The organism is Taibaiella koreensis, assembly GCF_003545715.1.
Taxonomy (GTDB): Bacteria; Bacteroidota; Bacteroidia; order Chitinophagales; family Chitinophagaceae; genus Taibaiella; species Taibaiella koreensis.
This window is the reverse complement of the sequence record NZ_QVNU01000007.1, coordinates 172,814-288,156: the sequence shown is the minus strand read 5'-3', so window position 1 is coordinate 288,156 and position 115,343 is coordinate 172,814. Positions and strand designations below refer to the sequence as shown.

Sequence of the window (115,343 nt, the reverse complement as noted above, 5' to 3'; positions counted from 1 at the left end):
ACCAACCTTAGCAACGGTACCATCATTAGCCAGTTTGAAAAGCAATCGGGCTATGCCAACCATACTTTTCCCAAATTATCGCAGGATGCACAGCTTATCGCGGTGCCACCTACCTACGACGACGGGCTCATGATCCTGAATCTGCAGGGACAGATACTGCATAACCTAACCAGCTTCCAGGGCATTGAGATCGACAAAGGCAATGTCAATTGGATGCCGGACAATACTGTGATCTTCAGCACCGGCAACAAAATATGCCGCTCCAACCAGGCCTTCACCCAGGCATCGGTGATCAAAACATTGAACTTCGCTGCCTGGAACGACCTGACTGTAAGCCGGGACGGTTCCAGGATGGCCTTTGCAGCAAGCAACCATATATGGACCATGAATGCCGACGGAAGCGATCTGAGACAGGTAACTTCAAGCAGCCAGGTGGAAGTAACGCCGGAATTCTCACCGGATGGCAAATGGCTGCTGCTGGGCACCGATTATCATACGACGGGCCCCTTCGGTCATATATGGCGGCTGGTGATTATCCCGGCCAATGGTAACCAATACAATGTAGACGAAGGCGCCGATCCTAACGTGATCCCTCTCATCAGGCAGGGCGAAACCCTTCCTGAAGCCTGCGACGGCGGTCTGCTCTGGCGCTGACCAATTGCATGGCACTGCCCTGAAAGAAAAGTTGATGAAAAGCCGGGCGAACCGATGCCCACCCGGCTTACAAGCTAAAAAGCTGCTCAGCGGCATACCAGCTTCTTTACGATCTGCTCGCCACCGGCGCCACGGATCACCAGCAGGTAATTGCCGGGAACAGGTCGCTTGCCCCACCGGAGCACATTATCGCCGGTCGTCAAGTCCTGCTCCCAGCGGTACCCGATCCGGCCCTGGTAATCGGTGAGATACAGTTGGGCTTTTTTCAGAGGCTGCGTCCCCTTCCAGCCGACATGAACCTGATCAGTAAAAGGATTGGGATAAACGCTGATACTCCCGTACTGCGCCATAGCGCCGCCGATCGCCATTTCTGTTTCGTAATTTTCGTAGTAATACCGGTATACACGGAACGCAGCCGGAGCACCCCGCTGAATCGTCTTCTGCGTTACCGGGTTATCAAATGCATTGTATTCGATCACGTTATAAGAAACAGCAGCGTCAGGGTTCGGATTGATTCCGCCCACATAATAATAGATAGTGTCGGTTAATCCGGCAGCGTTAAAATGCTTTGTCTCCCAACTGAGTGTTGCCGGTTGACCCGATGGCTCGTAGTCCTGGATATAGCGACCCTGGTAAACAGTGTGGGTCCCATCGTAGGTAAAAGAATCAGCTTGTTCTGGCAGGTACCCAGCCCCGATGGCCGCATACGACTTGATGGTCTGCAGTCGCCCGTCGGGGTAATAGGTAAAATAATACAGGTTGTAAGATACTTGCTGTCCATCGCTTCGGATACCAACACGTTCCAGCTCAGTAATGCGGTCACCGGCGTCATACGTATAGGTCCAAATCGATAGCGGTGGCAAAAGCGTATTACTTCCCACGTAGTAAGAAGAGTCGGATACCACACGCGTAAAGCCAGTATTATAATGCAGTTTCCGCTTCGTGGTCGTATCATTGCTACCCTGGTAATACATTACATTTTGTATATGATTGCCATTGTCATACCCCACAGCATAGGAAAAAGGGAGGGAACCACCACTGAAGGTATAGGTATATTTCTGTACCAGGTTCTGTTGCTGATACGAGACAACCTGGCGTTCCCACAATCCGTTCATATGCTTATAGACCAGGCTATCCGGCTTTACTTCATCCATTGTCGCCGGCAATGCGCCCAGACCTTCCGCTACCGGAGCGTTCAGCGCCGAGACCCCGGTGTTGAACTGGCAGGTCGCCCGGTTGAAACGGGAGCCCCGGTTGCCGGAATAGTAAAGGCGAGTTGTATCCCAATAGTAGGATAACTCGCCGATGTTGTCGTCCAGTTTGATCGCAATGAGCCTTTGTTCTATTGCGGTAGGTTTATTTGCCGTTGCTGTCCCCACCCTGTTCAGCAGAAGGTTCAGGATATAATCGCGGGTTTGCCGTCTTTGCTCCTTACTCGTAGCAGGTAAAGTTTGGGCAGCGGCGTGGCAGGCGATACCCAGTGCCAGGTAAAGAATACAGATCTTTTTCATGATGCTTATGGTTTTAAATATGGCTTTAATGTTTGGCTGTTTTATAGTTAAAGAACATCATACCCTGTTGCCTTGAATACCCCCTCCGGATACTGCCGGCATTGCTGTTACACAAGCCTGTTGTGTTGGTTTCGGATCTACAGCGACAATGGCGCTTTTGTTCCATTTTATAACGAGGCTATTGTTTAATGGTTGCTTTGAAATAAAACATCATAACAGGTAAATATATTTCATTCTTTAAAAATAATATTATCGAAGAAAAAGAAGCAGGATTATCTTTTATAGAAGCCAAAGCGTTATAGGCTGTCTGTTGCCTGAGTCCTGCCGCATAAAAATAATCTATATGAACATAATTTAGTACTTCTGTTTCAAGCCGATGCAATAGGATATTGTTGCGGCTACATTATGCTCTATACCATCAGAGTTGATTCGTTCTTTTAAAGAGGAAAAAATATAATCAATTGATTATAAATTTTTTAAAATAAGAACAAATATTTAACACCAGCGTATATAAATAATTTTGTTTTTTTATATCACTAAACACCTGCCCTATGTCCACACTACCCACCGAAGCATCCGGTGATCCTGTTGCGTCCGGAGCAAACATAAAAAATGCAATTCAGCAAGCTATGGCTGCTGCAGCCATAAATGCAGGAAAAAGCAAGCTGCCCGGTGAAGCGGCCGCCATCCTTGACCAGGCGCAACAGGCACTCAACTTCGCTCCTCCCATCAATAAGGCTTCACCTGGTCCCGGGATCAATGGCATCAACGGGCAGGTGCCTTTTGAACAGCTAAGCACCGCTGAGGCAACACAGATAGCCATGGCTGCTATAGCGGGTCAGCAAGCCGGGGCAATTCCGGAAGCTATTGAAGCCTTTACCGTACCGCGCATAGCTACCCGGGTGTCTATAAATGGTCAGGCGATCAGCGAAGTATTGTCGTTACAGATCCACCAGGAAGCCGGTGCTCACAACCGGCTTGAACTGCGCTTTTTCCACGACGAGGTCCAGGCACAGGGAAGCCTGCTTATCGACGGCGCCGAAAAGTTGCTGGGCCAGGTAGCCGAGGTGGAACTATACGATAGCAACGGCATCGACCCGGGTAAGCTACAAAATCTGTTTGTAGTGGCTGATGTACAGCTGGAGCAGGATACGTTAAACGAAGGCGTGCTGCATATTACCGGCTATGCGCCTACCTGGCTGCTCGACGGACAGCCGCATTTTGAAACGTTTTACAAGAAGAATTTAAATACCATAGTAAAAGAAAGTACCAGCCGCTCACTGGCCCAGGTAAAGGCATCGTTGAAAGCGGATGCCACTCTGAGCGATACGCTGCCCTTTGTATGCCGTTACCACGAAAGCGTGTGGAACTTCCTCAAGCGGCTTTCGGCCGGGACAGGACAATGGCTCTATTTTAATGGCAGGGAGCTCCTCTTTGGCAAACCTGAAGCCCGGAATGGCCCTGATATTGTATATGGGCAAAATTGCTCCCGCATCAACATGAGCATGAAGGTACAGCCGGTACAGCAGGGCTTGTTTGACTATGAAGCCGACAACCACCAAGCCATCAGCGCAGCGGCCGACAGCTACAACGGCAATGCCGGAACCTATACTAACATCGCCTTCGGGAAATCGAAAGAGCTGTTCGGCACCATATTGTCGGTAAGCAACCAGGGCTTGCTACCGGCCAGGCAGGCCACGCTGGAAGCGATGGGCAAGAGTATAAGCGCCCGCAGCGCGGCCGGCATGTACTATGTTACCGGAGAAACCACGGTATTCGATCTGAGCGTGGGCCTTAATGTCAATGTAGCATTGAAAAGAAAAGACCAGACTGCCCAGCACACACCGGTGCGCATTATTGCTATAGAACATCATTGGGAGATTACGGGGCAATACTACAACCGCTTTACCGCTATTCCGGCAGCAGCCGAGGTGCCGCCGGAGCTGGTCTATATAAAACCGGTGACCTATCCCATGCTGGCTAAAGTGATCGATAACCATGATGTCCAGGGCCGGGTACGCGTGCAGTTCATGGGCTGGCAGCAGGAGAGCGGTATTCCCGAAACCGATTTTATCCGCGTGCTGACGCCCGATGCCGGCGGCGCTGGCGATAAGGTGGCCACCAACCGCGGCCTGGTTACCATACCCGAGATCGGCGACCAGGTCTACGTCGACTGGGAAGGCGGCAACACCGATCGCCCCTTTGTGACAGGGAGCGTGTTTCACGGGAAGGTAGGTGTGGGTGGCGGCAGCGGTAACGATGGTAAAAGCCTGACCACCAAAAGCGGCCATACGCTCACGATGCACGATGGCGGCGGCATAAGCCTTATCGACAAATCCAAGCTGAACCATATCAAAATAGACGGCAACAATAAAATAACGGTAACGGCAGGCGCCAATGTAACCCTGACCAATGGCAGCGCCACCATATCGATGATCGGAGGAAAAATAAGCATTCAGGCCAGCGAATCGATCGACCTGCAGGCGCCACAGATCACCATGGGGAGCTATGGCGGCGAACATCCCACCACACAGATCGATGTAAAGGCCCAGAATATAACGCAGGATGCCGAAACCAATATCACGCATACCTCGCCTCTGATCGACTACGGAAAGCCGGAAGGGACCCTGAACCTCGGCGCAGCAACGGTAAATGTAAACGGCAGCACCGAAGTCAATATCAGCGCTCCTGTAATTAATGCCAATTAAAAAATGATGTCGTTTAATTAAGAAACAAGGTATCTATAGCATTTCAAAATTTCGTCCCGTGAGGGCAATACCTTGAGATAGCTTTTTGCTAACCTATACAAATATCTTTTTTCAACCGGAAGAGATCCTTCCCTTCGCAAGCTTCAGATCAGGATGACAATGGGGCGTTTACCGTTACATTGGCCCCAACCATAAGCTTACCATTATCATGCTGACATCTGCGGGCGCCATGGAAGCATCTAAATGCCTTTGAACAACTTAAGACATTGCCCTCGTAGGTATAGATCATCAAGGTCCGTTGTTAGCTACCGGCATATGTCTTCAACCGGAGACATGCTTTTAATGAAGTAATGGCGCCAAATCTTTGCGCTCTTTGCGTGCAGCTTGGTGACCTCAGCGGTTAACGACATGCCTTTTTCCTTAAATGCTTAACGAAACGATATTGAAATAAAAAACGCATCATCATGGAAAGCCCTTGTGATAGTCATACAGCACACCAGGAGACCTATAGGGTAAACGGCCATTATAAAAAACGCTTCTCTTTTCAATACGAAAACCGCCATTGGATTTCGGGCAATATGGCTGTTTGTAGTATTTCCGGTACACTCGATCGTGGCCTGGTATTGCGCAACGAAGAAGAAGGGACCCAAAAGTGGAGCTTTGGTCTGCAGGATGTTCAGTTTAACCGGGACGAGGGTTGTATTCCCGAAGTGTATTTCTTATTTGATCTGTATCGCCGTATCGATTTTAAAATAGATAAAGAAGGCAGGATCATAGCCTGGGAGATACCGAAGGAGGACGGAGATCCGGTAAAGAAATGGGAAGCGCTGAAGCCGGAAATACGATCTGCCATCCAACCTGTTGAAAGAGCCATGGCCTTCTACACCGCTATACGGGATCACATTACCAACGACCGGCTGATGGCCTCCGTACTGGAACACCATATCCTCTTCGACCTGTTCCGGCGGATCGGATCGCTGGAGCAATTCATTCGTACAGATGCAGACAGCCCATCATTCCCGTTCCGATTACAGAAAGTGGATTATTTCGGAAAGGACCTGCCGCTTCCCATAAAGGCATGCTGGCTGCAAAAGCCGGTCAGGCAGCACCGGGATTATTTATGGATCAATACGGGCGGGCTGGATGAGACGGCCTTCAAACAAAAAGAATACCAGCAGGCGCTTCGTGCCCTGAGCGGGAACAGTATATCGGATACCACGTTGCAGCTGGAATACAGCCAACTTTATGATGTCTACAGACCTTTTCTTGAATACGATTTTCTGGAGATCAGGAAGGCGGAATCTTTCCTGGAAACCGCCGTGCCCGGCGCCTGGTACAAAAGCGAGTGGACCACAATAACAGAAACAGCACATCCATTTACCGGTTAACCTTTCAGTCCTATGGCGGTAGACGATCTGTATATACCCAATGGCGTATGGCTTAAATGCGACAAAGGCGCCGCTCCGGCACAGCTTATAGTGGTGCCTCATCAATTCCATGTATATGGTACACCTATTGCTACCGAGAGCGATAATATACCCTTGGTCAATATACCCACCTTTGGCGTATGCTCTATTACGGGGAGTACCTGCATCGCCTCTGCGCCGCAATGGCTGAAAGTGCATGAAGGCGCACTGAAAGTCATGGGAAAAGCTCCGCTGCTGCACACGTCGTATTGCAAATGCCAGACCGGGGGCACCATCAAGATATTTTTTGACAAGGCCGAGGCCGAAGCGGCCCTGAAGCAGGATAAGGAAGACCGGGTGGATGGCATTTCCTGGCTGGATAAAGCCATCGGTTTTGTTGTAGGCGGCCCTACCCTTGCGGTCGTATCTGCGTTCCAGGACGAAAGGCAGACCAGTACTACGGAAAATGTAGGGCGCGGCTTCAGAAAAGGACTAAAGGGTACCTGGAACGGGCTCAGGAATATGGTATGCCATCCTATCGAAACCGGGAAAGGGCTGGTAAAGCTGGCCGGCGTTGGAGTTGTGGGCTATGCCGGCGGTCCGGGGTTGCCGCCGCCGGTAAGGCTGCAACAATTCGACGATCTGTTCGGGACAGGATTGAATCAAACACATACGGCCATGGCCAATGCCATAGGCGAGACCTGGGACCAGAAAGTGGAGAACGGCACCGAGACGGAAAGAGAAGAGCTTGCCGGCCAAACGGTTGAAATGATAGCAGAAGCAATAGTAGGGACCAAGGGCGCCGGCGCCGCTATAAAAGCGACAACCACTGCGGGTAAACTGATCCTGGGTTCCGAGCGTATGGCCCAGGTATTGGCGGCCCTCTCCAAACTAAGATTCAGTAATTTAGCCGAGCGGGTTGTGGGGATTTTTAAGGTGGGGACCAGAAATTCTTCTATCCCATATGTGGGTTTTGGAGGACGAATAATCCTAAATTCGGAGAAAACGACTACAGTAATCGGAAAATTCATAGACAATGTAGATGGGGCTGGAACAAGCAGAATATTGGAACTTCCAGAAGGAACCTTTTCTCGAGGTCTTAAGAACAAAGGGGGACTTAATATACTTGATTTGCCCGATGCAGAATATCAAAAGCTTTTGAGGGACTACGGAGAAGAAATGGGTAAAGAAATTTTTTGGCAGAAATATAACCAGCCTTTCCTGGAAGATGCTTTTAAAAGAGGAGATAACATTAGGGTGCTATCCGATCCCAAGGCAGCAGCAAATCAAACTGGCTTTTATCAGCGTGAATTGAAAGAAATAGACGGATATATTGACGATGCCGGCAATAAAGTTCCAGGTTTAGCAGACAGGTACGGCTATAAATATAATCCGGCAACAAACACTTACGAAAAACCATAACATGAAAATAGAACTAAAAGATAGCTCCCTATACATCAATAGCGTTCCGTTGACGCTAAAGGAAACAGCCGTCAGCTTTTACCTGGAAGCACTGGATACCGGCTACAGATCTATTAGCTTAGATTTTGGTGTGACGATTCTTGTCTTTGATCAGATCGGTATCCGGGCCTGGATGAAAGGGAATATTGTTTATGAGCTGGAGATCCAATTATTGCAAAATATAGACACCGATTTAAAGTCACCCTCGGCCTTATACAATGGCGCCATATCGCTTTGGGGCAAACCGCTTTCACCGCCCTATTTAGTCGAAGAAATTGTATCACATAATGAGCTGAACGTTGCCCGGGATGATGACAGCTTCCGTTTTGGCTTACATATCTTAAAGTCTGTACCAGACCGGCAACCCCGGTATTCTCTTTGGTGCGACGATGCCTTTTTACGGGTATGCTCCATAAGGTTTAACTAGCACACAGGAAAAGGCTAACTACCTTTAAGTTCAAATCTTAACCGTCCCTGAGCTAAACTGCTAAGCGTACGTTGAAAATTGATCAAGGCCCGACACTCCCGTCCGTCTCCGCTCCTACCTTTTTCCGTTTCCCATGTTTGTAATAGCTATAAATAACGATGCCAAATATGACTTCCGTTATCCCTCCTGCCAATGCCGAAGGCGCAGGACCTGCTTTTAATGTGTACAGCAAGTACGCGGCCACTCCAAGCGCAGCGCCCAAAACCCAGTAAAGACGTATGCCATAAACGCTCGCAAAGGTCAGGTATCGCCCGGCTATGATGACCAACATTCCCTGGAAGAACCAGGACACATGGATCAATGAGAGTCCATAGGCTAAGGGAATACACATGATCATCCATACCGTTCCTTCCATGGCAAGCTTTCCCAATGGATTGCGCCTGGTATGCTTCCCTTTGATCCCCACCAGCTTTCCGATCCATGTTGCTAGGGGGAAGATGAGCATTCCACCAATAATTAAAACCCATATCCCTTTTTGATGCGACTGGTAGCTTACCACCAGGCCGGAACACAGCCAAACGATCCCCGAAACCAAAACACCGATCGCGCCGTGACCATAGCTATCGCTCATGTCACGCTGAGCTTCTTGCAAACTGTCCATATGTACGTTATTATCTGTTATCAATAGTAAATGTTACGCGCTAAACAACAAGGTAGCTTCAGCTGTCAACTTTATTCTGAGAGAGCACAGATGATCAGATGAGGAAAATGCCGCCTAATGAACCATTTCACGCTGATTCTTTGCAACCTTAGTGTACAGTTTAGCGACCTTTGCGGTTAACTACAAAGCTTTTTCTTTGAAAGTCGATTTTACATCACAGCTGAAAAATGTCAATTTTGCGATTAAGAAGACCGTCTGTAAACGAAAAATGATCTATGATGAATGCGATAATCGAACGAATTATCTACCAGGAAGAAGCCCTTCCCATCCGCCTGGAACTGGTGCGTAGCCTTGACGATCCCCAATTGCTGTGGGCGCTTATGAGCCATTACAATTGGGACGATGGCTTTGCCATTCCCCTGGAAACGGTCAGGCATGCGCAATGCGATCTTGGCTTAGCCCTGATGCTGTTCTGGGAATTTGATGAAGCGCGGATCTTCTACGACAACCCGGAATCGCTGAAAAGGGAATTTTACAACGAAACGGACAACGACTACAGAACTGCTTTTTGTCAAACATTGATCGACGGCATCAGGAACGGCCATTACCAGCCGGGCTCCAACAAATACGATACCGGGTTCTATGGCGAGGATCTCGATCTCGAAAATGCGTCCCGGCAAAGGATAAGGGCTATAAAAACAAAAAAAGCCCGTGAACGGTATGAGGAAGCATTCCTGAAGCCGCTACTTTAATGCTGCCCATCTGAGAGATCAGCACAAAGACCGATAGCTATTTTCCCTCCTCCTGCGCTTTCTTAAATATATCCCCCTTGCGGCCGGTTGCAGGCGGCGATGCACTGAGCACCTTCAGGTTGGCGCCTTCTACTTTAAAGATCACCTTCACCCCTGGATACGACTCCCCCGCTTCATCTTTGAATGCCGGCATTGTTACCGTTATCGTCTGTTTCGATCCGTCACATTGCCAGGCACCGTTGTCCTTTACCAGCTCCTGCTCCAACGCAGCGTTTTCCTTTTTGTAGACCGCCTTATGATGCGGCTGCAGGATAAAAGAGATCTGCTCCGTTTGCCCATTGGGATAGCTGATCTCATGAACGTAGGTGCCTGTTAAGGAGCCTGGTTGCGCCTGTACATTTATACTGCAAAGCGATATACAACAACAAAAAATAAAGGAAAGCAGTTTCATATTTTTTCATTTGACCGGTGTCCGATGGCAACCGTTATAAATTAATGATGAGCGGCAGTTGCCGAACAGCCTTTCAAGAGGCTCAGCCTCCGCACCTGTCCCCGGGCCTGTCGAAATTTCCCACCCAAGGTAAAGTACAACTTTAAGATCAATGCATCGACAGGCGGAAGCAAGCGGACACGCCTACCCCGCCAGCACCTTTGCCTTCTCCTGGTCAAATTCGGCCTGGGTAAGAACGCCGGCGTCCAGCAGTTCTTTAAGATCCATTAACGCTTTTTTCTTGTCCGGCAGCGGCCCTTGCACCGGCGGTTCCGTACGCGGCTTAGCCGGAACCGCTGTCACCGAAGGCGCACCATATTGCAGCAACAGAGCGACGATCTCGTTGAATCCCTTAATAGAAGCGTAATCTATCGCCTTTTGCTCGCGGGTATTCACAATGCCTGGAGCAGCGCCGAGTTCCAGCAGGGCTTTCACCATATCCTTTTTGCCGGATGCAGCTGCATAGTGCAGCGCCGTATTGCCCGACTCATCCTGTATATCGATGCGCGCATCCCGGTCGAGCAGCAGGTTTACCATGCTCAGCTGGCCATTCTTGGCAGCCACATGCAGCAGGCTTTCCCCGCCATAGTTATACGTATGATTAAAGCTGAAGCTGCTGCTCAGCGACAAGCTATTGGCCGTCTCCACCCATTCCAGGTAGCTGTTCATGCTCACCGTATCATCCGAAAGGGGCTGACTGAAATTAACCTCGACACCCTGGTCAAGGAAGAGGCTCACAATCTCCTTCTGGTTGTGCGCGCAGGCATACCATACCGGCGACAAGCCATTTTTATTCGTCACCTGCACATTCGCGCCCTGCTGTACCAGCAAGGTAATGAGTGCGCGATTGGCTTCATAGCAAGCGATAAGAAGAGCCGATTCTCCCGCATGGTTGGCATGATCGATGGTTGCGCCCTGCCCGATCAGGTAGCCGGCCAGAGGCACGTTTTTAGTGCGTACGGCTACAATGAGCGGACTGTCACCGGCTTTATTGGTTGTATTGACATCGGCGCCTTGGGCCACCAGCAGCTCTGCCATATCCTTATTGCGATAGGCGCAGGCGATCAGCAAAGGTGTCTCGGCCTGGTTATTTTCCACATCCGCTGTCACGCCCTGCGCCAGCAGCTTTTCGGCGATCTCCTTTTGCCCTGTGCGCGCCACCAGGTGCAGCAGACTATTGCCCTGCAGGTCGTTGATATCTGTTCTGGCGCCTTGCTCCAGCAGGTACAAGGCTGTCTGCTTTTGTTTCTGCAGACAGGCAAAATAAAAGGGCGTTTCCCCGTTATGGTCTTCATAATCCAGCGCCGCGCCCGCCTCCAGCAGGAGCTTTACCAGGTCGAGATAGCCATGGTGTGCGGCGTAATGCAGCCCTGTGCGTCCCTGCTCATCGGTATAGCTTACATCCACCTCATTATTGGCCAGCAGCAGCTCCGCTATTTTCCGTTTGCCGCCTTCGCAGGCTATGATAAAAGACATCGACATGTTCCGGATCGTTTTATTTTTTCAGTAATAGTTCTACAGTCTTGGCCTTGAGATTATCCTGTCCGGCCAGCAGGGCCGGCGTCTGTTCCGCATCGTTGGTCGCCTGTGCATCGGCGCCATGCGCCAGCAATAGCTTCACTTTACGGTACACCTGCTTTGCTGCCTCCTGGTCGTAATTCACATCGATGGCGCATACCTGGTGCAGCAGGGTATTGCCCCGGTCATCTTTTCGTTCTATGTCGACCACGCCCATATCCAGCAAGGCCTGCAGCCATTCCGAAGGTTTTTCGGCGATCCAGGCCACCGCACTTTTGTCCCGGCTGTAATAAGGAGAGACCTGGTAGACATCGGCGCCATCTTCGATTAATGCCTTAACCAGCGCGATATCCCTTTCACTGGCGCCGTAGCGCATCCTTACAGCACCAGACAACAAGGTTTCTTCTTCCTTGTTCCGGCTGTCGAAATCGGGCATGGCATAGGCCTTCATCTTTTCATACAGCTCCGTACCGGCTACCTGGTGCACCAAAGCCTGGTAATAAGCGCTCTCTCCTTTCTTATCCTGCTGGTTGGGATCGGCGCCCTGCGCCAGCAGAACATCGATATAGCCCTTTTTCATTTTGCTGATGGCCAGGTGAAGCGGCGTTTCGCCCACGATGTCGCTTTCATTGGGATCAATACCTTCGCCGATCAACAGCTCCAGGTAAGCGCTGCCCAGCTCTTCTTTAATGCCAAACTCCCGGACTACCTTATGCAGGTAATTGATCTCGTAATTGTCTTTGTACCGTACCATACAGCCGGCATCGATCAGTGTACGGATCACCGCGACCGGAGCCGCGCTCAGCAAGGCCAATTCCATTAGGGTTTTGTCCTGAACAGCATCGTTAATATTATCCAGTTGTCCCAGTAGCGTTTGCAGGAAAGTCAGGTCATCCGGATTATCCTCCAGCTTCCGGAACAGTGCAGGAAAAGGAGAATCATCCAGCGATTCGTATTCATAAAGGTCAGTTTCGATAAAGCCCTGGTCCACCAAAGCCTGTACCAGCCCAAAAGCCCTGGCCTGCGCCAGCACGGTATAGATCTGTCTGCGGTCAAAGGAAGCGATGTTGCCCGGTAAGCGTTCGCCCTGCTGTAATCGCGCTGAAGCTTCTTCCAGCTTGCTTTGCCTGAAAAGCTCGGTTAGTGTTTGCTGCGTCATAACTGATAAAGGTTATCGCCGCCTTTACCTGCCGGTACCGGTAATCGACCAGTTGCAGGAGCGGGCTACAAACAAACAAAACTTCAGGAATAATTCATGCAGACAAATGATAAATTAAATCTAAAAAAAGAAAGTCTCCCTCAACGGCGCTTTTAAGCAAGCAGAATAGCGTAATGCCCGCTACTCGGCCAGCCCGGTAGTCAAAGCCTTTTTCACCAGCATCGCGGTATTGTTGACATCCAGCTTGAGCATGATGCTGGTGCGGTAGTTCACAACAGTACGCAAACTAAGGAAACATTGTTCTGCGATCTGCGGTGCGCTGTAACCGTTCACGATCAGTTGCAGTATCTCTAGTTCCCTTGGTGTAAGGGTAGATTTAGAAAAGGAAGCTTTCTGGTCACGGATGCTCATCTGCCTGATTTTCTCCTTCATGCTGTCCTGCAGGTACCGGCCGCCTTCGTATACGGTTCTGATGGCCTCTACCAGTGTGCTGTTCTCCGCGGTCTTGAGCAGATAGCCATGGGCGCCGCGCTTAAACATATTGTTGGCATATAAAGCGCTGTCAAAATTGGTCAGCACCAGGATCTTAAGGCCGGGATAGCGTTTCAGCAGCACAGGCGCGAGCTCGTCGCCGGTAAGATCGGGCATCTGGATATCGAGCAGCAGCACATCGGGCCTTGCCGTCTCCATACCTTCAAGAAGCGCATTACCGTTCTTGTAGCTGCCCTTTAAGATAATATCGGGATAGCCCGGCAATATGTTCTGCAGCCCGTCAATGATCATCGGGTGATCGTCGGCTATAGCTATATGGATGCTCATGGATACGGTTCAAAGGTTTTTAAGCTTGCTGAAGTCAAATTCAATATGGGCGGTCGTTCCCTTTCCTGAACGGGAGGCGATAGATATATATCCCTGCAGGGTTTCTACCCTGCCCTTCAGGTTCGGCAGTCCGGCGCCTCTCCCGGGCGCATCGCTGTCAAAGCCACGGCCATTATCCTCAACCGTTATGCTAAGACGGCCACCGTGCAGCATGAGTTGGATCACGGCATAGCTGGCCCGGGCATGCTTTACAATATTCTGCACCAGTTCCTGGACAATGCGGTACAGGAACAGCTCTGCTGCCTTGTTGCAGGCTTCGGCTACATCGTATTGCAGGTCGACCTGCAGCTGGCTGCTGCTGTTGTTCTCGCAATACAGCAGCAATGCTTCCCTCAGGCTCTGGCGGGTAAGCGCATCGGGCATCAGGTTATGGGCTGTTTTCCGTACTTCGCCGGCAGTATCGGCCAGCATACCCGATACTTTGTCAAAACCGGCTAGGGTACGCATCTCAGGCTGCTCCTCCTGTATCGCATTCAGGTTCATTTTAATGGATGCCAGCATACCGCCGATACCATCGTGCAGGTCCTGGGCAATACGGATCCGCTCCTTCTCCTCACCCTGCATCATAGCCTTTAGCTGGCCTATTTCCTGCTCCTGTTCGAGACTGCGCAGCTTCTCTTCCTGGAAGCGCTTCTGGTGCCAGTTGCTGCGGTAAAGGCTGTAGAGCAATGCAGCCACCACGGCCAGCAGCACCGAGCCAGCCGAAATGCCGAGTATCCATAGATTGCGTTGCTTGATCTGCGTCTTCTGCCGGCTGATCTGGAGCGCTTTCTGCACGATCTCTTTGTCCTTTTGCGCCGTACGGTAACGTACTTCCAGCTGGTTCACATTGTACCGGGTTTCCTTGCCTTCCGTACTATCCTTCATCAGCTGGTAGCGTCCCTGATGATGATAGGCTTCTTTAAAGCGACCCTGCCGCGCATAGAGGCTGGCCAGCAGCTCATGCCCCTGCGTGATGCCCCTGACCACATTCATCGCCTCGGCCATCTCCAGGGATTGCAGCAGGTAATGCTCCGCAAGCCTATCCTTGCCCAGGGCCATCCAGGCCCTGCCCATTAGCGAAAGATTCGTGACTTTATAATTGGGATCTACCGCTCCCTTAAGAGCTAGTGCCTCTTCCAGGTACACGATCGCTTCCCGGTATTGTCCCTGTTCATTGCAATTGCCGGCGAGGTTGCTGAGCGCCAGGTGCTGCCATTGAAGATAATGCTTTCGCCGGGCAATCGCCAGGGCTTCCTTCAGATCACGTGTGCTTGAGTCGATCTGTCCCAGATTGGCAAAGCTATTGCCCTTGTTGATGAGGATCAGTGCCAGCAGGTGTTCGTGGTTGATGTTCCTCGCGATGGCTTCGGCCTTGCGCAGGTAAAAGATGCTTTTCCCGTCATCGCCGGTAATATCCAGCACACCGCTCAGGTTGGCATACAAAGTAGGCAGGATCGCCTCATTGCTCACTTTGTGCCGTTCGGCAAGCGTCACCGCAGCATAGTAATAATGCATAGCGGAATCGTACATGCCTTTGCGCTGGAAACGGTTGGCGAGACTGTTATATACCGCCATAGACAGCTCGTACAAGCGCAGGGAAGCGGCAAGATGCTGTACGCGACGGGCTTCGGTCAGCGCCTCATCGTAGCGGCCGGCATTGTTGTATAAGGTGATGATATGACTGAAGGCATCCATGGCCTCTGTAGCGCGCCGCTCGTGCACCGACAGGTCAAATGCCTTCCGGTAAAGGATCAGCGCCGCTTCGGGCCTGGAATTGGCCAGGCCTGCTCCCGAATCGACCAGTGCACTGATGGCCTTGGTGTCCTGCGCCGCAGCGCCGCCGGTAATACAACTCATCAGGCAGAGCAGACATGCCCCTTTCCCGTAAAGCGGTAAGTGAAGAAAAGACCTTAGGATGAATAAAAGCTGCCGGAAAAACAAATCATTAAAATAACTATGGATCATTCACTCTCTTTTCCTGGTGGTTAAACATTCGTTCTTTGTTGTGTCGTATCAGAACGAATAAAACATTTTTCACAGCAGGCATAAAAGTAGCAAATTATGAACAAAAAAGTAGTTACACTATTAGCCGGTATTATGTTGGTTGCCGCCCAGGGACAAGCCAGGACCGGCACCAACCGCAGCTGCCGGTTAACCCCTACCCTGTCGCAGCAGACACATCCGGTTTCACCGGAATATGACATCCATAGCTATGAAGGCTTCCTGGAAAATGCCGGACAGGTCACCGATCAGGCGGGCGGGGTCAGGGCCGACATTGACTTCCAGGTAAAAGGCAAAGGGATAAATATATTCATTGGCAACGGAGCGATCCATTACCAATGGGCGACGCCCCGGAAAGAGAAGAAGGCCGCAGGAACGGCGCCCCGCTTCATCGATATGTACCGCATGGACGTAACGCTGGTAAACGCTAATACCCGGGCCGTTGTGCTCAGGGAACAGCAGCTGCCTTATTTCGAGCAATATCTCAACAGCACAGGCCTGCAACCAGCACATGCTTATCAAAAGGTGATTTATAAAAACGTTTACCCGCATATCGACTGGGTATTCTATTTTAATGCCGATGGCCGGCTGGAGCACGATTTCGTCGTTCATCCGGGTGGTAAGGTATCAGATATCCGCCTGCAATACGGTGGCGCTACCGCTTTAGCATGCAACCAAGATGGCAGCCTTACCGCTACCACGCCAATGGGCCAGGTATCGGAAACGGCCCCCCGCAGCTATACAGACAAAGGCATTGCTATTCCCTCCTCCTTTGTGCTGGAAGGACAAACGCTCGGCTTCCGTACTGCGTCGTATACCGGCACGCTAACTATTGATCCTACACTGGCCTGGGGCACCTTCTACGGTGGCACCGGCGACGACTTCAATCCCAACCTGGCTACCGATCCCGAAGGCAATGTCTATATGTCCTTCGCGACCATGCATGGTAGCTCAGCGATCAATATCGTGACTACCGGCGCTTATCAGACGACACGCCAGGTAGCAGAAGGCGACAATAGCCCTTTCCTGGTCAAGTTTGACAGCACGGGCCAACGGCAATGGGGTACGCATTTCGGTCATTCCTCCTATACCCTTTACCCACGCGAAGTACCCAATCTCAGCTGCGATCCCTATGGCAATGTCTTCATCCTGGCCGATACCATGATCGCCAAATTCAACGGGGCCGGCCAGCTCAGCTGGACCAAGGGTCTGCCGGGCTATATCGAGTATGTGTATCGTACCGCTTCGATCCAGTGCGATCCTTCGGGCAATCTCTACCTTACCGGCAACGCCTACTCCGGCCAGAATGCGGTCTTTGGCACAGCCGGTACCTATAAAGATACCGTGACCGGTGACATGGATGTTTTCCTTATGAAATACGACAGCGCCGGCAATCGCCTCTGGGGTACTTTCTTCGGCGGCGAAGGTAGCGAACAGAACTATGTCGGCTTTGATCCGTTGGCTTGCGATGCCGCGGGTAATGTCTATTTGTCGGGACGGACCGGAAGCCTTACCGGCATTGCTACACCGGGTAGCTTCCAGACTACCCTCGGCGGTACACAGGATGCCTTCCTGGCCAAGTTCGACGGCCAGGGGCAGCTGCTATGGTCCACTTATTACGGCGGTAGCGGGACGGAAATGGGCGGCAGCGTAGTGACTGATGCCGACAACAATGTATTCCTGGCGGCTATCACCAACAGCACCACGGGCATCAACAGCCCCAACAGCTTCCAGGATACGCTCGGCGGCGGCAACGATTTTTTCATAGTTAAATTCAACAGCAGCGGAACACGCCAATGGGCCACTTATTACGGCGGTGAAAGTGAAGAATGGTACAACTACAGGGGCGGTATACTTGGACGTGACGTAAGCGGAAATGTGGTGCTCTATGGCTTTACCAGCAGCCCCGATGGCATCAGCACACCGGGAGCTTACCAGGAAAGCATTATGACCGGCGGCTACACCGTCTTTATGGCTAAGCTGAACACCTTGGGCAAAAGGCTTTGGGGTACCTATTTCGGCGGCGCAGGCGGCGGACAGATCGGCGGTTACATCAGCTTTTATGGCCCCAACAGCGCAGGCGGCGATATCAGCTGCGATGCTTTCGGCAATATCTATATCGCCAATTCCGCAGGTCCTAATGCAGTAGTTACCACGCCTAACGGTTACCAGCCACTATGGAGCGCAGGCAATACCAATGCCGGCATGCACGACGTTTTCTTATCCAAGTTCAGGGATTGCAGCATTGCTTTGCCCGGTCGCATCACCGGCGATACAGCTTTATGTGCCGGCGCCGCCAACGGTCGCTTTTACACTACGCCTGCTCCGGGAGCGGTATCCTATACCTGGCTCCTTCCCTCCGGCTGGACAGGAACCAGTACAGCCGACACCATCGCCGTGATCACTAATGGCAGCGGCGGACAAATAGGCGTGGTAGCTGTCGCGGCTTGCGGCGGTACCGATACGGTTTGGCAAAATGTAATCGTAAGAACTGCTCCGGCGCCGGTGATCGTCCGCAACGGCAATGTGCTGAGCACCGGGACTTTCAGTAGCTACCAATGGTATCATGACGGACAGCCTATAGCCGGCGCTACCGGCCCGCAGTACACTCTGACGGCTACGGGGTCCTATACGGTCAAAGTGAGCGATAGCTATGGTTGCAATGGCTTGTCAGCAGCGCTCCAGGTGACCACCCTTGGCCTGCATGATCCCCGGTCGCTGGCCGAAGCCATACAGGTATATCCTAACCCGGCCAGCAAGATTGTACACATCAGCAGCCCGGTAAAGCTACAGGTAAGGCTAAGCAGCATCGACGGCAGGAAGCTCCTGGAAATCGAGGAGGCGGCTACCATCGATATCGGTGCTTATCCCGAAGGGCTTTACCTGCTACAGCTTTCCGACACTAAAGGCAACCTGCTGAAGACCGTAAAGCTAACCCGTTCCAGGTAATCTTCTTTTTCCATCCCCGGCGGCGCCGTCGCCGGGGAATATCTCTTCTTTATGAAACGATTGTTAGCAGTATTATTGTTTTTAGTCGTCGTAAAAGCAGCGGCCCAGAAGGAGCACTATGTATGGGCTTACGGCAATGCCGAGGGCGTTGACTTCAATGCTGTGCCGGCAGCCTTCCGTCCCAGTGCGGTGGAGAACTATCACCATTATTCCGGAGCCGGAGCAGCCAGCATCTGCGACAAAGACGGGCGGCTGTTGTTCTATACCAACGGCGCGAAAGTATGGGACAGGGACGGTGGTACCATGCCCGGCGGCATCCTGCTTTCCGGTTATCCTATGGGCCCTATTTCTATGGAGAACGGAATATGGCTGGTGCAACAATCTGCAGCCATTGCAGCCGACCCGGCCAACAGGAACCGTTACTATGTGTTCCACACCTGGCGCAATGCCCAGCCTGACGGCCAGTCTTTTTCCGACACCTGCTCCCTGCTCTACTCCGTGGTCGATATGAGCCTGAACAGCGGAAGAGGCGCCGTGGTTGCAGCGCAAAAAAAAGTGCTGATCGATCGCGCAACCACCGGAGCACTAACCGTAGTAAGGGGCGAAGACTGCAATGCATGGGTGATCGCACACGATATTGCGGGCAATACGTTCAAGGCTTTCGAGCTGTCGGTAAACGGCCTCAACAGGACGCCGGTGCTGTCGTCTGCCGGTCTGCCCAGCCCTGCGCCTTATTATTTCGACAACAACCCTTACCTCTTTACACCTACCCGTACAGCGATCAAGATATCGCCCGACCGCAGGAAGCTCGTGCATTGCAGCAACCAGGGTTACGATGCCTATGGCAATGCCGGCCGCTCTTTTCTCCAGCTGTTCGACTTCAATGCAGCTACCGGACAGGTGTTGAACCCACTGACGCTGGTTAACGTACCGCTGAATACTAAGGCGGTGCATGATGCCTGCTTCTCCAACAACAGCTCCAAGCTATACTACGCCTGGCATTTTCCCTGCCTCAGCTGCGGCAGCGTGTCCCAGTTTGACCTTAGCCTGGCAACACCCGCAGCCATCCTGGCATCGGAGACCTATATCTCCGCAGGCGTTCCGGTAGGCATCAGCATCAAGAATGCCCCCGACGGACGTATATACATCGCCAAAAGCTATGGGTACAGTCCACCCTATGCACCGGCACGTGAAGGCTTGTTCTACATCCGTCAACCGGAGTTGCCGGGTGTCGCCTGCCAATTCATCAGCAACGATCTGCAGTTCGAATCATTCGATGACCGTACCGGTGCTTTGCCCAACGATATCGCCATATTGCCCAGGGACACTGCGACAACCTCCCATCCTCTGATCGTCTGCGGCAAGGATACCTTATGGCTGCAGGTCGATACCTTATCGACCAACATTAAATGGTGGGACAATACCAGCGCTTTCCGAAAGCCCGTAACCCAACCCGGCGTCTATACCCTGGAGTACCAATTGGGCTGTACCGATCATTTCGATACTTTCGAGGTCAGGTTCCAGCAAATGCCCACAGTCAGCTGGGATAGCGCTGGCTGCAACGATCCTGCGACGGCCGGCGCCTATGCCCGACCCCGCGACAGCACTTCGGTAAGTTTTATCTGGCAAAAGGGAACAGATATCATCCGCACGCGGCAGAGCCAGACCGGCGATACCATCAGAGGATTGGCGCCGGGACCATACGCTTTGCGTATGATCACCGCCTCGGGTTGCGATACCACGATCCTCTTCGCCATCGCTCCCTATCCCGGTGTGCAATTGTCCGTAGTACCGCAAACGGCAACGATCACTTATGGCGACAGCATTCAGCTGCAGGCCTCCGGAGCCCTGCTCTATTCCTGGTGGCCTTCGGGAACAGTAAGTAACGATACGCTTTCCGGTCCTTTTGTAAGGCCCTTACAGCCTACGGTATATACGGTCATGGGTTTGAATGCCTATGGCTGTCGCGATTCCGCAACAGTAAAGATCGACATCGATTACCAGATGCCGGTTTTTATACCCAATGCCTTTAGTCCCAATGGCGACGGGGTCAACGATATTTTCCGGCTGGACAACATCAGCTACCAGAAGCTGGCTGCTTTCAGGATCTTCAACCGCTGGGGCCAGCAGCTGTTCGAGACCGGCGATCCTCTGAAGGGATGGGACGGCACGCAGCAAGGCGTACCCTGCACTACCGGCACTTACTATTACCTGGTGGTAGTCAATTATCCCAATGGCGTCACCCGTACGTTCAAAGGCGACCTTACCCTGATCCGGTAAGCTGAGCCCAGGCGCATTGAATTAATCCAGATGGAAATTGAATTCAGGTCTTCTTATTTTGTCTATATTGCAACCGATGAAAAACGCTCCCATCTTCAGGCGGGGATCACCACTAATCTCCGGCACTTGTCCGCCACCCGTACGAGCGCTACTGCCGGCGCAAGCGTTTATGACCGTCTTTTATATTATGAACAGTACGAGGAGATGCTGATGGCCGTCAGGCGGGAAACAGAGCTGGCCTTCTTTTCACAAAGGAAGCTACGCAAGCTGGTGCTGGCCGTCAACCCGGAACTGGCCTTCCTGGTCCAACCGGCTCATTGATCATATTCCACTTTTACTATGGAGAAAAGGGATATCCCCAAAAAGTGCAAGCCTGTTACATTGAGCGGAGTCGAAATGTAACAGACTTGCATCCTTTTCAGGTAGCATGTACGGCTAATAGTACTTTTCATTCCCGGTGCTTCCGGGCAACAGTTTGTTGGCGCTGGTATAGTCTATGAATTTCTGCAGACGCTTCTCAAAAAGCGCAACGTCTTCCCGCGCCAGCACTATCGAGGCGATACGGATACGCTTATAGGCTTCGGGAAGCTCCTGGAAATAACGCCAGGCTTCTTTATTCTTTTTAATGGCCGTCAGAATATCTTGGGGGAAATGAAAAGGCGCAGCTGCTGCCGCTTCCAGCGCTTCCCGGAAATCGGGATGAACCTGGTCCTGAGCCAAAAGCAGGCTGATCCGCTCGATATTAAGCTGGGAAAACCCACCCTTTTTCTTACGGGGCGTCATCCGAAGCACCGTATGATCGTCATTGAGCACCTTCATCGTACTGTCGATCCAGTTAAAGCATAAAGCCTCTTCGATGATATCATTCATATCGGGCCCCTTCTCCTTTTTGGGGATCGCGAACCATACTTCCTTTTTTTCTTTGTAATGCTGCTGCAGCCATTGTCTCCAGGCTTTGCGCGTTTTGGGGTAAACGATCTCTGTGATATTGATAGCGGCCATAGGTATCCGTTTTATATCGCTAAATATAAGCAGGCTTTTTCAATATACCAGGCGCAGCGGCACATTATAGCAAGCAATATCATCCTGCTTCGTCGAGCAATTGCTGGAAAAGTGTTACAAACTGCCCTACATGATAACCATCCATCAGTCCGTGGTGCCCATGTACCGAAACGGGCATGGTCTTCCTGCCGTTCTCCTCCGACAATTTGCCAAAGGATATTTTGGGGCAGCTATCGGGAAAGCTATAGCAACGGGCATGAGAAAGGCTTGTAAACGAAAGCCAGGGGATCGCCGAAAAATGGATCACATTCTGCCCCGACACGGAGGGTACCAGACCCGTACTGCTTTTCACAGCCTCTGCCTCTCTCAGCGCCGCTTCATAAAAGCGCACCTCATCTTCATTAAAGTCCATGTATGCAAAACCGAAGGTGCCGTCGGGCCGGTTGATCGTAGGCGAGGCATGCACCTGGTCGTAATGAAAGACTTTATCACCGGCAATACGGTAACGGAAGGGCTCGATACGATTGGCTGCTTTAAGCGCACGGTAGAGATAATGCAGGAAAAAAGAGCGCCCCTGCGCCTTCGCCAGGCGATAAGCCGCTGTACAATCTACTGTAACGGTAACGCCAAAGAACGGCTCCTCAAAGCGGGAGAAGAATTGGTAGTGATCCTTTCGTACCCAGGTCTCCAGGTCAATTTCTTGTTTCGTGGTCAACATGATTCAAAATGTCTGTTATCGTGTTCAACTGTAAAAAACGGGGATGATCCAGGTTGCCTTCATAATGCTCATGGGCCCACATCGTATGATAAGGGATATGCGCAGCATAACCATTCAGCTCCAGCACCGGAATTACATCGGCCTTGAGCGAATTACCCATCATCAGGAATTCATCCGGTGTGCAATCAAGGCGCTTCAGCAGCTTGCGGTAGTCGTCGGCCTTCTTATCGCTCATGATCTCGATATGATGAAAATAGTCCAGCAGACCCGATTTCTTAAGCTTGCGTTCCTGATCGAGCAGATCGCCCTTGGTAGCAACTACCAGCCGGTAGCGGCCTTTTAAGGCCTCCAGGACTTCCCTCACCCCATCAAGCAACTCAATGGGATGCTGCAGCATTTCCTGCCCCAGCCGGATGATCTCCGGGATCAGCTTCATATCTGCCGTTCCGCCGGATATATCGTAGACCGCCTCGATCATGCTCAGCATAAAACTCTTGATGCCGTATCCGTAAAGGGGCAGGTTCTTCATTTCGATGCGGAAGAGCTCCTGTGATAAGGTATGGTGCGGCGCATAGTTTTCCAAAAGCGCACAGAATTGTTTTTCCGTTTCCTGAAAATAAGGTTCATTGACCCAAAGCGTATCATCAGCATCGAAAGCGATCACATTAATTTTGTCCTTCACCGTATTTTTGTTTTTTTACGGGGCAAAGCTCTGTAATAAAAGGGCAATTTAAAAGGACATTTGTCCCAGACCATTATATGCTGCATACTAACCCTACTTTTCTATCCTATATCGAGACCCTTTACCGGCAACAAGAGGACCCACCCGACATCGTGCTGAAAACCTTTACACGGGGCGATATGCTGTTGCGCCAGGGAAGCCGTCCGCCCGGTATTTACATCATCAGGCAGGGCGTTACGAAATGCTACTTCAGCGAGGACAATGGGAAAGATTATGTTGTAGCGTTCCTGGGTGCGGGAGAGATCGCCGGTGAGCTTGAACTGATCCGGAATACAACTTGTCTGTGCACGATAGAGGCCCTTACAAGCGTAGAAGCCTATGCTATCCGCAGTCCCTATTTTCGCACCCTGCTCGACAAAGATCCCGTACTGAACCGGATATTGCTGGAAGAACTTGCCGACCGCCTGGTGAATACAGCCAGCAGAGCTTCTTTCCAGCAACTGTATACTATGGAACATGGCCTGAAAAAGTTGCTGGCTTTCCGCGACAGGCAGCATGTCGATTTGAGCAAAGAGGATATGGCTGCATACCTGGGCATTACCTTACGCAGTCTTAACCGGCTGCTTAAGGAGATGCAGCCATAAGAAACATCAACGCCAGCCTCCGCCCAGGCTCCGGTACAACGCCACAACGGCCTGCAATTGCTGCAGCCTGTCGTTGATACTGTTGAGCTCGGCAGCGAGCAGGCTTTGCTCCGAAGTAAGTACATCGGTATAATTGGTATTACTGGTATATTTCAGCAATTCCTTGGTGTATTCCACCGATTTCCGCAAGTTCTCGATCTGGTGGGCCCTGATGCTCATTTTATCTGCAGCCGCCTGGTATTGGTATAAGGCATTCGATACTTCCTGACCGGCATTCAGCACGGCCTTTTTGAAATCGGCCAGGTATTCTTCCTGTTGGGCCTGCGCTATATGCAGGCGCTGCTTGTTGAGCCCGTTATTGAATATCGGCTGCGCCAGTCCGCCAATAATATTGGCGAAAAAAGAGCCCGGATCGAAGAAGCCGGAAAGACTATTGTTGTACAGGCCGGCCTGCGCAGTGATCGAAAGGGTCGGGTAAAAATAGGTCCTCGCAACATTGACCAGCTCGGCGCTGTTCCGCAATTGGTATTCGGCCTCCTGGACATCGGGGCGGTTGGCCAGCAGCTGCGCAGGCACGCCGGTACGCAGGTCGGTAGCAACCACCTCGCCGGACAGGCTATCACGGCTGATGCTGCCCGGGCTGCGACCCAGCAGCAGGCATAGTGCGTTTTCGGTCTGCCGGATGTTTTGCCGGATATCTGGCAACGTTACCTCGACCGAATAACGGTTGGCTTCGCTTTGTACTACAGCCGCTCCGGTCACTACATCGCTTTCCTTAAGCGTCTTCATCGTTTCCACATCCTGTTTCCGGTTCTCTACTGTTTTCAAGGTAAGCGACAGCTGGGCATCATAAGCCATGAGTGCATAATAATCGCTGGCGATATCGGCGATCAGCTGGGTTTGCACGGCACGCCTGTAAGCATCGCTTTGCAGGAATGCCGCCAGTGCCGCTCTTTTCGTGCTGCGTAATTTGCCCCAGATATCCAGCTCCCAGGCCGAAGCCGCATACAGCTGGTACACCTCCGTCCTACCTGCCTGCGCATCGGAAAGATGTTGCTGCGTTGTGCTGGCATTGGCGCTCAGGGAAGGGAAAAAAGCCTGTCTGCTCTGCGCCAGTACGGCATCGGCCTGTTTCATCCGGGCGACAGCTACCTGCAGGTCGAGGTTGTGTTGCAATCCTTCATCGACGAGCAAGCGCAGCTTACCGCTGAACAGTTGACGCCAGGGTACGGCCCCTATCGAAACGGTGTCGCCGGTACGGGTATCGCGGTACAGCGAGTCCGACACGATCTCAGCCGGTCTTTGGTAGGGCCGGGCTATCCTGCAGGCCTGCAGCAGCAGGACCAGCAATGCCACCATATACAAATACCGGTATGTAGTTCCTGTAAACATATCTTTCTTTTACAGCAGCGATCCGTACAAGGCCTACTGCTTGTCCTTTTTATTCGCATCCAGAGGCTTGATCAGCTCCCCGTTCTCATCGTACTGGTTGGTCTTTATTCTTTCCTGCAATCCCTGGAACAAAATATACAAGGCAGGGATCACAAACACACCGAGCAAGGTCCCGAACAGCATACCCCCTATTGCACCTGTGCCTATGGATTGGTCGCCATGCGCACCCACGCCCGAAGCGAAGATGAGCGGCATGAGGCCAAAAACAAATGCCAGCGAAGTCATGAGGATCGGACGTAGCCTGGCTTTGGCGCCTTCTATACCTGACTGTACCAGGGGCATGCCTGCCCTGCGCCGTTCGATGGCAAACTCCACGATCAGGATCGCGTTTTTGGCCAGCAGGCCAATGAGCATGATGATCGAGATCTGTACATAGATATTATTATCCATGCCAAAAAGCTTAGCAAAGACGAAAACACCCGAGAGCCCTACCGGAAGGGAAAGCAGCACGGCAAAAGGTAGGATATAGCTTTCGTAAAGAGCGCTCAGCAACAGGTATACAAATGCCAGCGACAGGATAAAGATATAAATGGTCTGAGAGCCGCTGTTCTGTTCCTCGCGGCTGATGCCTGAATATTCAAAGCTGTAGCCTGCAGGCAGGGAAGCTTCAGCCGTTTCGGAAATCGCTTTGAGCGCCTGGCCGGTACTGTAACCCTGGTTGGGCGAACCGTTCACCGACATCGAGCTGTAGAGGTTGAACCGCGTTACCGTTTCCGGTCCATAGACCCGTTTCAGGGTAATAAATTCTGTAACCGGCGCCATGGTACCGTCGCCGGCCTTTACCATCACATTATTAAGCTGCACCGTACTGGCGCGGTAATTGGTATCGGCCTGCATGATCACCTGGTATTGCTGGCCAAATTCGTTGAAGTCGGATACATAAGAGCTGCCATAGAATACCTGCATCGTGTTGAGGATGTCGGTTACCGAAACGCCGGCATCCTTACATTTCGCTACATTGACGCTAAGCTCGTATTGGGGAAAATTGGGATTGAACGAAGTCGCTGCATACTGGATCTCCGGCCTTTTGCCCAGGGCATCAAGGAAGCCCTGCCCCGTGCGGTAAAAATCGTTGATACTATGTCCGCCACGGTCTTGTATCTGGAAAGTAAAGCCACCACTGGTACCAAAGCCACTGATGGTCGGCTGCGACATGAAAGTGATCTGTGCGCCACGGATATGTGCCGTCTTTTGCTTCAGCTGTTTGATAATATCCTGGTCGCTTACGCCCGGCCGCTGGTCCCAGGGCTTCAGCCGTACGATGACCATGCCATAGGCGCTGCCGCTACCTGCGATAAAGTTCTGCCCGAGGGTACGCATGGTGTTCTGTACCTGCGGCAGGCCGCGGGCAATGCTGTCGATCTGCCGGTCCACTACCTGCACCCGCTCCATGGTCGATGCCGCTGGCAGGCTTACATTGACAAATATGGTGCCCATGTCTTCGCTGGGCACAAAGCTGGAGGGCGTTACCCGCATGAGGAAATAGAAGAGCGTCCCGAACAGTGCGATGATGCCCAGGCCGGTCCACCAGCGCCGTGACAAGGCCTGTATCGCACGCACATATTTTTTGACCAGCGCATCGTAAGCAGTATTGAACGCTATACCGAAACGTTGCATTAAGGTTTTTCGTTCGCGGCCTTCACCATGATCGGGCGGTTTGAGGAACATAGCCGCCAGCGCGGGACTGAGCGTAAGCGCATTGACGGCCGACAGCATGATCGCAATGGCCAGCGTGATGCCGAATTGCTTGTAAAATACCCCGGCAGAGCCGGAGATAAAGGTTACGGGAAGGAACACCGAGGCCATGACAAGCGTAATCGACACAATGGCGCCGGAGATCTCTCCCATGGCATCGACGGCTGCCTTGCGGGGCGAGGTATAGCCGCTTTCCAGCTTGGCATGCACCGCTTCGACCACCACGATGGCGTCATCTACCACGATGCCGATGGCCAGCACCAGCGCAAAGAGCGTGAGCAGGTTAATGCTGAAGCCGAAGAGATAGAGAAAGAAAAAGGTGCCGGTAATGGCCACCGGAACAGATATGCCATGGATGATAGTCGAACGGAGATCCTGCAGGAAGATCAGGATTACCAGGAACACGAGAATAAAGCACTCGATAAGGGTGTGCACGACCTTGCTGATAGAAGCATCCAGGAACTGGTTGATGTCGACAAGGTAGGTGAATTTGACCCCGTCGGGAAAAGATTTAGCCGCCTGCTCCATCACCTTCTTGGCATTGACGATTACATCGCGGGCATTGGAGCCCGGTGTCTGGCTGATCGAAATGCCTACCGACTGCTTGCCGTCGGTAGCCGTAGAGCCGGTATAGGTTTGCGCGCCCAACTCGATGCGGGCCACATCCTTTAGCCGCAGGTATTGCCCGTTGCCGGTAGCTTTGATAATGATATTACCGAACTGTGCCGGTGTCATGAGCGTACCGGTATAGGTAATTACATATTGAAAGGTCTGGTTGTCGTTTTCTCCGAATTTGCCCGGCGCAGCCTGAACGTTCTGCTCGTTGAGCGCGTTGGAAATATCGGTCGGTGTAACGCTGTAAATGGCCATCACATCAGGCTTCAGCCATATACGCATCGCATAGGTCATGGCCGACCCGAATACATTGGCCGCACCTACACCGTTAACACGTTGCAGCTGGGGGATTACGTTGATGGCCGCATAGTTCTGCAGGAAGGTTTGGTCATAGTCGGGCTTATCGCTGTACATGGAAATGATGAGCAGGTTACTGCTTTGCTGCTTGCGCACCGTTACGCCGGTCTTGACCACCACACCTGGCAATTTGCTTTGCGCGGCCGAAATGCGGTTCTGCACATCGACGGCAGCCTGGTCGGGGTCGCGGCCCACATCGAAGAATACGCTGATGCTGGCCGAGCCGGTATTGGTAGCACTGGACGTCATGTAGGTCATGCCTTCTACCCCATTGATCTGCTGCTCCAGGGGCACGATCACGCTTTGCAGCACGGTATTGGCATTGGCTCCCGCATAGGTGGCCGATACCTGCACCGTAGGCGGCGAAATATTGGGATACTGTTCTATGGGCAACTTGACGAGGCCCAGTATGCCCAGCAGCACGATCAGCACCGAGATCACGGTGCTGAGCACCGGCCGTTCTATGAATCGCTTCAGCATAGATTATCTATTGAGATGCCGTATCGTGCACCTGGTAGAGACTGTCTGTATTCACCGGCAGTGGCTTTACCGCCGTACCGTCCTTAAGATTAAAGCCGTTGAGCACAATACGGTCTCCCCTCACAAGCCCGCTGCGGACGATGAGGAACTGGCCGTCCCCGGTAGGCGCCGATTCGACTGCTGTGCTCAGTACTTTGCCCTCAGTGGTCAGTTTATATACAAAAACCTTGTTTTGCAGCTCATAGGTAGCGCTTTGCGGGATCAGCAGCGCGGTATCGTCCTGCCTTGGAATACGTACAGTGGCGCTGGCCCCACTGCGGATCAGTCCCTGGGGATTGGGAAAGGTAGCTTTAAAAGTCGCCGTACCGGTAGTGGTAGTGATCAATCCGCTGGCCGATTCCAGCCGTCCCTTTTCGCCATAGGGACTACCGTCGGCCAGCAGCAATTCAACAGGCGGAAGGCGCTGCAGCTTTTCATCAATGGTATTGCCTGGTATATGGGCCGACAAGCCCAGGAGCTGTTTTTCGTTCAGGGAAAAGTAGGCAAACACATTGCCCGTATTGGATAAGGTGGTGAGCGGATTGGTGGTCGTGCTGTTGACCAGGGCGCCTATCTTATACGGGATGAGGCCAATGACGCCGCTTTGCGGGCTCCGGATAAAGGTATAACCGATATTGGTCTGCGCATTGGCCAGCGTCGCCTGGGCCTGGGCAAGGGCTGCTTCTTTGGATTGTAAAGTATATTGCGCCGATTGGAGCTCGTACTTGCTCACGATGTCCTTCTGCACCAGAGGACGTACCTTTTCCACATCCATCTTTGCCGCATTCACGTCGGCCTCGGCGATCTTGATTGCCGCCCTGGCTGTGATCGCTGCCTGCTCATACTGCGGATTACTGATCTTGAACAGCAATTGTCCTTTGGTTACCGTGGCGCCCTCGGGCACATGGATCTCCTCCAGGTAACCGTCGACCATGGGCCTTATCTCGACCACCTGCTGGCCCTGTACCGTGGCGGGAAAATCCCTGTAGGTAGTGGCCGGACGTGGCTGTAAAGTCAATACAGCATAGCCCTGCGGCGCATTATCTTTTCCTCCTTTTTCTTTGTTGCTATGGCAGGATAAAAGCAGCAACGGCGCGATGGCGCAGAATAATCGTTTATCTGATAAATGGAGCATAGCAGAAGGAGCCGTTATCAGTAGCCTGAACAAATATACTGGCTTTCTATATGCATGTTCCTTCCCGGGCCTCCCTTAAGCAAAAAATTATTTGTTAATATATTTGAATAATAAAGCCGTAGCAAAGGAAGCTTCCGGATATTTGTATCCAGCATGAAGAACAAGCACCGCTTTATATCCGCCATTATTTTGCTGGCAGCAGTACTGCCCGTTATAGTATGGGGCCAGAACCGGAAAGCAGAAGTGATCCGGGCCTCCCTGATACCCAAAGATGGCTTTCCTTTCAGCAAGGAATGGGCTTATCCCTGGTATATCAGCAAAGATGACAACGGCCATTTTGAACACGCCATGGGAGAACCCATTAAGGCTGATGACACCGCACACCTTTACTTTACGGCCAGCTGCGAAACCAATATACAAGGGGTTTATAACTTCCGTTATTGCTATGCTTCGATGGACCGCGATACCCTGAAGCTCTTGTTTGAAGACGGTCTGCCGGCTTATGCCAGCTCTTTTGAAGTAAAAGTGTACAAGAAAAATTTTGAAGTGATTCCTCACCTGGTCTATCCTTCGCAGGAAAAAGCGACGCCGGGAAAAGTGCTGGATCAGGCTTTGACTTTAAGCGTCAATGGCTATGGTGCCGGCGGCTATATCTCGTACGAATTCCAGATTGCCGGGCACGAGGAAACGTATTACCTAAGGGGCTTTTTCAACACACCTATGGCCGGTAGACATTAGGCGCCCCACCGTATTCAACGCCATTCCATCAGGTAATCGCATAGTTCCTGTGTACTTTCACTGTTCTTTAGCCTTATAGGAATGACATGGTTATCGGCGCCATCATCTACATTATAAAGCTGTCCGTCGGCAGGAATAATGGCCAGCTTCCAGCGGTTAATGGCGTTTTCCTCACCTACATAGTCGGTGCCGATAAGCAGGTAGCGGCCATCCGGCGAAAAAACGGGATAGCCTTCCACATCGGTGCTCGTGGTCACCTGCTTCAGATTGCTGCCATCTGCCTGCATGAGCCAGATATGCTTGCCACCGGCAAAGGCAATAAGCGTGCCGTCGTTGCTGGCCGTAACATGATTCCAATCGTTAAAGTCAAGCGTCCTCACCACATCGCCATAAGTGTAGGTGTTGTTAAGCCTGTAGATAATATTACCTACTGTACACAGAATACTATTGTCCGGCATCCAGCAGATATGGCCTTTGATCTTCTGGCCACCGATGGTAACCACCTCGTGCAACAGCTGCCCTTGCCGGTTCAGGATGAGCAGGCCACGATCAAAAGTAGGCGGTACGGCGATCAGGTCTTTTCCCGGCGATAGCAATGGCTCCGTAAAGCTGCTCAGTGTGGTGCCCTGCTTCTTGAATTGCGAGAGTGTCTGGCCTGTATTCCGGTCGATAATGCGGTATAGCTCACCGTCATAATCGTTGGGGTCCTGCACCGACTGCAGCATAATGCTGCCGTCCCGGCTGATATCCCAGGCATGGCGATCGGGATCGTATTGCAGCGCTTTTGACCGCACACTACCCGCCAGGTCAAGCTGGTAAGTAACCGCCAGGCTATTCAGCTCCGACCAGTCGTAATAAATGCTGCCGGAGCCCAATGCAGCTGTGCTGTTGCCGTCGGGCGTATTGGCGTTGTCCTTTTTACTGCAGGATGACATACCACACAAGCCCGCCAACAGGAGCAAAACAGAGAAAAATGTTTTCATCATGTATTGTTTATCTCAAGATTTTACAAAAATCAGGGTAGCTGAATGGCCCTGAAATAATCGGCCTGCAAGGTGGTGCTGGCACTTACCAGGAAGCCGCAGACATCCAACTTGTCGCCATTAGCAGGCATAGAATAGACTTCCGTACCATTGATAAGAAAATGCATGGTGCCGTCGCGCTCCTCCACCCGTAACACATTGAAATCGCCTTTGACGATGGCAGCGCTTAAGGTGCTGCCTGAGATACCGACATATGCGCCATCAGCGCCGTATTTTCCTACGATAAAGACACCGTTATCTTTCACCTCGAATGTTCGCGCATTAACACCGTTAGCCGAAGCATTGTCATTCCAGCGGAGGCCGCCATAGGTGCCTGCTCCAGGCTTTACTTTTGCTTCTATAGCTGTATTGCCATTGATGCCGGCGAATAAAGATGAAGTGTAGAAAAAACTGACAAACTGTGTCTGCTTGTTCGTCATAGTATAGATACCGTTTTGCATGGCCCCGGCCCCTGTAGCATCTTCGCCCACGTAGAAGAACCCGTCTGGCTGGTCGAAATCCGTTTGGTAGATTATTTTTTCTCCCGGGGCCGTATCATTTTTTTTACTACAGCTGGTCGCTCCCATCAAGCCGGCCAACAGAATAAGGAAACTGCCTGTCTTTGCGAATACACTTGTTCTCATAGGTCTGATTTTTACCAAAGTTCTGTGACCGGGATACACCAAACAATCGGCAGAATTCCTGATTTTTATACCTCCATGTAAACCCTGAGAAAAATTCAGGGAATACCCCCATTCAATGAAAAAGAAATATCGGCAACTTTGTGGTAGCGACCAGATGAATACCAGCACCTATAGAAGAAAAACCATAATCATGACACCAGCCACTACCAGTATACCGGTCATCATTGTTGAAGATCATGCCATCTTCGTTGAAGGTCTTTGCAGCATCCTGAAACAGGTAGAAGATATTGTTGTCGCAGGCACTTTTACCGAAGGCAGAGCAGCGCTTGAATTTTTACAACAGCAACCTGCAGCCATCGTATTCCTGGATATCAGCCTGCCCGAGATGTCGGGGATCGACGTCTGCAAAGCCATTAAGGCCCTGAACAAGGAGATCAAGGTGATCGCCCTTACCAACCATACGGAGAAAAGCGTGATCATCGATATGCTGCAGAGTGGCGCCGATGGTTACCTGTTGAAGAATACGTCCAGAAACGACCTGGTAACAGCAATCTACCAGGTGCTGAACGATCAGTTCCTGATGAATCCGGAGCTACAGCAGATCCTCTTTTCCCCGGGAAAGAAGCCCAAAAAGGCGCCTCGTCTTACCCGGCGGGAGCAGGAGATACTACAGCTGGTGGGAGAAGGCGCCACTACTGCAGCTATTGCCCGGCAGCTTTTCATCAGCCCTCAGACCGTGGAGACCCACCGGCACAACCTGATGCAAAAATTTGAGGTCAGCAACTCTCCTTCGCTTATCAAGAAGGCCATTGAGTACGGCATGCTGTGAGCGGATCAGCCTATTTGCTTCTAAAAAGAAGAATACTCATATAAACATCCGGCAGTCCCTTATCGAGGGGGGCTGCCAGAATGATTTTGTTTAAGCCGTACCGCAACGATCTTATATTCCTTACTTTCCAGCCGGCTCATTTTTATAGCAAAAAATAACAAGCCACAAAATACCTGTAAGCCGGTATTTTATAGGCCATAGCAGCAGAGTAACTTTGGCGTAACCAATAATCAATATTTGCAAATCCCCAAATTAAGACAGGACATGATGAAAACAAGAATTTTACTTGCGCTGCTCCTGCTTGGATGCAGCCTCCCCGGATTACAAGCTCAGCAATGGTTCCGTTACACCAAATTCCCGGTCAATATCGTACCCAAAGATGTGACGATCAATAATGCCGGCACCTTGTTCCTGCTGACAAAAAGCAATAAGGTGTTCTATAAACCGCTTAACGGCGATTGGAAAGAAATACCCGGCCCACTGCCCGACAGCTCTTACTGGGGCACACCCGCCATTGCCGTGGAGAAAGCTTCTGACCGGCTTTACGTGGGTACCGATGTCTATCCCGGCGGTCTGTATGCTACATCGGACCTGGGCCGGACCTGGAGCAACTTCTTTATTGAAACAGGCTCCACCACCGGCTTACATGAGAACTACCGGTGCTTTACCGGCATCGATAATCCCGATCTGTTTTTTGCCGGCACGGTAGGTGGTGTCATCAAACTCACACACAGGGGCACTTCCGGGCATATCAGTACTTTCAGTAGTCCCTTTACCGCTACACCTGAAGCAATCCACTATACCCGTAACCATAAACTACTGATCGGCAGCTTTAACGAAGGCATATGGCTATCGGCCGATGATGCGGCAAGCATCATCCACACCAACTTCGGCACCAAACAGGTATATTGCTTTACGGAAGATCCGAACGGAAGGGTTTACGCCTTATGCCGCGACCTGGTTAATAACAGCACCCAGATCCTTTACTCCGACGCCTATATGGATTGGAATGTGATCAATGTTCCCAATAGCACGGAAGATTATACAAGCCTGTATTGTGACAGTGCAACAGCCAGCTTATGGCTGGGCGGCGCATCAGGCCTATACCAGACCAGCCTGAGCACTATATCCTGGCAGAGCGCCAATTTGAACAACGGCGTCCATAATGTAGTTGAAGTGACCGGCGACAAAAATGGCATCTACGACTTCAGTAATCAGTATATAGCACAAAAGCGGAACAATGCCGCTACGGCATGGGTTCCGATCGTTGAAGGACTAACAGGTGATATTGATAATATGTTTTTCAGTGCCGGCAATAAGCTGTTTTCCTACAAATACCTGTATTCCGAAACACTGGGATCGCTCGCACCGCCTGCCGGTACGCCACCGGCGCTCGGCAACTGGCGCCTGGGACCGGTGGGACCAGTAGGTTCCAATATTCAATTTGTTTGCGACGATAAACAGCACCCAGGTGTCCTGTATGGCTTTACGAGCCAGAAGAAGCTGTATCGCTCCGAAGATGACGGCGCCAGCTTTACCCAGGCGACGCTTCCTCCCGGCATAGATGCGCCCGGTACAATGGTTACCTTCTTGTTTTCGGGCCAGCAGGGTGGCTTATTCCTTTCCGGGGGATTCGGTTCCGACCCGGATCTCGGCAGCAAACTCTTCGCTTCTTTTGACAAAGGCAATACCTGGAATGAGACCGGCTTTTTCAGTTCGGCCGGTGTCGTTGCCGCTTCCCAGGATGCAACGGGACGCCTGTTTGCAATGGTGATCATCGATACGACACTTAACGCCAATTTGTACACTTCTGCCGATACTGGTCATAGCTGGAGCCTTGTGATGGAAGACGTATTGCCCTTTAGCAACCGTACGCTGGTCTCCTATGGCAACCGTACTTTCCTTTATTCCGATTGGGAGCTGTTTGAGATCAACCCGGCTAATGCAACACCCAATACACCCATTGCTCTTCCCTGGCCAACGGGCACTTCGGGCAGAGAGCTCCGCAATTTCACCGTAAGCCGGACCGGAACGATGTATCTCTTTAACGATGGGCTTTTCCGCACTTCCGACAACGGCCTCAGCTGGCAGGACCTGGGCAAGCCCGACATCGCAATGGACGATCACCTGAGCACATTTTCCCTCCAGATCGCTTTCGACAGCATTCCTTTTATTCTTCCCTGGCCGGTAGGCGCTGCGAACAAGGGTATCTACTATTGGCGCACGTCTCCATTTCTCAGTATTCGTAATGTGAGCAAAGAACACAATCTTGTAGTCTTCCCCAACCCGGCTGCCTATACCTTACAGGTGAAGACGGACTACAGGGGAGCCCTTTCCCTGCTCAACGTGGTGGGGCAGCAGCTCGGCAAATACCAGGTAAAAAAGGAGGACACAGAGATCAACCTTGCCGGGATGGCATCGGGCATCTATTTCCTGCGGCTTGAAGAAACGGGACAGACCATAAAGTTTGTCAAGCGTTAAAACAACTATCCTATACGAATAAACAAGCGGGCCCAGTTCATCACAGAGCCCGCTTGTTTATTCATCAAAAAATGGCTATTCAGCCGCCATAACCATGTGATAGAGATTGTAACCCGGCGCCCAATAATCGGTTACTATTTCCTGTGTCCGGAAACCGAAGCGCTCGTAAAAACGAAATGCCAGTTGCGAGGTTCTCACAACGATCGTCGTTACGGTTGGGATCTTTTTTATTTCCTGTAACCGGAAACGGACGAGTGCGCTGCCCCAGCCTTTTCCCTGTCCTTCAGGCTGAACCATATCCCAGGAGATCCTGGCGATAGCGCCTTCTTCCCAAAGATTAAAACCACCGCAAGCTACAAGGCGCCCGCCATCTTCCAATACAAAATAATGCTCCGCATCCCGTTGCAGGTAAAGTACAAGGTCCTGTTCTTCTTCGGGGGCAAAATAATCGGGTGTATTGCTCCGCAACAGCGCCAGCACTGCTTCCCCGTCTGTATCCTGGTACGCTCTTATATTCATACCGGCAAAGGTAACCATCTTACCAAAGCGCAGTCACACCGGTTCACAACTTAGCCAACCCTGTTTCCGTGCAGCCGATCGCTGCAAACGAAATGGCCACCGGTAAGGGATCGCAAAATATCCCGATATTTGTTGGCATGACAGCCAACAACCAGGATAAGATCATCATCCGGGCCTTAGGCCTGCAGGAGATCGACCGGATACAGGAGATCGACCGCTCAGAAGAGATCACAGAAAGCTACCGTCTGCTGAACGGAAGCCTGCAGCTAATGGCCACGCCTGAGTCCGTTTCCGGATTTGAGCAGGAAGAATTGGAAGGGATCATCAAAAGGCAAAAAGAGCTTTTACACCGTGGCGGTTCGGTGCTGGGCGCTTTTGACGGAGCTACCTTAGCCGGCGTGGCTTCGGTCGAACGGAAGATCATAGCACCGGCATGGTGCAAAATGGATATCCTCTATGTCAGTCGCGCCTACCGGAAACAACAGCTGGGTGTACGGTTGTTGCTGGCCTGCAAAGAGCTGGCCGGGAGCTATGGCGCCGGGGGGCTGTATATTTCCGCAACACCGACGCGCGGTACCGTTGACTTTTACCTGCGTCAGGGCGGTAGGATACTCGACACACCCGATCCGGAATTATTGCGCATGGAGCCGGATGATATCCATATCGTGCTGGCACTTTAAGTTAAATTTCTGACTATCCGGATATAGGAAACCAGCTAAAATAGTAGCAATAAAGAAATGATCCTTTAGGTCAATTATTAAAACGTTGATTTATGACCCTATGCCAGGCAATGCTGTATTAAAGTTGCTATCTGTTTTTAAGCCCGGGTGCGCCAGCCACAAAAAAACAGCGGAGCATTGTTTTTTTGCCGCCTTTTTTCTTTCTTTTTTGGCGGAGCAACTTTTCTCATGAGCGCCATAACAAGCAATGAACATAGATGCGAATAAAAAAGAAAAGATAGTAACACCAAACAAAAAGAGGGGTAAAGCAAAGCGTCCCAGCTGATATATATAGACGTGCAAAACTTTGTTTCCTTTATCCGGATAGTCAATATTAAATTTACCTGAATTGAAGCAACCCATGGCCACAAAACCCGAAACGATCGACGAATATATTGCCGGCTTCCCGGAGGCTGTGCAGGCAATCCTGCAAAAGATACGCGCCACCATCATGAGAGCCTTGCCAGAAGCCGAAGAGACGATCAGCTATGCCATACCCGCCTTTAAGCTGGAGCATGGCTTTATTTATTTTGCCGGCTATAAACACCACGTTAGTATCTATCCGGCGCCTAGGGAGCACGAGGCTTTCAAAGCGGCGCTGGCAGGCTATAAAGGGGGAAAGGGAACCGTACAGTTCCCGCTGGACCAGCCGGTACCCTACCCGCTCATCGCCCGGATAGCAACATTCCGGATGCAAGCGGCGAGAGAGAAAGCGGCACATAAAAAGGCTACCAAGGCATAACAGCCGTATCCCATGAAGCGGATCCCGGTGTCTCTGCATAAAATTTTTTCCCGATCACCTGCGTCAATGCCATTGCAGCCAACTAAATAGTATCAACCTATGGAAAACTACAGCGTCGTGCTGATCATACTGGCCGTGATGCTGGGCCTTTCGGCTGTAGCGGAGAAGATCAGGTTGCCCTATCCCGTGCTGCTGATCGTGGCCGGCATCGCCATCGGCTTCGTTCCTTCCCTTCCCGGCGTCAACATTGATCCCGAGGTGATCTTCCTCATTTTCCTGCCGCCATTGCTGTACGATGCAGCGTTCAATATCCCCTTCCAGGAGTTCAGGACGCATATCAATACGATCGGCACCCTGGCGGTATCACTGGTATTCCTGACCGCCGGCGGCATTGCCGTAGTCGCCCGGTATATGATACCCGGCATGAGCTGGCCCTTATCCTTTGTATTGGGCGCAATCCTGTCGGCCACCGATGCCGTTGCGGCGCTCAGCGTAACCAAGGGACTTAAGCTGTCGCATAAGACCAGCGTGATCCTCGAAGGAGAAAGCCTGGTCAATGATGCTTCTGCTCTTGTCGCCTATCGTTTTGCTGTGGCTGCTGTTACCGGCTCCGCCTTCATATTCTGGAAGGCATCGCTGCAGTTCCTTTTGCTGATGGCCGGCGGTTTCCTTATCGGTGTTATTATGGGAAAGCTGCTGGGGCGCATTCTATGGTGGGTAAGAAAAAATACACTGGTCACCATCAGCTTTATGCTGCTGATGCCCTTTATTACCTACCAGATAGCCGAAGAGCTGCATGTATCGGGTGTGATCGCGGTGGTAATCCTGGGGCTGAGCATTGCGCGCTTCAGCAGGAAGGTATTTCCCGAGCCGCTGAAGCAGCAATCGAAATCTTTCTGGGACATTATCATCTTTATCCTGAACGGTCTGATCTTTATCCTCATCGGGCTTCAGTTCCCTTATGTATTGCATACTATTGACCGGGCACAGATCATTCCCTATATCGGCTATGCCTTCGCGATCACCGTCGTAGCGCTGCTCCTGCGTATGGCCAGGGTCTTCCTGCAGCAGATCAACCTGCAAAGGGCCTTCAACAGCAAACGCGGCCGTATTTCCGAACATGCCCTGCTCGACTTTGCCACCAGCCTTATCGTCACCTGGTCGGGCATGCGGGGTATTGTCTCACTCGCTACTGCTATCGCCTTGCCCCTCACCCTCAAAGATGGCAGCCCTTTCCCTCAACGCAGCCCTATCATCTTTATCTCCGTAGCCGTTGTTCTCTTCACCATTATCGGTCAGGGCATCACCCTGCCCTGGATCGTGAAACGGCTGAAACAACGGGAGGCAGCCCCAGAGAAGAGCCCGGCGGTAGACTAATCCGGCAAACGGTGCTACCTTTACATTATGACTATAACTGACAATAAGCAGGTAGTGCTTCGCTTCAACAAGGAATTTATCGAAGGCGGCAATACTGCCATCCTCGATGAGATCGTTGCCCCTGATTTCACCAACCATACCGCTGTGCCGGGCGTTCCGAAAGATGTATCGGGACTCATCCAGTTCATAGGGATGCTCCGTACAGGCTTTCCCGATCTCAGAGTAGACATACTGGACCAGGTAGGCGAAGGCGACCTGGTAGCCAGCCGCAAAGTGCTCCGGGGCACCCACCTGGGCAACATCATGGGCCATGCTCCTACCGGTAAAGAAGTGATCATGAACGTGATGGACTTTGTAAGGCTTCGCGACGGCCAATATGTCGATCACTGGGGACGGAATGATGTGATGCAAGTGATCGGGCAGCTCTAGAAGCTATCGCTATCTATCGCAGGGAAAATTGAGTAGTTCTACTCAATTTCAAAATTGAGCGCTTGTACTCTGGTTGTTTTGCAGCAGGTTAAATAGTTTTGTTTTCATCTTTTTGATTCATCTCATCAGGCACCGGAATGAGGAAAGAAGGCACCACGTAGCAAAGCCATTGATCTATGAGAAAACTATTTACCCTGCTGTTGATCCTGTATGCTTTTCCGGCCGGCGCCCAGCACGGCTGGCATTTGAGAGAGAACGCCATATGGAATTTTGCCGATTCCCTGGGACTCGACTTCAATAGCGGCAGCCCCGATACCTTCAGCGCTACTGTTCCTTCTTCCTACAATTGTATCGCATCGGTATCGGATCCCGGCGGACACATGTTATTTTACACCAACTCGGAATATATCTGGGACCGTAACGGCAATGTAATGCCCGGCGGCTACCTGTTATCTTCCCCCATCATCCCACCGCCCGGCTGGGTGTTGAACGATCCGTTTTTCGATGCGACCTCTCATGGCGCGCCGCAGGGTGTGCTGATACTGCCCGTGATCGCCAATCCGAAGCAATATTATGTGTTCACCCTCGCCGGTTATGTATTCGGGGAAGATATCGGCGGCCCCACCTCCTTTATGTGGCTCAATTATTCGATCGTCGATATGACGCAGAACAGCGGCCTGGGCGCCGTGATCAGCGGTCCGCATCTTATCGATACCAATATGAGCGCTCACATGACCGCTGTTCCCGGCGACAACTGCAACATATGGCTGCTGTGCCATGAGAAGCGGGCGCCCCGCTTCAAGGCCTTTGAGATCACAGCAGCCGGCATCAATATGACCCCTGTGATCTCCAACACCGGCTTTGCACCTGTAGTAATTCCCGACCTTGGCAATTACAGCCACGGATATGGCTCCATGGCCGTAACACCCGACCGCAAAAAGCTGGCTTACACCAGCCCCTACCAACTCTTTCCCGAAACGAATGGCGGCAAGCAGGAGTTGTTCGACTTCAACACCGCTACCGGCGTTGTGTCCAACGAATTGCTGCTGGACAGCTTTTACAGCTGGGACCTCGCTTTCTCTGCCGATAATTCCAAGCTCTATTTTACCTCCTGTAATTTTGTGGATGACGTCAACAGCCTTTATCCTTTTCAAACCCTGTTGTACCAGTTCGACCTCAGCCAGCCTACACCGGCCGCCATCGCTGCTTCCCGCGTGACCGCCGATACGATCAAATCGCCCTATGCTGTCACCACACCCATCCGGCTCACAAGAGACGGCAAGATCTACTATATTATGTCCAACAGCGCGGTGCCTGGCGACGCCGACTACCTGGGCGCCATACAGCAGCCCAACCTTGCAGGAACCGCCTGTGACAATGAGCCGCATGCCGTGCTGATGCCGCACCGTCTTTATCCCGACGATAACACCTCCGGTATCGGTTGCAATGGCTTTGTACGGCCCATTCCTGCCGATACGCTGTTTGGACGAAAGGATACCATCATCTGTACCGCGGGCGACAGCATACGGCTGCAAGGGCCGCCGGCACTATACTACAGCTGGAATACCGGTAGCACGGATACCGGCCTGACGATAAAGCTCCCGGGCACCTATTGGGTCGGCAGCGCCCAGACCTATTGCCAGTACCGTATCGACACCTTTGTAGTGGCGCCACCGTTTACCTTCAGCCTGGGTAATGATACGGTGATCTGTAACCAAAGCGCTTTCGAACTGAAGGCACCCCCGAGTGCTGCGTCCTACCAATGGCAGGACAACAGCACAAGCCAGCGCTTTATAGCCGATACGACCGGTCTGTATTGGGTGAACGTACGGCAAAGAGGCTGCCAAAAAGCGGATAGCATCTATATTTCGTTCAAAGACCTGAGGATGGATCTTGGCTCCGATTCGACGCTGTGCCGGGGCGTCCCGGTTGCGCTCACGCTCGACGCCCGTGTAAAGGATCCCAATGCAACCTTCCTGTGGAACACAGGACAAACAGGCGGCCTATTGCCCGTTACCGATACAGGCTATTACGTTGTAGACATTTCAGATGCGCCCTGCGTCTTCAGCGATGCCATTCATATCGGCGACGAAATATGCAGCTGCATACCCATGATACCGACGGCATTCTCCCCTAACCGCGACGGGCTCAATGATGTCTTCGGCATTATATTCAGCGAAGGCTGCCCCATTAAACATTTCCGGTGCTCGATCTATAATCGCTTCGGACAGCGTATTTATTCCAGCAACGATCCGGGAAAAGCCTGGGATGGCACCTGGAACGGGAAGCCGGCCGATGTAGGTACTTATATGTATGCTGTGACCGCAGAAACCGGTACACAAGGCAAAGTATACCAATTGAAAGGAGACATTACCTTACTCCGGTAACCGGGGGGCTGTGAAATGAGCAGGGAAAATGGTATTTTTAACAACAACCGTTAAACCAGTCATTGCCTTCGCTTCATGTTCCGGATAGACCGATGTAATATTCCTGCTGCTTTATGGCGCGCCTGGCGCGGGACCTGTCTGCTGTTGGTCTGTCTGCTGATCATGAGCCAGGAGGTACCGGCGCAGGAAACACGGGGCCGGCTGCATACCCGTATTACGGCGACGGATTCTGCAAATATCTCTTCCCTGATCAATAAGGCTAACGCCTTCCAGGGAAGCGATCCCGACAGTACTATCTTCTATGCCCGGATCGCCCTGAGTAAAAGCCTGGCGCTAAACTATGCCTTCGGCTCGGGATTGTCTTTGGCCAATATGGCTACAGCATATCGCAACAAGGGAGCGCATGCACGGAGCCTGGCACTATACCGCGAGGCGCTTACGGTGATCGCGCAGCAGGAGCAAGACCGGGAATATTACCTGGCAGCCACCTATAATGCTATGTTCGGCGTTTTCTTTCACCTGGGAATGTTTGACAGTGCGGCACTGAATTGCTACAAGGTGATCACACTATATGAAAATGCAGCGCCGGGCAGCATTAATCCGCGGGGTAGCCTGGTCGATCCGCTGATCGACGCGCAGCAATACCTGGGCATCTGCTGGCTGCAGACCGGATACCCGGAACGTAGTCTGGTCTATATCGGCAAAGCCGAACAGCTGTCCCGGCAAAACAAGCATCAATACCAGCTGTTGAGCATCCTTACCAACAAAAGCAGCACCTACTGCCGCCTGCAGGTACCTGAAAAGGCCATTGCCGCGGCCACCGAAGCCCTGCAACTTGCAGACCGGAACAAGGACCACAGCTTCGATTACATGCTGCACATTAATATCGCCGCGGCCCTGCTGCAGCAAAACCGGAACGACAGCGCCATCGCCCTGCTCCGGAATTACCTTCCGGCAAAGGCCGATCCTGGTGAAGCGATCGACGCAGCCTTTGTGCTGGGGGATGCTTACTACCGGCAGGGACAATACCATGAGGCCATTGCCATATTGCTACCGGCTATCCGGGCGGCCCGGCAGGCAGAGCAGCGCTATAATCTCACAACGCCTTACCAGGTGGTCGCTGCAGCTTATGCCGCATTGGGCGATCATAATGCCGCCTACCAGGCTTTAAGCACAAAGGAGCTGCTTGAAGATACCCTGACCCATAAAGCCACCGAGGTAATGAATATGATGGATGCCGCATTGCAGAGCGCCGGAAAAGACAGGAAGCTTAGCCAGAACCAGGTACGGATCAACCGCCAGCAGCACCGGCTGGAGCAACAATACCTGTGGATTACGGCGATATCAGCCGGAGGCCTGATGCTCGCCTTGTTACTGCTCCTGTTGTACCGTAATGCCCGGAACAAAAGACTACGCCAGGAGAAGCAGCTGCAGCTGATGAGCAAAGAGCAGGAGGTGCAGCAGTTGAAAGCCATCATGAAAGGAGAAGAGCAGGAAAGAGCACGGTTTGCGCGTGAGCTGCATGATGGTTTCGTAAGTCAGCTATCGGCCATACGCATGAATTTTGCTGCTATGGATCATACCCATCCGTCGCCGGAACAATATGGAGAAAACCTGTCGCAGCTGGACGAAACGATCAAAGAGCTCCGTAAAACCGCACATAATCTGATGCCCGAGATACTCCTGAACGCCGGGCTAAGTGAGGCTACCCAGCTTTATTGCGACCGGCTCAATCAATCGCATGCCCTTTATATTGATTTCCGGAGCTACGGCTACCTTCCCAAACTGGAGCCTGCGTTTGAATTACCCCTCTACCGGATGATCCAGGAGGCGATCCAGAATATCATCAAACACTCGGAAGCCGATCAGGCGATCGTACAGTTCAATTATGACAAAGGCATACTGGGTATTACCATTGAAGATAACGGCAAAGGATTTGATCGGCCGGCAGAAAGGTCTACCGGCGCTGGGTTGTATAATTTCCGTACCAGGGTAGAAAGCCTGGGCGGGCAGTTTCACTACAGCAGCGCGCCCAACGAAGGGACAACGCTTTATTTCGAATTTGACCTGAGCACACATGAACAATAATCTTCCTATCATACGATTGACCATAACTGATGATCATCCGATGGTCATTAGCGGTATCAGGAATATGCTGCACTATTACCGGCATATTGAAGTGGCGGATACTTACACCAACGGCGCTGCGTTGATGGAAGGTCTCAAAACAAGCCAGCCGGATATCCTGCTGCTGGACCTTCAGCTTCCCGACATCAGCGGCAACGAGCTCATCCGTCTCATAGTAAGCCAATACCCCGCTATCAGCATACTGGTGATCACCAGCATGGAAAGCATGTTCCATATTAAGGACGCGATGAAGGCAGGAAGTAAAGGCTACCTGCTGAAAACCGCGCCCCGGGAAACGTTGCTGGAAGCCATAGAGACAATTTACCAGGGTGGCGAATACCTCGAGTCTTCGTTAAAGGAGCAATTGCTACAGGAGATGCTGAAAACGAAGCATGCGCCGGCATCCCCACTTACCCGCCGGGAAAAAGAGATATTGCAGCTAATCGCCAAAGCACTTACCAGCGCAGAGATCGCCGCTACATTAAGCATTAGCACCCGCACTGTCGAGAACCACCGCTTTAGCCTGATGCAAAAGCTCAATGCGAAGAACACCGTAGGCCTGATCCGCGTTGCGCAGGAAAAAGGGTTTATTTAAAGCTGCTTTACTCTCCCAGGCCCAGGGTAAGCGCCTTCTTAACGAGCTCGCCGATAGAGCCCACTTCCAGCTTGGTAAAGATACGTGCCCGGTAATTGCGCACCGTATTGTAGCCCAGGAACAGGCTGTCGGCGATCTCCTGGTTAGACTTTCCGGCAGCAAGCAGACGCAGTATCTCTTTTTCTCTTATCGTCAGCGATAAACGGGCATAGATATGCTTGTGCCGTTGCGGCTGCTCTTGCTGAAGCTTATCCTGCAATGCCGGCTCAATGTAAGTTCCACCCTGCGATACGGTTTCTATTGCGTGGATCAGTGTGGGCTGACGCGTTGTCTTCAGTAGGTATCCTTTCGCACCCTGGCGCAGCATCGTATTGACATAAAGGGTGCTGTTGAAATTGGTCAGCGCCAGCACGGCAATCCCGGGATACTGCTGCAGGATAAGCGGCACCAACTCATCGCCGGGGGTTCCCGGCAGCTGTATATCCAACAGCAATACATCGGGCTGTTGCAGGGGAAGGTCCGCCATCAGGGATGCACCATCATTGAAGGCGCCGATCAGGCGGATATGCCGGTATCCCCTGAGCATATTCTTCAGGCCGTCTATAATCATCGGGTGGTCGTCCACGATCATGATCTTGATCTCCATAGTCCATTCTCTTTTTATAAGCTCAGGCGCCTGTGGCCGATAGGGTCACATCCTTTCGCGCAAAGGTTACCATAATGCAGGTGCCCACACCAGATTCCGATTGTATATTCAGGTTGCCCCCCAGGGTCCGCACCCGGTATTCCAGGTTTTCCAGTCCGAAGCCAAAGCCGCGGTTGTCTGTATCGAAGCCCCGGCCATTGTCTTCGACCATCAGGGATATCCTATCGTTTTCCTTTTCCAGCGAAACGATCACGTGATCGGCGCCCGCATGGCGGATCACGTTTTGTATCAGCTCCTGCACGATGCGGAAAAGCATATTGACATAGACCGGGTTGATCGCTTCCAGGTCGCCGTGCCGGTGCAGGTCTATGCAAAAGCCGCTCCTGTGGCTTATGGTATCACAGTAATACTGCAAAGCTTCGCCAAGGTTTTTGCGCAGCAGAGCAGATGGCATCAGGTTGTGAGCCGTCTTGCGCAGCTCGTCGGTAGTATCTTCGATCATCTGCATCACATCGAGCAGCTCCTGCTTATGACTGAACTCGTCTTTGCGGGCCGCCTGCATGTTCATATTCACAGCTGCCAGCATACCGCCTATGCCGTCGTGCAGCTCCTGGGCCAGTCTTATCCGCTCCTGCTCTTCTCCCTGGATCAGGGCCCGCATCTCACGGATCTGCTCATCCCGGAGCATCAGCTTTCGCTTTTGCCGGAAGCGGTTGTACAGGAACAGGCAAACGAGCGCGGCCAGTAAGGCAAACGCTACCGACAGGGCAACAATCGTATTCTTCCGGTGCAGCGCCTGCTCCTGATGCTCCATCTGCAGCTTATTCCGAAGCAATTCCCGGTCTTTCTCCGAGGTCCGGAATTTCACTTCAAGCTGCTGTACATTTTGTATCACTTCGTGGTTACGAAAACTGTCGCTCATATGCGAGTAGGTAACCTGGTGATGAAAGGCCTTGTTGTAATCACCCAGCGCCGCATAGATCTGGGCTAGTTTCCGGTTGCTCTCGATGAGGTCGCGGGAAATACCGAACTCCCGGGCAAAGTCCAGCGACAGGGAAAAGTACCTTTTGGCCCGTTCCATATCGTTCAGGGTATAGTACACTTCGCCCAGCGTAAAGACCGCCATATTGCGGTAATATGGTGCTATGCCCGTTCCTTCTATTTTAAGGGAACGTTCCAGATAAGGGATCGCTTTATCGGGCTGTCCCATATTGAAATACAGATCGCCGATATTATTGAGCGCCACCATTTCCCATTGAATGAAATGCTCTCTTTGGGCTAGCGCCAGGGCACGGTAGGCAAGCTCGAGGCTTTCGGGATAGCGCTTCAGACTTCTCAGCAACTTTGCTTTATTACAGTAGACACAGGTAAGGATACGGAAATTATTGTCCCTTCCGGCAATCTCCTGCGCCTTATCCAGATAGTACATGCTCCGCTGCACATTAAGCACGCTGTCGGGCAGCAGGGACAACAGGGCGCCGTAGTTATTATATACCGTAGCAAGATAGTCGGGATGGTACTTAACAGCAACGGGAATGGCGTTCAGATAATGGATGCCTGCCTTATCGTATTGCTCCCGGAGCTGCATGAGCTTGCCCAGGCCTGAGTAGATCACATCCAATGCCGGCTCCAGGGCTACAGTATGCCGGCACAGCCAGAGCTCCCTTTGCAGTAGCGCTTCTCCTTCAGGTCCGCTAAGCAGCGGCAAAATGGCCTGCAGCCCCTTGCGTATCCCGGCAGGATAGAGCGCCTGCCCGCTCCTGTAAAGCGCAACCCTTAGCAATGCGATCGCACTATCGGGCTGCGTACCTGTTATTTGCTGCGCCCTGGCGATATGAGCTGCTATTGCGGCAGTGTCTTCAGGCTTCCCTGGTGTGAGCGCATACAGCACAGGCCTGCCTTCCTGTGCAGCCACATCGGCAACCAGGCACAGCAACCCTGCCAGCATACAAAAGACAGGCTTTGCATACGGTTTGCATAGTATAGACAGGCAAGCGCCCGCCCTTCTGCAACAGGCGGATAAATAGGACAACAATGGCAATTGTAAAGGGGTTAAATCATCTGCTCTAATGTATGAAAAATTATTTTATGATACACTTGTATCTAGGCTGCCGTATGCAGCAAAAGTATTTTTGTTCTTTGTATCCAACGCTTTTCCTCCATGAAAAGTACATTTTTGAATTCCTTTAATAACCCAATATGAAAAAGACGGCTATTTTTTTCTCGGCGATGGTAGCAGGACAGCTGGCCCTGGCGCAAACACAGATCCCCAACAGCAATTTTGAAGACTGGACGACTGCCGACAACGGTACGGATTCCCTTGTTGGCTGGAGCTCCAGCAACAATGTGGTCATGTATCCGGTACGCTCCCTATACAAAGAAAGCGGGGCTTACCAGGGTTCCTATGCAGCAAAAGTGAACACCGCACCTTTTGGCTTTGTACAATACACCACGATCGGTATTCTGGTCAACGGTAATGGCGCCGAATTTAACTATGGCGGCGGGGGCGGCGGCGCCAATGTCAGTTACGTTTCCGGCGGGGGCACACGAATATCCATCAAGCCCACTGAACTACGCGGCTTCTACAAATACAATACAGGCTCAGCCGCCGATCAGGGCACAGCACGCATATTGCTGACGCGATATAATGTTGACGACAATAAACGCGATACGGTAAGCGATGCCACACATACCTTTTCCCCACAGGCAACTTATACGGCATTCTCTATTGCGCTTCCCGATATGATGCCCGGCGTAACGCCCGATACGATCACTACGATCTTTTCTTCCTCCAATGCGGCAACAGTGCCTACCAACGGTGTGTTCAGCGACCTCACCCTCGACAGCATCACATTGTACCGGGCGCCGGCGCCACCTGTAGCCGATTTCTCTGCTACGCCTGTGGCCGGTAATACCAATGTAACAGTAGTCAACTTTACCGATCTCAGCACCAATACACCTACCGCATGGGAATGGACCATAACACCCAACAATGTTGCCTACCAGTCTGGCACAAGCGCCACATCCAACAATCCCAGCGTGAAATTCACAGCCGCAGGTACCTATACCGTTAAGCTGAAAGTGACGAACGATGATGGCGAAGACGATATAACCAAGACCAATTATATTACCATCACCAATAGCACCGGTATCGATGAAAAGACTTTACTGGAAAGCACGACACTCTACCCCAATCCGGCAAAAGACAAAATTGAGCTGGATGCCCGTTTCCTCGGAGCCGAGCTGAAGATCAGCGACCTCAGCGGAAGGACATTGCTCTATATTGAAAAAGTAAAGAATAAGACAATCGACATCAGCGCGCTGACAGAAGGCATATATCTGGTCAGCCTGACGCAAGACCAGCAAACCCGCTCGGGCAAGCTGCTGATCCGGAAATAGCCAATGAGTAAGTAGTGTTTCTGTTTCAGAGGGGCATGGATAAGATCCGTGTCCCTTTTCTTGATCTCAAAACCGGGTAGACATCTACATCTCACAGTGCCGCGGCGACGCAGCGGGAGAAGAAAGCCTAATAGTCTTCCGTAAAACGGTAACCGACGCCCCAGGTGGTAAGGATATACCTTGGATGCAGCGGATCGGGCTCTATGCGGGCGCGAAGGTGACTGAGCGCGGATGTCAGGGTATGCTCAAAGCCGGTAAAACCCAATCCCCATACCTCTTTCAGCAGGCTTTCCGCAGCGAAGGTTCTTCCGGGATGGGCCATCAGCACTTGCAAGAGGTCAAATTCCTTATAACCCAGCTCCAGCAATGCACCGTTCAGCGTTACCTGCCGGTTGGGCCCATCCAGCCGCAACGCTCCTCTTACAATGACATCCGGCACCGGGCCCGGTGCTTCCTGTTGCAGGGCGGCGCTTTTCATCAAAGCTTTCACACGGATAAGGAAGCTGCTCATACTAAAGGGCTTCAATAAATAATCGCATAAGCCTGTGGGATCGGGGATGATCTCTTCCTGATGAACAACGAGGATCAGCATAGGCGTACCAGTCTTTTCCCGTTTGAGCTGTACCAGCGCTTCGGCAGCAGGCATATCTGTCAGCTCCATATCCAGCACAATGAGATCGTAATGCCTTTCATGAGCCAGTACAAGCCCGGCAACAGCCCCTGACGCATAATCCAGGCTGCAGCCATCCGCTTCCAGCCGGGCGCCTACCAGCTTTGCGATCTTCTCATCTGCCTCGATCATCAGTATCCGTTGCATAAGGTCCTATTTAAGCAGATAACAACCAGAACATCTTATAGCAATGTAATATTAAAACCGGACATAATAAAGCAATAAACAGTAAGGGCCATAAAAAAACCTCCGTCGAAGGAGGTTAATTCAAAATACAAATTCCAAATTTTAAATTTCAAAATGCAAATTTGAAATCCCAATACGCACCACACAATACACACTACCCGATGCCTGGCTTCACGAGCGCATCATCTCTTCCCTGGCTTGCACACTCAGCTGGTCGTATTGGTCACGCAGGCTGTCCTGCGCATGATACAGCGCTTCATGAAATTCATCACAGCAAGTCGATACTGTAATAAATCCTTCATCGTTGATATAAACATTGGGATTTTTGCGATGGTTGATGCAATAGAGGCCCTGTAAGCCTTTCATGACAAAGTTGTTCCGTTCTATGTTCATCTTGGAAGCGTTTAAAAAGATCTGAAAAATAAGGTGACCGGAAATCAGGCAAGTGCCGATAGCAAGGTCCTATAGCTATCTTGCTCTTCAAAATTAAACAACTGTTTAATTTCTACAAAAAATTTCGGCAGGTTTTCGGTAGAATTTTTTTCCGGCCGTTTGTACTTAACTTCGGGATAGCAGGTGTAATTGCTAAAGCTACATAATTATGGCGACAACCGAAACCGATGTGATTATCGTGGGCGCAGGGCTTGCCGGCCTTGTTGCGGCTTCGGAACTGGCCCAAAAGGGCAAATCCGTTTTATTGCTCGACCAGGAGCCGGAGCAAAGCCTAGGCGGCCAGGCCTTCTGGTCTTTTGGCGGTCTTTTCTTCGTTAACTCTCCAGAACAGCGCCGCATGGGCATCCGGGATTCTTATGCCCTGGCCCACCAGGATTGGATGGGTACAGCAGCATTTGACCGGCCGGAAGACCATTGGCCGCGACTTTGGGCAGAGGCCTACCTCGACTTCGCCGCGGGCGAAAAAAGGGCCTGGCTCGGACGTTTGGGCATGCGATTCTTTCCTGTCGTGGGCTGGGCCGAGCGGGGCGGATACGGCGCGATCGGCCATGGTAATTCGGTGCCTCGTTTCCATGTAACCTGGGGCACCGGCCCCGGTGTGCTGGCGCCTTTTATCCAAAAGGTAAAGGAAGCAGAGCAGAAAGGCCTTATCCGGCTGCGGTTCCGGCATCGTGTCAATGAGCTGCTTATTGTTAATGGCCGGGTAACAGGCGTTGCCGGCGATATACTGGAAGAAAGTACAGCGGAAAGAGGTATCAAAACCGCCCGTGTCGCCACCGGTTCCTTCTCCTTCAAGGCAAGTGCCGTGATCGTTACCTCCGGCGGTATCGGCGCCAACCACGAGCTGGTGCGCCGCAACTGGCCCATAAGCCTGGGGCAGGCGCCGGAACATATGCTGTGCGGTGTACCCGACCACGTGGACGGCCGTATGCTGGCCATCACCGAAGCGGCCGGCGGACAGATCATTAATCCCGACCGCATGTGGCATTATACCGAGGGCATTGCCAACTGGAACCCTTTGTGGACCGGTCATGGCATACGCATCCTACCCGGCCCCTCATCGATGTGGTTCGACGCTTATGGCCGTCGCCTGCCCGTGCCGCTGTTTCCCGGCTTTGATACCAGGGGCACTTTGCAGCATATCCTCACTACCGGAAAAGAATATACCTGGTTTATCCTGAACCAGAAGATCATTAAAAAAGAATTTGCCCTCTCGGGCTCCGAACAAAACCCCGACCTGACTGGAAAAAGCTGGAAGCAGGTACTAAAGCGGGCCATAGGGAAAAGCGCTACACCGCCGGTAGAAGCCTTCAAAGAAAAAGGGGAAGACTTTATTGTCCGGTCCGGCCTTGAGGAGCTGGTCGCGGCCATGAATGAGCTGAGCGGCACATCTCTGCTGGATGCAGCGCACATCAGGAACGAAGTGGAGGCCAGAGACAGGGAGCTTCAGAATAAGTTCAGCAAAGACCTGCAAGTGACCGCCATCAGGGGCGCCCGTAAATACCTGGGTGACCGGCTCATCCGTACAGCGCCGCTCCACCCTATCCTTGACCCTAAGGCCGGTCCATTGATCGCCGTACGCCTGCACCTGCTGACCCGTAAAACGCTTGGCGGATTACATACCGATCTTTCAGCACGTGTGCTCAACAGCGATGGACAGCCCATCGGCGGCTTGTATGCTGCGGGAGAGGTGGCGGGCTTCGGCGGTGGCGGTATGCATGGTTACCGTGCACTGGAAGGTACCTTCCTGGGCGGCTGTATTTTTTCGGGAAAGATAGCAGGCAACGCCGCGGCAAAAGAAATATAGGCCTGATACAGGCAAGGTAGTCTTCCGGCATATTTGCCTTCTTTTCTATTGACGGTCCAATGCAATGCCACCGCTGATCTCAGGCGCAATGCCTGGCAGATCGATACATTGTCCTACCTTATGCTCGCATTCAAATTGTTGTCCCAGCAGACGGGCGATCGTAGCCGCGATCTGCTTCTGGTATAATACCTGGTCTGTCTTCATCTCGCCCAGGGGGCTGATACCGGGACCCATTACCGCCATCCATATTTCACGGCTGCCGCCGATCAGGAAAAGGTGATCGGTCCAGGTGCGTGTCCTGCGGCCACGGCCATGATCGGTGGTGATGAGAAAGGTTGTATTGTTGCGGTAAAAGGGGTCGCTCTGCACTTCGTACCACAGCTCTGCGATCATACGGTCGGTATTGGCTATAGAGCGCAGGTAGCGATCGTACTGGCCATGATGTGCAAATTCATCGGCTTCCCCAAAAGCAACTAACGCCACTTTAGGATGACGTTTCCGGATATATTCCCTCGCGCTGATAAAGGTCAGCTCGTCGTAACGGGTATGCGCCTTGTTGCCGATCGCCTCCTGCACGCTGTCGATCATTTGCGACATGGGATCTGTATCGTCCAGCGATTCGTACCCGCTATTGACCGGGATACAGCTTCTCTTTTCATTCAGTATGAATGGAAAGATATTCCAGGAAGAGAAAGCCGCAACCTTATGCTGGTACCCTTTTTGCTTATTGAGGTATTCCAGCACATTGGTATTCTCATTGAGCACCGGCGTATTGGGTATAAAGCGGGTATCTGCATAGCCTGTGAATATCTCGTTGTATCCGGGGTAGGAAAATTTATAGCGATTGCTCACATTCATTTTATTGCCGTAGTCGCGATTGCCGTAAATCTGGCCTTTATGCGCGATCACATTCCATAGGAATGGCGTCAGCCGGCGGCGGCGTTCCTCCTGGTCATTGCTCCAATACATCTCCCGTATCAGCGTGGTATCAGCTACATAGCCGCCCTCCTTCAGGATTGCTTCATCGGCGCCATGAAAGATCTCCTGCCAGCGCAGGCCATCAATGGTGATGATAAAAAGGTTGGGAGCGGAAAGGCTGTCTTGGAATTGAGCTGCAGCCCCTAAAGAGAGCAGCAGGCAGAGCAACAATGCGGAGGCTTTCATTGTATCTGGTTTTGCAAAGAAACCCCCTGTATGTAACCTTAACATGAGCGTATCGTTACTATAACGCTATGGCTTGAAGCGCCTGATCACTATTCAGGGATCCGCTCCCGTTTTGTATCTACAAATACCCTTTGCAAATGAACAGAAGATTATCCTATCGTTACCCTTGTCTTACCAAAACACTATCCATCGGTTAGCAAAATATCAAGTATCTGTTATGTTTAATGAAAGCGGGTGAAGCTATCTGTTCAGAATATAAGTTTGCCGCCATAAGAGGATTGCTTTAATGGGAATGAGCAAAAAAATACTATTTCTTACCGGATCGTTGAACCAGACATCCCAGATGTACCAGGTTGCCAGCGCACTCGGCGAGTTCGACTGTTGGTTCAGCCAACTGTTCACCGATCATCCGCTGGTCAATTTCCTGAAGAACAAAACACGCCTGCTTGATAAAACGATCATCTCCGAACCACACCGCAAAAAGGCGGAAGCTTACCTGAAGGAACGTGATTGCGCTATCGATTATGGCGGGAGCCGGCATCGTTACGACCTTATCGTATGTTGCAGCGACCTTATTGTGCCGGCGCCGCTGAAGCAAACCAGGACCGTGTGGATACAGGAGGGCATGATCGACAAAATGACCCTGTTGAGCAGGATAATCAAAGCGCTGAGACTACCGCCTACCTGGTGTTTCAATACGTCGCTGAATGGCTCTACCAACCAATGCGATCTCTATTGCGCCGCTTCGGATGGTTATCGCGACTACATATCCGGCATGGGTACCGATCCCGGAAAGATATGGGTAACCGGCACGCCCAACTATGATCATGCAGCGCAATTCCTGGACAACGATTTTCCCTACCATGACTACGTCATGGTAGCGACCACCGACATGCGCGAAACGGCCAGGCCTGAGAACCGTGTCCGCTTTATCAAAAAGTGCGTGGCGATTGCAGCCGGAAGACCCTTGTTATTTAAGCTGCACCCCAATGAGAACTTTGACCGTGCTATAGGGGAAATACGACAGCATACACCAGAGGATACAGCCATCTTTACCGAAGGCAACACGCAACACATGATTGCCAATTGCAGCGAGCTCATCACACAATATTCCACGGTGGTATATACGGGTATTGCCCTGGGCAAAAAAGTGCATTCTTACTTTGATGTACGACAGCTGAAACGTTTGTCACCATTGCAAAATGGCGGCACCTCCGCTGAGCAGATCGCCACACTTTGCCGCAGTTTTATCGACTTTGACGGACCGGTGCAGGATTTTCTTCACCAGTACAAAGAGCAACAGGACGCCGCCCTTCTTTATTTCATTAACGAAAAGGAACAATCGTATGCAGGATAAGATCGTGATCGTGATACAGGCCCGTATGTCTTCCAGTCGGCTACCCGGCAAGGTAATGCTTCCCGTATGGGGCAAAAGCCTGCTGATACGTATGATAGAGCGGGTACAGCGGACGCAATATCCGGTAACCATCGTAGTCGCTACCTCTGTCGACCCTTCAGATGATGTGATCGAGAACGAGGCCTATGCACATGGCATTCCCTGCTACCGCGGAAGCCTCGATAACCTGCTTGAAAGGCACTACCTGGCGGCCCGGCACCATGGCGCTCATGTGGTGCTGAAGATACCATCAGATTGCCCGCTTATCGATCCGGCGGCTATCGATGCTACGCTGGACCTGTTCTATGAAATTCCCCGCCGGTACGACTATGTGAGCAACCTGCATCCGGCTACCTGGCCTGACGGCAACGATGTGGAAGTAATGACCATGGATTGTCTTGAAAGGGCGTACAAAGAAGCGGCACACTCCTGGGAGCTGGAACATACCACGCCTTATATATGGGAGCATCCGGAGCATTTCCGTATCGGCAACCTGGAATGGGGCACCGGCCTGGACCTGTCGATGACCCATCGCTTCACGATCGACTACCCCGAAGATTATGACTTTATCGTGCAGGTGTACAAAAAGCTTTACCCGCTAAGACCGTCTTTCAGCTGCAACGATATTCTCCAGCTGCTGGAAGACCGCCCCAGAATATATGAGATCAATGCCGGTTACGCCGGTGTGAACTGGTACCGCAATCATCTGGACGATCTGAAAACCATTTCCGCGGAGCAAACCAAAGTGCTGTTGTAATTCCTATCCAAACCTGAAAATCATATGGAAAGCCAATACCAACATTTAAAAGACATTGCCTTTAAGGTGCGGGAGCATATCATTCGCATGTCGGCCAATGGCGGCTGCTTTATCGGCGCCTCCCTGTCGGCTACAGACCTTATCGTATTTCTTTACGCCGACTTCCTGAACCTCAACATTAATAATCTTGACGATCCCAACAGGGACTATTTGTTCCTGTCCAAAGGTCACGACGTTCCGGCTCTGTATGGTACATTGGCAGAGCTCGGTATCATCAGCCGCGAACGTCTGCAAAACCATTTGTCTATAGACGACCATATCTACTGGCATCCCAATACCAAAGTGGCCGGCATAGAATTTCATTCCGGTTCGTTGGGTCATTTACCTTCCGTGGCACTGGGTGTTGCCATTGATATCAAGGTAAGGGGCGGGAACAATAAAGTGGTCTGCATTCTCGGCGACGGTGAGCTCAACGAAGGTACCTGCTGGGAAGCCGTATTGGTGGCTAATGCTTACCGGCTCGACAACCTGATCTTTATCGTTGACCGCAATCAGTTCCAGGCCAATATGGCTACAGAAGACCTGATACCCCTCGAGCCCCTCGCCGATAAGTTCCGCGCCTTCGGAGCAGAGGTGAAGCGTATCGATGGTCATAGCTTCAGCGCATTGGATGAGGCATTGAGCCAGTACCCCTTCTGCGAAGGCAAATTGAATGTGCTGATCGCCGACACGCTCAGAGGCAAAGGCCTGCCCAGCATTGAAAGCCGCGCCGACCGCTGGTTCTGCAATTTTACTACCGAAGAAACGGAACAGCTGCTGCAGGAGCTGCACGGCGAACATCATGCCCAATTAACCTCACAAACCTTAGTCGTACGTTAAAATGAACTACGAACAACTGCTGACCCAAACCGCGCTGGAAGATGAGCGCTATATCGTAATGACCGCCGAGAACCGCGCCCTGGTACGCAATATACCTGCTGCGCTCGGCCAGCGGTTCATTGATACCGGTATTACAGAACAGACCATGATCGGCGCTGCGGCGGGTCTGGCCTTGCGTGGCCGCACACCTGTAGTGCATGCGCTTACCGCTTTCCTTACCATGCGGGCCTTCGAATTTGTACGTACCGATGTCGGCATCCCCGGCCTGCCCGTAAAGCTGAGCGGCTTTATTCCCGGATTCCTTTCCGATGCCAATGGCCCGACCCACCAGGCCATCGAAGACATTGCCCTGATGCGCGGGATCCCCAATATGGAGGTATTTGCTCCTGCCGACGAAGAAGACCTGCTGCTGATGCTGCCTGCAATATGGTCATCATCTGCTCCGTCCTATGTACGCATCAATACACGCCCCACCCATTACCATCATGCGCCCTACGAGCCAGGCAAAGCGGAGATCGTAAGCCAGGGGGAAGACATTACCCTGCTGTGCTATGGATTGCTGTTTGACCAGTGCCTGCAGGCCGCCACCATACTACAGGCCGAAGGAAAATCTGTAGGCCTCATCAATATGCGATCGCTCAAGCCTGTCGACGAAAAAGCCCTCATAGAAGCGGCACAGCATAGCAAACTGCTGATCACAGTAGAAGATCATTTTCTCACCGGGGGCCTGTACAGCATTCTCGCCGAGACCTTGCTGAAGCATCGCATTACCGCCAATGTGATCCCCTTTGCGCTCAAGGAACGCTGGTTCAAACCGGCACTGCTGCCCGATGTGCTGCAGTATGAAGGCTTCACCGGTAAGCAGATCGCCGAGGAGATACTGGGCTATCCCACCGGTCAGCAAGCCGTGCAGATGACCCCATCCGAATTTGCCGAGTAATTCTTTAATCATATCTCTTATGCCGAATACGGTTTCTTTTAACGAACAATACCCTGAGATCAGCATCTCCGACGCCTACTACCAAAGAGCCCTGAGCGTACAAAAACCGGTAACGCAAACACTGGCTAAAGGCCCCGGGCAGTTCAGCAAGGGCGTTGCACCCAAATACATCCAGCGTGGCAAAGGCGCCCGCGTTTGGGATGTCGATGGTAACGAATACATCGATTACAATAGTGCTATAGGTCCCGTATCCCTGGGGTATGCCTATCCCAAAGTGGACGAAGCGATCCGGCGTCAATTGGAAGATGGTATTACCTTCTCGCTGATGCATCCCCTCGAAGTGGAGCTGTCAGAGCTATTACAGAAAGTGATCCCCAATGCCGAAGCGGTGAAGATCACCAAAACAGGCGCCGACGCCTGCTCTGCAGCGATAAGGGTGGCCCGCGCCTTTACCGGCCGCGACAAAGTATTCTGCTGTGGTTATCACGGCTGGCACGACTGGTACATCGGCATTACCAGCCGCAACGCCGGCATCCCTGCGTCGACCCAGGACATGACCTTTACGTTTGAATACAATGATATCGAATCGATAAAGGCAGCGCTGGACAGCGATGTCGCCGCCGTTATCCTGGAGCCTTTTATTTTTGAAGCACCGAAAGAAGGTTACCTGCAGGAGCTGTTGTCGCTCTGCCGCGCCAACGGTACCCTCCTTATTTTTGATGAGATGTGGACCGGGTTCCGCATTGCCCTCGGCGGCGCACAGGAATACTTTGGCGTAACGCCCGACCTGGCCGTTTACTCCAAAGCATGCGCCAATGGCATGCCCATAGCGCTCCTCACGGGCCGCTCCGATGTGATGGAACTGTTCAACAGCGAAGTATTCAGCTATACCACCTTTGGCGGCGAAGCCCTGTCGCTCGCGGCTTGTATCGCTACTATCGAAGAGTTGCGCGATAAACAGGTACCACAATACCTTGATGAAAAAGGCGCCCTGCTAAAAGATGGCTACAATAACCTGGTGCGGGAGCTGGGCATGGAAGCTTATACGCATTGCATCGGCTACAATTGCCGCAGCATGATCACCTTCTCCCCTGTTGCCGGTAACGGACTTGAGCTAAAAACCCTGATGCAGCAGGAAATGATCAAACGGGGTATCCTGTGGGCCGGCTTTCACAACATGTGCTTCAGCCATACACCAGAAGATATTGAATACACGCTTTCGGCCTATGCCGATGTATTGCCTCTGATCAAAACGGCAATTGAAAACGGTAATGTACAGCAATACCTCAAAGGCGAGGTGCTGGAAGCCGTCTTCCGCAAGGTGAACAACTATAACATTAAACCCAAAACCACACCTGTTGCCGGATAATATGGAACGCTTCTCGCTAAAAGACAAAACGGCTGTTGTGACCGGAGCGCTAGGCCTCCTGGGCCGCAGGCACTGCGAAGCCCTGGCGGAAGCCGGCGCGCAGGTAGTAGCGGCTGACGTCAATCATGGGGCGCTGCAATCCTTTGCCGCAACACTCGGTTCGACACACATGGGGGCAGATGTCGATGTGACAAATAAGACATCGGTGACCGCACTACGGGACCAGGTGCTGGCGCGCTATGGCCGTATTGATATCCTGGTCAATAATGCTGCGATCAACGACAAGTTTGAAAATCCGGCGATGGCGGCGACACTTTCTGCATTTGAGCAATATCCGCTCGATGCCTTTCAGCGCTCGATCGATGTGAACATTACCGGCGTGTTCCTTTGCGCGCAGGTGCTGGGAACCGTGATGGCGGAACAGGGGAAAGGCAGCATCATCAATGTGGCCTCTACTTACGGCATGGTAGGTCCCGACCAGTCGATCTACCGCGACCCGGATGGCGTACAGACTTTTTACAAGTCGGCCGCCTACCCGGTGACCAAAGGGGCGGTGATCAACTTCACCCGTTTCCTCGCGGCCTATTGGGGTCATAAAGGTGTAAGGGTAAATACCCTTTCTCCTGGCGGTGTGGAACAAGGTCAAGACGATTTTTTCATTCAGAACTATTCTTCAAAAACCTTGCTGGGCCGCATGGCGCAACCGGACGATTACCAGGGAGCCCTGGTATTCCTGGCCGGCGATGCCTCGGCCTATATGACCGGCGCCAATCTCGTTGTGGATGGCGGCTGGACAGCTATCTAACCCATAAAAAAACAAAAACATGAACAAGAACCTGCTTAGAGAAAAAGCCAGCCGCATCCAACTGCTGCTGACCGACTGCGACGGCGTATTGACCAATGCGAGCGTTTATTATGGTGAAATGGGCGAAACCCTGAAAAAATTCAACCTGCGCGACGGCATGGCCGTAGAACGTCTCCGTCGCTTTGCGGGCACCGATACCGGGATCATTTCCGGTGAAAACTCAGCGTCCCTGCATCAACGCGCCGAGAAGCTACGTATCAATGAGCTGCATGGCGGCATCAAAGACAAAGCTGCCTTGCTGAGCAGCATACTGGAACGCTACCATATTTTACCCGAAAACGTAGCCTATATTGGCGACGATCACAACGACCTGGGTATTATGCAGCTGGTAGGCCTCAGTGCTTGTCCCGCCGATGCCCTCCCCGCCGTAAAGCAGCAGGTAGACCTCATCTGCCGCGCCAAAGGCGGTGAAGGTTGCTTCCGCGAATTTGCCGAGATCATTATCGAAGCCCGTGCGCATAATAGCCAGGCTTTTTCTGTAAGCCGCGGCGTTACGCTATCCAACGGCCGTATCATCGATAAAGACCAGCCTTGCTATATCATTGCCGAGATCGGTATCAACCACAACGGTTCGCTTGATATCGCCAAGCAGCTGATTGACGAAGCGGTAGCCGCCAAGGCCTGCGCGGTTAAATTCCAGAAAAGAACACCTGAGATCTGCGTGCCCAAAGACCAGTGGGAAGTGATGCGCGATACCCCATGGGGCCGCATGACCTATATCGATTATAAACGTAAGACAGAATTTGGCTTTGACGAATACAGTGTGATCGATCAATATTGTAAGGAAAAGGGTATCGACTGGTTCGTATCGCCCTGGGATACCGCATCCGTAGACTTTATGGAACAGTTCGACACGGTGATCTACAAATTGGCTTCTGCCAGCCTCACCGACTTTGAGCTAATCAAGCGTATCCTGTTTACCGGAAAGCCTCTGATGTTGTCGACCGGCATGAGCACCATGCAGGAAATAGAAGATGCCGTAGCGCTCATCCGAAGCTACGATGAAGAATATCCCTTCTTTATCGCACATTCGACCTCGGCCTACCCCTGCAAGCTGGAAGAACTGAACCTGAGAATGATCCCTGTGCTCAGCCGCAAATTCCCCGGCGTACCTATCGGCTATTCCGGACACGAGACGGGCTTGTCTACCACGGTGACTGCCGTGAGCCTGGGCGCTACTTTTGTGGAAAGGCACTTTACCCTTGACCGTGCCATGTGGGGATCAGACCATGCTGCCTCTGTAGAACCCCAGGGCTTCCAGCGCCTGGTACGCGATATACGCGATGTAGAGCTGGCCATGGGCGACGGTATCAAAAAAGTATACGAGTCGGAACTGGGCCCTATGAAGCGTCTGAGGGTAAATATTAATCCCGGACAAACAGAAAGTAAGAAGGATGGCGTAATCGCATGAGCCAGGAACGCATACTCACGATCACCTCGATCATACTAGCCTGCTGGGCCGTTATCATTATAACCTGGGAACGGCTGTTTCCCTACCGCAAAGGCCTTCCCTTATTCCGGGAAGGCTTTTGGGTAGACCTGGTATGGTATACGATCATCCAGAGCTTTGTGCTCAAGATCGTCATCTTTGACTATATCATTGCGCCGCTGCAACATCATTTTGATTGGTCGCGCTTCCAGGGCGTGAGCAATTGGCCTGTGGCGCTGCAAGTATTGCTGTTCTTCGTGATGCATGACTTTTATATATACTGGTTCCATCGCTTTCAGCACAGCAATAAGTTTTTCTGGCGCACCCATGAAGCGCATCATTCGGGCAAGGAAGTTGATTTTCTTTCCGGCTCCCGCTCACATATTGTGGAGATCATCATTAACCAGACAATTGAATTTGGGCCCATCATCCTGCTGGGTGCATCGCCCGAAGTGATCCCCATCAAGGCGTTGATCGATTCCATGTACGGCATGTTCATCCACGGTAATATCCGAGTGAAAATGGGCAAGCTGAAATACATTTTCAATTCTCCCGAGCTGCACCTCTGGCATCATGCCAATTACAGGGAAGTGTTCCATGCCAATTTTGCGACCAAGCTCTCCCTTTGGGACTATTTGTTCGGCACCGTCTATTTTCCGGGAACAAAGCCCGGCAACAAGCCAGAGAACTGGGGGCTGTATTACGATTATCCAAAGGACTACTTTCTGCAACATGCCTTTTCCGTAAAGCGCTTTGATGAAAAGCAGCTATTGCGTCACAAGTGGTTCCGCTGGTATTACAACCTGCGACCGGCTTTCATACGTTTGTTTGTCAGGAGGAAAAAGCCTTTGCAGGATGCCGGTATACTTCCAGCAGCTATAATAGCAGAAAAAGAAACGGAGGCGATACAGACCGGGACCTAAGCGGTCCCTGAGCCCCGTCGAAGGGATAAAAAAATACAACCTGGCTTCGACAAGCTCAGCCACCGGAAGTAAGCGGTCCCTGAGCTCCGTCGAAGGGATAAAAAAATATAATGTGGCTTCGACAAGCTCAGCCACAGAAAATAAAACAATAAGACTTGACTAACTGGATATATTGGGGATATTTATTGCTGGCCGCATTAATGGAAGCCTTCTGGACCTACTCCCTAAAGGTGATGCAATTCAAAAACCTCAGGCAGCTTACCTGGTCCAACTTTTATGTGCCACAGAGCGGCCTCAAGGTATTGGCGCCTTTTGCAGGCTATATCTGCTTCGGTATCGCCAATGTGTACTTCTTTTCCATGGCCACCAGGCAAATCCCGCTGGCAACAGCGTTTGCCGCATGGACGGGCGCCAGCCTTGTGCTGATCAAGCTTTCGGAAGTGATCTTCTTTCAGCAAAAGACCAGCCTGGCTGAAGTCTTTTTTATCTTGATGATCATGGGCGGTATTACCGGCCTCAAATTCTTTGCCTTTAAAAACTAAGCCCCGGAATTATTCCTGAGGCACGATCTTAACACCTCTGATATTCTCCTCCACCTTAAGCCTGTCCAGCCACTCGGGACGGTCTTTATGATTATTCAGCTCGCTTTTCAGATGGTCATACCCCATATAGCTGATCAGGATCTGTGACACTTTTTTTCCGGCTTTGATGGCATCCTCGTAAAGTTCGTTAATCTGGCGAAGCATAATTCATTAGTTTCCTGCAAAAGTATCAAACAGCAGGGGGCTGAAACACATCTTCGGATAAATTATCACATTGGTAACATTGTCCATTTAACAATTACAAATAAACAATTTACCCAGATAATATTTTCAAATAAAAAAGACAAAGGCGACGCTTTCCTGCGCCGCCTTTACTCAAGCATTGTTTATGATCCATTATTTGATTACAATCTTCCGGGTAAAGGACCCGCCCTCGTACTTAACCGTAAGGAAGTAAATGCCCTGCTGAAGCGATGGCAGGAATGGTTGCGGCTTGCCGCTGAGCATTATATGGTGACGCCATACTTTGCGGCCCGCCACGTCGGAAAGCAGTAGTTCTGCAGCCACTTCGCCACCTTTGGTCAAAGCAATGATCATTTCGCCATCGTGTGCCGGGTTGGGCGCCAGGATAAGTGTCGATGCCTCGTTGCCATTACGACTGACCGGAACAACCTGGGAATAGGTCACTTTCCCATCCAGGTCTACCTGGCGTACCCGGTACAGGTAAAGCGATTGTGTGGGATCGATCGTGGCATCCGCCAACTGATAGTTTACAGACTGACTGCTGTTGCCCGCTGCCTTTACTTTACCTACGGCGGTAAAGGCGCCGGCGGCCATAGCGCGCTCCACTTCAAAGTAAGCCGTATTGTGCTCGCTCAGTGTCTGCCATACTACCAGGTTGCTGTGCGCATCCTTGACGCTGGCCCGCATATAGCCCCAGCTTACAGGTAGCGGCACTGCCCTTGCCTGTACCACGAAGGTATCGCTGATACAGCTGAAATTATCTGTTACCACATAAGTGGTCGTATCGGTAGGGCTCACGGTAACCGATTGCGTATTGGCCGCAACACCCTGCCAGTTATAGACGCCATTATATGCCGCCTTCAGGGTAACAGGGCTGCCGCCGTCGATCTCGTATGTACGTTTCCGGTTGGCATCCTTCATCATGGTGAACTGATCACGGATCACCCCATCGGCACAGATCCATTTTGCATCCAGGCGGTTGCCTTTTACCTCAAGGATCATCGAGCCACCATTACTGGCATTGGAATAATACATAGCATTGTGCGGAAAGCTGCCCTGCTGGCCGCCCAGCTGGCCTGCCGATCCCGACACGACATAAACCGTGCCCTGGTAATTGGTTGCAGAATCCTTGACATAAGGACAAGAGTTGGCCGAACCATCATACATACCGCTGGATGCGCTCAGGTGGTGTACATTGGCATCGAAGCTGGCTTCGTTACCGTAGTGTCCTTTCATCAGCTTGGACCGCTCGTAATCGTGACTGTGGCCGCAAAGAATAAGGTCTACGCCCATACGCTCCAGTATCTGGATGAACTTCTGCCGGATCTGCACGAGGTCGCCTTCGTTGTCGGAGTTATGCGAGCCCATAGTATAGGGCGGGTGGTGCCAGTAAGCGACTACCCAACCTTTGTTGGTATTGTTGGCGAGGTCCTGCTTGATCCATTGCACCTGCACACCGTTGGTATCGTACATCAGCGAAGCGTCAGCCTCCTTGCCATAAGAATCGAGAGAGAGAAAATGCATGTTGCCTACGTCGTAGGAATAAAAAGCAGGATTGTTGGAAGGCGTGCCTCCCGCTTCGCCAGCTACCGGCATGGTGAAGTTCTGGTAATACGGCGCCAGCGCATGGTTGGTTACGGAAGGTGAGCTTGTGCTGTTACCATAATCATGATTACCCGGCGCAGGGAACAGGGGATTTTGTTTCAGGAACCTGTCTTTGTAGATATTGAAAAACTCTGCCTGGTACTCGTTGTCGAAACCGGAAGAATAAGCATTATCGCCGAGAAGGATCCAGGCGTTCATATAGTTTTGACCAAGGTAATTCACCAGCTGGTCCCGCACATTACGCTGGTTGGTCGAGTTGTTGCCGCAGTCGCCGATCACCCCGATACGGATCAGGCTATCGGTAAGACCAGCCACAGGCAAGGTACTGAAGTAGTTGGCCGCGTCACCCTGCAGGGTATCGGTCAGGGAACCGATGCTGTAAAAATACCGGGTATAAGGTGTAAGACCGGTAAGCTTGATGATGTGCTCTGTCACAGCATTGGTATCCTGCACCACCTGGTCCAGTTGAGCTGCAGTAGCGCCAAAACGTACACGGCTCTTTGCCGGGAGATCGGTGCGCCAACGGATAACGATGCTGTTGGGAGTAGCCGCATTCAGATAAGGACCGCGCAAAAGGGAAGGACCGGCAGGAGGTACATGCTCGATCAGCTCCATATCAAAGCCCAGGTCGGAGCTGGTACCATCGCGCTGGTGTATTTCTACCGCGATCAGGTTGTTACCATTCACCAACACGCTTTTGGGTACCGAATAATGAAAATAGGTCGATTCATCGGCGCCGTCTACAATGGTAGAAGAGTGGGTCAGGTAATCGTACGTACCCGGATCCATATTACTGCGCACTACTTCCACCCCGTTGATAAAGACCACAGCCCCGTCGTCGCGCAGAATATTCAGGTCCAGGCTATCGCTAAGACCTGCGAGGTTACTTACGGTAAAAGGCTTACGGAAATAATAGGTAATGTATTTATTACCGGAGTTGGGTCCATAGCTTAAGGTCGTTGCCGGATTGTCGCTGTAACCCAGCTTACCCGGACCAAAGCTCCAGCTGCTGTCGTTGAACGAAGGCATTCGCCAGGCTGTATCCTGGTTGCTGCCATTGTCCAGGTACTTCCATTGGCTTAGCTTAGCGATCGGGAAGGCGGTTACGGGTATTTGTGGTACCACCGAAGAAGTATACTGGATCACAAGCTTGGCCGCGCCGGAACCTAGAGGAGGATTATCGTATGAATTGGCATTACGTACGCCATCGGGACCCGTAATGAAAAAGACCAGCGCATTGCCGCTTACCCAGCCGGAACGGTTGATCACTGCCTGCACCAGTGTTTTCAGCTCGGGTGTCTTCTGATCGGGACCGGCCACGCCGGCACTACTGGTTCCCCAGGTGCTGCTGGTGCTGCCGGGCCACAGCACCGAATCGGCGATACGGGCACGTGATGTAATATTAAAATTGCCGCCAAAGGTGGCCGGATTATCGGCATCCTGTATGGAAAGATAAGCATTGCCCAATACCGGGTTCTTATCGCCTTTGGTCGAGAACTGGATGTAAGCGTTCTGTATCACCGATCCGGGCGGGATCGTGATATTGGTAAAACGCAGGCCGATCATTTGTTTTTTAGGGCCGTCCAACATGATCTCCAGGTCGGTGCTGGCCAGATCAACAGCGCCCACTGTGCCGCCGGTACCGCCCGGTACGCATTCTTCGGCGTCATCCGATCCCGTAGCGACGGATCTGTTCAGGGTAATAGTTTGCGCGCGGGCCGTGCCGGCATAGCCCAGCACCCCCAGCAAAAAGAGTGATGTAATAATATATTTCATTGGTTCAATTTGTGCGCGCAAATTTCAAAGGCTATTGTTACGTCATTGTAACCCCCTTCTTACCATAAGGTTACCTGACGGTTAACCGGAATAAATAGACATTCATCTATAACGAATCTTTTAATGCAAGCATAAAGCTTTTAAGATCGGCTATCTCCGCTTGGCTCAGGTTGAGCTTACGTGGCGATAATGTTTGCGTAGGTACCTCAAGACCTATACCCGCTCCCCCGCCACGGTTGTAGAATTCGATCAGATCCTCCAGGGTAGTAAAGCTGCCATTGTGCATATAGGGTGCCGTTTCTCCGGCATTACGCACCGTTGGTGTTTTGAAAGCGTATTGGTAAAATTCGATGGGGAAAATACCAAACCTACCGCTATCTGTATCCGGCACAGGCTTGTCCAGGCTGCCACCGTCCGGTGTACCCAGCACCTCCAGCTCAGTACGGTTAAATAAGGGTGGCAAGGTGCCGTTGAATAAGGGTGCAAAATGACAGGTACCACAAAGCGCCTTACCCATAAACAGGTTGAAGCCCCGGCGCTGCGATACGTTCATTGCGTTGTGATCACCATTGATATACCGGTCAAAAGCGGAATTGAAGGGACTGAGGCTACGCTCATAAGCAGCAATAGCCCTGGCGATCATAGCTGGCGTGATCTGCTTCCCTGCCTGCGAAAAAGCCTTCCGCAACAAGGGCCGGTAAGTTTTATTATCCAGCTTGCGTACCACATCGTCCAGTCTGCTGTGCATTTCGTCGGGGTTTTGCAGTACAGTATAGATCTGCTTCTCCAATGAAGCATCCCGGGCGTCGAGAAATTGCCCGTACTGGTAGCTACTGTATAGTAAGGAAGGCGCGTTCCGACGGGTGCTGCCTCCGTTTCCGATGGTAGGACTGCCTTTCAGACCATCGCTAAAATACAGTGACGGCTTATGGCAGGTAGCGCAGCTACGTGTATTATCACCCGATAGCCGGTTATCGCTAAACAGCAATTTACCCAAAGCCACCAGGCCGGCGGCCGTATCGCTCTGTGCGAGGCGATCGAAAGCAGCCTGCCGCAAAGCATCGGGGCGAAACAAATGCCGGGCATTATAGTTATAAGCACCTTCGCCGCCGATACCGGGATATTGCTGGCAACAATAACGGTTCAGGTACTCCTGCGCCGGCAACAATGCATCTGTCAGTAAGGATAGACGATCAAATGTATCAAAACCGGTTGATGCCTGCAGCAGGACTATGGCTTTATCCAGGTAATGCATGCAGCTGTCGGCATACAGATTCTGTTCCCCGGCAGTTTTTGCGGCCAGGACTGCCTTTACCGATTGCAGGGCTACCGCCGATTCGGGCAGGCCCGATTTACAGACCGGAGCATCGTAGCCGGCAATGCCCAGGGCCATCACCCTTATGAGCTCCTGGCTCAGGCTTTCGGCAACCTGGACACCCGTTGCCTCAAAACCATAAACCGAGGCCGGGATATCGGCGGCGGTCGATTGCACTACGGCAGCCTGTTCCTGCAGGGCTTGCTTCTGAGCAAAGGGATCCTCGCCATACAATAGATCCTCGATCAACTGCAGACCAACAGGCGACTGGTATTCCATATAGGGTTCCTCGATCTCGTGTACCGGCGCACGGTTGTACAGGTTCACGGGATAGGCAAAGAAGTACTCCATGAAATACTCGATCTTTTTATAGGAAAGGCGACAGCGAAGCAAGGCCTGCCGGGCATGGGTCAGGCTCGCCGTATCGCCGGCAGAAAGATCGTTCACTGTGGTTTTAAGATCGGAAGTGGCAGTGGAAAAGCTGCGCGCATCGCTTAGGAACTGCGACAAGCAATGTGCCGCCCAGGGATCGGAAGGCGCCTTATTTACCTTCAGGGCCGACAAGGTATATGCCAGGAAAACACCGGCGCAACACACCAGGGCCCATCTGAGGAACTGCTTCATAAACATACCGGCAGCAGCAGGCTGCATCAGCGCGCGAAGGTCCCTTTTGGCCATGAACAAAACACTAAATAACGGTTACCAAAATATTTCCTTAAGGTTAGGAAATGATAAACAAGAATTAAAATTCACCGCCATACAACTATATAGAACAAGCCTATGGAACAAAAGCAAATTTTCAATATTAAGTAATTATTAATTTTTCGTAACTTTAGATAGCCTGACTGGCACATGTAATATGAAAAACACGCTAATCCTGTTGTGTACCTGCTTCTTCCTCTGCGTTACGCAGAAGGTAGCTCATGCGCAGGAACAGGCGCGGCATATTCACTTTTCATTTTACGGAGACACACTTGATGTTCAGCTGGATCAATGGCATTTTACCGATTTCCAGGGCCCTTTAAGCAATGGCGCCATCCGGGAATTTTACGACAGCCTTAATACCAACCCATGCCAGCCCCTGGTCGATGCCTTACTGGCCTGTAAGGAAAAAAACCAGCTGAACGATTGGCTGTATTATCAGCTGATCCGGAAAATGGCCCAGCAATTAAGTCCCAAAAAGGAGAATTATCACCGCTATACCCTGTACAAATGGTTTTTGCTGAATAAATCGGGTTACGATGCCCACCTGGCCATAAGGGGTGATGTATTGCTCTTCTACGTTCAAAGCGACGAAAATATTTATGATATTCCTTACTACCAGAAAGAAGGGAAACAATATGTTTGCCTTAACTACCACGATTATGGCCAGATCGACTTCAAGCAGCAGGAGCCTAACGAGGTAACCGTGAAGATACCGGAAGGTACAAAGGCTTTCTCCTACAGGATCACCCGTATGCCCGAATTTACCGATGCCGACTACGAGGAAAAAGACATCCAGTTCGATTATAAGAATAAGAGCTACCTATTTAAGATCAAGGTGAACAGCCAGGTCCAGACCCTGTTTGCCAATTATCCTGTAGTCGACTATGAGGCCTATTTCAATATCCCTTTGAGCAATAAGACTTACAATACCCTTATCCCCGAGCTACGCAATACCCTGAAAGGGATGGATCAGCGCAAAGGCGTTGACTACCTCATGCGCTTTACGCGCAATGCCTTCTCCTATGAAAACGACCAGGATAATTTCGGCAAGGAAAAAAGGCTTTCACCGGAGCAGACCCTGCTGACCCAATACAGCGACTGCGACGATCGTGCAGCCCTGTTCTTCTGCCTGGTCAAAGAGATCTACAACCTGCCCATGATCGTGCTGGCTTACCCGCATCATGTTACTATTGCCGTAAGGTTCGATAAGCCCAAAGGGCACGTAATCCGCTATAAGAACGGTGAATACTCGGTATGCGAACCTACGCCGCAGCTGGTCGACCTCTCCGTGGGAGAGCTATCACCCAAGCTGAAAGACGTTCCTTACCAGGTGGCTTATGAATATGATCCCGTACAGTAAAGGAACAATGACCTAATCAGGCTTCTTTACAGGAACAACGGGCGGGAAAGGGTCTGCTTCCGGGCAATCGCCGGAAAACAAGGGGTCTCCCGCAACCTGGATAATATTACGGGATACTACAGGCTCCAATAATGTTACCTTTTCTTCCCGCACATAGTATTCCTTCCGGAACCAGTCAATCCGGGCTTTCCGCCAGAGCGCCCGGCGATCGTCAAGCAGTCCGGGCAACTTACTCAGGTCAATATTCTGCTTTTCCAGTGTCGCATCACCCACCATATATTGTTTGTCTTTCAAAGTAATACTAAAGCCCGGCTGTTCCAGGAAAGCATCATTATCGACAATCACGGATACGTTGCCGTTCCGGCCCTGCAAGGCAAAAGTGTAACAATCGGCAGGGCCGTCCTTCCCTTCCCCGGATCCGGAACGCAAAGCGACCGTTATTTCGTCCAGGCCCTTTTGTGGCAGGACAATGGCAGGAGCATTATCGTATGGGCAAGCCGGTTCTTTCTTAAAAATAGGTGTAAATTCCTTTTCGCCGCTCCCCTTTTTCCCGATGCTTGCAAAGCCCTGCTTGTCGCCAAAGCCGCCAAAAACAAAGCGTTCCTGTTCCTGCTCATTGCCATACACATAACCCGCTACAGCATCTATTTTTCCAAAAACCAGCGCTGCAGTACCCCGGTCCGTCTCCCGCCAGGTACCCCAGCGATAAAGATGGTCGCAGAACATATAGAAATGGCCCGATTCTTCCAGGATCAAATGGGCATCCCCTATTTTGTTGTCCCTGGAGGGCAAAATGTACCATCCGGCAAACCCGGCAAAAGCCGTATAACTACAGAGTACGATAAGCAGGGGCAACACTACAAATTTCATAGGTTAAAGGGTTAAGGACATTGATGGCAAGCGCGATCCAATATAAATGAAGTTTACATTGCACCATCGCCATGTCTCTTGTGAAAATAATAAAAACACCTTGCTGAATAAACCAGGCGAGCATAAATTAGCCTACATTATAAGGAAATTCCTGCCCTGTAAGGCTTCTAAACAGGTTCTGGAACTCGTGCAGGTATCGTATATGCGGCAGGGGAATGAGGGAGCCGTTTTCATGCACGATCGCCACCGCGCCAGGCCCCTGTATCAGGATGGAATGTTCGCCGAAAGCAAGTCCGCCGATCATCTGCATCAGCCGGTCGAGCGGGCAGGGATAAATATCGCCCGCGCCGAGCGTATAGATTTCCACATCCTCATCAGCCTTCGCCGTAAGCCGCTTTTCCATAAGCTGCACCGACAATACGCGCAGGTAACGGCTGCTATCCGGTTCGGCATGGTTACCAGCCTGTCCGGCATGAATATAATTGCCGGGACGCAATGCCATCAGATCGATCATAATTGTCCTTTTCCGGCAAAGCTACACCAGCAATCCATAACATAGAACGTTGTTATGCTGACGGTTCGAACAATAAGAAAGGAATCTTGTTGTACTACCGCACATCAAGCCGTGCCCTTTCATGAAGCACTTCAATGCCCTGATCATCGGCTCGGGCCAGGCCGGAACGCCCCTGGCCATCCGGATGGCTAAAGCCGGTTATTCTACAGCCCTAATCGAAAAAAGAGCCGTCGGCGGCACCTGCATCAACGACGGCTGCATACCCAGCAAAAGCATCATCGCATCGGCCAGGGCCGCTTACGATGCAGCGCATGCAGATGCGCTGGGTATCCATAACACGCAACCCTACGAAGTCCGTTTTAAGGAGATCATCGACCGCAAGCGTCAGATCGTGGATCGCTTCCGGGGCGGTAGCGAACGCTCGCTGCGGGAAACGGAAAACCTCGAGCTGATCTATGGAACAGCCGTATTCAGCGGTGAGAAAGAGGTAACCGTTACCAGAAATGATGGCAGCCGCGAGCAGATCAAGGCCGATTACATTTTTATAAATACCGGTGCCAGACCGGCTATTCCCGACATTCCCGGCCTGAAAGACAGCGACTTCCTTACTTCCACATCCGTTATGGAATTGGAAGCCCTGCCCCAGCATCTTGTTATTCTCGGCGCGGGATACATCAGCCTTGAAATGGGGCAGGCTTTCCGCCGCTTCGGCAGCAAGGTTACCCTTATAGAAAGTAAAAGCCATATCCTGGACAAGGAGGATGAAGATATCCGGCAGACCGTAACCCGGTTCCTTGAGGAAGAAGGCATTACAATACTCACAGGTGCACGTGTAGCCGAAGTAAGCCGCAACAGCAAGCAAGACGTGGTACTCCATATTGAAAAAAACGGGGTACCCGCTATTGTGACGGGGAGCCACCTGCTGGTCGCGGCCGGGCGCCAGCCCAATTCCGATATCCTGCAACCCGGGAACGCCGGCATCATACTGGATGATCATGGCTATATAAAAGTAAATGATAGGCTCGAGACAAATGTCGACCGTATATTCGCTCTTGGAGACGCGAAAGGCGGACCAGCCTTTACCCATATCTCGTATAACGATTACCGGATCGTCTACCGCAACCTGGTAGAAGGCGCATCGGTTTCTACCAATGACCGCATCGTGCCTTACTGCATGTTTACCGAGCCTGAGCTGGGACGGGTAGGATTGACGGAAAAAGAAGCACGGGAAAAGGGCTTTGATATCGATGTAGCCCGGTTGGAAATGGACAAGGCGTCGAGGGGCATTATCGATCACAGGCCCCAGGGACTGCTGAAAGCCATTGTGGATAAAAGCACGGGTAAGATACTGGGCGCATCACTGCTGTGTCATAACGGCGGAGAGATCATGAGCGTACTGCAAATGGCGATGGTAGCCGGTTTTAGCTACGAACAGGTGAAAGAGCATATGTTTGCGCACCCTACCCTTTCCGAATCGCTGAACAATTTATTCTTTTCATTGGAACGATAGTAAGCATACATGAGCTTTAAAGAAAAATACCAGAGACTACGGGCACGCACCATTGCCATTTGCGCCTCGCTGGCCCCGGAAGACTATGTGGTGCAACCTGTGGTAGATGTTAGTCCGCCCAAATGGCACCTCGGACACACCACCTGGTTTTTTGAGACTTTCGTGCTCACACCGCACCAGCAGGACTACGCAGTGTTTGACCCCGATTACAATTATGTGTTCAACAGCTATTATGAAACTGTCGGGGCGCGCGTGGTGCGGACCGACAGAGGCAACTTGAGCCGGCCTACCGTAGAAGAAGTATTCCGCTACCGCGCCTATGTCGATGCCGCCATGATCGCTTTTCTCAGCGATGAAACGGCGATTGATGCATCGCTGCGGGCCATTATCGAGCTGGGATTGAACCACGAAGAACAGCACCAGGAATTGCTGATCACCGATATCAAATATATATTGGGCAATAACCCTTTACTACCCGCATATGCCTGCACCTATGAAAAACCGGAAGTGCCGGACATTGTAGAGCAAGCCTGGCTCGATATCCCGGAAGGCGTATACGAGATTGGCGCCAAAGGAGACCAGTTCTGCTTCGACAACGAGCTGAACCGGCACAAAGTCTATGCACAGGCCTTTGCCATCCAGAGCGGACCGGTGACCAACGAGCAATTCATAGCCTTTATCGAAGACGGGGGTTACCAGGATTTCCGCCACTGGCATTCGGATGGATGGGCCTGGGTGCAGCAGCACCAGGTCGCAGCGCCGATGTACTGGCAGCAGATCGAGGGCGCCTGGTACCACTATACACCCGAAGGACTTACATTGGTGCCATTGAAGCAGCCCGTGTGCCACATCAGCTATTACGAAGCCTGGGCTTTTGCCGCCTGGGCCGGCTGTCGCCTGCCTACAGAGGCGGAATGGGAGCTTGCCAGCGATCGCTTCCCCTGGGGGGCGCGCTGGGAATGGACCGAAAGCGCCTACCTGCCTTACCCCGGCTTTGTGAAAGCCGAGGGCGCGATAGGTGAATACAATGGAAAATTTATGGTGAACCAAATGGTGCTGCGCGGTGCTTCGGAGGCGACTACGCCGGGGCACAGCCGCAATACGTACCGCAACTTTTTTCAGCCCGGTCTGCGCTGGCAATTTACCGGCCTGCGCCTGGCCCGGTAACGAACATTAATATGCACACATTATGAAATCGACGATAGCACAAGACAAGTCATACATGACGATACCGGATAGCAATTTTCGCAGGGATGTGATCAGGGGATTATCGGCAAGACAAAAGTATCTTGAGCCCAAATATTTTTACGATGCTACCGGCGATCGCTTGTTTCAGCAGATCATGCAAAGCCCGGAATACTACCTTACTAATGCAGAGCTGGAAATCCTGCAAAGACAAAGCAATGCCATTCTGGGCTCCTGCCTGCAGTTCCATCGCCAATTCGATATCGTGGAGCTGGGCGCCGGCGATGCCTCCAAATCGCTATACCTGCTCGAACAGGCGCTGCAACGCGGGATAAGCTATCACTATTATCCTATCGATATTTCGGGAAATGTGATCGGCTACCTGGAAACATCCCTGCCCGGAAAGCTTCCCGGCATGACGACCAGGGGATTTACCGGTGAATATTTTCATATGCTGGAAGAGCTGAATCGCTACAGCAAGGGACCCAAGCTCGTGCTCTTCCTGGGCGCGACCATTGGCAATATGCAGCCCGAAGAAGCTTTTCATTTCTGCAGAGAGTTGCATACTTACCTGAATGAAGGCGACCTGCTGCTCATCGGGTTCGACCTGAAAAAAGATCCTGCTACCATCCTGGCTGCTTACAATGACGCGGCAGGCATTACGCGCGACTTTAATCTTAACCTGCTGGCCCGCATCAACCGGGAACTTGAAGGTAATTTCGACCTGAAAAAATTCCGGCATTATCCTGTGTACGACCCGGGAACAGGCGCTTGCAAAAGTTACCTGATCAGCACAGAAGCCCAGGTGGTAACACTTGGCGACACAAGGATATCGTTCGAAAAGGATGAAGCTATCTATATGGAAGTATCGCAGAAGTACGACATGGGCCAGATTGAGCAAATGGCACGCAAGTCGGGCTTTACACCCATACAGCATTTTTACGACCGGGAACGGAATTTTTTGGATACCCTATGGACTGTCCCTTCGCTTAAGAGCGTACTTGGTAGTCGTTAAACGATAACATGCCTTGCAATAATAATAACCAGCTTTCCGGAGCTGGTTATTATTTTTTATTCTTTCTCATAACGGGCGGCCGCTTCTTTCAGCTCCTCGTCGGTAAGGCTTTCTTTAAAACGCTGCCAGGCTGCGGCGGCCACTTCACGGCGGCTTTTGGCTTCATCCACGGCAGCACGGTCTGTGCCCAGCTTAACCTGCTTATCTGCGTTTACCTGCAGACGGTACAGGATCGATGCCGTGAACAGGCCACCGGGACTGTCTTTTTTATTATCCGACAGACGGCTGAGCAAGGCTACCCCTTTACCAAAAGCAGCTTCGTCTTTGAGCTGCAACATGTAGCTTTTGAAGGCATCCAGGAAATAGCTGCGCATGCCTTCAAACAAGTGCAATAGCTTTTGTTCGAAAAAATCATAATCGGCCGGCAGCCCTTCTTTGGCAATCACATCGGCCGCCGTATACAGCAGGTTGTTACCCATCATTGTCTCCGGCTTCAGCGCCCGGGCTTGTTCCAGCGCCTGCTTATGGTTGACCTGGTCCAAAGCATACAGACCGGCAGCCGCTACCTGGTAGGAGCTATCATCCAGGGCATGCTGATAAGCCGCTGCGTATGCCTCATTTTTAAGAAGGCCCAGCGCGATCAGGGCGCTGGCACGGGCCCTGTTGTCCTGGTCAAAGGTTGCGATATGCGCCAGCTTTGCGATCCAGGTATCGGGCAGCTTTTTGCCGGCTTCGTATGTCTTGAGGTTGATCGCCAGGTTACGGATATAAGGATCAGTATCGCTCAGGGCACTCTCCAGCACCTGCTGTGCCGTATCGTTGCTGCGGAGCAAGGCGCAGGCCATTACCGCCTGGCGTTTACTGATCCGGTCGTTGCTGTATTCAAACTGACTTTTCCATTGGATCACCGTTTTATTGTCTTCGAGCTCACCAGGAAGCCAGTGTCCTGCATCCGGCACCAGTACAGGCCGTTGCCCGTTCCGGTAAGGATAGCGGAACGTTTGCTCTTTCCTGTCAATATACCAATCCGTTTCGGATACCTGCCCCCCGCTGATCAGCTGTGCTTTTAAGGGGAGGATATAGATACCTGCTGAATCGCTCTGTGTCTGGCTCACGTTTACTTCGAGTCTTTGCCCGGCATCATCATAGCGGTAGCGTATAGATAGCTTTGGATGCCCTCCCCGGTAATACCACTGATCAAAGAACCAGTTCCAGTCCTTGCCGGTAACCTGCTCTATGGCCAGGCGTAGCTGGCTGGCTTCGGCGCTGCGCAATGCATTTTGTTCCAGGTAAAGATGGAGCGCATCGAAGAAAGCCTCGTCGCCCGTCAGCTGCCGCAGGTAATGCAGGATAAGTCCTCCTTTGGAATAAGAGACCCGGTCAAACATATCTTCATGCGAGAGATAATGATACCGCACCAGCGGCGGATCGTTGCGCCGGGCCTGGCCCAGGTATTTCATCTGACCCTGTATCCAGGCCAGCTGTAAAGCCGGTTTGCCATAGCGGTGCTCGGCCCACAGGTATTCGCCATAGTCGGCAAAAGATTCGTTCAGTGTAAGATTGCTCCAGGACTCGGCTGTTACGTAGTCGCCGAACCATTGGTGGAACAGCTCGTGGGCTACAATAAAATCGTTGTTATCATCGGCAATCTGCCGTTTATCCTTCAGGTTGAAAGCGCCGAAAAGGCTGGCCGAAACATTTTCCATCGCACCCGACACATAGTCATAGGTCACCACCTGGCTATATTTATCCCAGGGAAAAGGGACCTTCAACAGGTTAGTGTAGAATTCGATCATATCGGGTGTTCTGGCAAAAATATCTTTTGCAAAGGCGCCATATTGCTGCGGTACATAATAACTCACCTCTTTTCCCTTCCAGCTATCCTTTGTCACCGCAAAATTCCCTACAGCCATCATGGCCAGGTAAGGCGGAATGGGAACGGCCTGTTTCCAGCTATCGGCACGCCAACCATCGCCTTCCTTTACCGATTGTACCAGGAGACCATTGCTCAAGGTCTTAAAGCTATCAGGAATATGAATGGTAATATCGAAGGCCGAACGAAAATTGGTTTTATCGAAAGTGGGGAACCAATGGCTATTGGCTTCCGTTTCGCCCTGCGTCCATACCTGCACCGGCTGATACGGCTCCTTTCCATCTGCATTCACAAAATACAGCCCCCGGTCTTCCTTGATTGCGTCACTGCCGCCTGCTGCGAAAGCGTAGGGCATTGCCTGATAGCGGACCTCCAATTGAAGCGTATCTTTCCGGCTGTAGCGTTGCGGCAGCTTTATCTTCAACTGCAGCGTATCGTAGGTGTAGTGCAGTGGTTGTCCTGCGGTGGTCACACTTTCGATCGTCATCGCCTTGGCATCCAGTACCAGGCTATCGGTGGCATAATAATAGGGATGAAGCGTTAAGCGGGTGGTACCACTGGCAGTCTGCTCTTTGATGTGCAAGCGGATATCGATGCCTGTATGCACCAATTCCCAGGTCTTTGTCGCGCTGGCCCGGTAAATGCCTATCAGGCTGTCGGAAAGAGCGTCCGTACTTTCCCGGGGCGTCGGCGGTACCGTTGTGCTCTTTTTCAAAGTACTGCAGGAAGCCAGGATACAACAGAGCAAGAGTGCGGCAAAGCCGTTTTTTGTGGGGGTCATACCGCAAATTTGAGGTTTATCGGCCAGCCGGGATTACCCCACGCGGGGGGATTATTGCTACCGGTTTTATAGATCAATACTGCACAAATCCATCGATCTGTCCATCGATCGCCCGGATCGTCCGTTCGTGCAGGAAGGTCCCGGCGGCATCCATTTCCTCGTTGATCCGGGACAAGGGCAGCTTATCGTAGTAAACATTCATTTTCAGGTAATGCAGGATATTGGTCATATGCTCAATACCGCGCAGGTTGCCGCCGCGTCCGTCGGCCACGCCGGTGAGCAGGACTTTTTTATGCCACCAGCATTTTTTTATGTCGGTACTGTCGAGCAAGGCTTTCAATACCCCGGGGAAACTGCCGTTGTATTCCGGCATAATCATGACGAATTTTTCAGAAGGGATAAGCAGGGTTTCTTCCAGCTGCTTTACCTCCGCGTTGCGGGTAAATACATTTCTACCTTCGAGCGAGAGCAAATGCACTGTCGCCCCCTTCTCCTGCAGCAAACGAAAATAATAAGCAGCTACCTGCATGGTGCGGCTGTCTTTCCTGTTGGTCCCGGATATAATGGTGATCATCGACGCTAAAAAAATAAAGAACGGTAAAGGTACAAGCAAAGACCGGCCTGTACAATATGTATTGCCGATAAAGGTATCGTACGTGCACCCGCTTTCTCAGCAAATCTTTATCGTGCACACCAGGAAACATATTCTTTTCCTTTAAAATAGTTAGTTTTGCGGCACGTAGCACGGCTAATTCCGAGTATTGTTGTACCAATAGACCAACACGACCTTCATACTCAAAAAAACAGTTACCGCTATGAACCACTCTTCTACCCTAAGGGCAGCCTCCATGCTCTTACTGCTTCTTTTATGCCTCAGGGCCCAGTCGCAGACCTGGCAACGTCTCAATGCCACGGCAAAAAACCTTTCCGAAAGCGGCCATTTCAAAGCATACCTGACTGACAGAAAAGCATTGGCCGACCAGCTCAGTAACGCTCAGCCGGGAAACGCGCTGCGACGGCCGTCCGACGTAACGACATTGATACTTCCTTCTCCCGAAGGGCGCCTTACAGAATTTGTTTTGGAAGAAACACAATTATTGCAGCTCACTTCCGGAACCCCGGCCGTACCGGTACACACGTACAGCGGCTACAGCCGTGATAAAAGCGAGCTTATCCACCTCAGTACCTATAAGGACAAGATCTACGGGATCGTGCTGCGGGCCGGCTATACATGGTATATAAGCACCTCGGCACAGTTGCCGGCCGACCAGCCACGAGGCCTGATCTATATTTTTGACGATGCCGGGCGACCCGATGCCGGCGCGAAACTCGCCATGTGCGGCATGGACGACAATATGCTACAGCTTCCACAAGAAATTACAGCGCTGAAGCCTACTTTAACCCCTTCTACAGGCTGCTTCCTGCGCACCTATCGCCTGGCCGTTGGTTGTACCGGTGAGTTCACGGCAGCCAGCGGCTCGCAGGCCGATGCTATAGCCCACCTCACCGCCCTGATCAATACCGTCAACGCTGTATTTGAAAGGGATCTGGGCGTTCGCTTTACCGTAGTCACGAATAATAACCTGATCTATACCGACCCGACCACCGACCCTTTTAATCCTGCTGCCGGTCCCTGCAGTCCACAAACGACTTATGCGGAAAACAGCTTCAGCAACAACCTTAACGATGCCGATTACGATATGGGGATCATTATCTTCTACACCAATTTCGGCGGCTGTGCCGGCGGTACCACCTGCATCGGCAGCACCAAAGGCAGGACGACTGCAGGCTACAATTCGCTCGATCCCACCACTTACCTGGGCACTGTTACAGCGCACGAGCTGGGCCACCGGCTGGGCGCGGGCCATAGCCACAATGCCAATGGCGCCGGCTGCTCCTTCTCTCCCAATTCGGCCTGGGAAGTAGGCGGCGGATCCACCATCATGGCTTATACTGACTGCCAGCCTTCCTATAATTCCTATAACACCTTTGTCTACTTTCACGGTGGCAACATCGGCCAGATGAAAACCTTTATTAACAGTGCAAATGGCAGCTGCTATACCGCTGGAGCAGTCAACACTACCCCTGCGATCAATACGCCATCTGACGATACTTTTTTCATACCCGTTTCCACACCCTACCGGCTTTATGCCAATGCCACAGATGCCGAAGACAATAACCTTACCTATAATTTTGAAGAAATGGACCTGGGTACGGGCGACTCTACCCGCCCTACACCAGCCACCGCTTTCGGCCCTATTGTAAGGAACTTTCAGCCTTCTACCCGGTCTTTCCGTTATGTACCGCGCATGGATAGCATTCTTACCAATACTGTTCCGGCCTTCGAGCTGCTGTCTTCCGTTCCCAGGCAACTCACTTACCGGACCACAGTGCGCGATAATCATCCGGGATGCGGCTGCACCGGCACAGATACTTTTCTGATCAAAACCACAGGGACAAGCCCCTTCCAGGTAACCAGCCAAAATACGCCTGCTACACTTAATGGTGGCACATCGCTTACGCTTACCTGGGATGTCGCCGGCACCGACCAGGCGCCGGTCAATACACAGCAGGTACAGATCCTGTTTGCCGTTGATGGCCTCAATTATAATATACCCTTACTAAGCGCTACACCCAATAACGGCACGGCTACCGTAACTGTTCCCAACATGCCCACTACCAATGGCAGGATCATGGTCGCTGCCCAGGGCAATCTTTTCTTCGATATCAACAATGCCGATCTTACCATCCAGCCCGCCTGCGCTTCGGCTCAGCCCTCGGGAATCTGGCCCCAGGATCCGGTAACGGCGCAGCAGGGAGATCCATCTTTACAGCTTGATCTCCTGCCTTTGCTCGGACAACCATTCGATACCCTTGCCGGCGAGATTACGGCCACAGATCCTACGGGTATTATAGGCTTTCGCAACAGCCCCACTGATTCGACCTGCCGTGCCGGCTCGGGCTACAGCGGCCGGTACGACCTCTTTCGCTTCCGTGTGGCCCAGCCAGGTATTTATACTGTAGGCAGAACGCTATATACGCTCCCTGCCAATCCCTACATGACCATCTACGGTTCCGGCGGCCTGGTAGCAGCTAATGCCGCCAATGCCTGCACCAATTACCAATATGGCAGCACAACCGCCTTCCAGACACCTGGCGGTACCACTACCACCACCGACGTACGCTTTACTTTTAATGCCCTTCGTGACAGCGTGTACACTCTTGCTATACTGCGAAGGAATGCAACGATCCTTGGTACTTATCGCATCGATTTCAGCGGCCCTGCGAAAGTATATCCGGAGACACAAACCCCCGTCGGTAGTTATGCCTACCTTGTGGTAAACAGCACCGGTACCATCATCGCGATCAGCGCCGGCCCGCCCAATCTGCAAAGCCAGGGCCCGGGGAGCTATACGGTTTACGGGCTCAGCTACAGCCCCTCCATTGCGATCAATAGCTACCTCAACCAGCCATTCAACAGCTTACTTACCGCCGGCTTTGGCTCAGGAGAATGCCTTGCAGTCAGTAGCAACAGCGTGACCGTTACCATTACACCAACACCTTTACCCTACGAATACCTGAAGCTTACGGCGCGACAGGAGCAACAAGCGTCGCGGCTTTACTGGCAAACAGAAGGCCTTCCGTCCCTTAGCAACTTCCAGCTGGAACAAAGCAGCGACGGACGCAATTTCAGCCCGTTCAAGACCCTGGGCAAAAATGAGGCGAAGCAGGAAGAAGGCCATTATAGCTACTGGCATACCGGCGCTGCTGAAGGCAGCAATTACTATCGGGTAAGAGCCAACCAGACCGATGGCGATTTCCGGTACAGCAATATTGCGGTCGTACATTTCAGCAACCTGCCCGGTCTTACCATCGTTCCCAACCCGGCCACGAGCCAGGTCAGTATACAGGTAAAGGGACGGCAGCTGCCACTGGCGGCTGTGCTCACCGATATGAGCGGCAGGATACTGAAGCAGCTTAACGTGGATCGCGACGGGTATACCCTAAGCCTGGCCGGTCTTGCGCCAGGTATGTACCTGCTCAGTGGCAAAGGGTTTGCCGTGAAGCTGGCCAAACGTTGAACACTTATAGGCTGTCTAAATTCATAAGGCATGACACCTGAATACAAATACGATGTTATAGGAAGGGGATATAACAAAACACGTTGCGCAGATCCCTACCTTACCAGCCGGCTTGCTCATCTCCTGAAGCCTGCAACGGATGCGGTTTATCTCGATATTGGTTGCGGAACAGGTAACTACACCATAGCGCTGGCCAGTATGGGCATGAAATTTTATGGTGCAGACCCTTCAGAAAAGATGCTTCAGGAAGCAAGATCCAGAAGCACGAAAGTAAGCTGGATACAGGGCATGGCGGAGCTCATTCCAATTTCGGATGGCTTGTTTGACGGTGTTATGGCTACCCTTACCATTCATCATTGGAATAACCTCCAATCGGCCTTTACCGAAATAAGAAGGGTAATGAAAGATACCGGGCGCCTGGTACTGTTTACCGCCACGCCTGAACAAATGAAAGGCTATTGGCTGAACCATTATTTCCCTGCTATGCTTGAAGCTTCGGCGATTCAAATGCCTTCACCGGAAATTTTAATTAAAGCCGCATCTGAGGCAGGATTGAAGATAACAGGCTGTGAGCCTTACTTTGTGCTTGATGAGCTGGAAGACCTCTTTCTTTATTCCGGCAAGAACAGGCCTGGACTATACTTCGAAGAAGCGGTACGACAAGGCATATCATCATTTGTCGCACTGGCCAATGCCGAAGAAGTGGAACATGGCTTGCTTCAGCTAAAGTCGGACATAGACAACGGCAGCTTTGAAACAATTAAAAATAGCTATAACAACGGGCTTGGCGACTATCTTTTTATCACATTACAGAAAGAGTGGCCACAGTAAAAGAGCATGGCCTGAAGAATTTTGCTCAGAGGCTTTCTAAATTTTAGAGATAATTCTACGAATGTTTGAGCGGTAAATCATTGATTAGGAAGGAATGGTGGTACATTCATAATCTTTAGAAAGTGTCCTGTTCCAATTCATTCATGCACTTTAACTCCAAATTTTCAGACAGCCTCTTAAAGGATACGGATAAAAAACGGCCGGTCGAATGCTTGGATTCTACCGGCCGTTTGGCTTAAAAGATCAGTAAATTTATTTATCAGGCATGCCGGCAATGTCGGACCGGTTCGATGTGCTGAGGCCATCATAGTCTGAGATAGCCCATACTCCGCTTTGCACGGCACTACCTTCACCATCGGGTACAGCTTTGTTGCGCAGCAGTTCGACAAGCTCACTCATAGAAGCGGAATTGGTTACTGGCCCCAGCTTGAAATAATCGCCGCTGGGATGCTTCGACGCGTTGACGCAATAAGCCCTGATAAGCACTACCACTGTATCGTGCGCCGGTAAGGTAACACTATTGGATTCGGCACAGATACCGTTCTGATATTCGGGATCATAGCATTGGAAAGTAAGCCCGCCGGGGACATGCCATATCACCTCGGGGCCGCTGTTGTACAACAAACAGTGCACGTCCACATACGAACCATGTCCCAGGCTAGCCAATACGGTATCTTCAGTTGGATTGTCGCCGAAAAGGGTATCGTTGACCAGGCTTACACCAGCCGGGAATACGTAAGGGGTTCCCTGCAGTGCGCCACCAAACTCACCCATCCCGGAGATATGACCAGGTGAGTCATTGGGCGGAACACCGGTGCCGGGATCGGGTCCGGGTCCGTCATCCTTACCGCAGGAAGCGATCATCATGATGAGAGCAGGCAAGAGGCCTGCAAATAATAATTGTTTGAGGGAACAGCGATTGATCGTAAGTTTTGTTTTCATCGTCAAAATTTTCATTGTTCAAATTGCGCGGCAAAAATACTTTGCAGCGTCAAGCAGCAGCCTACCGGAAAAGGGGTATTGTGAAAAGTATAACACCCATTGACACACCTTTTGTACAGCAGGAGAACAGGCTATACACCATGCTGGCAAAGGGTTTCAGAAAAACAAGGCGCCACATCAGATATACGCCTGCCCTGCCACGTAATAAGCATATATGCCGGATGCCGGTATTGATTATTTTTGAAGCGTAAAGCAAAAAGAACCCTATGAAAAAAATACTGATCCTTATCCTGGCTGCGGGCCTGATACAACAAACCGCCCTGGCGCAGGACGCTCCGAAAACCAAAAATGAAAAGAAGGAAAGCCGCGCAGAAGCCAAAGAAAGACATAAAAAGTTCTGGAAAAAGGTAGGTACCGATCAGCGCGACTTCTGGAAGAATGAGCACGAAAAGCACACCGCCAAACAGGATGCCCGCAAGGCAAAAAAAGCGAAGAAGGAAACCGCGGAGGATAAAAAAGAAAAGTAACGACACGCGGTTTTAGCCTGTATCCATATCGTGGGCCGGTAAGAATTATCCCGGCCCTATCGTTGGTTATTTGTTATATTTGTTCCTCCTCAACCTATACCAAACCAATGAACATCGATCTGCTCAAAGACAGGATCACAAAGGATCTTAAGGACAGCTATATTACTGAAGCCGGCGGCGACTTTTTCTTTTTATATGGCGCCGACGACCGCTTTCCTTTTGCAACTATCGTCACTGCAGACAATGATTTCGATGCTATTTCACACTTGAACAGAGAAGGTGTTTTCCGGCTGAGCATCGGTGTCGGTAAAGAAAGCTTTAAGGATTTGTTCGGCAATCTGCCTTCCCGGCCCGGAATCGGCGGCTTCGTGGAAAGCGGCCCCGACTTTACCGCATTAGACACGTTGATGCCCCACCCGATTTATGGCAATATGTACTGGGTGTGTGTGCTTAATCCCACTGAAGCTACTGTTGACCGGATATGGCCCTACCTGGAAGAAGCCTATCGCCTGGCAGTGCAGAAAGATGAAAAGGTATCGGGCAAGGGTAAAGCCTAGCCCGGTAAAACAAATGCCATGGCAGCGCAAGGCCCAAAGCTGCGACAGCAGGCGCTATACAAAAATGATCGGGTTCAATTGGCTTTATTTCAATAAACCCACTACCTTTGCGCAAATTTCGCAGCCCCGGCTGCCTTATCAATTCCGATTTGCTTCATGCGAAAGTCCTGGTGGAAAATTCTCTGCGTAGCGCTGCTGGTCTATACGATTATAGGCGGTCTTCTCTTCCCCGTTCCGGCACTGGCCCTCATCCACGAAAGTATCCGCAATCTTTATTTTCATGTGCCCATGTGGTTTGGCATGATGACCTTGTTCACCGTGAGCCTGGTCTATGCGATCCGCTACCTGCGCAGCGGCAATCTGAAAGATGATATCTACTCGGTGCAGTTTGTCAATATAGGCCTGCTATTCGGAGCCCTGGGATTGATCACCGGCATGGAGTGGGCCAATTATACCTGGGGCGAGCCCTGGAGCAACGATCCCAAGCAGCTCGGCGCAGCGCTCAGCATGCTTTCCTATTTTGCCTACCTGGCCCTGCGCGGCGCTATAAGCGACTACGACAAGCGGGCCAAGATCAGCGCGGTGTATAATATTTTCGCCTTTGCGCTTATGATCCCCTTCCTCTGGATCCTGCCCAGCCTGGCCGACTCCTTGCATCCCGGCAGCGGCGGCAATACCGGCTTCAACACTTACGACCTCGACAACCATATGCGTATGGTATTTTACCCGGCCGTTATCGGCTGGATATTGCTGGGTGTATGGATCACCTCGCTCACGATACGGCTCAACCTTATAGAAAAAAAGGATATACTCAATGAAGATATTTCGTAATATTTCGACCTGGATCAACAGTAAGCGTCTACTCACCTTATTGCTGCTGCTACCGCTTTTCTGCCAGGCTCATGAGCGTCCCGAGATGGCCGATACTTTCCGCTCCAGCGGCAAAATTTATGTTGTTCTATTGGTTATTTGCACTATTTTTGCCGGCATTATTTTATTTCTGGTGTTTTTGGAGCGAAAAATCAAAAAACTGGAACGTAATCAACACAATCACAAACAATAATTGAACGAGACTAAGTAATTCATCACTCATTTTAAATTTTATGGCTTCTACGGCAACAGTAACCACAACTTCAGGTCACACTGAATACAGCTTTTTCCAGGGTGTCGAGCGTAACTTCGATAAAGCTGCGAAATTTACCCGTTTTGAAAAAGGTATCCTCGAGCAAATCAAAGCCTGTAACTCTATCCTCCAGATCAAATTTCCCGTACGCATTGGCAATGGTGTAGAGGTAATCGAAGCGTACCGCGTACAGCACTCCCATCACAAGCTGCCCTGTAAAGGCGGTATCCGTTTCAGCATGGACGTAAACCAGGATGAGGTAATGGCCCTGGCTGCCCTCATGACCTACAAATGCGCTATGGTGAACGTGCCCTTCGGTGGCGGTAAAGGCGGTATTAAAATTGATCCGAAGAAATACACACCCTTCGAGCTGGAAAAGATCACCCGTCGTTATACTTCCGAATTAGCCAAAAAGAACTTTATCGGACCCGGCATCGATGTGCCCGCCCCCGATTATGGTACCAGCGCCCGCGAAATGAGCTGGATCGTAGATACTTACGCTTCCCTCAATCCCGGCGAGTTGAACGCGCAGGCCTGTGTAACCGGTAAGCCCGTAGCACAAGGTGGTGTACGCGGCCGCACCGAAGCTACCGGCCTCGGTGTTTATTACGGTATCCGCGAGCTGTGCAATGTTTCAGAAGACATGAAGAACCTGGGCCTGACCACAGGTCTGGCAGGTAAAAAAGTAGTGATCCAGGGCCTGGGTAATGTAGGTTACTACGCCGCCAAGTATTTCCAGGAAAGCGGCGCTATTCTTGTAGGCCTGGCCGAATACGAAGGCGCTATCTCCAATCCTAATGGTCTTGACCTCGAAAAGGTAGTTGCACACCGTAAAGAAACCGGTTCTATCCTCAATTTCCCCGGCGCCGAAAACATTCCCGTAAGCGCTCATGCCCTCGAGCTGGAGTGCGATATCCTGATCCCTGCAGCGCTGGAAAGCGTGATCCATGGCGGCAATGCGGCCAACATTAAAGCCAAGATCGTAGGCGAAGCTGCCAACGGTCCGCTGACGCCCGATGCCGACGTGATCCTGAATCAGAAAGGCGTGGTTGTGGTACCCGATATGTACCTCAACGCCGGTGGTGTAACAGTTTCTTATTTCGAATGGCTGAAAAACCTGAGCCACGTACGCTACGGCCGCCTGGAAAAGCGCTTCAGCGAAAACCAGTTTGGCGAAATACTGAAGACCATGGAAAGCATGACCGGCAAGCGCGCCAACGAGGTTGAGCGCAAAGTGCTGCTGCACGGTCCCGATGAAGTAGACCTGGTTTATTCCGGCCTGGAAGACACGATGATCACTTCATACCATGAGATCCGCGAAGCCTTCAAATCACATTCCGGCGTAGAAGACCTGCGTACAGCGGCCTTCATTTGCTCTATCAATAAGATCGGCGTGGCTTACGAAGAGCTGGGTATCTTCCCTTAAATTATATCAGACTATTTCTTATTATTGGCAGGGCTGTCCGGTTGCGGACAGCCCTGTTTCTTTTCCGTTATCTATTTTGCCACATTATTCAGCTTTATTCCTCTTTGGTAAAGTTATCGTCGACCCGGCTGCTAAACAATTGAACAATTACTTTTATCCAAAAGCCACCTGATCCTTATTTTGCCCATCGGTTTTCTTTGTTGCCAAAAATAAGACCTATAAATTTTTGATAATACCTGTATAGATACCGCAGATTCCGCTACCTTCCTACATCTTAATGCCATACCCTACACCCGGTACTTTTTTTTATGTCTATTGTCTATACAACAAAGATGGAAGCAGCACTGATACCCACGCACAACCTTTCGATCCGGAAAGAAGAGGAAATATTGTTCCAGTATATCGCGCTGGACCAGCGCTCCCAATACGATCCTTCGTTGGCTCATCGCCATAGCTATTATGAGATCTTTCTTTTCAATAAAGGGGGCGGTACCCACCAGATCGATCTTGGCACTTACGATATTCCTGACCATAGCATTCATTTTGTACTGCCGGGCCAGGTACATAAAGTAAACCGTGAACACGGCTCCTATGGATCCATTCTTTTGTTTTCAACCGACTTTTATTATCTGGTCAACAGTACCAGTACTGCCCTTCCCGACCGCTTTCTGACTGCGTATGCCGGCGGATCGCCCGTAATGACATTGGCGCCGGAGCAATTTGCGGAACTGCAACAGCTATCGTATGCCATGGGCCGTGAGGGCGCAGGCGCCACCGATATCCATATGGATGTCGTACGCAGCTACCTGCACATTTTCCTGCTGAAATGCGGGCTGTTTGCCGAAACCGCGGCCTACCCTACCTTAAGAGCAGAGTCGCTGCTTTTTGGCCGGCTGAAGCAGTTACTGGAAGAACACTACCGTACACAACACCTGCCTTCTTTCTATGCGGCCAGCTTGCTGGTAACCACCAAAAAGCTTAATGAGCTTTGCCGCCAGCATAGCGGCACCACTCTGAACGGGCTGATCAAGGAACGACTCCTTATCGAGGCCAAGCGCCTGCTGCTGCACACCGGATACATTGTGAAAGAGATCAGCTACCACCTGGGCTTTGAGGATCCGGCCTATTTCAATCGTTTCTTCCGCAAACATACCGGCTACTCTGCCGGCAGCTTCCGCAGACAGCCCCAAGGGTAATCATCTGTCAGGAATTATTTGCATTTATTATGTATTTTTTAACAAAGGCCACTTCTTTTTAGATTGGCAGGCTATTCATTTACTGTAAACAATATATTATTTGTAATTTATTTACTTACAATGATTAAGGAAATATTTATTCGTTCATAAATCAAAAATACCTGGAAATGGGTAGATAAAAACCATCAGTATAAGGTATAGCATACTTTATAGCTTGGCATTAATTTTGATTTTCAGAATAAACCCTGTTATTATTTACACCCCCTAAATTTTTTTATGAAAAAGACGATGTTACACCTGGGTATCCTGGCCGCCTGCGCGCTCACCCTGGGCTCCTGCTCAAAAGATAATAACCCACTTGTTCCCACAGGTACTAAGAACATTAAATTTACCTTCTCGACACCCGGTATCAAGGATGCCGAGGGCGATGCTGCCAGCTTTAACCTTGCCGGCTCCGACGGCTCCGGGGACAATACTCTCTGGAAGGTAAACGGCCAGGTACGCAGCAACGAGCAAGGCTTTATTATTGCAGAAGAAGAATTGGAAGCCGGCGGTACTTTCGTTATTGAATCGGTGAAGCCTTTAATGGCCGCCAGCTTATCGATCAGCGCTCAGAATTTCGGCGCTACCAGCTATACCCTTAAGTACAAGGCCGAGGTGAATGGAACCGTTCAAAACGACGTTACTGAGAATATCGTTTCTTCTAACGGTTATATCAAGCAGTTCAGCTATTAATATTCTTTTCCCTGAAAGTAAAAAGCGCCGGGCTATGCCTTGCGCTTTTACTTTCACTTATGTTCCGGTCTTTATCTTTAATGCCGGAAAAATATTTCGGTAGCGCCGTAACCGTAGCGCGGGTTCCAATCGTGCTGAAAAAAATCAACTGCCGCCGTTTCGCGTAGTACCTGGTGTATTTCCTCTTTAAGCCGGCCCTTGCCCACGCCGTGGATCACGACCAGGGACTGCTGATGGTTACGCATAGCTTCATCCAGCGCATCGCCAAAGGCCTCCATCTGAATGGTCAGCATTTCAAAATTGCTGAGGCCGCGGGTATCGGCCACCAAAGCCTCTATATGCAGATCAATCTCCGTACGTGGCTTTTCTTTTTTACCGGCTTTCAATGCCGTAACGATGCTTCCTACCGACTCCTTCAGCTCCGGCTGTGGTAGGGTTGCTGCCGGCAACGGAAAATCTTCGGCCAGCTGAATATGGAACATAGGCTTATTGGCCTGCTGGATATGATGGATATATTCAAAAAGTTTCTTAGGTTTGATACGCAAGGTATTGCTCAGGCTACCGGCATGAAGACGCGACAGCTGCTGCTCCAGTATCCATAAGAAGCGCGGCTGCTCCTGCATCGCCGCAAAGGGAATATCGTGGAGATAAAAGTGGGAAAAGGGTCGCAGTTCGGCCTTATGCCTGAAGATAGCGCCGCTTTGACCCAGGCATTCGTATTGCAGTGTGAGCTGGTGCGGTGTCTGGTTGATGAAATAAGCTTTCAGCTTGTCGACCACATCTTCATATTCGTCAAAACGGAACACGGGCAGGAAGGAAAGATGAAAACCTGAGGCCACACCATGACCGATACCTTTGGCTTGGGCTTCTACCGGCACTTCATCGATGTGCCGTATCGTCGCCGGGCGATCTTTTTTCTTATCGGTGAACCATTTCAGATAGGGATGGTCGACCTCGTCGAGGAAAACCGGGAAGTGCGTGCCGCCCACTTCTACCTCGATCATGTCCTTATTCACAAAGTCCACTACCCGGCCTTCTTCACCGGTCCGCTTCAGCAAGACAATATCGCCGATCGAGAATTTCATGATCTGTATCTCCTTTTATAGGGCTGTACGGGCAACAAGCCAACACAACAATACAAATTTCGGAACAAAATTTTAATTGACAGGGGTTTTAATTTTTAATTACCTTTGTGCCGCCTTGGACAAGGGAATCCGGTGTAAATCCGGAACAGTACCCGCTGCTGTAAGCCCATTTCAATGCTGTTCTCCACAATGCCACTGCCTGGTTAAGGCGGGAAGGCCCGGGCAGCAGGGATAAGTCAGAAGACCTCCCAGGGTCAATATACTGCATCAACCGCTTTCGGGAATAAAGGCCGGAGATACGAACCTGCAAACCAGTTCATACCTGGTATGTCTTTTCCGTAATTTCCTATGTCCCGGATAACGTGATGTGCTCACCGTGCTAAAATTGATCTATGACATACAAATTACAATCTCTTCTTGCAGCAGCCTTATTTACGATGGGTGCAGCCGGGGTAAACGCACAAACAGTCTCTACCCTGGACGACCTTACGCTTCCCGGCGCCAATACCGATTATGCCACCTCGTTACCTTCGGCACAGCAATACGTTTTCACCAGCGGCCGTGTAACCTTTCATGGCGTGCTGGAAAGCTGGGGCGGCTACGGCCAGTTCAACTATAGTAATGTGGTCGATACCATAACATCGGGATTCGGTAATGATAAAGCGGCGATGACAGGCATCGGCTATAATAATTCGGCCAATTACGGTGTGGCTTATGCACCCGCCGACTGGCCCACCCATCCCGATCAAAGCTTACTAATCGGCGCCAGGATCGAAGGAAATACAAATGCCAGCAGGGCGGTGGGTATGTATGTAACCAATACCACCTACGCTTATCGCTACATCCAGGATAATTATCGTGACGGCGACTGGTATAAGCTGATCGTAAGAGGATACCGCAATCATGTGCAGGTAACCGATAGCGCTACCTATACCCTTGCCAGCTATACCGCCACCGATACGGTACTGCGCAAAACCTGGGAATGGATGGACCTTACTGCTTTGGGTAATGTGGATAGTTTATCGTTCCAGGTCGTGTCTTCCGATGAATTTACGCCTTTCTACTTCGCTTTCGACAACTTTACAGTCGACAGTATTTGCCCGGAACCCAAGAACCTGGCAGCAACCAGTGTTAACGAGAATAGCGCTACTATTACCTGGATCAGCGGCCTTACAGGCGTGACACCCGATTATGAAATTGCAGTGGATCAATCGGCCACCCTGGCGCCTACCGCAACAACGGTAACGGTTACCGCACCGACCTATAGCAAAACCGGTCTTAGCTCGAATACGCTTTATTATGTGCATGTACGTGCCGCCTGTGGAAGCGGGGCCTTTTCCAATTGGGATACGGCGTCTTTCAAAACCCTGCCCGGTACCGGCATCTTCAATGCACAGCCCAATACGCTGCAGCTGAGCCTCAGCCCCAACCCTGCCACGCATGTCATTAACCTGAACAGCGATATGGCCCTGGATGCTACAGTATACAGCATCGAAGGGAAAGTGCTGCTGACCGCTACCCGTACAAGGCAGATCGATATCAGCACACTGCCGGCCGGTCTTTACCTGCTGAAGGCAACCGATGCCGCCGGAACAGGCAGGCAAGCCACCCTGCGCTTTACCAAACAGAACTAGCGATTGCTTCGCCCGCGAATAAGATCGCGGGCGAAATTTTTTCCTGTGTAATTTTGCCTTATGAAAAAACGATTACCGATCCTGGTCGCCGCTCTTGCACTATGGAGCATCCCCGCCCTTGCCCAGTTTGCCGCACAGGTACCCTTGCCCGGCAACGAGGGGATTGCCGCTACCAGCACACTGTTTAAAGAATGGGCCTCGGGATGCACCTTGTACCGGGGCTGGCTGGATATTGCCGACAAAAGCCAGGGGCAGCCTTCAATGGGCTCCGAAAGTGATATATATGGTGCGCCACATGGCCTCGTGCTTAGCCTGGGCGACAGCGGCGTAGCTGTGGTTACTTTTCCTCATGCCATAATGAACGGCCCAGGTCCCGACTTTGCCGTATTTGAGAATGGCTTTGCCAACCCGGAGAATGATTCTATGGCCTTCCTGGAGCTGGCCTTTGTAGAAGTAAGCTCCGACGGCCAGAACTTTTTCCGTTTCCCGGCCACCTCGCTGATGCAAAACACCACACAGATCGACAACTTTACTTACAGCAATGCCATCTACTACAACAATCTTGCCGGCAAGTACAAAACCGGGTATGGCACGCCATTTGATCTTGAAGAGTTGAAGAGCACGCCCGGTCTGGATGTGAACCATATTACCCATGTCCGCATTGTCGACGTAGTGGGCAGCATCGATCCGCAATACGCCTCACGTGACAAGGACGGCCGTATCATCAACGATCCTTATCCCAGCGTTTTTGCGTCGGGCGGTTTCGATCTGCAGGGCGTTGGTGTGATCAACAGCGACCAGCCGTCATCCGGTATCGACCCTGTGGCCGCCGGCTGGCAACTTAAGCTCTATCCCAATCCTGCCAGCGATGTGCTGCTGCTGGAAGCGCGTTCGGACGAGCGCCTGCAATATCAGCTGACCGATGTCAGTGGCCGCCCGCTGCGACAGGGCGCATTTGAGAGGCAAACCAGGGTCAGCCTGGCCGGGCTATGCGCGGGCCTCTATTTTATGCAGCTCGACAATGGCCGGGAACATGCCGTAGCCAAAATAAGGAAACAATAGTCTTATGATGAGGAAGTACCTGCTCCTGCTGGCGCTGCTGCCAATGGCAGCCTGCGTAAAGGATAAGCCGGCCGATCCGGCGCCTCCACCGCCATCGACCGGTGCACGGCGGCTATTGATTGCCGATGAGGGTAGCTTTGGCAACGGCAATGCATCACTGTCTTTCTTTGAGCCCGGCACAGGGACGGTATTCAACAATGTCTACAGCCAGGCCAACGGCGGACAGCCGCTGGGCGATGTGCTGCAAAGCATGTTGATCGACGGCGACCGGCTTTTTCTGGCCGTCAACAATTCCGACAAGGTAGCTGTAGTAAGCTTAAGCGATTTTAAGCTGCAGGGTACCATTACGGTACCCAAGCCCCGTTATATGCTTAAGGTGAGCGAAGACAAAATGTACGTAAGCTGCCTGTATGCACCCACGGTCAGCATCGTAAACCCGAAAACACTTCAGGTAACCGGCAGCATTGCTATCGACCATCCCAATTCCGAAGGCATGGCCCTTGTCAACGGCAAAGTATATGTATGTAACTGGGATACTGCCAGCCGTCATCTTTACGAGATCGACCCGGTTGCCGATACCATTACCCGGCGCATTCCCATAGCGGGAGCGGCGGGACAGCAGGTGCTGAGCGATAAGAACGGCAAACTATGGGTGCTGGCCGGCAATGTATACAAGCAAAAGGTGGCCACCCTTACTTGCATCGACCCGGTCAGCGGTGCTACCCTGAAGAGTTTCACCTTTCCGGCCGGCGCCGATGTGCTGAAGCCCTGTTGGAATCCCGGCAGGGATACCCTTTATTTCCTTGGCGTCAATTACAATGGCGGCACGGCTTACAACGGCGTTTACCGCATGAGCATCGACGCACCGGCCTTGCCTACCGACCTGTTCATCCCGGCCAAACCCTTGCAGTATTTCTGGGCGTTGCTGGTAGATCCTGCCACTAATCGCATCTATGTAGGCGATCCCAAAGGCTTTATCCAGCAGGGAAATATCAGCATTTACCAAACCGATGGCAGCCTGCTGCAGTCTTTTACTACAGGACTGGGGCCGGGATTCCTGCTTTTCGATCGCTAAACCGGGGCCCTTCAATTTTTTTGACTGAATTGTTTGAATTTATTCTGTAAATTATATCTTTACGGGGATTATTATCTTCAAAACGATCAACATCTTTTCATAGCATGAAAAAAATTCTCCAATTGGCTGTATTGTGCGCCGGCATCGGGCTGTTTGCAGTATCTTCCTCCTCCTGCTCCTCGCAGTATGACGCTACACCTCAGGTGCCTGGCAGGGATACCATAAAGAACCCGTTGCGAGGCACCTTCACTGCGGTAGTTGACGGAGAGACTTTTGTAGCCAATTCCAAATATGTAAACGATGCCACTGTTAATGGTGTTCGTACGCTGATGGTTTCCGGTGTAATGGACAGCAAGGCTAAAGATCCGAAAAACAACAAAGCGATATCGATGACTATCACCAATTATATGGGCCCTGGTACCTATCCCATTCAAATGGGTACAGTGGGACTGTATGCCGTACAGAGTGATGGTACCTATACCAACTTCCTGGCCAAAACAGGAGATGAGACTTTTGTGGTCACCATTACCAAGGACCAGGGCGATGTGGAAGGCACCTTCAACTTCGTAGTGGCTCCCGGTGGTATGGGCACTGCCGACAACCATACGATCAGCAGCGGTACCTTCAGCATACCGAAATAAGCGCAACGAACGATATTGAGAATATGGCCGCTCCTCGACATGAGCGGCCATATTATTAAAAGCCATTTTACCTGCCATTATTAACAGCAGCTTTAACAATATACCGGCACCCTTTAAGAGTGCCGGCTTTATTTTTGAATAATGATATCAGAAACACCCATGCCGCCGCAGGGAAGACAGTACAACGGGCTGAAAATAACGATGATCCTTTTATCGGCCTAAGCATAAGCGACGAACGATATTAATAAAATGGTCGCTCCTCAAATGAGCGGCCATTTTATTAAAAGCCACTTTGCCTGCTATTATTAACAGCAGCTTTAACAATATACCGGCACCCTTTAAGAGTGCCGGCTTTATTTTTGAATAATGATACCAGAAACACCTATGCCGCCGCGGGGAAGACAGCATAACGGGCTGAAAATAACGATGATCCTTTTATCGGCCATCGTGGGCGCCGTTTTCCTTTTTTCCGCATATAGTAAGACGGAACCTGTGGCATATTTTGAATATACGATCAGCAGCCAGCTTCACCTGTCTATGAAACTGTCCGCCGTACTGGCACGTTTCTTCATTGGGCTGGAAGCCGCACTGGGCCTACTGTTGCTGCTGAGCATACTGGGTTGGCGGCGTTGGGTGCTCCGCTGCTGCCTGTACCTGCTGCTACTCTTCAGCCTTCACCTGTTTTATCTCTTGCTCACGCAGGGCAATGACGTGAACTGCGGTTGTATGGGCAATATCGCGCCCATGTCGCCCATGCTGTCTTTGCTGAAAAATGCCGGTCTCATTGCTATGATATCCGCATTGCTGAAATGGCATCGTCCGCAGGATGGCGCCGTGCTGAATGTGGCTTCTTTTCCCGTAGCGGCGATCATTATCGCCGTACCATTCTTTGTCTACCCGATGCAAAAGCAGCTACAGCTGCCGCTTAGCCGGCTCTATACCACCACCCGCTCAGAGCATCCTGTTACCGAGCTGCGTCGCGGTAAGCATATACTCTGCCTCATGAGCCTGAGCTGCCGGCATTGCCGGAAAGCGGCCGCGGCCATTGCCGTGATGAAGAAGGACAACCCCTCCCTGCCGTTTTACTTTGCCTTATCGGGCGGAACAGACAGCACACGCAAGGAACGCTTCGCCGATTTTCTGGCTGAGACCCATGCACAGGACATACCTTATCATTTTCTGAGCCCCGAAGATTTTATCGATATGGTACGCGCAGCGGGCAGCGACGGCGTACCGGTGATCCTGTGGATGCAGGATACAACTGTCGTGCGTAAGATAGACGCACCCGCGCTCAATCAAAAAGAAATCGAGCACTGGATCGCCCAATAACCTCATCTTCATCAAATCATTGTCATGGTACCGCTCCATATACTCGCGATCTCGGGCAGCGTACGCGCCGCTTCTTCCAATCACAGCCTGTTAAAGGCCATCGTCCATCTGCTGCCGCCAACCGCAACGCTTAGCTACAGCATCGGCGTGGATCAGCTGCCGCCTTTCAACCCAGACCATGACCAACAGGACAGTCCGGCGCCGGAAGCGGTCGCCACCTTTCGCCGGCAGATCGCGGATGCCGCAGCGGTGCTCATCTGCACACCAGAATATGCGTTTGGCATACCCGGCACCTTAAAAAACGCCCTGGACTGGACCGTATCTTCCGGCAGCCTTAACGACAAGCCCGTTGCAGCCATCACGGCCTCTCCCCTGTATACCGGCGGCGACAAGGCCATGGCCTCGCTCCTCCCCACACTCAAGGCATTGGGTACGCTCATGCCGGAACCTTCCACACTATGTATTCCCAGTGTGAATAAGCTTCTCTCACCCGATGGCGCGCTCACCGATCCCGCCATGACCGCACAGTTACAACAGCTCATCGACCACCTGGTCGCAAGAGCCATTATGCCTTGAGCAAGGTAACTGCGCCGGCATTAAGACAAAAATTAGCTCTAAAAGGCGTAAATTATGCAAATAATTTTCGCGTTTAATAACTACGAATCCAACCAGAAACACCCAAATCGTTATACAGCAAAGCATTTAGAATATCTCTAAAAACTTTATTTGCTAAAAAGCAGTTTTTAATTTATGCATTTTATATGTTTGTGAATATTTTTTTAACAAAAAATATTCATTATTCATGAAAACATTAAAAAAACTGTTCACCCTGACATGCTTCCTGCTGTTGCTGCTGACCAAAGCCTATGCGCTAATACCTGCAGACATTTTTACCAATTATACGGTGACTGCAGATGGAGAACTGTCGCCTATGAGCCAGCACCTTGCCTTCGCAATGAGCACGGAAAAGATCTACCCTAACCCGGCGTCGGACCGACTGTATATACGCGGGATCGGCAACAAGGCCAGCCTGGCGCTGATCGATGCATGGGGGCGTCTGGTGCTGCAGCAGCCGGTAGATGCCGGTAGTAGCGTAGCCATCGGTCAATTGACGCCGGGTGTATATTGGGCTCAGATCACGGTTAATGGCAAATTGGTATACCAACAGAAGATCGTAAAACAATAATCCCATGCGCAATCAGTTGATAAATTGGAGTCTTTTGCTGTACCTATGCTGTTGTATGGGCACAGCCGCTGCTCAATCAGGCTTTGATAAATTAATCAATTACAGCCCGACCTTGCCCAGCCCTATTTACATAAGCAGAATACACTCCCTATATGCAGATACACAAAGTATATTTGCTATAGGCATGACAATACGTGATACTTTAGACTTTAGTCCTACAGGGACTTCTACGTTTATCAGCTCAATCAATTACTCGGGCAATGTACAATGGAAAAAAAATATAACATTTCCGGCCAATACGCCATATCGGGGTAACGAACCTTATCTTTTCAATTTGATCGCCAAAGTAAGACCTGGTAAATATGTTGTAGGCAGTAGTGGTTCAGACTGCGCCAGCCTACCTGGTTACTGCATGCCTCGCCCATTTTTATACTTTTTTAATTCAATGGGCGATAGTTTACGTTTTGTACCAGTTCCTAACGGCAATAATCAAAATACACATCTGTTTTGTGCCTTAATGGTTGATAAACAATACAACGTTATTACAACAGGAACTTATTGGAATAAACCAATGATGGATACCGCCGGTATATGGCTCGCCAAATTTGATAGCAGTGGAAATTACCTTTGGAGAAAGGTGATTGTAGATACTCCATTTTACAGGACTCGTGTACAAGGTTATAAAATAATAAATGGTAACGATAACGATTATATCGTAGCTGGCCTTTCCGGTGATCGAGATACCATCCATAAGTCATGCTATACACTTTGGAAAATAGATACAGCAGGTAATGTATTGTGGCGAAAGAGTATTCCTAAGACGCCACAATGGGCTAGCGACGACTTTTATGGCAATGATATTTTTTTTGATGTGGTTCGAGCGAACAACGGCAGCGGCTACTATTTCATGGGAGTTGCTCCCATGGCTGTACCGTTTCCTGGGGAGCCAGGTACCTATAAAACCATTTATTATTGCGGAAAATTAAATGAGCAAGGTGATGTTGCATGGGCAAAAACATACCAGCGCGACATACTACATGAAGAGCGGTGTACCGCACTGATGCAGAAGTCTAATGGCGACCTGGTGTTTATGGGACAAAGTAATGGGGCTAATCACGGCGGCCCTTCACTATTCTGTACAGATAGTATTGGCAGATTAAAATGGTTCAAAGAAACAAAGCGTTATAATTGCCCATTTGAACTTGGTCAGTTCCTATATTCAATGAAGCTAACCCCTCATGGTGGCATTGCAAGGGGAGGAGTGATAGGCCAACAGACCGCACAACCACCTTGTTTTGACACTGCCGGAGGAATTGCCTGGCTGGTGCTTACCGATAGCCTGGGCCGCCGTACCCCCACCGATACGGTAACCTTCCCCATCATTACCGACTCCGTGCGCTATCCCGCCGATACCACCACCGCGATACTCGTACCTGACGACGATAAGCCCACTATAAGACTCTACCCCAATCCCACTGCGGGAACCGTATATCTGGAAGTAGCAAACCTGCCGGGAAGCCCCGGCCTGATTACGGTGCAGCTTTTCGACTATATGGGAAGACGATTGCAACAGCAGAAGCTCAGTACAGCACGGACAACCATAGACCTCGGCCCCTATCCTCCGGGGCTGTACCTGCTACGGTTGCGCTATAAAGACAGCGATGCAGGTGTGCAAAAGGTGATGAAACGCTAAAAGCGCATACTGTCTTCTGTACCTTAGCTCATATCAGGCAAAGAGGCTGTTCTGCGGAGCAGCCTCTTTGTGTTGATGAGATATGCCTGTCTTCCGTTTGCCGGCGATTATGACTATTTTTACATTTTGCTGCCGGCTTTATATTAAATATGGCACAGCACATAGCAACCATGAACCATTGAAGCCATTACCGCCTGGCCTCTCCTTTAAAAACAGAAGAGCAAATGAAAAATTTTTTCCGCTTCCTGGGCATCGTAGTCCTGCTGGTGATCACCTTTATCCTGATATCGGGCATCTTTATTTCCCGATCGTATCACTTTGAGCGAAGCATCGTGATCCACGCCCCAAAAGAAGAGGTATGGCAGAACATCAGCCTCTTTGCGAACATAGAAAAATGGCATCCCTGGAAAGCAAAAGATCCGCATATGACGTATAGCATCAGCGGCACCGACGGCACCGTGGGCGCGGTTTACAGCTGGAAGAGCAATAGTGCTGCAGGCAGCGGCTCACAAACGTTTACAAGACTTCAACCGTACGAGCATATACTCATCGATCTTGAATTCAAAGAGCCCTTTAAGAGCAAGGCCAAGGCCTTTTATCACCTGCAGCCACAGGGCGATGCCGTAAAGCTCACCTGGGGATTCGATTGTAAAATGCCCTACCCGATGAACGCCGTTTTTTATTTCTTTATTGATATGGACGACCGCATGGATAAAGATTTCTCCGAAGGACTGGCCAATCTGAAAAAGCTTTGTGAGAGCAGCACACAGATGACCGCTTCGCATACCGCAACAGGCAGAGGCCGCTGCAACGAAGCCGGGACGGCCCTTTCGGTGTTTGTACCGGAAGCAGCTCGTAACGAAATTTTCTGAAGAATACGGCTGCCGGGGCTTTTAAAGTATTACAAAAGCAATCATTTGTGCATAATTTGTGGAAAAGCAATACAGGAAAGGGTTTCGGCCCCGATTTTTTTTATTAGGAATTTGCATATGTAGAAAAGAAGAGTATATTTGCTATACATCATTGTCATTCACCTATTAATTCACTTATTAAAACACAAATTATGAACAAAGCAGAATTAGTGGACAAACTTGCTAAAGATGCAGGCCTCACCAAAACCCAGGCGAACGATGCTTTAGATTCGTTTACCAACAGTGTAGTAAGTGCGCTTAAAAAAGGCGATCGTGTGACGCTGGTAGGCTTCGGAACGTTCTCCGTTTCAGAGCGCTCTGCCCGCAACGGCCGCAATCCACAAACCGGTGAAGTGATCAAGATCAAAGCACGTAAAGTGCCCCGCTTCAAAGCCGGTAAAGAATTCTCTACCAAAATAGGCGGCAAAAAGTAACCGGATAAAATAGCTTATTCTATAAAACCCGTGAAACTATTTCACGGGTTTTTGTATTTTTGTGCTTTATTCATTTTTTCAAAAAAACAGATTACCATGGGTAGAGGTGATATTCGCACCAAAAGAGGTAAAATTTCCAGCGGCACTTACGGCGTTTCCCGTCCTGCTAAAGCTAAAAAGGCAACCGCGCCCAAAGCCGAAGACAAGGCTGCTGGCAAAAAGGCCAAAGCTTAATAAAAAACCTTCCTCTACCGGAAGGTTTTTTATTTATGGAAAATTTTGTCTTAAATCCAGGGCCAATGATGCCGCCAAAGCAGAAAAGACGATAATTTTGTACCGGAAACAGAAGGACAGCTTAAGCTATTACAACATGAAAAATCCGCTTTATCGTTTTAAGAATTATATCGAATGGCAGGCGTTTGGCGTATGCAGCGCTATAGGTGAGAAGCTTGGCATTGCTACTTCCCGTATCAGGCTTTGGTTTATTTACATTTCCTTTCTTACGCTGGGCTCTCCGTTGATCCTCTATATGATCCTTGCCTTCTGGATGAACATAAGGAACTATATATGGCTTAATCGCAGAAATCCGCTGCGCTGGCGCTAAGACAGGGTCTCATCGTCGCCACAGGCCACTGCTATTCCCTTTTGGTTCAGCAGCCAATTGGCTTCTACAAGGCGTTCCAGCTGCTGCCACAAATGAATATAGGTAAACTGCTCCCCGTTGTTGGCCTTAAGTGAGGCAAACAGCCAGTTGCGCAAGCCCGCCCTCACCTCGTCTATGGTTGACAGGCCGAAAAAGTCGGCCAACACCCTCTGAGGATGTTGTTGTTCCAATTCAGTAAGACAGGATTCGTTCCCCTCGTTGCTCAGGCCGGCAGGAACGAGCTCATTTATAGTAGCCATAGTTTGTCGTTTTAGGTTTTGCAGCTTCCGAATACCGGAAGTTTTTTTTATTATAGCTAAAATAAATCCGCCTGAAGATTCCGGTAAATTAACTTAACGGAAGCAGGTCTTTTTATTACGAACTACGATCTTAGAGTACAAACTACGATTTCGGTATTTTTGCATGATTATATTTCTTTATCCTAAAATTAAAAATTATGAAAACGACACGCAAAACAGCATCGCGCAAAATGGAATTGGTAAAAACAGCCATAGTGGCCTTAAACGCCGCTGAGCAAGCAAAGATCGCCGGTGGAGACCAGCTCGTCATGGCCCTGCTGCCGATCGGTGTTGGCGCCAAACCAGGCAGCTATGGCTGTACACTTTAACCGCTAAAAGCTATTTTTATAATAATAAATGTATATTTGGGTTATCAGCAAGCCGTTTAATTTATAAACATGGCTTGTATCACTACCCCAAATTTACAGCGTGATAGCGGGAAAGCTCAAGATTGTCCTGGTGCATATCTGCGTATGGCTATTGTACATTGCCTTTGCCATACTCGTTTATGGATACGATGTCGGTTTGCAGAACGTACTCTATGAAACGGTAGTTTCTTTTTGCATCTCCGCTTCCGTATTTTATTTACATGCCTATTATCTGCTGCCGGTGCTGGCCGAAAAACGGAAGTACCTGCTGTATGTTATTGGTATGCTTGTAACGGTGCTGTATAACTTCGGCATCCGGTATCTCTTTGCCTTTTGCATCGATCCTGTGCTGCTCAACCGATCCTCTTCTATCGCGGGATACTCGATAGTGAAGCTGGTACTGGTCTTTAGCTGGTACTGGTTTACCTTCGCCCTGTTCTCGCTGGGCTATTGGCTGGCGCGCCGGTTGGTACGTGTAGAAAAAGAGGCCCGGAGAAAGGAGTTCACCGAGGCAGAGCGCGCCCGGCTGCAGCTCGAGAATGCTGCGCTGAGGGCACAGATCAATCCACATTTCTTTGTCAATACAATGAACGCCTTCCGGGTCGAGGTAGCGCCCATGCTACCCGAAACGGCAAAAGGCATCGAAGCGATGATATTGTTCATGCGCTCTTCGATGATGCGACCCGATGGTAACGGAACCATAGCCCTGGACGAAGAAGTGGCTGCCATAGAAAGCCTGATCACGATCTATCAGCGACGGTTTCCCAATGCCAATATCCGGTACCATAAGGAGATTGAAGAGGACCTTCGCATTGTACCGCATATCTTTGCCGCCTTTGTGGAGAATGCTTTCAAGCACGGTAGCTTTACCCGCAGGGAAAAGCCACTTACCATAGAACTAAGAACAGAGGACAACGATCTGCTGTTTCATGTGCATAACTGGAAAAGCCGCCGCATTAAAGACGACTCAAGAGGCATTGGTCTTAACTATATCCGGCGACAGCTTGAAGATGCTTTTGCCGGCCGCTATGAGCTGAAGATCGAAGATAAGGATAGCGACTATACCGTTTCCCTAAAGATAAAAAACATCGGTTGTAATGAAAATAAGCTGCTATATACTGGATGACGAACCAAGAGCGATAGACGACCTGATCCGGTTTATTGAAAAGACCCCGATACTGACGCTGAAAGGCTATGCTACAGATCCTTTCGAAGCCCTGAACTACCTGCGCAGCCACGAAGTGGATTTCCTGTTCCTTGACATCAGCATGGATGAGCTCTCCGGCCTTGAGTTCATTGAGCTGGTGCCCAACAAAGCGATTTTTACTACAGCGCACGAACATCATGCCCTGTCGGCGCTGTCTTATGTAAACACAGTGGATTACCTGCTGAAGCCGATCACCTTCAATCGCTTTATGATAGCGATTAAAAAGATAGAAGCGATATTTCTTAATGCTGCTGCTAAAGACACAGAACCGACAGTGGTTGTTGCTTCATTTGAGGCCAAGACGCCTACGGGACAGATCGTGATCGAATATGATAAGGTTGATTACATCAAGGCCAACGGATCTTACTCGACCATATTTTACGAAGGGAAGAAAGCTTTTGTATCCATGCCCCTGAACGATATCGAAGCGCTCTTCCCACGGGAGCTGTTTGCGCGGGTACACCGCTCCTATATCGTGCATAAGAAGAAGATCGCCAAACGAACCTATTATCACCTCACCCTGCTCAATGACATTCCTATTCCACTGGGACGAAAGTATAAAGAACAGTTGGGCTAAACAGCGTATATAGCGCTCCTACCATTCGTATTCCGCCTCTACTCGTTTCTTCAGCCGTTCAATGAGATTGAATGTGGCAGGGCAACGCGAAACATTCTGAATAAAAGTATCGTTGTACAGGTCGAAAGGGCGCTTGTAGTGGTGCGGGAATTCTGCACAGTCCCTGGGGCGCACCTCATAGATACTGCATTTATCATCGATAAGGAACTGACAAGGTTGCTCTTTATTCACGATGCTACCGGTATCGTCCTCTTTGATCAGCCATTTGTCGGCAAAGGCCTTGGGCGTCATGCGCATGTGGGTGGCAATACGTTTGATATCGGTCTTGGTGAATACCGGGGTCATGGTTTTGCAGCAGTTGGCACAGGTTGTGCAATCCGTGGTTTTCCACACTTCTGCGTCTTCTTCCGCCACTATCCGTGAAAATCCCCGGGGTACGGTAGTATCCAGCTTCTTCAGGAACCCGGTGAGTTCCTCCTGTTTGCGCGCGGCCTTGCGCTTAAACTGCTTCAGATCCATAATAGATGTGTTCCGCATTAAGCGGTATTTTTCCCGGGGCATCCGGCTGCGGAAACTTTATTGCTCCCATAGGTTTATCGTTGACTATCCTCATACAGGAAACATCGGTCACATTTATCCTGGCCACGGCTGCCGAGCCTATCGAAGCACTGCACTATCGCTATCCTTTCGACAAACTCAAGAGACCGGATGAGATACAAACTGCACCAATGTCTTCTGCAGGTGATTGCCTGTTTATTTCTTTAACGGACTGCCCGGCTCTTTGGCAAAATGATTGAAGACCATTTTGTCCATCATACCGGGAAAAAGCTTATTCAACCATACCGTAGCCTTGCCTTGCGTTGTCATAACAATGGTACGTTTTCGTTTTTGCACCCCTTTCCAGATAAGGTTTGCGCAGGCCTCGGCACTCATGAGCTGCTTCTCGTCGAGTGGCGTTTCTTTTTGGGCATCGCCTTGCGCACCCAACGCTACATTCCGGATATTGGAAGCCGTAAATCCAGGCGCCGCCCACATCACATGCACACCGGTATGCAGTAGCTCTGTACGCAGTGCCTCAAGGAAGCCTTGCATGGCAAACTTTGAAGAGGAATAACCCGTACGACCGGGTAGTCCTCTATAGCCGGCGATGGAGGAGATCCCGGCTATGGTTCCCCTGGCTGCCTTCAGATAAGGTAATGCGTGCTTGGTCATATATACCGTGCCCCAGAAGTTGACATCCATCAGCTCCTTAAGCACTTTAAGCTCAAGATCGGCAAACAGCGCGCGCATGCTCATGCCGGCATTATTGATCAGTATATCGATCCTGCCCCAGGCGCTGACAATAGCGGCAACAAAACGGCCGCAATCCTCTTCGATGGCCACGTCGGCCTGGACAAGCAGCAGCCGGCCGGAAAAGCGGTCGGGAAAAGCAGATTCCAGTCGCGACAGGTTACGGGCGCACAAGGCTACGCTCGCCCCACCAGCCAGGGCAATATCGGCAAGCGCTTTACCGATGCCGGAGGATGCCCCGGTGATGGCGACTACCTTGTCTTTCAAAAATAGATCCATGAAATACAAAAATACAGTTCACGCTTCAGGAAATGGATATTATTTTTGCACAAAAAAACCGGCCTGCGGGGCAGACCGGCGACAAACAGGGAAATTTCATTCTATATACTAAAAATCAATCTACGTTTATGAAAGTAATGATTATCATGGGCTCCAAGTCGGACGAAAGCGTAATGCAGGAAAGCCAGAACTGGCTCAACTGGTTTGGCATTGAAAACGAAATGATCGTGGCCTCTGCACACCGCAACCCCGATAAGGTGCGTGATCTGATGGTCAATGCCCGTAGTAACGGCTTTGGCGCAGTAATCGCCGCGGCCGGCATGGCTGCTGCCCTGCCCGGTGTTTGCGCTGCCTATACTTCATTACCCGTGCTGGGTGTACCCCTGGATGGTGGTCTTCCCGGTGGCATCGATGCCCTGTATTCTATCGTGCAGATGCCTGCAGGCTTGCCCGTAGGTACGCTGGCCGTGGGTAAGGCAGGCGCCCGTAACGCCGCAGTATTGTGTGCCCGTATGTTTGCCCTCAGCGACGAAAAGATCGCTGAAAAAGTGGAAGCATTCAAAGCTCAGGAATATAAAATATAAGGCTTCGGACATACGAGCCGGAGATATGCTTAGCGGCGCCTGCAATACGGGCGCCGCTTTCTTTTTGTGTCGTGACCTGAGCATCTCAGGATTGCTGTCCGTCGAGATAGCCCTGGAGCAATATCGTGGCGCTGATCTCATCTATCAGGGCTTTATTTTGGCGATCCTGTTTCTTCAGGCCGCTATCGATCATTGACTGAAAGGCCATTTTGGAGGTAAATCGTTCGTCTATCAGCTTTACCGGTATATCGGGGAAAAGCTTTTGCAGTTGCCCGAAGAGCTTCTCTACTTTGGGCGTGATCTCGTTGTCGCTGCCGTCCAGCTTCCTGGGATGGCCCAGCAGGATCAGCTCCACTGTTTCCTTTGCAAAATATTGCTTGAGCTGCCAGATCAGCTGCTCCGTATCGACCGTAGCCAAACCCGAAGCGATGATCTTGAGAGGGTCGGTAACGGCGAGGCCGGTCCTTTTTTTGCCATAATCGATTGCCAGTATACGCGCCATCTATAGTGAAAATAAGAGAGAAGAAAAGATCAGAAGTTCATTACCAGACCAAAGCCCAGCGCGCCGCTGGGCATGACCACAGGGCGGTAACGGATGCTGATATCCTCGGAAATGTCAAAGCCTTTAAGGTGCGCAAAGACAACCGCATCGATCACCTGGAGCGTATAGCCCACACCCGTGAGGAGGACGGTAAGATCGAGATTGCGCCGGTAATAATCCTGCGCCGACTGGAGTGTCCCCTCGTCGGTGTACTGCGGGAATTGCCGTACAAAATTAGGATTGCTTCTGCGACCGGCGAGCTCCCTGCGAAAAGCGTTATAGTTTTTCAGGTTATCGTTCACAAAGTAAATCGCCGTGCCTACAAGCGCATAAATAACCGGTATCTTCCAGTACTGCTTGTTGTAATACTGCCCCAGGCCTGGAACTATGGCCGAAAAAAGGGCAATTTTCTTTGGTGTTACGAAAGGCATGGTATCCGCTACAGCTACCGGTACCGGTGGCAACTGTGCGGGCGTTATTACGGTATCGCCCCTGAAAGGATTCAGCGTATCGGTCGCCTGCCAGGCCCGGGCTCCGGCAAAGACAAACAGCAAGGGGATAAAAAGACAAAAGATTTTGCTCATAGGATCAACAACGCTCGGGCTGCAAAAGTATTGCTTTTAGTGCGAAAGCGCCGCAAATCATCTGCTTAGTTGCCCTGCGGCAGCTGGATCGTATAGCTCTTACCTGCCTTGATTGTGAGCTTGCGGTCGCGCAGCCAGGGATTGAGCAGCTTCAGCATTTTATAATTGGTACCCTGGTCTATGGCAAACTGGGCCAGATTGGGAACCGACTCTGTAAGGGTCATGCTGCGTGTAGGTACCGGCTGATAGCCTTCCCCGGGTGGTACAATATAGCCGAACTGGTTGGCATTGCCCAGCAGGTGCTTCAACGCCAGTATCCTGAAGACATAGCGGTTGGTCTCTTCGGGAAGCAACAGATCGTAATAGTTGGCCGACATCTGGAAGGAGCTTTGGTTGCTAAAGCCTCCCATGCCGCAGTTGTAGGATGCAGCCGCAGCCGTCCAGCTGCCAAACTTGGCATAGGCTTCTTTAAGGTAGCGACAGGCGGCATCGGTCGACTTTTCGAGGTTGTAGCGCTCGTCTATCTCATCGTTGATCTCCAGTCCATAGCGGGCGCCGGTTTCCCGCATGAACTGCCAGTAACCTACGGCGCCGGCGGGAGAGGTAGGGTTCTGCAGCGAGCTTTCGGCCACGCAGAGGTATTTAAAATCGTCGGAAAGGCCGTTTTCCTTCAGTCGCTTTTCGATCAATGGAAAGGCCCTGGTGGTTTGTTTCAGAATATAAAGCGTGGAGCCGTGCATGTAGTAGTTCATCAGCAGTTCGCGATCGAGACGCTCCCTTATTTCCCAACGGTCAAGCGGCACTTTTTCGCCTGCAAAGCTCATGCTTTTGGGTAAAGGAGTGGAATACCATTTATATTGAAGCCTGCCATCTTCCATTACTTCTACGGGGCTATCCTTATCTCCTTTGTTGAAAGCGAGGCCGGCAACAAAAGTGGCGCCCAGTATAATTCCCAATCCCAGAGCTTTTACAACTTGCTTATTCATCTGCTGTCACAGTTATGTGTGTATGCAATTTAAGGATTTAAAAGCAGCCGCAGGGCAATCGTTACTCTTTTTTTGCCCGGCATCCGGATGGTAATGCAATCCGGGCCTATGGGAAAGTATATAAAGACAAAGAGCCTTCTGCAGCGGCAGGAGGCTCTTTGCGATCAGATGGCAAACGAGGTTATTCCATTTCAAATTTGTAGCCTACGCCCTTCACGGTAGTGATGACGTCGATACCCAGCTTCTGGCGGATCTTACGAATATGCACATCGATAGTACGGTCGCCCACGATCACTTCTGTTCCCCATACTTTCTGCAGTATTTCATTGCGCAGGAACACACGGCCCGGCTTGGATGCCAGCAGGTTCAGCAACTCAAATTCTTTTTTGGCCAGGATGATCTCTTCTCCTTTATAGCTAACGGTAAATTTGTACTTGTTAATCTCCAGATCGCCAAATACGATCTTATTGCCCTGTTCTTCGTCCTTCTTAAGGCGGCGCATAGCGGTACGCAGGCGGGTCAGCAGCAGCTCAGGCTTTATCGGCTTGGCGATATAGTCATCCGCACCCAGCTTTAATCCTTCGATCTCCGACTTTTCATCGCTCAACGCGGTGAGGAAAATAATAATGGTGCTGTCGAGATTGGGGTTGCGACGCAGCTGCTGAATGGTTTGCAGACCATCTTTTTCGGGCATCATGATATCCAGCAGGATCAGGTCGGGATTAAATACATCGGCTTTCCGTATCGCTTCGTCTCCATTATACGCCGTCGCGGTCTCATAGCCGGCCTGTTTCAGGTTGTAGTTGATAAACTCTACAATGTCTTGCTCATCATCAACTACGAGAATTTTTCCGAAATTGGATTCCATATAGTGCGTTTAAATTCGAGTGCAATATTAGAGTAAGTTAAAAGAAAAATAACATTACGAAATTGTTAACCAACACAAAGGCTGAAAGCCCCTATTCTACTGCATTTCAGGCGGTTGTGGCGTTTGTGGAAAGACTTCATTTACCTCCGGTCCGCTGATCTCAAATTGTGTGGGATAAGCGAACCCTTTGGCATACCGGTACATGGTCTCGTACACACCCAGGTATACCCGCTCCCGCACCTTTCCGAAGTCGACCGTACTGTTTACCGCGACAAAATAAATGACCTGCAGATTTACCGATGAAGCACCCAGGCTTTCGAGCTGTACCGAGGGATTCCCTGTGGTACCTTCTGTTTTCAGTACCACGTTGCGGATCTCCTGCATGGTTGTTTCGAGGGTAGTCACCGACAAGCCGTACACGGCGCCCACGCTGAATACCACCCGCCGCATACCCCGTTCCGAAAAATTTTCCAGGCTATTATCGATCAGCTGCCGGTTGGGGATCGAGATCACCGATTTATCAAAGGTGCGGATACGCGTGCTGCGGAAGCCCACCTTTTCGATATTGCCTTCCACACCGTCGATCTTTACCCAGTCGCCTATGGTAAAGGGCTTATCGATCATCACCATGAACGAGGCCAGCAGGTTCTCCAGGCTTTCTTTCGCAGCAAAGGCGATAGCGATACCGCCTACGCCCAGACCGGCAACCAGGGCTGCTACGTTGACATGAAATACGGCGCCGAGCACCGAAAGCACGCCGAAAGCCCATACGATCACCTTCAGCACATCTTTCAGCAAAGGCAGTACCTGCTGTCGCTCCCTGTCGTCGCGGTCCTTTGCTTTGCTTACCAGCACCATGAAGATAAAGTCCAGCAGGCGGGAGATGAGCAGCACGAAATAGAACAGCAGGAACAGGAAGAACAGATGATCGATAATATCCATAATAGTGACCAGCGTGGTGGCCACCTCTTTCCCGGCTTCTTTTATAGGCTTCATGCGCCGGAACAGGATCACCTTGTCGAGCGATATGCTGAGCTGATAAAAAGCGATATAAAAGAATATGGTAACAATAAGTCCTTCGACAGGCCGCAGCAGGAGCTCCCGGAACTGCTGTCCGAAATAATCGGAAGAGAATTTCCGGAATACGGTGTAGAACAGGCGGGTAAAAATTGAAGAGATGTACCGCTTCAGCAGCAAGGCCAGCAGGAGTATGACCGCAAAACGGAGGTAAAGCTCCACCGTATTGCCCCAGTATACTTGTTGCAGAAAATCTAAATTCAAATGCGCTTTCGTTTATTGAGGAACAGGAACAAAAGTAGGTTGAAAAAGGTTGCGGGCCGTCATTAGTTACTTCATAGTATATACAACACCTTGTATCAGCTGTACCCGGCCATCGGCAGAAATGATTTTTACATTTTCAATCTTTAGGGTATCTCCCGGCAATAACTTATTAATAGAAGCCTTGCAAGATGCACTGAAATACGCACCCTGTCCATGTTCTTCGGCCAATTGGACTTTACTTCTGTTTATTTTGAGATCGAAGGCGACAACGGCAACAGGAAGATCCATTTCAAAACCTTCTGCAACAGCAGACACGCCGCTTTGCACCTTAAACTCATCAATGGGGTATTCCCCGCCTTTCCGGCCACCGACACTGGCATGGGGCTCAGGAATGGATTTGACCCTGATACGGCTTGTATGGATCACTTTTGTTTTTCCGCCTTTCTTTTCGGCCACCGTAAGCTGTACAGTTCCTTGTCGCGATGGCCGGAAGTCGTACTGGCAATTACCTGTCTTTTCCAGCGTACCCTCACTAACGCTGACCTGCAGCGCATCGCAGCCACAGCTACCCGATACCACCGTAATAGGATTGGGCACACCGATATAAGCCAAATTCATCACCGGGGCCCCTACGGTAAACTGCTGCGCTGTCGTTATACCCGGCAAAAGCAAGGCTATACCAAAGGAAAGTAGCTTTATGATTTTCATTTTAACCTGATCTCAAAAGGGTCTATCGATATTGTATGATCACTGGACTTGCGGCAACGAATGCCGGAGAAGAGCACTATATCACCGGGCTGCACCTTGATCAGAAAGGGTTTGAGCACATCGTTAAAAGCGGGACCCACATTTTCCTCGTTAAAAATAATCTCGCCATTGCGGCTTACCGACATTCTGAAGGAAACAACTTCCAAACGGAAATCCCATCCATCTTGCATTGCGGCGATCATTCCATGCTGCGCCCGGAACTTTGCCACCTGCATATCGCCATGCTGCACGCCGCCTACTGTAACCAGAGGCAAGGGCAGCGGCTTCACTCTGTAGATAGTCTTGCCGAGCTCCCGGTAGTCCTTACCCTTTATTCTGCTTACGGTAAAAGTAGCCCTACCTGACCCAGGAGCGTTGAAGATAAACGCGCAGGGCTCTTCGCCTTCCTTTATCGTTCCAAAGTCTGTGACTACCTGAATGTCTTTACAGGGACAGCCTTCTACAGCTGCAATTATATGATTGTCTACCAGCTCGTAAGCCACATGCACCTTGTCCATGCTCACCGCTACCTGTGCCTCGGCAGGCAAGGTAAAAAGCAGGAGCAGGGCAGCACACCAATATTTCTTCATGGGATCAATTCTGACTTTAAGATACAAAAAAATGACGTTCCATTTTTCCGGAACGTCATTTTTTTTCCAGGTAGCGTCCATGTTTGCGGACACTACTATCATTTTATATCGATACGTTGAAATCCCTCAGGGCATCGTTCAGGCTGGTCTTCAGGTCGGTGCTTTCTTTGCGTTGACCAATAATGAGCGCACAGCTCACGCCGTATTCGCCTGCCGGGAATTTTTTGGTATAGCTTCCGGGTATCACCACGCTGCGGGAGGGTACTATGCCTTTATATTCCACCGGCTCATTACCACTCACGTCGATGATCCTGGTCGATTGGGTCAGTACAACATTGGCGCCCAGCACGGCTTCTTTTTCCACCCTTACCCCTTCCACAACGATACAACGGGAACCGATAAAGCATCCGTCCTCAATAACGACGGGCGCGGCCTGCAGGGGTTCCAATACACCGCCTATACCTACGCCGCCGCTCAGGTGCACGTCTTTTCCTATCTGCGCACAGCTGCCTACAGTGGCCCAGGTATCGACCATGGTGCCTTCGTCCACATAAGCGCCGATGTTGACGTATGAAGGCATCAGCACCACGTTGCGGGCGATATAGGCGCCATAGCGGGCTACGGCATGGGGCACAGCCCGCACACCCAGCTCGGCATAATTTTTCTTCAATTCCATTTTGTCATAGAACTCGAAAGGCGGCAGCTCCCAGGTCTTCATTTTCTGAATACCAAAATACAGCAGTATCGCCTGCTTTACCCATTGCTGTACCTGCCAGCCATCGCCATCAGGCTGCGCCACGCGCAAGCGGCCTTTGTCCACCTCTTCCACCACTGCCCTTACGGCATCCTGGTAGGCGGCTTCATTCAATAAGCTCCGGTTGGCATACGCTTCCCCGATCAATTGCTGATAGGAATCCATTGTCGTTAATCTCTTTTGATGGTATGTAAAAAAGAGCTGTCCGCAAAGGCAGGAGCGACGGTTCCGGCAGGGATATTGACATCCCTTTGCCTTTTATCCGACCTTCCCCGCATTTCCCGGACAGCTATCGTTATGAAAAATGAATGCTTATTTCCTGACTGTTTTTTGCTCAATACGCTTTTCGTAATTGTTGCCCTGGAAAATGCGGTGTACATAGATACCGGGCACATGGATAAAGTTGGGATCCAGCTGGCCTGCAGGCACCAGCTCCTCTACCTCAACAATAGAGATCTTGCCGGCCATAGCCATTACACTGTTGAAGTTACGGGCGGTCTTGTTAAAGATGAGATTACCCGCAGTATCCCCTTTCCAGGCTTTGACGATAGAATATTCGGCTTCAAAGGCTTCCTCCACCAGGTAATCCTTGTCCTTGAAGCGGCGTACTTCTTTCCCTTCGGCTACTTCCGTACCCACACCGGCAGGCGTGAAGATTGCGGGGAAGCCATATGCCGCCGCCATGCAACGGGTAACCAGGGTACCCTGCGGCACCAGCTCCACTTCCAGCTCGCCACTGAGCAGCTGCCGCTCAAATTCAGCATTTTCGCCCACATAGGAAGCGATCATTTTTTTTACCTGCCGGGTTTGCAGCATGAGACCGATACCAAAATCGTCGACACCGGCATTGTTGGATATACAGGTCAGGTCCTTTACGCCTTTTTTGATCAAAGCGGTAATGCTGTTCTCGGGTATGCCGCACAGTCCGAATCCGCCCAGCATAATGACTGCGCCGTCCCGGATGTCTTTTATCGCCTCGTCGGCGTTGGCTACCACTTTATTGAATCCCATAAGATCATGTTTAATTTTAGGGCTTAAAGGTAAAACATACCTGTTATTTTAAAAAGAAGATTTGGCAGGCATTGAAGAATAACGAGACCATTCATACTAATTCCATCAAAAATGAGTTTAATTGAGGGTAAAATTCCTGTTTAACCAAAAATCAACGAAGCAATCGCTTATCTTTGCAGGCTATGTTCCGAATTAAAATATTAGTTTTTCTGATGGCCGCGGCAGCCATACCGGCAATGGCCCAGGTCCAGGTAGCCAATAAGATCGTAGGCCAGGTAGGCAACAAGATCATCCTTCAGTCTGACCTCAACGAAATGTTCAACCAGGAAAAGCAGAATAATGCCGCCCTGCAGGAAAGCGCCAAATGCGGCATGCTGTACAACCTGCTGGCGCAGCAGGTCCTCGTTGAGCAGGCCGGCCGCGATAGTGTGGTCGTTACCGACGAGGAAGTGGACAACATCCTGGACAACCGTATACGCGCTATGATGCAGCAATACGGCAGTAAAGAAGCCTTTGAGGAAGCCAATGGCGGCCGTACCATTTACCAGCTGAAAGAAGAGTTCCGGACCTTTTTCAAAGATAAGTCTGTTGCCGATAAGATGCAGGGACAGATCATGGATAAGGTAAAGGTAACGCCCCAGGAGATCGACGCTTTTTTCAAAGGTCTGCCGCCCGACAGCCTGCCGCCCTACCCCGCTACGGTAGAGATGGGACAGATCGTGATCAAGCCTAAGGTAGCTCCGGAGATCGATGCACTGGCCAAGGAAAAGCTGGAAGGTATCCGCAAGGAAATTGTCGAAAATGGCAAAGACTTCGGCACCATGGCCGGCCTGTATAGTATGGACGGCACCAAAGACAACGGCGGCGAAATGGATATTACGCGTAAGGAAGTCGATCCGCAATTTGCATCGGCGGCTTATCGCCTGCAACCCGGGGAGATATCGCCGGTGATCAAGTCCAAGTTTGGCTACCATATTATCCAGATGGTGCGCCGTATGGGTGAAGAAGCCAAGGTAAAGCATATCATTATCATACCCGAGGTGACCAATGTAGATCTGCAGCAAGGCATTAAAAAGCTGGACAGCGTTCGCGCCGGCCTGGTCAGCGGCAAGATCACCTTTTCTGAAGCGGTTGGAAGGTTCAGCACCGACGATCAGTCCAAAATGACGGGTGGTATGATCTACAACCAGAATACGGGCAGCAACGTGCTGGCGATAGAAGGCATGGACCCACAAATGGCCAAGGTGGTGGGCGAGCTTAAAGTGGGCGAATATTCGCAGCCCCAGATATTTACCGATCCCTATGGCTCACGTGCTACCCGGATCCTTTTCCTCAAAAGCCGTACCGATCCGCATATTCTCAATATGAAGGACGACTATGCCGATATTCAGCACGCTGCGCTGGCCAAGAAGCAATCGACCTATATCAATGAATGGATCATGCAAAGGGTCAATACTTACTATATCAAGATCGCGCCGGAATACCAGGATTGCACCGAGCTAAAGGGCTGGGTAAAGGCGGCTGCGGCAAGCGCCAACAAATAGACCAGTAGCGCTGAAAATAAGATGAAAAAGAGGCTATCCAACCGGATAGCCTCTTTTTATGCGCGTGCAGGCAAGCACACTTCCGGCAACTGTGCCGTGGTTACATTTCACAAGTGGTCCAGGTAGGACAACGGTCGCAACCGGATAAATGGGAAATGCAGGCGTTGCAAAGCGAATCCCATGAAGGCTCGCAGGCCGCTTTCCGGGAAAGCTGGCAAATATTCACGCTGATCGCGCCGCCTTTTACGTCAAGCTGGTTGTTCTCGCCCAGAGTAGTAATTCTTTTTTTGTTCAGTGTAAGCCTGGTGCTCAAGTTTTTCTTTTTCATCGGTTTTTTTATTTGCTCCCAAAAATAGGCAGGCGCACTGTAGAAAATCTGCAGTGCGCCCTATCATCCCTGTTAATTCTATTCAAAACCGGCGGCAGGTTACGCCGCGTTAACAACTTATTGTCTTCTTCTCTTAAAGATGGCTCCGGTACTCTTGATGTATTCCAGGAATTCATATTCGGTCCAGGCCTTCAGCTGATCGTACCCCGGGCGGTACATCCGGCGATATAGCTCCATATCGGTAGTATCGGCAATGCCCGTCACTTTGGTGATCAACTTGGCATTGAATACAAAATCGATGTACTTCTCTTTCTCGAAATAGTCAAAACGTTTTTGGAAAGCCCAGATCTGCCGGTTCCGTTTGCTCAGCGCATCGAAAGGATGTTGGATCACGTCGAGCCCTTCCAGCTTGTAATGCTCGATCGCCCATTTGTAAGTCTCTCTTTTCTCCAGGCTGTCGGTATGAAAGTTGCTGCCCCTGATCTCCACTTCTTCCAGGTCGAAGGCGCCTTCCCGCATGGCTACATTGTAATAGGGCAGCTGCTCCGATTCGATCCTGATGCGGGCTATCTTATAGCCAATGCGCCGGAACTCGACCAGGTGTCCCTTTTCCACATTCAATGTAAAATTGCCGGTGCTGTCGGTCGTGATGCCTGCATCGGTATATGTATTGACGATATTGACATTGGGCAAGGGCTGATTGGTCTTCAGATCGTAGACCTTTCCTTTCATGACCAGGGCCAGCGCCGTATTGCTGAAACAGACCAAAAGGATACTCAGGAGCGGCAGGAAACGGGGGGCGGCTAACATACGGGGCTAAGATACAAACTAGATAAAAGGAACGTTGCTATTTTTTTGTGAATGCAAAAATGCACCCAATCCAAACCAGTGGCGGGGCTCAAACCGGCGCCTCCAGCCGGTCAAACGTCATTTTTTCCTTTTTTGTTGCTTCTTTTACCCGTACACAGGCGACATATCGATGGGGGCTTTAACGGATCAGGATGACGTCGCCCTTTTTCTTTAATGTTTCTCCGGTGGGGATCTTGTAGCGGATGAGATAAAAATACGTACCCGCATCGCAGCCCTTTCCGTTGAAGTTACCATCCCAGCCCTTGTCGATATCATTGCTCAGGAACACTCTTTCCCCGTAACGATTGAATATAGCCAGGCTTTCCAGCTGGATATTGACGCCACTGATCCTGAAAACATCGTTCCTGCCATCGCCATTGGGGCTGAAAGAATTGGGCGTGAAGATGACATAGTGGACATCTTTGATCCCAACGCACTTAGTCGCCGTATCGGCGCACTGAAAGCGATCCTTAGCCACCAGGGTAAAGCAGGGCTCTTCCTCTTTGTGTATCGGATAAGCATAGTCGGTTTCGGCAGAAAGCCAGGTCCATTCCTGGTCGTACCAGGCATAAGTTACGGCTCCGCTGCTCCGGTTCACCAACCGCAGTTGCTTGTCGTAGAGCGTAGGTTCAGCCGGTGCAAAGACAAAATCGGCGACAGGACCTGGCGCGATATGCACCGTAAACCGGAGCGTGTCGTATCCTTTGCAAATATTGCGTTTCAATATGGTATAGGTTGTGGTAACCCTGGGCGCAAACCGTACAAGGCTACTGTCGGCACTGACGATAACGCTGCTTGCCGGCGTTATGCTGAACGTGCTATGCTCCCGCTGCGGCGCATCAAGCGTATCTCCCAGACAGATCACGCTGTCGGACGGCAAGGTAAATGAGGGGTTCTCTATGGGTGAAAGAAAGCTTTCTACCATGCAGGGCAGACCAAGTGAAGACACGGTGCCAGCCGCCAGCGTAATGGCTCCTTGTGTATAGCTGCAGGCCAGCCCCGCGGCGTTCGGATGCTCAATCACATCCAGGGCATCCCTGCCGCCAACTGCTATATACATTTTCCCATCCGGTCCGTTTTGAAGCGCCCAAAGGGGTATAA

Annotated in this window: 106 protein-coding genes and 1 riboswitch (2 of these 107 running past the window's edge); of the genes, 61 read left to right on the top strand and 45 right to left on the bottom strand. The window is 51.1% G+C overall.

Translation table 11 applies throughout. From position 1 onward, the window contains the following. Positions 1-654 carry the 3' portion of a TolB-like translocation protein gene (locus tag DZK30_RS21525; RefSeq protein ID WP_118976252.1) on the top strand. It extends 309 nt beyond the left edge of the window, so only the last 654 of its 963 coding nucleotides appear in the window; its start codon lies off the left edge, out of view; the stop codon is at positions 652-654. Between the two features lie 86 nt (positions 655-740). Here DZK30_RS21525 and DZK30_RS21520 read toward each other — a convergent pair whose 3' ends face one another. Next, on the bottom strand, positions 741-2,165 hold the full coding sequence (locus DZK30_RS21520; RefSeq protein WP_118976251.1) for a T9SS type A sorting domain-containing protein: 1,425 nt from the start codon (positions 2,163-2,165) through the stop codon (positions 741-743). A 551-nt stretch (positions 2,166-2,716) separates the two neighbouring features. Here DZK30_RS21520 and DZK30_RS21515 point away from each other — a divergent pair. From DZK30_RS21515 to DZK30_RS21500, 4 genes are all read left to right on the top strand, one after another. Then, on the top strand, positions 2,717-4,873 hold the full coding sequence (locus DZK30_RS21515; RefSeq protein ID WP_118976250.1) for a phage baseplate assembly protein V: 2,157 nt from the start codon (positions 2,717-2,719) through the stop codon (positions 4,871-4,873). Between the two features lie 464 nt (positions 4,874-5,337). Further along, positions 5,338-6,261 carry a hypothetical protein gene (locus DZK30_RS21510; protein ID WP_118976249.1) on the top strand — a complete coding sequence of 308 codons (924 nt, stop codon included), beginning with the start codon at positions 5,338-5,340 and terminating at the stop codon, positions 6,259-6,261. Positions 6,262-6,273: 12 nt separating this feature from the next. Beyond that, the gene (locus DZK30_RS21505; RefSeq protein WP_118976248.1) at positions 6,274-7,701 is read left to right on the top strand and encodes a DUF4280 domain-containing protein; all 1,428 of its coding nucleotides are present in this window, start codon (positions 6,274-6,276) and stop codon (positions 7,699-7,701) included. A gap of 1 nt (position 7,702) precedes the next feature. Beyond that, positions 7,703-8,167: a hypothetical protein gene (locus tag DZK30_RS21500; RefSeq protein WP_118976247.1), complete on the top strand. Its 465-nt coding sequence runs from the start codon at positions 7,703-7,705 to the stop codon at positions 8,165-8,167. Positions 8,168-8,249: 82 nt separating this feature from the next. Here DZK30_RS21500 and DZK30_RS21495 read toward each other — a convergent pair whose 3' ends face one another. Beyond that, on the bottom strand, positions 8,250-8,828 hold the full coding sequence (locus DZK30_RS21495) for a DUF7010 family protein (RefSeq protein WP_118976246.1): 579 nt from the start codon (positions 8,826-8,828) through the stop codon (positions 8,250-8,252). A gap of 275 nt (positions 8,829-9,103) precedes the next feature. Between DZK30_RS21495 and DZK30_RS21490 the strand changes: the two genes are divergently transcribed. Further along, the gene (locus tag DZK30_RS21490) at positions 9,104-9,580 is read left to right on the top strand and encodes a DUF4274 domain-containing protein (protein ID WP_118976245.1); all 477 of its coding nucleotides are present in this window, start codon (positions 9,104-9,106) and stop codon (positions 9,578-9,580) included. 37 nt (positions 9,581-9,617) lie between these two features. Here DZK30_RS21490 and DZK30_RS21485 read toward each other — a convergent pair whose 3' ends face one another. From DZK30_RS21485 to DZK30_RS21465, 5 genes are all read right to left on the bottom strand, one after another. Continuing rightward, the gene (locus tag DZK30_RS21485; protein WP_118976244.1) at positions 9,618-10,031 is read right to left on the bottom strand and encodes a hypothetical protein; all 414 of its coding nucleotides are present in this window, start codon (positions 10,029-10,031) and stop codon (positions 9,618-9,620) included. A gap of 183 nt (positions 10,032-10,214) precedes the next feature. After that, complete coding sequence (locus DZK30_RS21480) at positions 10,215-11,552, bottom strand: ankyrin repeat domain-containing protein (protein WP_118976243.1); 1,338 nt, start codon at positions 11,550-11,552, stop codon at positions 10,215-10,217. Positions 11,553-11,565: 13 nt separating this feature from the next. Then, positions 11,566-12,747, bottom strand: coding sequence for an ankyrin repeat domain-containing protein (locus tag DZK30_RS21475; protein WP_118976242.1), 1,182 nt, complete (start codon positions 12,745-12,747; stop codon positions 11,566-11,568). 180 nt (positions 12,748-12,927) lie between these two features. Next, on the bottom strand, positions 12,928-13,566 hold the full coding sequence (locus DZK30_RS21470) for a response regulator (RefSeq protein WP_118976241.1): 639 nt from the start codon (positions 13,564-13,566) through the stop codon (positions 12,928-12,930). A 9-nt stretch (positions 13,567-13,575) separates the two neighbouring features. Continuing rightward, a complete protein-coding gene (locus DZK30_RS21465) occupies positions 13,576-15,465 on the bottom strand; it encodes a tetratricopeptide repeat-containing sensor histidine kinase (protein ID WP_162903313.1) in 1,890 nt (629 codons plus the stop codon). Positions 15,466-15,669: 204 nt separating this feature from the next. Here DZK30_RS21465 and DZK30_RS21460 point away from each other — a divergent pair, with 204 nt between their 5' ends. From DZK30_RS21460 to DZK30_RS21450, 3 genes are read left to right on the top strand one after another with little or no spacing between them, the layout of a single operon-like run. After that, complete coding sequence (locus DZK30_RS21460; RefSeq protein ID WP_118976239.1) at positions 15,670-18,558, top strand: DUF7948 domain-containing protein; 2,889 nt, start codon at positions 15,670-15,672, stop codon at positions 18,556-18,558. A 51-nt stretch (positions 18,559-18,609) separates the two neighbouring features. Next, entirely contained in the window at positions 18,610-20,838 is a 2,229-nt protein-coding gene (locus tag DZK30_RS21455; protein WP_118976238.1) for a gliding motility-associated C-terminal domain-containing protein, read from the top strand. 30 nt (positions 20,839-20,868) lie between these two features. After that, the gene (locus DZK30_RS21450; RefSeq protein ID WP_118976237.1) at positions 20,869-21,159 is read left to right on the top strand and encodes a GIY-YIG nuclease family protein; all 291 of its coding nucleotides are present in this window, start codon (positions 20,869-20,871) and stop codon (positions 21,157-21,159) included. 114 nt (positions 21,160-21,273) lie between these two features. Here DZK30_RS21450 and DZK30_RS21445 read toward each other — a convergent pair whose 3' ends face one another. From DZK30_RS21445 to DZK30_RS21435, 3 genes are all read right to left on the bottom strand, one after another. Next, entirely contained in the window at positions 21,274-21,840 is a 567-nt protein-coding gene (locus DZK30_RS21445) for a YdeI/OmpD-associated family protein (protein ID WP_118976236.1), read from the bottom strand. Between the two features lie 79 nt (positions 21,841-21,919). Continuing rightward, the gene (locus DZK30_RS21440) at positions 21,920-22,558 is read right to left on the bottom strand and encodes a chloramphenicol acetyltransferase (protein WP_118976235.1); all 639 of its coding nucleotides are present in this window, start codon (positions 22,556-22,558) and stop codon (positions 21,920-21,922) included. Continuing rightward, positions 22,533-23,240: an HAD family hydrolase gene (locus DZK30_RS21435; protein ID WP_118976234.1), complete on the bottom strand. Its 708-nt coding sequence runs from the start codon at positions 23,238-23,240 to the stop codon at positions 22,533-22,535. Before DZK30_RS21435 ends, DZK30_RS21440 begins: the two co-directional genes overlap by 26 nt. A gap of 77 nt (positions 23,241-23,317) precedes the next feature. Here DZK30_RS21435 and DZK30_RS21430 point away from each other — a divergent pair, with 77 nt between their 5' ends. After that, on the top strand, positions 23,318-23,884 hold the full coding sequence (locus tag DZK30_RS21430; RefSeq protein ID WP_118976233.1) for a Crp/Fnr family transcriptional regulator: 567 nt from the start codon (positions 23,318-23,320) through the stop codon (positions 23,882-23,884). 6 nt (positions 23,885-23,890) lie between these two features. Here DZK30_RS21430 and DZK30_RS21425 read toward each other — a convergent pair whose 3' ends face one another. From DZK30_RS21425 to DZK30_RS21415, 3 genes are read right to left on the bottom strand one after another with little or no spacing between them, the layout of a single operon-like run. After that, complete coding sequence (locus tag DZK30_RS21425) at positions 23,891-25,276, bottom strand: efflux transporter outer membrane subunit (RefSeq protein WP_118976232.1); 1,386 nt, start codon at positions 25,274-25,276, stop codon at positions 23,891-23,893. Positions 25,277-25,309: 33 nt separating this feature from the next. Next, complete coding sequence (locus DZK30_RS21420) at positions 25,310-28,483, bottom strand: efflux RND transporter permease subunit (RefSeq protein WP_118976231.1); 3,174 nt, start codon at positions 28,481-28,483, stop codon at positions 25,310-25,312. Positions 28,484-28,490: 7 nt separating this feature from the next. After that, entirely contained in the window at positions 28,491-29,657 is a 1,167-nt protein-coding gene (locus DZK30_RS21415) for an efflux RND transporter periplasmic adaptor subunit (RefSeq protein ID WP_118976230.1), read from the bottom strand. Positions 29,658-29,810: 153 nt separating this feature from the next. Here DZK30_RS21415 and DZK30_RS21410 point away from each other — a divergent pair, with 153 nt between their 5' ends. Continuing rightward, complete coding sequence (locus DZK30_RS21410; RefSeq protein ID WP_118976229.1) at positions 29,811-30,395, top strand: hypothetical protein; 585 nt, start codon at positions 29,811-29,813, stop codon at positions 30,393-30,395. Positions 30,396-30,409: 14 nt separating this feature from the next. Here DZK30_RS21410 and DZK30_RS21405 read toward each other — a convergent pair whose 3' ends face one another. Further along, positions 30,410-31,381 (bottom strand): TolB-like translocation protein, encoded by a 972-nt coding sequence (locus tag DZK30_RS21405; RefSeq protein WP_118976228.1) that lies wholly within the window; start codon positions 31,379-31,381, stop codon positions 30,410-30,412. Between the two features lie 29 nt (positions 31,382-31,410). Then, positions 31,411-32,061: a hypothetical protein gene (locus DZK30_RS21400; RefSeq protein ID WP_118976227.1), complete on the bottom strand. Its 651-nt coding sequence runs from the start codon at positions 32,059-32,061 to the stop codon at positions 31,411-31,413. A gap of 115 nt (positions 32,062-32,176) precedes the next feature. On the opposite strand from DZK30_RS21400, the gene DZK30_RS21395 reads away from it, so the two are divergent. Beyond that, positions 32,177-32,890: a response regulator gene (locus DZK30_RS21395; RefSeq protein ID WP_118976226.1), complete on the top strand. Its 714-nt coding sequence runs from the start codon at positions 32,177-32,179 to the stop codon at positions 32,888-32,890. A 264-nt stretch (positions 32,891-33,154) separates the two neighbouring features. Next, positions 33,155-35,371 (top strand): T9SS type A sorting domain-containing protein, encoded by a 2,217-nt coding sequence (locus DZK30_RS21390; RefSeq protein WP_118976225.1) that lies wholly within the window; start codon positions 33,155-33,157, stop codon positions 35,369-35,371. 75 nt (positions 35,372-35,446) lie between these two features. Here DZK30_RS21390 and DZK30_RS21385 read toward each other — a convergent pair whose 3' ends face one another. Then, positions 35,447-35,890, bottom strand: coding sequence for a GNAT family N-acetyltransferase (locus DZK30_RS21385; protein WP_118976375.1), 444 nt, complete (start codon positions 35,888-35,890; stop codon positions 35,447-35,449). A 137-nt stretch (positions 35,891-36,027) separates the two neighbouring features. Here DZK30_RS21385 and DZK30_RS21380 point away from each other — a divergent pair, with 137 nt between their 5' ends. From DZK30_RS21380 to DZK30_RS21345, 7 genes are all read left to right on the top strand, one after another. Continuing rightward, positions 36,028-36,570, top strand: coding sequence for a GNAT family N-acetyltransferase (locus DZK30_RS21380; RefSeq protein WP_118976374.1), 543 nt, complete (start codon positions 36,028-36,030; stop codon positions 36,568-36,570). 400 nt (positions 36,571-36,970) lie between these two features. Beyond that, positions 36,971-37,351, top strand: a complete 381-nt coding sequence (locus tag DZK30_RS21370) for an iron chaperone (protein ID WP_118976223.1) — start codon at positions 36,971-36,973, stop codon at positions 37,349-37,351. A gap of 99 nt (positions 37,352-37,450) precedes the next feature. Continuing rightward, the gene (locus tag DZK30_RS21365; protein ID WP_118976222.1) at positions 37,451-38,728 is read left to right on the top strand and encodes a Na+/H+ antiporter; all 1,278 of its coding nucleotides are present in this window, start codon (positions 37,451-37,453) and stop codon (positions 38,726-38,728) included. A gap of 27 nt (positions 38,729-38,755) precedes the next feature. Next, the gene (locus DZK30_RS21360) at positions 38,756-39,157 is read left to right on the top strand and encodes an ester cyclase (RefSeq protein WP_205529523.1); all 402 of its coding nucleotides are present in this window, start codon (positions 38,756-38,758) and stop codon (positions 39,155-39,157) included. 176 nt (positions 39,158-39,333) lie between these two features. Beyond that, entirely contained in the window at positions 39,334-41,544 is a 2,211-nt protein-coding gene (locus DZK30_RS21355; protein WP_118976220.1) for a gliding motility-associated C-terminal domain-containing protein, read from the top strand. A gap of 75 nt (positions 41,545-41,619) precedes the next feature. Beyond that, positions 41,620-43,632, top strand: coding sequence for a tetratricopeptide repeat-containing sensor histidine kinase (locus DZK30_RS21350; RefSeq protein WP_118976219.1), 2,013 nt, complete (start codon positions 41,620-41,622; stop codon positions 43,630-43,632). After that, complete coding sequence (locus tag DZK30_RS21345; protein ID WP_118976218.1) at positions 43,622-44,266, top strand: response regulator; 645 nt, start codon at positions 43,622-43,624, stop codon at positions 44,264-44,266. The genes DZK30_RS21350 and DZK30_RS21345 overlap by 11 nt, the downstream gene beginning before the upstream one ends. Positions 44,267-44,273: 7 nt before the next feature. Here the strand turns inward: DZK30_RS21345 and DZK30_RS21340 are convergent, their stop codons facing one another. Both DZK30_RS21340 and DZK30_RS21335 read right to left on the bottom strand, forming a co-directional pair. Beyond that, complete coding sequence (locus DZK30_RS21340; protein WP_118976217.1) at positions 44,274-44,912, bottom strand: response regulator; 639 nt, start codon at positions 44,910-44,912, stop codon at positions 44,274-44,276. A gap of 22 nt (positions 44,913-44,934) precedes the next feature. Next, entirely contained in the window at positions 44,935-46,860 is a 1,926-nt protein-coding gene (locus DZK30_RS21335) for a tetratricopeptide repeat-containing sensor histidine kinase (RefSeq protein ID WP_118976216.1), read from the bottom strand. Between the two features lie 251 nt (positions 46,861-47,111). On the opposite strand from DZK30_RS21335, the gene DZK30_RS21330 reads away from it, so the two are divergent. Continuing rightward, entirely contained in the window at positions 47,112-48,311 is a 1,200-nt protein-coding gene (locus DZK30_RS21330) for a T9SS type A sorting domain-containing protein (RefSeq protein WP_118976215.1), read from the top strand. Positions 48,312-48,438: 127 nt separating this feature from the next. Here DZK30_RS21330 and DZK30_RS21325 read toward each other — a convergent pair whose 3' ends face one another. Together DZK30_RS21325 and DZK30_RS21320 are read right to left on the bottom strand one after the other, a co-directional pair. Beyond that, on the bottom strand, positions 48,439-49,128 hold the full coding sequence (locus DZK30_RS21325) for a response regulator transcription factor (RefSeq protein ID WP_118976214.1): 690 nt from the start codon (positions 49,126-49,128) through the stop codon (positions 48,439-48,441). Positions 49,129-49,338: 210 nt separating this feature from the next. Continuing rightward, a complete protein-coding gene (locus DZK30_RS21320) occupies positions 49,339-49,560 on the bottom strand; it encodes a hypothetical protein (protein ID WP_118976213.1) in 222 nt (73 codons plus the stop codon). A 208-nt stretch (positions 49,561-49,768) separates the two neighbouring features. Here DZK30_RS21320 and DZK30_RS21315 point away from each other — a divergent pair, with 208 nt between their 5' ends. Then, entirely contained in the window at positions 49,769-51,427 is a 1,659-nt protein-coding gene (locus tag DZK30_RS21315; protein WP_118976212.1) for an FAD-binding dehydrogenase, read from the top strand. Positions 51,428-51,472: 45 nt separating this feature from the next. On the opposite strand, the gene DZK30_RS21310 is transcribed toward DZK30_RS21315, so the two are convergent. Then, positions 51,473-52,591: an alkaline phosphatase family protein gene (locus DZK30_RS21310; protein ID WP_162903312.1), complete on the bottom strand. Its 1,119-nt coding sequence runs from the start codon at positions 52,589-52,591 to the stop codon at positions 51,473-51,475. A 292-nt stretch (positions 52,592-52,883) separates the two neighbouring features. Between DZK30_RS21310 and DZK30_RS21305 the strand changes: the two genes are divergently transcribed. From DZK30_RS21305 to DZK30_RS21265, 9 genes are all read left to right on the top strand, one after another. Next, positions 52,884-53,948 carry a hypothetical protein gene (locus DZK30_RS21305; RefSeq protein WP_205529522.1) on the top strand — a complete coding sequence of 355 codons (1,065 nt, stop codon included), beginning with the start codon at positions 52,884-52,886 and terminating at the stop codon, positions 53,946-53,948. After that, positions 53,938-54,744: a cytidylyltransferase domain-containing protein gene (locus DZK30_RS21300; RefSeq protein WP_118976210.1), complete on the top strand. Its 807-nt coding sequence runs from the start codon at positions 53,938-53,940 to the stop codon at positions 54,742-54,744. The genes DZK30_RS21305 and DZK30_RS21300 overlap by 11 nt, the downstream gene beginning before the upstream one ends. 24 nt (positions 54,745-54,768) lie before the next feature. Beyond that, positions 54,769-55,623 (top strand): transketolase, encoded by an 855-nt coding sequence (locus DZK30_RS21295; protein ID WP_118976209.1) that lies wholly within the window; start codon positions 54,769-54,771, stop codon positions 55,621-55,623. Between the two features lies 1 nt (position 55,624). Then, a complete protein-coding gene (locus DZK30_RS21290) occupies positions 55,625-56,563 on the top strand; it encodes a transketolase family protein (RefSeq protein ID WP_118976208.1) in 939 nt (312 codons plus the stop codon). A 19-nt stretch (positions 56,564-56,582) separates the two neighbouring features. Then, entirely contained in the window at positions 56,583-57,932 is a 1,350-nt protein-coding gene (locus DZK30_RS21285; protein ID WP_118976207.1) for an aminotransferase class III-fold pyridoxal phosphate-dependent enzyme, read from the top strand. Further along, positions 57,922-58,737, top strand: coding sequence for an SDR family oxidoreductase (locus DZK30_RS21280; protein WP_205529521.1), 816 nt, complete (start codon positions 57,922-57,924; stop codon positions 58,735-58,737). The genes DZK30_RS21285 and DZK30_RS21280 overlap by 11 nt, the downstream gene beginning before the upstream one ends. Positions 58,738-58,756: 19 nt before the next feature. Next, entirely contained in the window at positions 58,757-60,208 is a 1,452-nt protein-coding gene (locus DZK30_RS21275) for an N-acetylneuraminate synthase family protein (RefSeq protein WP_118976205.1), read from the top strand. Beyond that, positions 60,205-61,149 (top strand): sterol desaturase family protein, encoded by a 945-nt coding sequence (locus tag DZK30_RS21270; RefSeq protein ID WP_118976204.1) that lies wholly within the window; start codon positions 60,205-60,207, stop codon positions 61,147-61,149. Before DZK30_RS21275 ends, DZK30_RS21270 begins: the two co-directional genes overlap by 4 nt. Before the next feature lie 155 nt (positions 61,150-61,304). Further along, positions 61,305-61,691, top strand: a complete 387-nt coding sequence (locus tag DZK30_RS21265) for a DMT family transporter (protein WP_205529520.1) — start codon at positions 61,305-61,307, stop codon at positions 61,689-61,691. 9 nt (positions 61,692-61,700) lie between these two features. Here DZK30_RS21265 and DZK30_RS21260 read toward each other — a convergent pair whose 3' ends face one another. The 3 genes from DZK30_RS21260 to DZK30_RS21250 form a co-directional block, all read right to left on the bottom strand. Then, entirely contained in the window at positions 61,701-61,895 is a 195-nt protein-coding gene (locus tag DZK30_RS21260; protein WP_118976202.1) for a hypothetical protein, read from the bottom strand. 192 nt (positions 61,896-62,087) lie between these two features. After that, positions 62,088-65,315, bottom strand: a complete 3,228-nt coding sequence (locus tag DZK30_RS21255; RefSeq protein WP_118976201.1) for a metallophosphoesterase — start codon at positions 65,313-65,315, stop codon at positions 62,088-62,090. 106 nt (positions 65,316-65,421) lie between these two features. Then, on the bottom strand, positions 65,422-67,308 hold the full coding sequence (locus DZK30_RS21250; RefSeq protein WP_205529519.1) for a cytochrome-c peroxidase: 1,887 nt from the start codon (positions 67,306-67,308) through the stop codon (positions 65,422-65,424). 181 nt (positions 67,309-67,489) lie between these two features. Between DZK30_RS21250 and DZK30_RS21245 the strand changes: the two genes are divergently transcribed. Then, positions 67,490-68,695, top strand: a complete 1,206-nt coding sequence (locus DZK30_RS21245) for a hypothetical protein (RefSeq protein ID WP_118976200.1) — start codon at positions 67,490-67,492, stop codon at positions 68,693-68,695. Between the two features lie 12 nt (positions 68,696-68,707). Here DZK30_RS21245 and DZK30_RS21240 read toward each other — a convergent pair whose 3' ends face one another. Together DZK30_RS21240 and DZK30_RS21235 are read right to left on the bottom strand one after the other, a co-directional pair. Beyond that, positions 68,708-69,565, bottom strand: coding sequence for a hypothetical protein (locus DZK30_RS21240; protein ID WP_118976199.1), 858 nt, complete (start codon positions 69,563-69,565; stop codon positions 68,708-68,710). Positions 69,566-69,692: 127 nt separating this feature from the next. Then, complete coding sequence (locus tag DZK30_RS21235; protein WP_118976198.1) at positions 69,693-70,079, bottom strand: hypothetical protein; 387 nt, start codon at positions 70,077-70,079, stop codon at positions 69,693-69,695. 121 nt (positions 70,080-70,200) lie between these two features. Between DZK30_RS21235 and DZK30_RS21230 the strand changes: the two genes are divergently transcribed. From DZK30_RS21230 to egtD, 3 genes are read left to right on the top strand one after another with little or no spacing between them, the layout of a single operon-like run. Continuing rightward, positions 70,201-71,589, top strand: coding sequence for a mercuric reductase (locus tag DZK30_RS21230; protein WP_118976197.1), 1,389 nt, complete (start codon positions 70,201-70,203; stop codon positions 71,587-71,589). A gap of 9 nt (positions 71,590-71,598) precedes the next feature. Then, entirely contained in the window at positions 71,599-72,756 is a 1,158-nt protein-coding gene (gene egtB / locus DZK30_RS21225) for an ergothioneine biosynthesis protein EgtB (RefSeq protein ID WP_118976196.1), read from the top strand. 22 nt (positions 72,757-72,778) lie between these two features. Further along, the gene (gene egtD, locus DZK30_RS21220; protein WP_240432966.1) at positions 72,779-73,789 is read left to right on the top strand and encodes an L-histidine N(alpha)-methyltransferase; all 1,011 of its coding nucleotides are present in this window, start codon (positions 72,779-72,781) and stop codon (positions 73,787-73,789) included. 56 nt (positions 73,790-73,845) lie between these two features. Here egtD and DZK30_RS21215 read toward each other — a convergent pair whose 3' ends face one another. After that, a complete protein-coding gene (locus DZK30_RS21215; RefSeq protein ID WP_118976194.1) occupies positions 73,846-76,443 on the bottom strand; it encodes a M1 family metallopeptidase in 2,598 nt (865 codons plus the stop codon). 73 nt (positions 76,444-76,516) lie between these two features. Continuing rightward, positions 76,517-77,017 (bottom strand): NADPH-dependent FMN reductase, encoded by a 501-nt coding sequence (locus DZK30_RS21210; protein WP_118976193.1) that lies wholly within the window; start codon positions 77,015-77,017, stop codon positions 76,517-76,519. A gap of 241 nt (positions 77,018-77,258) precedes the next feature. Between DZK30_RS21210 and DZK30_RS21205 the strand changes: the two genes are divergently transcribed. Next, entirely contained in the window at positions 77,259-80,525 is a 3,267-nt protein-coding gene (locus DZK30_RS21205) for a zinc-dependent metalloprotease (RefSeq protein ID WP_118976192.1), read from the top strand. Positions 80,526-80,555: 30 nt separating this feature from the next. Beyond that, the gene (locus tag DZK30_RS21200; RefSeq protein WP_118976191.1) at positions 80,556-81,356 is read left to right on the top strand and encodes a class I SAM-dependent methyltransferase; all 801 of its coding nucleotides are present in this window, start codon (positions 80,556-80,558) and stop codon (positions 81,354-81,356) included. Positions 81,357-81,608: 252 nt separating this feature from the next. Here the strand turns inward: DZK30_RS21200 and DZK30_RS21195 are convergent, their stop codons facing one another. Then, positions 81,609-82,298 (bottom strand): hypothetical protein, encoded by a 690-nt coding sequence (locus DZK30_RS21195; protein ID WP_162903311.1) that lies wholly within the window; start codon positions 82,296-82,298, stop codon positions 81,609-81,611. A 266-nt stretch (positions 82,299-82,564) separates the two neighbouring features. Between DZK30_RS21195 and DZK30_RS21185 the strand changes: the two genes are divergently transcribed. From DZK30_RS21185 to DZK30_RS21155, 7 genes are all read left to right on the top strand, one after another. Further along, the gene (locus DZK30_RS21185) at positions 82,565-82,825 is read left to right on the top strand and encodes a hypothetical protein (protein ID WP_118976188.1); all 261 of its coding nucleotides are present in this window, start codon (positions 82,565-82,567) and stop codon (positions 82,823-82,825) included. Positions 82,826-82,932: 107 nt separating this feature from the next. After that, entirely contained in the window at positions 82,933-83,382 is a 450-nt protein-coding gene (locus tag DZK30_RS21180; RefSeq protein ID WP_118976187.1) for a DUF6194 family protein, read from the top strand. 156 nt (positions 83,383-83,538) lie between these two features. Next, on the top strand, positions 83,539-84,213 hold the full coding sequence (ccsA, locus tag DZK30_RS21175) for a cytochrome c biogenesis protein CcsA (RefSeq protein ID WP_118976186.1): 675 nt from the start codon (positions 83,539-83,541) through the stop codon (positions 84,211-84,213). Further along, positions 84,197-84,445, top strand: coding sequence for a CcmD family protein (locus DZK30_RS26310; protein ID WP_118976185.1), 249 nt, complete (start codon positions 84,197-84,199; stop codon positions 84,443-84,445). Before ccsA ends, DZK30_RS26310 begins: the two co-directional genes overlap by 17 nt. 40 nt (positions 84,446-84,485) lie before the next feature. Continuing rightward, positions 84,486-85,931 carry a Glu/Leu/Phe/Val family dehydrogenase gene (locus DZK30_RS21165; protein ID WP_118976184.1) on the top strand — a complete coding sequence of 482 codons (1,446 nt, stop codon included), beginning with the start codon at positions 84,486-84,488 and terminating at the stop codon, positions 85,929-85,931. A 332-nt stretch (positions 85,932-86,263) separates the two neighbouring features. Then, complete coding sequence (locus tag DZK30_RS21160; protein ID WP_162903310.1) at positions 86,264-87,127, top strand: helix-turn-helix domain-containing protein; 864 nt, start codon at positions 86,264-86,266, stop codon at positions 87,125-87,127. Between the two features lie 276 nt (positions 87,128-87,403). Further along, the gene (locus DZK30_RS21155) at positions 87,404-87,862 is read left to right on the top strand and encodes a hypothetical protein (protein WP_118976182.1); all 459 of its coding nucleotides are present in this window, start codon (positions 87,404-87,406) and stop codon (positions 87,860-87,862) included. 77 nt (positions 87,863-87,939) lie between these two features. On the opposite strand, the gene DZK30_RS21150 is transcribed toward DZK30_RS21155, so the two are convergent. After that, complete coding sequence (locus tag DZK30_RS21150) at positions 87,940-88,947, bottom strand: Smr/MutS family protein (RefSeq protein ID WP_118976181.1); 1,008 nt, start codon at positions 88,945-88,947, stop codon at positions 87,940-87,942. A gap of 65 nt (positions 88,948-89,012) precedes the next feature. Next, positions 89,013-89,214, top strand: a riboswitch (cobalamin riboswitch). 125 nt (positions 89,215-89,339) lie between these two features. Here DZK30_RS21150 and DZK30_RS21145 point away from each other — a divergent pair. The 12 genes from DZK30_RS21145 to DZK30_RS21090 all read left to right on the top strand — a co-directional run bounded on the left by DZK30_RS21145 (position 89,340) and on the right by DZK30_RS21090 (position 99,516). Continuing rightward, on the top strand, positions 89,340-90,581 hold the full coding sequence (locus tag DZK30_RS21145; protein ID WP_118976180.1) for a DUF4465 domain-containing protein: 1,242 nt from the start codon (positions 89,340-89,342) through the stop codon (positions 90,579-90,581). A 60-nt stretch (positions 90,582-90,641) separates the two neighbouring features. After that, positions 90,642-91,643: a T9SS type A sorting domain-containing protein gene (locus tag DZK30_RS21140; RefSeq protein WP_118976179.1), complete on the top strand. Its 1,002-nt coding sequence runs from the start codon at positions 90,642-90,644 to the stop codon at positions 91,641-91,643. A 4-nt stretch (positions 91,644-91,647) separates the two neighbouring features. Further along, entirely contained in the window at positions 91,648-92,718 is a 1,071-nt protein-coding gene (locus DZK30_RS21135) for a DUF5074 domain-containing protein (RefSeq protein WP_162903309.1), read from the top strand. Positions 92,719-92,822: 104 nt separating this feature from the next. Further along, positions 92,823-93,359 (top strand): hypothetical protein, encoded by a 537-nt coding sequence (locus tag DZK30_RS21130; RefSeq protein ID WP_118976177.1) that lies wholly within the window; start codon positions 92,823-92,825, stop codon positions 93,357-93,359. Positions 93,360-93,725: 366 nt separating this feature from the next. Continuing rightward, on the top strand, positions 93,726-94,688 hold the full coding sequence (locus DZK30_RS21125) for a MauE/DoxX family redox-associated membrane protein (protein ID WP_162903308.1): 963 nt from the start codon (positions 93,726-93,728) through the stop codon (positions 94,686-94,688). Between the two features lie 24 nt (positions 94,689-94,712). After that, positions 94,713-95,264 carry an NADPH-dependent FMN reductase gene (locus DZK30_RS21120; RefSeq protein ID WP_118976175.1) on the top strand — a complete coding sequence of 184 codons (552 nt, stop codon included), beginning with the start codon at positions 94,713-94,715 and terminating at the stop codon, positions 95,262-95,264. A 226-nt stretch (positions 95,265-95,490) separates the two neighbouring features. Continuing rightward, positions 95,491-95,874, top strand: a complete 384-nt coding sequence (locus tag DZK30_RS21115) for a T9SS type A sorting domain-containing protein (protein WP_118976174.1) — start codon at positions 95,491-95,493, stop codon at positions 95,872-95,874. A gap of 4 nt (positions 95,875-95,878) precedes the next feature. After that, positions 95,879-97,567 (top strand): T9SS type A sorting domain-containing protein, encoded by a 1,689-nt coding sequence (locus DZK30_RS21110; RefSeq protein WP_118976173.1) that lies wholly within the window; start codon positions 95,879-95,881, stop codon positions 97,565-97,567. Between the two features lie 224 nt (positions 97,568-97,791). Beyond that, the gene (locus DZK30_RS21105; protein ID WP_118976172.1) at positions 97,792-98,439 is read left to right on the top strand and encodes an SRPBCC family protein; all 648 of its coding nucleotides are present in this window, start codon (positions 97,792-97,794) and stop codon (positions 98,437-98,439) included. Between the two features lie 134 nt (positions 98,440-98,573). After that, entirely contained in the window at positions 98,574-98,912 is a 339-nt protein-coding gene (locus DZK30_RS21100; RefSeq protein WP_449452174.1) for an HU family DNA-binding protein, read from the top strand. Positions 98,913-98,942: 30 nt separating this feature from the next. Next, entirely contained in the window at positions 98,943-99,146 is a 204-nt protein-coding gene (locus tag DZK30_RS21095; RefSeq protein WP_240432965.1) for a 30S ribosomal protein THX, read from the top strand. 136 nt (positions 99,147-99,282) lie between these two features. Beyond that, the gene (locus DZK30_RS21090) at positions 99,283-99,516 is read left to right on the top strand and encodes a PspC domain-containing protein (RefSeq protein WP_118976170.1); all 234 of its coding nucleotides are present in this window, start codon (positions 99,283-99,285) and stop codon (positions 99,514-99,516) included. Here DZK30_RS21090 and DZK30_RS21085 read toward each other — a convergent pair. Further along, the gene (locus tag DZK30_RS21085; protein ID WP_118976169.1) at positions 99,513-99,815 is read right to left on the bottom strand and encodes a hypothetical protein; all 303 of its coding nucleotides are present in this window, start codon (positions 99,813-99,815) and stop codon (positions 99,513-99,515) included. The genes DZK30_RS21090 and DZK30_RS21085 overlap by 4 nt on opposite strands. A 197-nt stretch (positions 99,816-100,012) precedes the next feature. Between DZK30_RS21085 and DZK30_RS26030 the strand changes: the two genes are divergently transcribed. The 3 genes from DZK30_RS26030 (at position 100,013) to DZK30_RS21075 (ending at position 102,006) form a co-directional block, all read left to right on the top strand. Next, complete coding sequence (locus DZK30_RS26030) at positions 100,013-100,183, top strand: class I lanthipeptide (protein WP_162903307.1); 171 nt, start codon at positions 100,013-100,015, stop codon at positions 100,181-100,183. A gap of 100 nt (positions 100,184-100,283) precedes the next feature. Then, positions 100,284-101,348, top strand: coding sequence for a sensor histidine kinase (locus DZK30_RS21080; RefSeq protein WP_118976168.1), 1,065 nt, complete (start codon positions 100,284-100,286; stop codon positions 101,346-101,348). Then, complete coding sequence (locus DZK30_RS21075; protein WP_118976167.1) at positions 101,320-102,006, top strand: LytR/AlgR family response regulator transcription factor; 687 nt, start codon at positions 101,320-101,322, stop codon at positions 102,004-102,006. Before DZK30_RS21080 ends, DZK30_RS21075 begins: the two co-directional genes overlap by 29 nt. A gap of 18 nt (positions 102,007-102,024) precedes the next feature. Here the strand turns inward: DZK30_RS21075 and DZK30_RS21070 are convergent, their stop codons facing one another. Together DZK30_RS21070 and DZK30_RS21065 are read right to left on the bottom strand one after the other, a co-directional pair. After that, positions 102,025-102,543, bottom strand: coding sequence for a YkgJ family cysteine cluster protein (locus DZK30_RS21070; protein ID WP_162903306.1), 519 nt, complete (start codon positions 102,541-102,543; stop codon positions 102,025-102,027). Between the two features lie 216 nt (positions 102,544-102,759). After that, complete coding sequence (locus DZK30_RS21065) at positions 102,760-103,575, bottom strand: SDR family oxidoreductase (RefSeq protein WP_118976165.1); 816 nt, start codon at positions 103,573-103,575, stop codon at positions 102,760-102,762. A 128-nt stretch (positions 103,576-103,703) separates the two neighbouring features. On the opposite strand from DZK30_RS21065, the gene purE reads away from it, so the two are divergent. Beyond that, on the top strand, positions 103,704-104,159 hold the full coding sequence (gene purE, locus DZK30_RS21060; RefSeq protein ID WP_118976372.1) for a 5-(carboxyamino)imidazole ribonucleotide mutase: 456 nt from the start codon (positions 103,704-103,706) through the stop codon (positions 104,157-104,159). Positions 104,160-104,244: 85 nt separating this feature from the next. Here purE and ruvX read toward each other — a convergent pair whose 3' ends face one another. The 9 genes from ruvX to DZK30_RS21015 form a co-directional block, all read right to left on the bottom strand. Beyond that, entirely contained in the window at positions 104,245-104,661 is a 417-nt protein-coding gene (gene ruvX, locus DZK30_RS21055; RefSeq protein ID WP_118976164.1) for a Holliday junction resolvase RuvX, read from the bottom strand. 29 nt (positions 104,662-104,690) lie between these two features. Continuing rightward, positions 104,691-105,284 (bottom strand): DUF5683 domain-containing protein, encoded by a 594-nt coding sequence (locus tag DZK30_RS21050; protein WP_118976163.1) that lies wholly within the window; start codon positions 105,282-105,284, stop codon positions 104,691-104,693. Positions 105,285-105,349: 65 nt separating this feature from the next. Beyond that, positions 105,350-106,270 (bottom strand): lytic transglycosylase domain-containing protein, encoded by a 921-nt coding sequence (locus DZK30_RS21045; RefSeq protein ID WP_118976162.1) that lies wholly within the window; start codon positions 106,268-106,270, stop codon positions 105,350-105,352. 181 nt (positions 106,271-106,451) lie between these two features. Next, complete coding sequence (locus tag DZK30_RS21040; protein WP_118976161.1) at positions 106,452-107,138, bottom strand: response regulator transcription factor; 687 nt, start codon at positions 107,136-107,138, stop codon at positions 106,452-106,454. Between the two features lie 96 nt (positions 107,139-107,234). Beyond that, positions 107,235-108,419: a mechanosensitive ion channel family protein gene (locus DZK30_RS21035; protein WP_118976160.1), complete on the bottom strand. Its 1,185-nt coding sequence runs from the start codon at positions 108,417-108,419 to the stop codon at positions 107,235-107,237. Positions 108,420-108,485: 66 nt separating this feature from the next. Next, positions 108,486-109,127, bottom strand: coding sequence for a GldM family protein (locus tag DZK30_RS21030; protein ID WP_118976159.1), 642 nt, complete (start codon positions 109,125-109,127; stop codon positions 108,486-108,488). Continuing rightward, complete coding sequence (locus DZK30_RS21025) at positions 109,124-109,756, bottom strand: GldM family protein (RefSeq protein ID WP_162903305.1); 633 nt, start codon at positions 109,754-109,756, stop codon at positions 109,124-109,126. The genes DZK30_RS21030 and DZK30_RS21025 overlap by 4 nt, the downstream gene beginning before the upstream one ends. 103 nt (positions 109,757-109,859) lie before the next feature. Next, positions 109,860-110,675: a 2,3,4,5-tetrahydropyridine-2,6-dicarboxylate N-succinyltransferase gene (locus tag DZK30_RS21020; RefSeq protein ID WP_118976157.1), complete on the bottom strand. Its 816-nt coding sequence runs from the start codon at positions 110,673-110,675 to the stop codon at positions 109,860-109,862. Positions 110,676-110,822: 147 nt separating this feature from the next. Next, the gene (locus tag DZK30_RS21015; protein ID WP_118976156.1) at positions 110,823-111,521 is read right to left on the bottom strand and encodes a CoA transferase subunit A; all 699 of its coding nucleotides are present in this window, start codon (positions 111,519-111,521) and stop codon (positions 110,823-110,825) included. A gap of 182 nt (positions 111,522-111,703) precedes the next feature. Between DZK30_RS21015 and DZK30_RS21010 the strand changes: the two genes are divergently transcribed. After that, on the top strand, positions 111,704-113,065 hold the full coding sequence (locus DZK30_RS21010; RefSeq protein ID WP_118976155.1) for a peptidylprolyl isomerase: 1,362 nt from the start codon (positions 111,704-111,706) through the stop codon (positions 113,063-113,065). A gap of 100 nt (positions 113,066-113,165) precedes the next feature. Here the strand turns inward: DZK30_RS21010 and DZK30_RS26025 are convergent, their stop codons facing one another. The 3 genes from DZK30_RS26025 to DZK30_RS20995 form a co-directional block, all read right to left on the bottom strand. After that, positions 113,166-113,393: a class I lanthipeptide gene (locus DZK30_RS26025; RefSeq protein ID WP_162903304.1), complete on the bottom strand. Its 228-nt coding sequence runs from the start codon at positions 113,391-113,393 to the stop codon at positions 113,166-113,168. Positions 113,394-113,510: 117 nt separating this feature from the next. Beyond that, positions 113,511-114,203, bottom strand: a complete 693-nt coding sequence (locus DZK30_RS21000; protein WP_118976153.1) for a carboxypeptidase-like regulatory domain-containing protein — start codon at positions 114,201-114,203, stop codon at positions 113,511-113,513. A 178-nt stretch (positions 114,204-114,381) separates the two neighbouring features. Next, a protein-coding gene (locus DZK30_RS20995; RefSeq protein ID WP_118976152.1) for a gliding motility-associated C-terminal domain-containing protein crosses the window boundary here: on the bottom strand, positions 114,382-115,343 show its 3' portion. It continues 958 nt past the right edge of the window; the window shows 962 of its 1,920 coding nt (coding positions 959-1,920); its start codon lies beyond the right edge, outside the window; its stop codon occupies positions 114,382-114,384.

Excerpts from the sequence above, each read along its gene's own strand:
- DZK30_RS21145 (WP_118976180.1), top strand. The coding sequence starts at position 89,340 with ATGACATACAAATTACAATCTCTTCTTGCAGCAGCCTTATTTACGATG.
- DZK30_RS21465 (WP_162903313.1), bottom strand. The coding sequence starts at position 15,465 with ATGAGTTGTATTACCGGCGGCGCTGCGGCGCAGGACACCAAGGCCATC.
- DZK30_RS21320 (WP_118976213.1), bottom strand. The coding sequence starts at position 49,560 with ATGAACATAGAACGGAACAACTTTGTCATGAAAGGCTTACAGGGCCTC.
- DZK30_RS21120 (WP_118976175.1), top strand. The coding sequence starts at position 94,713 with ATGGTACCGCTCCATATACTCGCGATCTCGGGCAGCGTACGCGCCGCT.
- DZK30_RS21140 (WP_118976179.1), top strand. The coding sequence starts at position 90,642 with ATGAAAAAACGATTACCGATCCTGGTCGCCGCTCTTGCACTATGGAGC.
- DZK30_RS21500 (WP_118976247.1), top strand. The coding sequence starts at position 7,703 with ATGAAAATAGAACTAAAAGATAGCTCCCTATACATCAATAGCGTTCCG.
- DZK30_RS21065 (WP_118976165.1), bottom strand. The coding sequence starts at position 103,575 with ATGGATCTATTTTTGAAAGACAAGGTAGTCGCCATCACCGGGGCATCC.
- DZK30_RS21410 (WP_118976229.1), top strand. The coding sequence starts at position 29,811 with ATGAAGAACAAGCACCGCTTTATATCCGCCATTATTTTGCTGGCAGCA.
- DZK30_RS21090 (WP_118976170.1), top strand. The coding sequence starts at position 99,283 with ATGAAAAATCCGCTTTATCGTTTTAAGAATTATATCGAATGGCAGGCG.
- DZK30_RS21340 (WP_118976217.1), bottom strand. The coding sequence starts at position 44,912 with ATGGAGATCAAGATCATGATCGTGGACGACCACCCGATGATTATAGAC.
- DZK30_RS21010 (WP_118976155.1), top strand. The coding sequence starts at position 111,704 with ATGTTCCGAATTAAAATATTAGTTTTTCTGATGGCCGCGGCAGCCATA.
- DZK30_RS21360 (WP_205529523.1), top strand. The coding sequence starts at position 38,756 with ATGACTATAACTGACAATAAGCAGGTAGTGCTTCGCTTCAACAAGGAA.
- DZK30_RS21180 (WP_118976187.1), top strand. The coding sequence starts at position 82,933 with ATGAACATCGATCTGCTCAAAGACAGGATCACAAAGGATCTTAAGGAC.
- DZK30_RS21305 (WP_205529522.1), top strand. The coding sequence starts at position 52,884 with ATGAGCAAAAAAATACTATTTCTTACCGGATCGTTGAACCAGACATCC.
- DZK30_RS21495 (WP_118976246.1), bottom strand. The coding sequence starts at position 8,828 with ATGGACAGTTTGCAAGAAGCTCAGCGTGACATGAGCGATAGCTATGGT.
- DZK30_RS21335 (WP_118976216.1), bottom strand. The coding sequence starts at position 46,860 with ATGCTGGCAGGGTTGCTGTGCCTGGTTGCCGATGTGGCTGCACAGGAA.
- DZK30_RS21135 (WP_162903309.1), top strand. The coding sequence starts at position 91,648 with ATGATGAGGAAGTACCTGCTCCTGCTGGCGCTGCTGCCAATGGCAGCC.
- DZK30_RS21380 (WP_118976374.1), top strand. The coding sequence starts at position 36,028 with ATGACAGCCAACAACCAGGATAAGATCATCATCCGGGCCTTAGGCCTG.
- DZK30_RS21045 (WP_118976162.1), bottom strand. The coding sequence starts at position 106,270 with ATGAATAAGCAAGTTGTAAAAGCTCTGGGATTGGGAATTATACTGGGC.
- DZK30_RS21315 (WP_118976212.1), top strand. The coding sequence starts at position 49,769 with ATGGCGACAACCGAAACCGATGTGATTATCGTGGGCGCAGGGCTTGCC.
- DZK30_RS21130 (WP_118976177.1), top strand. The coding sequence starts at position 92,823 with ATGAAAAAAATTCTCCAATTGGCTGTATTGTGCGCCGGCATCGGGCTG.
- DZK30_RS26310 (WP_118976185.1), top strand. The coding sequence starts at position 84,197 with ATGAAGATATTTCGTAATATTTCGACCTGGATCAACAGTAAGCGTCTA.
- DZK30_RS21520 (WP_118976251.1), bottom strand. The coding sequence starts at position 2,165 with ATGAAAAAGATCTGTATTCTTTACCTGGCACTGGGTATCGCCTGCCAC.
- DZK30_RS21115 (WP_118976174.1), top strand. The coding sequence starts at position 95,491 with ATGAAAACATTAAAAAAACTGTTCACCCTGACATGCTTCCTGCTGTTG.
- DZK30_RS26025 (WP_162903304.1), bottom strand. The coding sequence starts at position 113,393 with ATGAAAAAGAAAAACTTGAGCACCAGGCTTACACTGAACAAAAAAAGA.
- DZK30_RS21490 (WP_118976245.1), top strand. The coding sequence starts at position 9,104 with ATGATGAATGCGATAATCGAACGAATTATCTACCAGGAAGAAGCCCTT.
- DZK30_RS21390 (WP_118976225.1), top strand. The coding sequence starts at position 33,155 with ATGATGAAAACAAGAATTTTACTTGCGCTGCTCCTGCTTGGATGCAGC.
- DZK30_RS21370 (WP_118976223.1), top strand. The coding sequence starts at position 36,971 with ATGGCCACAAAACCCGAAACGATCGACGAATATATTGCCGGCTTCCCG.
- DZK30_RS21085 (WP_118976169.1), bottom strand. The coding sequence starts at position 99,815 with ATGGCTACTATAAATGAGCTCGTTCCTGCCGGCCTGAGCAACGAGGGG.
- DZK30_RS21015 (WP_118976156.1), bottom strand. The coding sequence starts at position 111,521 with ATGGGATTCAATAAAGTGGTAGCCAACGCCGACGAGGCGATAAAAGAC.
- DZK30_RS21325 (WP_118976214.1), bottom strand. The coding sequence starts at position 49,128 with ATGCAACGGATACTGATGATCGAGGCAGATGAGAAGATCGCAAAGCTG.
- DZK30_RS21185 (WP_118976188.1), top strand. The coding sequence starts at position 82,565 with ATGAAAAAAATACTGATCCTTATCCTGGCTGCGGGCCTGATACAACAA.
- DZK30_RS21505 (WP_118976248.1), top strand. The coding sequence starts at position 6,274 with ATGGCGGTAGACGATCTGTATATACCCAATGGCGTATGGCTTAAATGC.
- DZK30_RS21235 (WP_118976198.1), bottom strand. The coding sequence starts at position 70,079 with ATGATCGATCTGATGGCATTGCGTCCCGGCAATTATATTCATGCCGGA.
- DZK30_RS21385 (WP_118976375.1), bottom strand. The coding sequence starts at position 35,890 with ATGAATATAAGAGCGTACCAGGATACAGACGGGGAAGCAGTGCTGGCG.
- DZK30_RS21470 (WP_118976241.1), bottom strand. The coding sequence starts at position 13,566 with ATGAGCATCCATATAGCTATAGCCGACGATCACCCGATGATCATTGAC.
- DZK30_RS21150 (WP_118976181.1), bottom strand. The coding sequence starts at position 88,947 with ATGAAATTCTCGATCGGCGATATTGTCTTGCTGAAGCGGACCGGTGAA.
- DZK30_RS21205 (WP_118976192.1), top strand. The coding sequence starts at position 77,259 with ATGAACCACTCTTCTACCCTAAGGGCAGCCTCCATGCTCTTACTGCTT.
- DZK30_RS21485 (WP_118976244.1), bottom strand. The coding sequence starts at position 10,031 with ATGAAACTGCTTTCCTTTATTTTTTGTTGTTGTATATCGCTTTGCAGT.
- DZK30_RS21200 (WP_118976191.1), top strand. The coding sequence starts at position 80,556 with ATGACACCTGAATACAAATACGATGTTATAGGAAGGGGATATAACAAA.
- DZK30_RS21105 (WP_118976172.1), top strand. The coding sequence starts at position 97,792 with ATGAAAAATTTTTTCCGCTTCCTGGGCATCGTAGTCCTGCTGGTGATC.
- DZK30_RS21255 (WP_118976201.1), bottom strand. The coding sequence starts at position 65,315 with ATGAAATATATTATTACATCACTCTTTTTGCTGGGGGTGCTGGGCTAT.
- egtB (WP_118976196.1), top strand. The coding sequence starts at position 71,599 with ATGAGCTTTAAAGAAAAATACCAGAGACTACGGGCACGCACCATTGCC.
- egtD (WP_240432966.1), top strand. The coding sequence starts at position 72,779 with ATGAAATCGACGATAGCACAAGACAAGTCATACATGACGATACCGGAT.
- ruvX (WP_118976164.1), bottom strand. The coding sequence starts at position 104,661 with ATGGCGCGTATACTGGCAATCGATTATGGCAAAAAAAGGACCGGCCTC.
- DZK30_RS21245 (WP_118976200.1), top strand. The coding sequence starts at position 67,490 with ATGAAAAACACGCTAATCCTGTTGTGTACCTGCTTCTTCCTCTGCGTT.
- DZK30_RS21345 (WP_118976218.1), top strand. The coding sequence starts at position 43,622 with ATGAACAATAATCTTCCTATCATACGATTGACCATAACTGATGATCAT.
- DZK30_RS21350 (WP_118976219.1), top strand. The coding sequence starts at position 41,620 with ATGTTCCGGATAGACCGATGTAATATTCCTGCTGCTTTATGGCGCGCC.
- DZK30_RS21285 (WP_118976207.1), top strand. The coding sequence starts at position 56,583 with ATGCCGAATACGGTTTCTTTTAACGAACAATACCCTGAGATCAGCATC.
- DZK30_RS21425 (WP_118976232.1), bottom strand. The coding sequence starts at position 25,276 with ATGTTTACAGGAACTACATACCGGTATTTGTATATGGTGGCATTGCTG.
- DZK30_RS21125 (WP_162903308.1), top strand. The coding sequence starts at position 93,726 with ATGATACCAGAAACACCTATGCCGCCGCGGGGAAGACAGCATAACGGG.
- DZK30_RS21270 (WP_118976204.1), top strand. The coding sequence starts at position 60,205 with ATGAGCCAGGAACGCATACTCACGATCACCTCGATCATACTAGCCTGC.
- DZK30_RS21030 (WP_118976159.1), bottom strand. The coding sequence starts at position 109,127 with ATGAAAATCATAAAGCTACTTTCCTTTGGTATAGCCTTGCTTTTGCCG.
- DZK30_RS21455 (WP_118976238.1), top strand. The coding sequence starts at position 18,610 with ATGAAACGATTGTTAGCAGTATTATTGTTTTTAGTCGTCGTAAAAGCA.
- DZK30_RS21075 (WP_118976167.1), top strand. The coding sequence starts at position 101,320 with ATGAAAATAAGCTGCTATATACTGGATGACGAACCAAGAGCGATAGAC.
- DZK30_RS21195 (WP_162903311.1), bottom strand. The coding sequence starts at position 82,298 with ATGAAAACAAAACTTACGATCAATCGCTGTTCCCTCAAACAATTATTA.
- DZK30_RS26030 (WP_162903307.1), top strand. The coding sequence starts at position 100,013 with ATGAAAACGACACGCAAAACAGCATCGCGCAAAATGGAATTGGTAAAA.
- DZK30_RS21450 (WP_118976237.1), top strand. The coding sequence starts at position 20,869 with ATGGAAATTGAATTCAGGTCTTCTTATTTTGTCTATATTGCAACCGAT.
- DZK30_RS21040 (WP_118976161.1), bottom strand. The coding sequence starts at position 107,138 with ATGGAATCCAATTTCGGAAAAATTCTCGTAGTTGATGATGAGCAAGAC.
- DZK30_RS21460 (WP_118976239.1), top strand. The coding sequence starts at position 15,670 with ATGAACAAAAAAGTAGTTACACTATTAGCCGGTATTATGTTGGTTGCC.
- DZK30_RS21415 (WP_118976230.1), bottom strand. The coding sequence starts at position 29,657 with ATGCTCCATTTATCAGATAAACGATTATTCTGCGCCATCGCGCCGTTG.
- DZK30_RS21155 (WP_118976182.1), top strand. The coding sequence starts at position 87,404 with ATGAAAAAGACGATGTTACACCTGGGTATCCTGGCCGCCTGCGCGCTC.
- DZK30_RS21355 (WP_118976220.1), top strand. The coding sequence starts at position 39,334 with ATGAGAAAACTATTTACCCTGCTGTTGATCCTGTATGCTTTTCCGGCC.
- DZK30_RS21405 (WP_118976228.1), bottom strand. The coding sequence starts at position 31,381 with ATGATGAAAACATTTTTCTCTGTTTTGCTCCTGTTGGCGGGCTTGTGT.
- DZK30_RS21025 (WP_162903305.1), bottom strand. The coding sequence starts at position 109,756 with ATGAAGAAATATTGGTGTGCTGCCCTGCTCCTGCTTTTTACCTTGCCT.
- DZK30_RS21395 (WP_118976226.1), top strand. The coding sequence starts at position 32,177 with ATGAAAAAGAAATATCGGCAACTTTGTGGTAGCGACCAGATGAATACC.
- DZK30_RS21440 (WP_118976235.1), bottom strand. The coding sequence starts at position 22,558 with ATGTTGACCACGAAACAAGAAATTGACCTGGAGACCTGGGTACGAAAG.
- DZK30_RS21230 (WP_118976197.1), top strand. The coding sequence starts at position 70,201 with ATGAAGCACTTCAATGCCCTGATCATCGGCTCGGGCCAGGCCGGAACG.
- DZK30_RS21475 (WP_118976242.1), bottom strand. The coding sequence starts at position 12,747 with ATGACGCAGCAAACACTAACCGAGCTTTTCAGGCAAAGCAAGCTGGAA.
- DZK30_RS21050 (WP_118976163.1), bottom strand. The coding sequence starts at position 105,284 with ATGAGCAAAATCTTTTGTCTTTTTATCCCCTTGCTGTTTGTCTTTGCC.
- DZK30_RS21250 (WP_205529519.1), bottom strand. The coding sequence starts at position 67,308 with ATGGCCAAAAGGGACCTTCGCGCGCTGATGCAGCCTGCTGCTGCCGGT.
- DZK30_RS21070 (WP_162903306.1), bottom strand. The coding sequence starts at position 102,543 with ATGCGGAACACATCTATTATGGATCTGAAGCAGTTTAAGCGCAAGGCC.
- DZK30_RS21275 (WP_118976205.1), top strand. The coding sequence starts at position 58,757 with ATGAACAAGAACCTGCTTAGAGAAAAAGCCAGCCGCATCCAACTGCTG.
- DZK30_RS21290 (WP_118976208.1), top strand. The coding sequence starts at position 55,625 with ATGAACTACGAACAACTGCTGACCCAAACCGCGCTGGAAGATGAGCGC.
- ccsA (WP_118976186.1), top strand. The coding sequence starts at position 83,539 with ATGCGAAAGTCCTGGTGGAAAATTCTCTGCGTAGCGCTGCTGGTCTAT.
- DZK30_RS21310 (WP_162903312.1), bottom strand. The coding sequence starts at position 52,591 with ATGAAAGCCTCCGCATTGTTGCTCTGCCTGCTGCTCTCTTTAGGGGCT.
- DZK30_RS21300 (WP_118976210.1), top strand. The coding sequence starts at position 53,938 with ATGCAGGATAAGATCGTGATCGTGATACAGGCCCGTATGTCTTCCAGT.
- DZK30_RS21165 (WP_118976184.1), top strand. The coding sequence starts at position 84,486 with ATGGCTTCTACGGCAACAGTAACCACAACTTCAGGTCACACTGAATAC.
- DZK30_RS21515 (WP_118976250.1), top strand. The coding sequence starts at position 2,717 with ATGTCCACACTACCCACCGAAGCATCCGGTGATCCTGTTGCGTCCGGA.
- DZK30_RS21330 (WP_118976215.1), top strand. The coding sequence starts at position 47,112 with ATGAAAAAGACGGCTATTTTTTTCTCGGCGATGGTAGCAGGACAGCTG.
- DZK30_RS21400 (WP_118976227.1), bottom strand. The coding sequence starts at position 32,061 with ATGAGAACAAGTGTATTCGCAAAGACAGGCAGTTTCCTTATTCTGTTG.
- DZK30_RS21295 (WP_118976209.1), top strand. The coding sequence starts at position 54,769 with ATGGAAAGCCAATACCAACATTTAAAAGACATTGCCTTTAAGGTGCGG.
- DZK30_RS21215 (WP_118976194.1), bottom strand. The coding sequence starts at position 76,443 with ATGACCCCCACAAAAAACGGCTTTGCCGCACTCTTGCTCTGTTGTATC.
- DZK30_RS21445 (WP_118976236.1), bottom strand. The coding sequence starts at position 21,840 with ATGGCCGCTATCAATATCACAGAGATCGTTTACCCCAAAACGCGCAAA.
- DZK30_RS21260 (WP_118976202.1), bottom strand. The coding sequence starts at position 61,895 with ATGCTTCGCCAGATTAACGAACTTTACGAGGATGCCATCAAAGCCGGA.
- DZK30_RS21420 (WP_118976231.1), bottom strand. The coding sequence starts at position 28,483 with ATGCTGAAGCGATTCATAGAACGGCCGGTGCTCAGCACCGTGATCTCG.
- purE (WP_118976372.1), top strand. The coding sequence starts at position 103,704 with ATGAAAGTAATGATTATCATGGGCTCCAAGTCGGACGAAAGCGTAATG.
- DZK30_RS21210 (WP_118976193.1), bottom strand. The coding sequence starts at position 77,017 with ATGATCACCATTATATCCGGGACCAACAGGAAAGACAGCCGCACCATG.
- DZK30_RS21510 (WP_118976249.1), top strand. The coding sequence starts at position 5,338 with ATGGAAAGCCCTTGTGATAGTCATACAGCACACCAGGAGACCTATAGG.
- DZK30_RS21020 (WP_118976157.1), bottom strand. The coding sequence starts at position 110,675 with ATGGATTCCTATCAGCAATTGATCGGGGAAGCGTATGCCAACCGGAGC.
- DZK30_RS21110 (WP_118976173.1), top strand. The coding sequence starts at position 95,879 with ATGCGCAATCAGTTGATAAATTGGAGTCTTTTGCTGTACCTATGCTGT.
- DZK30_RS21000 (WP_118976153.1), bottom strand. The coding sequence starts at position 114,203 with ATGTTAGCCGCCCCCCGTTTCCTGCCGCTCCTGAGTATCCTTTTGGTC.
- DZK30_RS21240 (WP_118976199.1), bottom strand. The coding sequence starts at position 69,565 with ATGAAATTTGTAGTGTTGCCCCTGCTTATCGTACTCTGTAGTTATACG.
- DZK30_RS21160 (WP_162903310.1), top strand. The coding sequence starts at position 86,264 with ATGGAAGCAGCACTGATACCCACGCACAACCTTTCGATCCGGAAAGAA.
- DZK30_RS21480 (WP_118976243.1), bottom strand. The coding sequence starts at position 11,552 with ATGTCGATGTCTTTTATCATAGCCTGCGAAGGCGGCAAACGGAAAATA.
- DZK30_RS21365 (WP_118976222.1), top strand. The coding sequence starts at position 37,451 with ATGGAAAACTACAGCGTCGTGCTGATCATACTGGCCGTGATGCTGGGC.
- DZK30_RS21430 (WP_118976233.1), top strand. The coding sequence starts at position 23,318 with ATGCTGCATACTAACCCTACTTTTCTATCCTATATCGAGACCCTTTAC.